Below are 111,860 nucleotides of genomic sequence, written 5' to 3' on the forward strand. Positions count from 1 at the left end.
TACCTGGTCACCCCGGAGTTCACGGCGCAGGCGCGGGAGATCCTGGGCGACGAGGCGCTGCTCGCCCCGGACCTCAAGGTCGTCCTCGAACCGGACCTCGACCGCGCCCGCACCATCGCCCGCGACTACCTGGCCCGCTACCTGGCCCTGCCCAACTACACCAACAACCTGCTGCGGCTGGGCTTCGAGGAGAAGGACTTCGCGGACGGCGGCAGCGAGCGCCTGCTGTCGGGCGTCTTCGCCCTGGGCGACGCGGAAGCGATCCGGCGCCGCGTCGACACGTTCCTGGCGGCGGGCGCGGACCACCTGGCGGTCCAGGTGGTGAACACCGCCCCGTTCACCACCCTCCCCCACGAGGAGTGGCGCACCCTGGCCGAGGTCCTCCCCCTCGGCAACGGCTGACGCGCCGCTGCGGGGGGCCGCACACGCGCGTCACAGGCCGAACAGCCGCGCCGCGTTCCCGTAACACACCCCCCGCAGCCAGTCGTCGTCCTGGTCCAGCCGGGTCAACGCCTCGAGGGCGTGCCCGTACCCGTACGGGATGTTGGGGAAGTCGCTCCCGAACAGCACCCGGTCGCCCAGCGCACCGAGCCGCCCCCGCTCCTCCGGCGGAAAGGGCCAGTGGGCCTCGGAGAAGTCGGTGAAGGCCATCGTCGTATCCAGGTGCACCCCCTCGTACCGCTCCGCGAGCCCCAGGAAGTCCGCGTACTCCGGCAGTCCCATGTGCGCGACGACCAGCCGCAGCCGGGGGTGCCGGGCCAGCAGCCGGGCCACCGGTTCCGGTCCGGTGTGCTTGCCGGGCGCCGGGCCCGAACCGCAGTGGATGACGATGGGCGTCCCGGCCTCGGCGAGCATCCCCCACACCGGGTCGAGCAGCGCGTCCCCCGGGTCGTACGCCCCCACCTGCACATGCGACTTGAACACCCGCGCCCCGCCGTCCAGCGCCGCGCGCACGTACTCCTCGACGCCCGGCTCCGGGAAGAAGGTCGCCGTGTGCAGACAGTCGGGCGTACGGGCGGCGAACCCGGCCGCCCACTCGTTCAGCCACGCCGCCATGCCGGGCTTGTGCGGATAGACCATCGAGGTGAAGGCCCGCACCCCGAACCCCCGTATGAGCGCGAGGCGTTCGTCCTCGTCCTCCCGATAGGTGATGGGCCACTCGATGCCGACCAGCGGCTCGGCGGCGTCGAAATACGCCCAGACCTTGTCCAGGACGTTCTTCGGCATGAAGTGCGTGTGCACGTCGATGATCCCGGGCAGCCCGAGCCCCTGCCAGAAGCGACGGACGGGTGCGGCATCAGTCATACGGATCACGGTACGACGGCCGGAATCGCGCACCGCGGCGCACGCACGAGGGCCCGGCACCAGATCTGGTGCCGGGCCCTCGCCTCAAGTAGCGGGGACAGGATTTGAACCTGCGACCTCTGGGTTATGAGCCCAGCGAGCTACCGAGCTGCTCCACCCCGCGTCGGTGAATGCAACACTACGTCATTCCCCCCGCTGAGGGAAATCCGTTCCTCGCGGCGCTCCAGGCGGCGGTCCCGCCGCGCCTCGGGGCCCCTGGCTACGCACCGGCCCCGGCGGCGACAGCCGTGACGGTGAACTCGTCCCCGCACACCCGCAGCCCCGAGGCGACCCGCGCGGTCATGGCCTCCTTCGAGCCGGGCGGGTAGGCCTTCACCAGGGAGGCGCCCTTCCAGCACGGCTTGTCCGAGAGGCCGTCGTTGATCGTGTGCAGCACGGCGTGCGCGCTTCCCCCGGCGGGCACCGTGACGGGCTTCCCCTTGGCCCCCTCGCGCTCGGCGGCCTTCCCGATCGTCTGCCCGTCCTTGGCGAGCAGCGACACCCCGGGGAATCCGTTCAGCGTGCAGGCGCTCCTGCCCTTGTTGGTGAACACCAGCGCATACCGGATGTTGCCCGCCCCGATATCGGCGTTCCCCACGCGCAGGCTCATCGACGAGGACTCACACCGCCCGCCGCCGGCGCTCCCGGCCTTCGACCCGATCTCCTCACCGGCCGTCGCCGAACCCGTCGCCGCGGCGCCGTCCTGTGAGGCGGCGGACGCGGGCGCCTTCCCCTCGGGCTCGGGCCCGCTGCCCTGACAGGCCGTCACCCCCATGGCCGCCACCGCCGCCATCGTGGCGACGACGACCTTGCCCCGGTTGGTGAGCGTGATGTGCGCCATGGGAACCCCCTTGCCGATACGAGCGTCTCTCGCATCAACAACCCTGCCGATCCGCGCTAGTGCTCTGTTAACACCCGAGTGGCACATCACTAACGCATCACTAATGCCCCGGTCCCGCCGCGGCCGCGAGGGAGTCCGGAACAATCACCGCATGACCGCCCCCGTGCCCCCCGTACAGGCCCTGATCGTGGTGGACGTCCAGTCGGCCTTCGTCACGGGCCCCGACGCGGTTCCCGGCGCGCCCGGCTCCTCGACCGGACCACCGGCCCGATCGCCAGGGCACGCGCCGGTGGCTCGCTGATCGTCCACCTCCAGAACGACGGCCCCACGGGCGCGCCCGACGAACCGAAGACACCGGGCTGGGAACCGCACCCGCCGGTCCGCGAAGGCCACCGGGAGGTCGTGATCCGCAAAACGGAGGACGACGGCTTCCACGAAACACCCCTGGGCGACCTGCTCGCCGAGCGGGGCGTACGAGCCTCGCGCAGACCGCCGACGTCACCTTCACGCCCCCTCCGCGGGCTGCGCCCGAGTCCGGTCCCGCCCGGAAGAGGGCCGGGTCAGTTCCCGAGCGCCGCCTTGCGCAGGGATCGCTCGGCGATCCGGGCAGCCGCTGACGGGGGCAGCAGGCGACCGAAGACGAAGGTCTGCAACGTGTTGAGACGGCCGTCGACGACTGCCGGGCCCCGGCCGCGCAAGGCGGACATCACGGTGTCCGCGACGGCATCGGGCCCCCGCTTGCCCGGCATGCGCCGTGTGTTCATCGCAGTGTCGGTGGGACCGGGGCTGACCGCCACGACCCGCACCCCCGTCCTCCTCGTCTCGGCCCACACCGCCTGGGTGAAGGACAGCACGAACGCCTTCGAGGCCGCATAGGCGGCCACATACGGAACGGGCGCGTACGCACCGGTGCTCGCGATGTTGACGATCGTCCCCCTCCCCCGCGCGACCATGGCGGGCAGCAGAAGCGCCGTCAGCTCCGCCACCGCGCCGGCATTGAGGTCGACCAGGCCCCGCACCCGCGCGGGATCGCTGTCGGCGACCGGCCCCATCAGGCTGGCCCCGGCATTGTTGACCAGCACGTCGACCTCGGCCCCCGCCCCCGTCAGCCACTCGGCCAGCCGGGCAGGAGCACCCTGGTGCGACAGGTCCAGAGCGAGCGTCGACACCTGGGCCCCGTGCTCGGCACGCAACCGCTTGGCCGCCGCCTCCAAGCGTGCGCCGTCCCGTGCGACCAGGGCCAGGTGCATGCCCTGCCGGGCCAGCCGCTCGGTGATCGCGGCCCCGATGCCCGTCGCGGCGCCGGTCACGACAGCAGTTCGCCGCCTCGTCTCTTCCTTCGTCTTCATGCTCGGAACGGTAAACTTTCACATTAACGTCAAGGTCAAGTCTGGCTCGGTGGAGGAGACGGCGTGCGCATCGGAGAACTCAGCAGGGCCACCGGGGCCAGCACCCGTTCGCTCCGGTACTACGAGGACCAAGGGTTGCTCTCCAGCGACCGCCGCTCCAACGGATACCGGGACTACGGTGAGGAAGCCGTGCGCCAGGTCGCCTTCATCCAGGACCTCTACCGCGCGGGACTTCCCTCCCAGATCATCCGGGACATCCTTCCCTGCACCGCACCGACACCGCCCGCAGGCGAGTGCACACAACTCCTGGCCCGCGTCCGGCAGGTCCGCGACGAACTCGCCCGCCAAGAGCAGCAGCTCGCTCAGCGCCGCGAGATGCTCGACCGGTACCTCTCGGGCACGGAGGCCCCCACCTCCCTCGGTGGCCAACCCCATTGCTCCGCTTGAGGCGACTGAAGCCTGGCGTCAGCAGTTGGTGTCCTTCCCCTCTCCCCAAAACAGGGTGCGCGCAGCCCACGCCGCGCGCGCAGGTGATGCAGTTCCGACCCGGCCAACAACGGTGATCGCCCAAGGCCCCGGCTCTGTCGGCGGAAACTCGCAAACAAAGACCAAAGGCCACGTCCACGCACCTTCTGGCCCATTTTGAGTATGGGTACTCAGGCGTGCGAGTGCTGTGCTGTGCATGGTGAGGCCATGTTGAGCAGCAGGTTATGCCGTTGGTTGAAGGGCGTCGGCGTCTCGGCAGCCGCAGCCCATACGACGTACTGGGTCTGGGAGTCTGCCGAGCAGTGGGCGTGGGAAGCGCAACAGGCCAATCCGGATGGAGGCATCGGCGCAGGGTTCACCGAAAGCGCGCTGGCCGTAGTCGCTGTGGTGACGCTGGTGCCGCTGCTGCTGTGGGCGGGGATGCGGCTGATGAGGGAGCGGGACAATCACCTGCTGGTGACCCTGGGATGGGCGATGTGGATCTTGCTCAACACTCAGATGGCCGAGAGCAGCGCCAGCAAGGTGGAAACGGAGCTGTTCTTCGCCGCGTTCGCTCTGCTCGGCGGTTTCCTGTCACTGTTTCGCCCCACCGCGCCAGAAGGATGATCGTGACGGCACTCCGGGCCCGTCGTGGCCAGCAGCGCGGAGACCGGCCGGCGGCTGACGACAACTGGAAGGGCAGCGGCAGCGATCTCGTCTTCACCACGAAGAGCCGAACGCCCACCGAGCCGCGCAACCGCAACCGCGCCTTCACCCTCCTCTGCGGCAAGCCAGGGGTCCGCCGCGTCCGCTTCCCTGACCTCGGGCACAGCTCGAGGTCAGGACGATGATGACGGCACCGGCGGCGCGCTGGTCACCGTCTGATCGAGACGCGCGGCACCAGCCAACGCAAGAGGCCCCTTCCAACCAGTGGAAGGGGCCTCTGAGCTGCTGCGCGCTCGGCAGGATTCGAACCTGCAACCTCTTGATCCGTAGTCAAGTGCTCTATCCGTTAAGCTACGAGCGCTTGGCTTCCCGGCGGTTTTTCTTGCCGGTCGGCGTTGCGGGAACAACATTACATGACCTTCGCTGTCACGCGAAATCCGTTTCCCTCACCCCCTCTGACCTGGGCAGATGCCTGTTTTGAGGTCAGCGAAGCCCGTCTGGGCGACAGGAGAGAAGGCACGCGTGGGACGGCGCGGGGCGCTCCGACCGGATGACGCTGCGGAAGCGGCTCGTCACTCGGAGGGGGTACGCAGAAGAGCCCCGGTCGTGATCGACCGGGGCTCTCAAGAAGCGGAGGCTGAGGGATTTGAACCCTCGATGGGCTTTAGGGCCCAAACCGCATTAGCAGTGCGGCGCCATAGACCAGACTAGGCGAAGCCTCCAGCACACCGTGTCGGCTCACGCGAGCGCGATGTGGTGTGTGCAGATGATGTCACAGCCCTGCGGGATGTCACCAATCGCGGCCTACGGTACTCGGCAGGCGGGCAGGACCGCAAAGCGCTGAGGGGCGCAATGCCCGGATGGCGGCGCAACGCGCGCGGCGGGGGCGCGTTAGCAGGGCAGGGGCAGCGCGCCCCGGCTCTGATCACACCAGGAGTACTCACATGCCCCTGCTGCACCGCCTCGCCGTCACCACCGCCGCCGCCGTCGCCGCCACCGTGGCCGCGCTGAGCCCCGCGGGGGCCACGCCGCTGCCGCTGCCGGTGTCGTACGACGGGGAGAGCTCCGACCGTCTCGTCATCAGGGTGAGCGAGACGGGCCGGCACTTCGACGCCGTGCGGTACGTACTGGCGTGCCACCCCACCGGGGGTACGCATCCACGGGCGCGGGCCGCCTGCCGTCAGCTGGACGAGCAGACCGAGTGGGGGCGGGATCCGTTCGCGCCGGTGCCGCCCGGGGCCATGTGCACGGGGCAGTACGGCGGGGAGGCCATGGCGACGGTGAGGGGGCGCTGGGCGGGCCGTCCCGTGAATGCTCGCTTCACGCGAACGAACGGGTGCGAAATCGCCCGCTGGAACCGTTTCTCGATCGTTTTGCGTCTGCCTGGGAGCTGACCTGCGGATTGGGCCGGGAGTGGGCGGCGGGGGAGCCCGAGAGGTTTGTCCGGGCGTGCGCCGAGACGTGCACGTCCTGCTGCGACCTCCCTCTCATCTACCGCCGCGCCCGCCCTTGGTGCCCGTAGACTCCCCTGAGACACTCCACGGACGGGCGGCACAATGACCGCGGGTGTCAGCAAGGTGCGGTAAGTCAGGGAGGAAGCGTCGTCGTGAGCAGCAGGCCATCCCGAGGCGCTGCTCGCCTCGCAGCGATACTCGACGCCCTTCCCGACGCGCTGCTGTTGGTCAACTGCAACGGCACGATCGTCAACGCCAACCACATCGCGCTGGAGTCCTTCGAGGCGCCGGGCACCGCACTCGTGGGTCGTGGTCTGCTCGATCTTCTCCCCTCCTTCGATCCCAATCGGATCCCCGGGTCGATGCGCAGGCCCGGGGACTCGGAACGGATCATCAGCACCAAGCCGACCCGGATGATCGCGCGGCGCACCGACGGGGCCCAGTTCCCCGTGGAGGTGACCAGCGCGAACGTGGAGGACGGGCGGACTCCGTACGCCGACCAGTACAGCTATACCGGCGACGAGCTGCTGATGCTCATCGTGCGGGACCTGACCGGGACGCTCGACACCGAGGCCGAACTCGCCCGCCAGCAGCGCCAGACCGAGATGATCCTGCGCGCGGCGGCGGAGGGCGTGGTCGGCGTGGACACCGAGGGCAAGGTGGTCCTCGTCAACCCGTCCGCGGCGCAGATCCTCGGCTTCCGGGCCAGTGACCTGGGCGGTCAGGAACTTCACTCTCTTGTACACCACTCGCGCGCGGATGGTTCCCCTTTCCCGTACGAGGAGTCCCCGCTCGCCGACACCCTGCGCTCCGGCCGCAAGCACCGGGTGCGCGGCCAGGTGCTGTGGGCCAAGGACGGGAGCGCGGTACCGGTCGACCTGACGACCGCGCCCGTACGGGACGGCGAGCAACTCGTCGGCGCCGTCATGACCTTCACCGACCGGCGCGCCGAGGAAGCCCTCGTCTCGACGCACGCCGAGGAGCTGGAGAGCCTCGCGGCGCGGCACGACAAGGAGCTGGAAGAGCTTCGCGACGAGCACGCCAAGGCGATGGAGGAGTTGCAGGGCCGGCTCGACCGGGAGCGGCAGACGTACGCGGAGCGGCTGGACGCCCTCGCCGCCCGCAACAGCCAGCTGCTCGCGGTGCTCGACCAGTCGCTGCGCGGGCCGCTCCAGGAGCTGCGCAGCGAGCTGGGCGTCCTGGCCGACGACCCGGCCGGGCAGCTGTGGCCCGAGGCCAACCAGATCCTGCACCACCTGGCCGCCGGGTACACCCGGATGACCACGCTCGTCGACAACGTCCTCAGCTATCAGCGGCTCGACGCGGACGGCGAGGAGCTGGCCCGGTGCGCCGTCTCGATGGACGAGGTCGTCGCGGCCGGTGTGGAGGGCGCGGTCGAGCTGATCGGCCCGGGGCGCGCGCAGTTCGCCGTGCACGCCCCGCCGATCGAGGCCGAAGTGGACCCGCAGCGGGTGGCCCAGGCGCTCGCCCATCTGATCGCCGACGTGGCCGGGGTCGACTCGACCGGCAAGGCCGCCTCGGGCGGGGGCGGCGCGTCCGGGGACTCGACGATCGTGGTCGCGGCGGCGCAGCGCGGCAACGTCGTACGGATCGAGGTCCGCGGGCCGTACGCGGGCGGCGACCCGGTGCACGAGCCGATCGTGCGCGGGATCGTGCGCCGGCACGGTGGTGTGCTGCAGACCCACGAGATGCCGGGCATGGGCGGTCACGCCTACGTCCTGGAGGTGCCGATCTCGGCGGCGGCCGCGGACCAGGAGCGCGCGAAGGCCGACGCCCAGGGGGCGTCCGGGGGCGCGGACGGCACGCAGGGACAGGGGACCTCGGGCGGCGGAACGGGCGCGGCCACGGAGGCCTCGGGCGGCGGCGCGGACGGCGATCCGAACAGCGCCCCCGGCTCCGGTGATGCGCAGGGCGCCCCGGGAGCGGACACGAGCGGCGCGCAGAACCGTTCCGCGTCCGTCGCGCTCCCCGCGGAGGCCGGTACGGATCCGAACCGCCAGAATCAGCCGGGCGAGCAGGACCAGCCGCGGCCGACCGGGCGGCGCCGGGCGCGCCCGCGACCCGACGAGGACCCGTCGGTGGCCGGCGCCGGTACGGACGGCCAGCACGATCCGAACGGTCCGCAGCCGGTCGGCCCCGCCGCGATGGGCGTCGTACCGCCTCAGGGCATGGCGGCTCAGCCTCAGCCCCCGGCCGCGGGTGGCCGGCGGCGCGGTTCCCCGGCCCCGGAGGCCGACGGTCCGTATCCGGCGCAGCAGGGCGGCCAGGGCGGAGGGGCCCGCTCCCCGTTCGCGCTGCCCCCGGCGGCGGCCGACGCGAACGGCCCCGGCGCGGCCGGTGCGGGCGAGTCCGCCATGCCCGCGCTCCCCGCCGCCCGCACCCCCGAGCAGCCGCAGCCCGCCTGGGGCGAAGCCCCCCAGGACTCCGCCGAGGCGGAGCAGGCGGGCCAGCCCACCGGACGCCGCCGCGCCCGGCGGCCCCTGTCCGAGACGCCGAACCGGCCGGCGCCGGAGCAGCCCCAGCCCCAGTCCCGGCCGCAGCGCCAGGCACAGACCCCATCCCAGCCGCAGCCCGCGGGCGATGCGGGTGCGGCACGGTCTCCGTTCGCGCTGCCGCCCGCGGCGGCCGACCGGGCCCAGCCCGGCGCGCTGCCGCCCGAGCTGGGCCCGGCGGGGCCCGCCGGGCTGGTCCCCGCGCAGCACGGTGGCCGGGACCCGCGCGTCGGCGCTCCGCAGCCGCAGGCGCAGGGCCAGCCGCAGGGTGGTGGCCTGGCCGTACGGGGCGAGCCCGTGCCCCCGGGCGGCACCGCGCGCAACGGAAGCTGGCCGTCCGGTCCTGGTCAGGCCCCGCAGCAGGGTCAGCAGGCACCGGGCCGGCAGGGCCAGTACCAGGGACAGGGCGGACCGCAGCCCCCGCGTCCGGGCACGGCCGGGCCGGGTGCCGGAACGGGCCCCGGTGCGGGCGCCAGTGCGGGCGCCGGTGCGGGCGAGTCCGCCATGCCCGCGCTCCCCGCCGCCCGCGCCCCCGAGCAGCAGCGGCCCGCCTGGGGCGAGCCGCCGCAGGACTCCCTCGGCGGCCAGCAGGCGGCCCAGCCCACCGGGCGCCGCCGCGCCCGGCGCCCCCTCTCCGAGGAGCAGCCGGAACCCGCGCCCGGTGCGCAGCCCCCCGCACAGCAGCTGCCCCCCGAGGTGCCGCGCGGCGCGCCGCCCCAGGGCGCGCCCCACAACGCACGCCAGAATCCGCATCAGAACGCGCCGCAGGCACCCCAGGGCGCCCCCCAAAGCGCCCCGCACGGCGCTCCGCAGGGCGCGGACACCACCCAGGGGCGCGCGTTCAGCGTGCGCACGCTGGGCCAGGGGGTGCCGTTCGCGCAGCAGGTCAGCGAGCACCAGCGCACTCCCCAGCCACAGCAGCCCCAGACGCCCTCCGGTGGCACGGCCACCGCGGGGTCGGGCAGGCGGCGCAAGCTGGCCGCCCGGCCCGATATGGCGGGGCAGAACACCTCGGCGGACCTGGAGCCCGCGGCCAACCGCGCCCACCCGCAGTCCCCTGCGCAGGCCCCCGGCCAGGCGGGGCCCCCGCCCGGAGCACAGCCGCGCCCCCAGTCCGGTCCGGGGCCGCAGCCGGCCCGTCCGGCCTCGCCGCAGAGTTCGGGGCGCGCCTTCGCGATCGGCGCGCCGGACGAGGGAGCGGAGGGGCCGGAGCCGCTGGACGGGCCCAATGGGGCCATCGAGATCGTCGACGACCGCACCCCGCCGCCCGACGACGAGCTGCCCCCGGAGCCGCTGGACAACCCGCGCCGTCTCCTGGTGTGGCCCGCGCCGGACATGTCCACGCAGCAGGCGCTGAGCGACCGCGGCTACCGCCCGGTGATCGTGAACTCCCGGGAGGAGGTGGACGCGCAGATCGCCGCGTATCCGGCGGCGCTGTTCGTCGACCCGCTGACCGGGCCGATCACCCGGACGGCGCTGCAGTCGCTGCGGACGGCGGCGGTCGCCGCCGAGGTGCCGGTGCTGGTGACGGCGGGGCTCGGCCAGGCGACGCGGGAGGCGGCGTACGGTGCCGACCCGGCCGTCCTGCTCAAGGCGCTCGCCCCGCGCGACAGCGAACAGCATCCGCCGCGCGTCCTGCTGATCGAGGAGCACGAACCGATCGCGGCGGCGCTGACGGCGGCCCTGGAGCGGCGCGGCATGCAGGTCGCCCGGGCCGCGACGGACGCGGACGCGGTGGCGCTCGCGGGGCGTATGCGCCCGAACCTGGTGGTGATGGACCTGATGCAGGTACGCCGCCGCCGGGCCGGGATCGTCGACTGGCTGCGCGGCAACGGGCTGCTCAACCGCACCCCGCTGGTCGTCTACACCTCCGCGGACATCGACCCGGCGAACCTGTCGCGGCTCAGTTCGGGCGAGACGGTGCTGTTCCTCGCGGAGCGCTCGACGAGCGCGGAGGTGCAGGCCCGGATCGTCGACCTGCTGGCGAAGATCGGCACCAACTGAGGAACCGGCTGCGGGTACGGGTACGGCACCGGCTGGGGGAAAACGGGCCCGGCCGGGCGGCCTCGGCCCAGCGGCCTCAGTCGAGCGTGGTCACCTCCAGCTCGCCGTCCGCGTACCGCTTCCGGATGACCTTCTTGTCGAACTTCCCCACGCTCGTCTTCGGCACCTCCGGGATCAGGGCCCAGCGCTCCGGCAGCTGCCAGCGCGCGACCCGCCCGGCGAGGAACTCCCGCAGCCCCGCGTAGTCCACGGTGGCGCCCTCCTTGAGCACCACCGTGGCGAGCGGGCGCTCGTCCCACTTCTCGTCGGGCACCGCCACCACCGCCGCCTCGGCGACCTCCGGATGGCCCATCAGGTGGTTCTCCAGCTCGACCGACGAGATCCACTCGCCGCCCGACTTGATGACGTCCTTCGCCCGGTCGGTCAGGGTCAGATAGCCGTCCGGGGAGACCGTGCCGACGTCGCCGGTCTTCAGCCAGCCGTCCTCGGTGAACTTGTCCTCCGGCCGCATGGGCTCGCCCGTCGCCCCTCCGTAGTACGCGCCCGCGATCCACGGTCCGCGCACCTCCAGTTCGCCGACCGCGACCCCGTCCGCGGGCACGACCGCGCCGTCGGGCGCGATCAGCCGGTACTCCACCGAGGCCGGGAACCGGCCCTGTGTGACCCGGTACGGCCATTCCTCCTCCGCCGTGAGACCGGCGGGCGGATGGGCCATGGACCCCAGCGGCGACAGCTCCGTCATGCCCCAGGCGTGCACGACGCGGATGCCGTGCCGCTCCTCGAACGCCTTCATCAGGGACGGCGGGCAGGCCGAACCGCCGATGTAGACATGGGCGAGGCTGGAGACGTCCCGTGGCGTGGTGCTCAGTTCGGCGAGCAGTCCCTGCCAGATGGTGGGAACGGCGGCGGCGAGGGTCGGCCGGGCGGCCTCGATCATGTCGGCGAGCGGCGCGGGCTGCAGGAAGCGGTCGGGCATCACCATCGAGGCCCCCGCCATGAACGCGGCGTGCGGGGTGCCCCATGCGTTCGCGTGGAACATCGGCACCACGGGCAGCAAGGTGTCCTTCGCGGACATGCCGAATGCCTCGGCGCTGTTGACCTGCATCGAGTGCAGGTAGATGGAGCGATGGCTGTAGGCCACGCCCTTCGGGTCGCCGGTCGTTCCGGAGGTGTAGCACAGGGCGGCGGCCTGGCGCTCATCGGTCACCGGCCAGGGATGGCGCTCGGGGCGGCCCTCGATCAGTTCCTCGTAGTCATGGACACTGGCCCGGCACCCGTCCAGTACGGAACGGTCGCCCGGCCCGGCGACGACGACGTGCTTTACGGAACCCAGCTCGGGCAGCAGCGGGGCGAGGAGCGGCAGCAGCGAACCGTTCACCACGATGACGCGGTCGGCGGCGTGGTTGATGATCCAGGTCAGCTGCCCGGTGGGCATCCGGAGATTGAGGGTGTGCAGCACGGCGCCCATGGAGGGGACCGCGAGATAGGCCTCCAGATGCTCGCAGTTGTTCCAAAGAAGCGTGCCGACCGCCTGGCCCTGTTCGACACCCAGCTCGTCGCGGAGCGCGTTCGCCAGCCGGGTGGCGCGCAGGCCCACTTCGTGGAAGCTGCGGCGCTGCGGCTCACCGCCGCCGGTCCAGGTGACCACCTGGGCCTTTCCGTGGGCGAGCGCTCCATGCTCGAGGATGCGGGTCACGGTCAGCGGTACGTCCTGCATCGTGCTGAGCACCGTGGCCTCCAGGTTTTACGGTTACGCGCGGGTAGTCCGCCGATTGTGCAAGCGACCGGCCGGTATGTCACTACCCCGCTCGACTCGGAGAACCACTCCGCCCTGCGGCCCTTTCGCCCCGGGCCTGGGCCTGCTCCCTGCGCTCTTTCGCCGTCGGATCACTCGCCGTCAGGCCGCGCGGCTCAGCTCCGGGTCCTCGCGGAGCTTGCCCAGGGCGCGTGAGACGGCGCTCTTCACCGTGCCGATGGACACCCCGAGCACCTCCGCCGTCTGGGCCTCGCTCAGGTCCTCGTAATACCTGAGGACGACCATGGCCCGCTGACGGTCCGGCAGCCGCATCACCGCGCGCCACATCATGTCGCGCAGAACCTGCTGCTCGGCGGGGTCGGGAGCGGGGACCGGGTCCGGCTCGGGCAGCTCCTCGCACACGAACTCGTCGACCTTGCGCTTGCGCCACTGGGAGGTCCGCGTATTGACCAGCGCCCGGCGCACATAGCCGTCCAGCGCCTTGTGGTCCTCGATCCGCTCCCACGCGACGTAGGTCTTGGTCAGCGCGGTCTGCAGCAGATCCTCGGCGTCACAGGCGTTGGGCGTCAGCGAGCGGGCGGTGCGCAGCAGCATCGGCTCCCGAGCCCGTACGTACGAGGTGAACGACGGGAACGCGGCGGCGGAAGCCCCAGTGCACACGGTCGTGGTCATGTCCCAACGCTAGGGAGCGAGCGGCTCGTCGGGGATCGGCCACAAGTGCCGAAGCCGCATCAACCTGAGGTTGTAGGGGTAGGGCCGACAACACCTCCTGCGGATGGAGAGGGCGGGGTTTCTCTCAGGGTTGTGCCGGACAGGGTCGCCCCGGTGGGGGCCGGCCGCTCAGCTGATGATCGCGACCGGCGCGTCCACCTTGTTGCGGTCGATCTGCATCGTCCGGCCGCCGTGCTTCTCGCTCACATTGCCCACGTACTGATGGATGCGGCGGTGCGGCTGCCAGGCCTTCTTGGCCAGGACCGGTTCACCGGCCAGCGCCGCCTTCCCGTTCCAGCGCGCGAACCACATCACCGAGGGAAGGTCACGGATCCCCGCCTTCCGGGACTTCTCCAGATGGCGCACCCCGGACTCGGCGCTGCTGTAGAAACCGGGGAAGAAGCCGTGCGACCGCACCTCGCGGTTCCAGCCGCGGATGAAGGACAGCGTGGTGGCCGCGCAGCCCGCCTTCCCCTGGTCGTACGCCTCCATGTCCAGATAGAGCGCACTGCGCTTCTTCATCGCCAGCGCCTTGGCGCGGGCGACCGCGTCCTTCCCCTCCGCGCGCCCCTGCGACCAGGGCGTGCCACCGATGGGGACATGCTTCTTGTTCTTGTTGCGGACGCAGGGGGACTGGGATCCCACGAAGATGGGCAGCACATGCCATCCCATGCTCTTCACGCCGCGCATCCAGGAGGCGCTGAGGTTGGGCTGGCTGGGGCAGGCCCGGCCGCGACCCGCGTAGTAGACGCCGACGGCGCGGTACCGGGAGACGTTCCACGCGCGCAGGGCGGCGAGCGAGGGGGCGTGGCAGGTGTCGAAGCCCCAGCCCTGGAAGACCTTGGCCCCCAGGGGCCGGGGGTCGGGGAGGGCTTCCGCCGAGGCGGGAGCGGGGCCGGTGATCGAGGTGGCCAGCACCGCGATCAGGCTGACGGCCCAGCCCATGAACATCCATCTGCTCTTCTTTCCTCGGTTCATATGACGAGTCAAGGTGGACACCGGTCGGCCGGTGCCGCAGACACGCGCGTGGTTCAGCCGTCTGCGCCGAGGAGGAGCCCGGATGTCGGTACCCCGGTGCCCGCGGTGACCAGGGCGCGGGCTGCGTGCGGAACCTGGTTGACGGAGGTGCCGCGTATCTGGCGGACGGCCTCCGCTATCCCGTTCATCCCGTGCAGATACGCCTCGCCGAGCTGACCGCCGTGGGTGTTGAGGGGCAGCGCGCCCTCGGCGACGTACCCGGCCGCCTCGCCCCGCTCACAGAAACCGAACTCCTCCAGCTGCATCAGCACGAACGGCGTGAAGTGGTCATAGAGGATGGCCACATCGATGTCGGCCGGGGCCATCCCGCTGCCGCTCCACAGCTGACGCGCGACCACCCCCATCTCCGGCAGCCCCGAGAGGTCGTCCCGGTAGAAGCTCGTCATCTGCTCCTGCGCCCGGCCGGAGCCCTGCGCCGCCGCCGTGATCACGACGGGTGGGCGCGGCAGGTCACGGGCCCGCTCGACGCTGGTGACCACGATCGCCTGGCCGCCGTCCGTCTCCTGACAGCAGTCGAGCAGCCGCAGCGGCTCCACGATCCAGCGGGAGGCGGCGTGATCGGCCAGGGTGATCGGCTTGCCATGGAAATACGCGGCCGGGTTGGTGGCGGCATGGCGGCGGTCGACCACGGCCACCTGGCCGAAGGCCTCGGGCGTCAGACCGTAGGTGTGCAGATAGCGCTGCGCGGCCATGGCGACCCAGGAGGCCGGGGTCAGCAGACCGAAGGGCAGCGACCAGCCGAGCGCCGCCCCCTCGGCCGACGGCTCGCGGTGCTGCACCCCGGAACCGAAGCGGCGTCCGGAGCGCTCGTTGAACGCGCGGTAGCAGACGACGACCTCCGCGACCCCGGTGGCGACGGCGAGCGCGGCCTGCTGCACGGTGGCACAGGCGGCGCCCCCGCCGTAGTGCACCCGTGAGAAGAACGTCAGCTCCCCCATGCCGCAGGCCTGGGCCACGGTGATCTCGGGGCTGGTGTCCATGGTGAAGGTGACCAGCCCGTCGACCTCGGCCGGGGCGATCCCCGCATCGTCGAGCGCCGCCCGGACGGCCTCGGTCGCGAGCTTCAGCTCGCTGCGGCCGGAGTCCTTGGAGAACTCGGTGGCGCCGATGCCCACGACAGCGGCCCGCCTTCCGAGCCGGTCCGGACGGCGAACGCTCATCGGACGTCCCCCGTCGGGGAGCCGGGCCCCGGTGGGGAGCCCTGTCCTGGTGGGGAGCCGGTGGGCAGCTCCACCGTGACCGTGCCGGTCACATGGCGGCCAATGGTGTTCTTCCCGAGCACCGCGACCTCCGCCGTGCCGTCGACTACCGAGGTGACTTCTCCGGTCAGCACCATCTCGTCCCCGGGATAGTTGGGCGCACCGAGCCGGATGGCGACCTTCCGGAGACGGGACCGCGGCCCGAAGTGGTCGGTGATATACCGCCCGACCAGGCCATTGGTGGTCAGGATGTTCATGAAGATGTCCGGAGAGCCCTTCTCCCTGGCCGCCTCGGCATCGTGGTGCACATCCTGGTAGTCCCGGGAGGCGAGAGCGCCGGAGACGATCAGCGTCCGGGTGATCGGGATACGCAGCGGGGGCAGCGCCTCGCCCGCGCGGACCGTGACCGTCATACGACCGCCTCCTCCGTGAGCAGGGAGCCCAGCTCGGCCAGCAGGGCGGGGGCCGGGCCCAGATACCCGTCCAACTGCCGCCCCCACAGGAAGTGCCGGTGCACCGGATGCTCCACGTCGGCGCCGATGCCGCCGTGCAGATGCTGACCCGCGTGGACGACCCGCCGGCCCGCCTCACAGGCCCACCAGGCGGTGGTGAGCGCATGGGTGGCCGCGGGCAGCTGCTGGTCGTAGCGCCAAGCCGCCTCGTAGGCGGTCACCCTGATCGCCTCGGTGTCCATATGGGCATCCGCCGCGCGCAGCAGCACGCCCTGCTGGGCGGAGAGCGGGCGCCCGAACTGCTCGCGGACAGAGGTGTGGTGAACCACCCGCGCCACCGATCCCCGGCAGACGCCCGCCTGCAACCCGGCGAAGGCGGTACGGGCCCTGCCGAGCACATCGGCCCAGACACCGTCGCCGCCGAGCGGCTCGGCGGGTGCGTCGTGGAGCGTGAGCCGCCCCGCCGCCCAGGGTGCGGTGGTCTCCACGGATTCGGTCCGGAGGGCCGAGGCGGTCGGGACGGGGGAGGCAGGGGTGGCCGGGGCAGGGGTGGCCGGGGCAGGGGTGGCCGGGGCCGGGGTGGCCGGGGCAGGGGCCGCCTGGGTCTCGATCAGGAAACAGCGCGTGCGCCCCTCCTCCGTCAGCGCCGGGACCAGCACATGGGTCGCAGCCCGCAGCCAGGGGACCACCGGGAAGGTGCCGGTCAGCGCCCATCCCGCGGCGGTCCGGCGGGCCGAGGCCGCCGGACGGGAGCCGGCCGAACGGGAGCCGGCCAGTCGGGAGCCGGGCCGGTATGCGGCCGTCGCCACCGCCGAACCGTCCCGCAGGGCGGGCAGCAGCCGCTCGCGCTGCTCCGCCGTGCCGTGGACGGCCACCGGCAGCAGGCCGTACGCACAGCTCGCCGCGAGCGGCACCTGGGCGGTGAACCGGCCCTGCTCCTCCAGCAGCAGCACCAGCCCGAGCAGGCCGACCTCTTCCACGGCGGCGGGCAGCCCCGCCGCGCAGAGCGCCTTCCACAGCTCACCGTCGACACCGGTGCCGAGGGCCGACAGCCGCTCATGGGTGGACAGATCGCCGAAGATCTCCGCCGCCAGCTCCCGGGCGGCCTGCTGCTCCGCGGTGGGTGTGAAGTCCATCAGGCCACCGCCCCTCGGAAGACGGGCAGCTCCAGCTCGTCGTCGGCCCGCAGGAATTCCAGCTCGACGGGCATCCCGATGCGCACCTTGTCGTACGGCACTCCCGTGATGTCGCTGACGATGCGGACGCCCTCGGCCAGCTCGATCAGGCCCACGGCATACGGCGGGTCGAAGGCGGGGAAGGGCGGATGGTGCATGACCACATAGCTGAACACCGTGCCCGCACCGGAGGCCGCGACCGTGTCCCACTCCGGCGAACCGCAGCCGCCGCACCCCGGCAGCCAGGGGAAGCGGAGGGTGCCGCAGCCGGTGCAGCGCTGGATGAGCAGCTTGTGGGCGGCGACTCCCTCCCAGAACCCCGCGTTGTCCCGGTTGATGACGGGACGCGGGCGCCTCGCCTCCCGACTCCGCTCCGCTTTCTGCTCCTGTTTCTGCTCCGGCTTCCGTTTCTGTTCCGGTTCCTGCCGCACCGGTGCGTACTTGAGGATGCGGAAGCGATGCGTACCGACCAGCTCGCCGCCTGCCCAAACGTCCATCCTGGTGGTGACGAAGTGGCCTGTGCCCAGCTTGGTGGTCTTGCGCGGTGACACCGACTCGATCACCGCGTCGAAGGTGATCCGGTCTCCCGGGCGCAGCGGTCGCGGATACTCCTGCTCGCAGTCCGTGGCGACGACCGAGGTGCAGCCCGCTTCGTCGAGCAGGGCCAGCAGCTCGTCGTACGCCTCCGACCGGGCCGAGCCGGCGGGGTGTCCGCCGAGCCCGCCCATCGTCCACGCCTGGAGCATCGTCGGCGGTGCGATGCCCGGATAGGCGGGGTTGGTGTCGCCCATGGCCTCGCACCAGTGCCTGATCATGGGCTCGTTGACCGGGTCCCTGCCCTCGCCGCCGCTCGCCGCCACCCGGCCCTCGTAGGCCCTCAGCCTCTCGTACAGCCCGCACACCTCATCCGGGCCCTCCCGCCTGCTCGGACCGCCCGGCCCGCCGGGTCCATCCGTCCCGCCGGGCCCGCCCGGCCCGTCCACCCCGCGCAGCTCAGCGGTCATCGCCGCCCCCGGCGCATGCCGAGCCGCATCGTCGCCACGATCTCCCTCTGCACCTCACTCGCCCCGCCCCCAAAGGTGTTGATCTGCGCGGCCCTGTTCATCCGCTCCAGCTCGCCGTCGTCCCCGAACGCTCCCGGCGACCCCGACCGGATCAGCCCCGCCTCTCCCGCGATTTCCTGGCATAGGTGATACACCGCCACCGCGCTTTCGGTTCCCGCGAACTTGACCCCGCTCGCGTCACCCGGACTCAGCGTCCCCACCCCCACGTCCCCGACCAGCCGCCAGTTGAGCAATCGGGTCGCCGCCAGCCGGGCGTGCGCCTCCGCCAGCCGGGCCCGCACCCAGTCCTGGTCGGCGGGGCGGGCCCCGGTGTCCGGGTCGGGGGTACGGGCGTCGGTGAGGACGGCCTCGTAGAAGTCCTCGGCCTGCATGCCGATCGCGGCGAGCGCGACCCGCTCGTGGTTGAGCTGGGTGGTGATCAGCCCCCAGCCGCCGTTCTCCTCGCCGACGAGATGACCGGCCGGAACGCGGACCGCGTCGTAGTAGGTCGCGGTCGTGGTCAGGCCCGCGACCGTCTCGATCGGCGTCCAGGAGAAGCCGGGGGCGTCGGTCGGCACCAGGATGATCGAGATGCCCTTGTGCTTGGGCGCCGCCGGGTCGGTCCGGCAGGCGAGCCAGATCCAGTCGGCGTTCTGGGCGTTACTGGTGAAGGTCTTGGCCCCGTCGATCCGCCACGACCCGGCGGCCGCCCCGGGATCGGCCCCGAATCCGGCGGCGCGACGCAGGTCCGCCTCGCCCCCGCTTTCCTCGCGCACGGCTCTCGTGCGCAGCGAGGCGAGGTCGGTCCCGGCCTCCGGTTCCGAATAGCCGATGGCGAAGACGATCTCACCGCTGAGGATGCGTGGCAGGAAGAATCGCTTCTGCTCCTCGGTGCCGTACCGCATCAGGGTCGGACCGACCGTGTTGAGCGTGACCATGGAGACCGGTGCGCCCGCCCGGTAGGCCTCGTCGAAGAACACGAACTGCTCGTCGGGTCCGCGCCCTTGGCCACCGTATTCGACCGGCCAGCCGAGCCCGAGCAGCCCGTCGGCGCCGATCCGCCGCAACAGCCGCCGCTGGCCTGCGGGGTCGCCCGGCAGGGCCGCACGGGTCTCAGGAGTGATCAGCTCGCGGAAGTACGTACGTAGTTCGTCGCGCAGCTGCCGCTGGCGGGGCGTGGGGGCGAGGTGCATGAGCAGCGGTCTCCCCTGGGCTCGACGGCGTCGTACAAGCGCACGGAAAGCTATCTGACTATCCGTCAGATAAATTGACGCTGTCAAGCGCTGTCCAGCGTTGCCGAACGCGGGCGAACGCGGGCGAGCGCTGGTGAGCACCCGGCGATGGGTGGCGAGCGCCGCCGAACACGGCCGCGCGGCGGCACCGAAGCGCCGCCGCGTGACCGTAAACAACCTCACCCGTCCCGTCCGCTCAATGAATCACCACTCGCCCACTCATGTCGGTCATGCGCGAACACCTGCCATGACGGAAAGTTGCCCATCGATCGGCAGACGAAGCGCACCGAACGACGTATTACCACGCAAGCATGATGAACTCCGTTCAAACCTTCGACGCACCCCTGCGCCCCGGACTGCCCCGACGCGCCGACCCCCTTCCCCTTATCGGACGCTTGTCCGAAAATGGGGGCATGGCGAACACTCCACTCGCCCATGCCCTCGCCGCCGCGGCCCATGGCTTCCGCGTGATCCCGCTGACCCGCGCGAAGCTGCCCGCCGTGCGCTCCCCTCACCACCACGACCCCGTGCCCCTTCCCTGCCGCGGCGCCTGCGGACGGCTCGGGCACGGCGTCCACGACGCGTCCGCCGCCCCGGAGGCGATCCGGGCGCTGTTCGCCGCCGCCCCCTGGGCCACCGGCTACGGCATCGCCTGCGGTTGCGCACCGCACCACCTCATCGGCGTCGACCTCGACCTCAAGCACGAAGGGCGTATCGACGGCGCCGCCGCGCTCGACCGGCTGGCCCGCCGGTACGCCTTCACCGTCCCCCGCACCGTCACCGTGCTCACCCCCCGCGGCGGGCGCCACCTGTGGCTGTGCGGTCCGCCAGGGCTCACCGTCCCCAACTCCGCCGGCCGGATCGCCCCCGGCATCGACATCCGCGGCACGGGCGGCTATCTCGTCGGCCCCGGCTCGGCCACCTCACGCGGCCGCTACCGCCTGGCCTCCGGCTCCCCCGCCTGGCGCCCCGCCCCCGCCCCACCGGCGCTCCTCGGCCTGCTGCGCCCTCCGGTCCGTACGCCGCCGGGCCGGACGACGCCCCGCCCGGCCACCGGCGGCACGTCCGGGCGCGATGCCGCCCTCGTAGGGTTCGTCCGCGAATCCCAGGAGGGGCGGCGCAACGACCGGCTGTTCTGGGCCGCCTGCCGGGCGTACGAGACGGGCTCGGGGGAAGAACTGGCCCCGGCCCTCATCGAGGCCGCCCTCCACACCGGCCTGACCCGTCGTGAGGCCGAGGCCACGGTCGCCTCCGCGGCCCGCAACACCGCCCGCCATCCGCTGCCGCCGGCCGCCTGACCGCCGTACGACCTTGGCCGCCGTACGACCTGGCGTACCAGAGCGGCCGTACGACTACCCCGCGGTCGCGGCCTTGAGGTCGTCGAGGCACTCCTGGATGACGTCGGCCAGCGTCCGCCCGGGCGCGCCGCTTTCCCCGATCCAGCGCTCGAACGCCACCTTGAAGACCGCGACCCCGGCCTCGCCGACCAGGCTCGCCGTCGGTTCCGCGACACCACGCCGGCGTAGCGCGTCGGCCATCGCGGAAGCGAGCGAGGCGAGCTTCAGCAGCTCGCGCTCCTGGAGCCCGGGGTTCGCGTCGATCACGGTCCGGCGCTGCCGGGCGTGTTCGCGACGGTCCTGCAAACGGGCGGAGAGGGCGTGCAGCGCCTCGGCCATCGCGTCGCGGGGAGCCGCGGCCCCGGGCGCACCCGTAATGGCCCTCACGCAGGCATCGAGCAGCTCGGTCTGACCGGAGAACAGCACTTCGCGCTTGTCGGCGAAATGGCGGAAGAACGTCCGTTCCGTGAGGCCCGCCCGGTTGGTGATCTCCGCGACCGTCGTCTGCTCGAATCCCCGCTCGACGTAGAGCTCCAACGCCGCCCGTTCGAGCCGCTCACGCGCGCCCGGCTCCCATCGACCCATGACCGCGATCCTACGCGATGACAGAGACTGACATCGCAGTGCTACGCTACCGATGACAGTGACTGACATCGTCTGCCCGAACGCACCCCTGCGTGCGCGAGGACGGGCCACCACCTGGAGATCCCACTGATGCGTTTATTCGTCACCGGCGCGTCCGGCTTCATCGGCTCCGCCGTCGTTCCCGAACTCCTCCGCGCGGGCCACCAGGTCCTCGGCCTCGCCCGCTCGAACGCCTCGGCCGAGGCCATCGCCGCAGCCGGTGCCGAGGTGCACCGCGGCACCCTCGACGACCCCGACAGCCTGCACGCGGGCGCCTCCGCCGCCGACGGCGTCGTGCACCTGGCGTTCATCCACGACTTCTCGGACTACGAGGGCGCCATCAAGACCGATCTGCGCGCCATCGAGACCTTCGGCGACGCGCTCGAGGGCACCGACCGTCCGCTGGTCGTCGCCTCCGGCCTGCTCGGAAGCGCCCCGGGACGGGTGGCGACCGAGCGGGACCGGCCCGCCCCCGGCGCGACGGCGCCTCCCCGGGAGGCCGCCGCGCAGATGACGCTGAGCCTCGCCGAACGCGGCGTCCGCTCGTCCATCGTGCGTCTCGCGGCGTCGGTCCACGACGAGGGTGACCACGGCTTCGTCCCGAGGCTGATCGACATCGCGCGCGAGAAGGGCGTGTCCGGCTACGTGGGCGACGGCGCCAACCTCTGGCCGGCGGCCCACCGCCTCGATGCCGCGCGGCTGTTCCGGCTGGCCGTGGAGAAAGCACCGGCCGGATCGGTGCTGCACGGCACCGCCGAAGAAGGCGTGTCGCTCCGCAGCATCGCGGAGGTGATCGGCCGTCACCTCGACCTGCCGGTGGTCTCCATCCCCGACGAGCAGGCGGAGGGGCACTTCGGCTGGCTGGCCCGCTTCCTCGCCGTCAGCGCCCCGGCCTCCAACGCCCTGACCCGCGAGCTGCTGGACTGGCACCCCACCGGCCCGGGCCTCATCGAGGACCTCGACCGCGGCCACTACTTCGGCACCCCGGCTGCCTGAACCCGGCGCTCCGCCACGGCGCCGAGTGGGTGGGGCTCCGGAGCTCCGGAGCCCCACCCGGCCCCATGTTCATACGGACCGGACACAGCGTTGCCGTCCTGTTCCGGTTCTACGCACAGGTGATCCTCGCGCAATCAGCGACGCTCGAACGAGCAGATCCACCGAGCGCTGAACGAGGCGGACGAAAAACCTGATCAGATAACGCACCGACGATATGCCGCCGCCACGGAACGAGCCCTATTGGCCGGAGACCTTACGCGCATTCGGTGGAAGACCCGAATGACCACTGGCGCATACCGGCTGCCGTTGGGGAAGATCGGCCCAGCACACGACCTGGGCGCCCCGGCCTGCTCCCTCGCCCGTGAGCAGGCCGCCTTGCCCCGGGAACCATGGTGTTGGCAGACGGCCGTGGAGCCGGCCGACGGAGGCGGATGTGAGCGACGAAGAATTACCCGCGACGCAAAGCGCACCAGCTGAGGATTCGGTCCGGAATACGGCCGAGGCCGGCTGGGCACGCACCTTTGCGGGCGTGGCCACGGCCTTGTTCTGTACGTTCACTTCGTTCGGACTGGTCATTCCCGTCATTCCCCGGCTGGTCACCCAGGAACTGCACGGATCCGCGTTCCACGTCGGGACGGCCTTCACCGTCTCGGGCGTGGTCGCCCTGCTGGTGCGTCCGTACGCAGGACAGCTGGCCCAGCGCAGGGGCAGCAGGCCGGTGATGCTGCTCGGCGCCGTCGTCATCATCGTCGTCGCCGGGCTCTACGCCCTGCCGCTGGGACTGCCGGGGCTCTTCGCGGCGCGACTGGTGATGGGCGCGGGGGAAGCGCTGCTCTTCACCGCGGGCTCCGTCTGGACCGTGTCCCTGACGCCGACGGAACGCCGCGGACAGATCGTCGGGCTCTACGGACTGGCCATGTGGACCGGCCTGGCCGTCGGACCGGTGCTGGGGGAGGTGGTCTTCCGAAGCGGCTCGTTCGGCGCCGTCTGGGTCACGGCCGCGGTGCTGCCCGCTGCGTCCGTCGGTGTGCTGTCGTTCCTGCCCAACAGCGCGCGCCTGGGGACCACCGTGTCCACCCGTCTGCTGCCGCCCTCCTCCGTACTGCCCGGGATCTCCCTCGGCTGCGGTGCCTTCGGCTATGCGGCGGTCGCCAGCTTCGGAGCTCTCGCCCTCGCATCGCGTGGCATCGGCAACGGGTCGTTGCTGATCAGCCTGTTCAGCGCGGCGTACGTGACCGTGCGCCTGCTCGCGGGCCGGGTTCCGGACCGTATCGGCCCCCTGCCCGTGATCGTCGTCTCCGCCTCCGTGGAGGCGATCGGCATGGTGCTCATCGCTTTCGCCCCGGTCCTGTGGGTCGCGGCCGTCGGGGCGCTGATCGCGGGGGGCGGATTCACGCTGCTCTACCCCGCCCTCGCCCTCATCACCATCGACACCGCGCCGGAGGAAGAGCGAGGCGCCGCGCTCGGGGCCATCACGTCCTTCTTCGACGTCGCCGTGGGCGTCGCAGGGCTGCTCGGGGGCGCCCTCGCCGAAGTGAGCTACACGGCGACCTTCCTGCTCTCCGCCGTGGCCGTACTCGGCTCGCTGCTCACCGGCACCGCCGCGGCACGCCGACGCAGCACATACGCCGGCGTCTCCGTCTCCTGAGGCCTGTGTCCGGAGGCGTGCGGGCCTGGCTCAGGTGGAGACAGGCGTACGGGACAGGGCGGTGCGCAGCGCGAAGGCGCCGAGCAAGCCGCCCGCCGCGAACCGCTGGGCCGTCATCGCGCGGGGCCGGGCGGCCAGGAACCCCGACACCCGTGCCGCGCCCAGCATGATCAATGCGTTCACGGAGATCCCCACGAGGATCTGCACACCACCGAGCTGGAGCAGCTGCCCCCAGTCCGGACCCGCCTGCGGGTCCAGGAACTGGGGCAGCAGGGCGGCATACATAAGAGCGATCTTGGGGTTGAGCAGGTTGGTCAGCAGCCCCATCGAGAACAGACGGGCGTCGGAGACCGGAGGCAGGTCCTGGGCCGGGGCGAAGGGCGAGCGGCCGCCAGGCTTGAGCATGCCCCAGGCGAGGTAGGCCAGGTAGGTGGCCCCGGCAAGCTTGACCACCGTGAACGCCACCGGCACGGCGGCGAACAGCGCGGACAGGCCCGCAGCCGCAGCCAGCAGATAGCACACGAATCCCACGGCGGTCCCGCTGAGGCTGACCAGGCCCGCCCTGCGGCCTTGGGTGATCGCCCGGGAGGCGAGGTGGATCATGTTCGGTCCCGGAGTGAGGGCCATGCCCAGTTCGACCAGTGCCACTCCTCCGACTGCGGCCAGAGTGATCACCGGTCAACCTCCTGGTCTTCGTCGGATACCCGGTACCCGGAGTGAAGGAAAAGGCAGCGCCTGCCTCGCGTACCGCAGGATACGGCCTCGCCGCCAGCGGGACCGCAAGTGGCCGTCCTCGACGGCCGGCGGCTGAGGCCCCGAGGGAACTCGCCGGGGGCGACGGGCGAAAGAGAGATGAAAGCCCAAGCCTTCACAGCGTTCCCAGAACGAGAGGAGCCCCGATGACCGTCGAGCCAGGCGTCCGCACGGGGGCGGAAAGCGATGCCTCGGTCATTGCGCGGTCCCGGGATGAGCCCGAGGCATTCGCCGTGCTCTTCGACCGGCACGCGGATGCGGTACATCGTTATCTGGCCCGTCGGCTCGGCGGCGAGCCGGCCGACGACCTCATGGCGGAGACCTTCACCACTGCCTTCCAGCAGCGGCACCGGTACAACCCCGCGCGGGCCACGGGCACCGACGCCCGGCCCTGGCTGTTCGGCATAGCGACCAACCTGGTCGGACGGCAGCGGCGGGCCGAGGCCCGCCGGTTCAAGGCCCTGGCCCGCGTCCCGGCTCCCGCCGACCACGAGGAGCCGCTGGCCGACCGGGCCACGGCCCGCGTAGGGGCACAGGCCGTACGCCGCGAGCTGGCAGCGGCACTGGCCGGACTGCCCGCGCGGCACCGGGACGTACTGCTGCTGGTGGCGTGGGGCGGTCTCGGCTACGAGGAGGTGGCCCAGGCCCTCGGTGTCCCCATCGGCACGGTCAGATCACGGCTGCACCGGGCTCGCAGCAAGCTACGCGAAGCGTTGGGCGGATCCGATCCGACGACACTGCGAGAGGCATCCGACCATGACTGACGAACTCGAACTCCTACGGGACTGGAACGCGGACGCGGCCCCGCTCTCCGAACCGGCCCGAGCGCAGGCCCGCCACCGGCTGCTCAACACGATCACGCGTACGGAGCGGCGCCCCGACCCCGCCCCCAGCCGCCGCCACGCGCTGCGCCTCGCGACAGCCGCGGTGGTCGCCATGGCGGTCACCGGCACGGCAGTACTGATCGCCACGGACGGCGCCGACGAGGACGGCCGCACCGACCGCGCGGGCACGAACGCCCCGCACATGCGCAACGCCGCCGCCGTGACGGTGCTGAACGGAGCGGCGGCGCTGGCGAGTAAGCACGAGAAGCCCGTGGCGCCGCGCGACGACCAGTTCATCTACTGGAAGCGGATCATCAAGGAGACGGAGCGGAAGACCGGCGCGGTCAAGACCTACGAGGACGTGAACTGGGACTCGGTGGACGGCTCCAAGCGATCTTTGACCATGGAGCTCGGCCGGGTGATCTGGGAGAAGCCCCTGGGGAAGAACGAGGGCGTATGGCCGCCTCGGGAGTGGAGCGAGCTGAAGAAGCTGCCCACCGACCCAAAGAAGCTCATCTCGCGCATCATCGGCGTCGGCACGTCCGACAAGTCGATCGACGACTTCACCGGGTGGGACTGGTACGACGCCTACTTCATGCTCGGCGAGCTCCTGAAGTGGCCGGTGCTGCCCGAGGGACTGCGCCCCGCCGCGTACGAGGCGCTGGCCCTGGTGCCCGGGGTCAGGGCGACCCCGGGCATGAAGGACTCCGCCGGTCGCACCGGGGTCGGCATCTCCTACCCCAAGCGCGCGTCCGAGAAGGGCAAATACCTCATCTTCGACCCGAAGTCCTATGAATTCCTGGGCTTCCGCGACGAGCGGATCTCGCGTTCCGGGAAGAAGACGTACATCCAGCTGTCACACGTGGCGGACTGGGCGATCGTCGACCGCTTGAAGCAGCGCCCCTAGGCCCCCTTCGTACTCCAGTAGGTGTATCGGGCTGATGGCTGGTCAGGGGCGGTCTCATGGAGGCCGCCCCTCGAGCGGGGGACAGCGCCGCTGTTGGTGGCAGCGGCCGGGGCCCTGTACGAGACTCCGCTCAACCGGGCGTCGGCAGGAGTCCCATGACGACGGCCCCCGACCGTCTTGCCTGGTCAGGGGCCGTTCACGTGCGGAGGCTGTGGGATTTGAACCCACGGTGACATCGCTGCCACGACGGTTTTCAAGATCTTTCGGCGATCATGTGGGCCGGACACTCCGCCGCAGGTCAGACGGGCGCGAGCACCCCGGCGGAGCCGTCGTCATCATTGTCGTGCCCGCTACGTGCCCCAGGGGCGTGGTCATGCCCGCTGAGCCAGGAGTCCGCCGCTTCGGCCACCTGATCATCACGTCCGGCGACCGGCCGGGCGTAGTGCCGCGTCGTGACGCTGGCATTCGAGTGGCCGAGCCGGTGAGCGGCGGTCATTACGCCGTAATGATCGGCGACCCACGTGCCGTGCGAGGCTCGCAGATCATGTGGGGTCACGTCGGCCAGCCCGGCCGCCGACACAGCAGGGTCGAAGTACGCCTTACGCCACTGGTTGTAGCGCAACGGCTTGCCGCCCGGGGTCATGAACAGGAGCTCGTCATCTCCACCGGGCAGGGTCTCCAGGTGTCGGCCAAGCCGCTTCGCGAGCGACGGGCCGACTCGCAGGAGCCGCTTCTGATGGGACTTCGGCGTATCGAAGACCAAGGCGCCGTTGGCCTCCGCCAGGTTCTCGTCGACCAGGACGAAGCCGCCGAACACGTCGATGTCCACGCGGCGGAGGGCGAACGCCTCGCCGACGCGCAGTCCCGCATACGCGAGGAGCGCGATCAACAGGTCATGCGGCTTGTCGGCACTCCGCACGATCCGGGAGGCTTCGAGCGGGGTGAGGATGTGCGGCTCGGTCTGCGGCATCCGGGGCAGCTTCACACCCCTGCATGGCGTCTGCGTGATCATGTCGTTGTCGACAGCCGCCCGCATGATCTGCGACAGGACCCGGTACGCCTGCCGGATACGTGAAGCGCTGAGCCCCTTGGTCTTCATCGCGCCGACCCACTCAGCGATCGTGATCGGCCGGAGGGTCGACAGCTCACGGTCCCCGAGAGCCGGATTGATCAGCGAGTTGATCAGCGACCGGTACGAAGCTTGCGTCTTGTGCTTGAGCTGCGGCGAGACGGCAGCGAGCCAGCGGGCCGCCCAGTCGCGAACGGTCGTCTGCCCCTCGGCAGGATCGAGCCAGCGTCCCTCTTCGACCTCGATGCGCTTCCGTATCAGCCAGCGATCAGCGTCCGTCGACGTCGCGAACGTTCGATCCGCCGGACGCAGGACACCGTCAGGTCCCGGGTACCGAGCTTGGAACCGGCCGGAAGGCAGCTTGCGGACACGTCCGAAGTTCCGGCGGGACTTTCGCTTGCCAGCCATCAGGCAGCCCTCCTGAGCCCCGTAGGCCGCAGGACGATCGGTTCCACGGTGTTGTCGCCCACGAACGCCTCTACGGCGCTCTCAGGAATGCGGACGTGCCGACCGACCTTGACGAAGGTGATGCGGCGTTCCTCGATGAGGCGGCGAGGGAAGCGGACGCCCGTACCGAGCCGCTCCGCGACCTCGTACACGGTGAGGAGCCGGTCCATGGTCACCACTCCCCCTCGTTCGCCAGTGCGTCACGAGCTGTCTCGCGGTTGAGTTGCAGGCCGCGGTGGATGGTGGCGGCGAGGGCTTCTTCGCCGGGGGTGTGGCCGTGTCCGGCGTACTGCCAGTCGGCCAGGACGAGAACGGTGTCCGGCTCGGCGTCGTCCAGGCCGAGGGCGGCGGTCTCCTGGGCGGCCCGGTAGTCGGCGCGTGCCTGGCGCAGGGCACCCAGAGTGGTGGAGTAGCGGCGGGACTTGGAGGAGAAGTGGCCCCGGAAGCCGAGCATGTGCGCCCAGGCCCACAGCCGCCGGTCGGGGTAGAGCGGATCGAGCCCTTTGCAGGCTTCGATCAAGCGGCGGGTGTGGTCGGGGATGTGGTGGCGGTCGAGCTCGGAGAGTTCGCCGATGCGGCGGTCCAGGGTGCCAGTGGTCTCAGCGGCTTTGGTGGCGTACTTGGCGACGTAGGAGGCGACGGCCTGTTCGGTGATGTCGGAGCCGTCATCGAACGCCTTGACGGGCCGTACGTCGAGCTGGGCGCCCCAGCGGAAGGTACGGGCGGGCTGGTCCTCGACGGCCGGAACTGAGACAGAGGTGTAGTCGTGCGTGGTGGCGGCATGAATGGCATCGGTGAGGAGCTGCACGGTGGCCCAGGACGGTGGCGAGATGTTGGGTCCATCAGGGCCGTCGAGCCGGATGACGGCATGGAAATGGATGGCGCCGCGCTTCTGGAACTCGGCCACCTTGCCGTACGAGAGGCGGGCGCACTCCTTCAGCTCTCGCTGGGTGATGCCGGCACGGGCAGCGATCTCGCGGCGTAGGCGGTTGGTGAAGCGCTGCCAGAGCTGTCCGGCGTGGTTGTTGAACAGCACCGCGCCCGCGTAGTCGTAGCTGGCGGGATCGAGGGCGGTGCCCAGCTCCGGTGCGTCTGGAGCGTGGTGGATGCCGCAGCGGCAGGCGCCACGGTCCGGGCGGTTGTGGACCGGGCCGAAGGAGGGGGCTGTGAGGGTGGCGAAGACGCGGGGATGGTCGCGGACGGTGGCGCGGATGTCTCGGCGGTCGTCCCCGGCCAGGCCAGCGCGGATGAGGTGGTAGGTGTCGCCCGCGTAGGTCCAGGCGCAGGCCGGGCAGCGGGAGGCGCGGCGGTTGCCGCAGGCGACGCGAAGGCGTCCGCCAGGCTCGGACTCGGTTGAGTAGTGGTGCAGGGTGGCGCCGGTGGTCTTGTCCTTACGGATCACCCAGCCGCGCAGGTGGATGGGGTCGGCGCAGCCGCCGGTGCGGCGGATCTGGTCTTCCCAGCGGGAATGGTCGGAGGCCGAAGCCACCCTCAGCAGATCACTGAGGGTGGTCGGGTCAAGCAGGTCAGGCACGGACACCCTCCCGGTTGCGACGGCTGATGCGGGTGCCGGTGCCGTGGCAGGCCGGGCAGTCAGCGGTGATGGTCTGGAGGTGGCCGCACTGGTCGCGTCCGCCGGTGGTGATGGCGGCGGAGGCGAAGCCGTCGCAGTTCGGGCAGCTGCGGGGCGCCGGGCTGGTGCGCTGCGGCATGCTGGGACTTCCTTCCGGTTCAGTGGATCGGACAGGGACGGCGCCCGGGCGGCGGATGCTTGGCGGTATCGGAGCCGCCCGGGGGCCGGTTCAGCGGCGCTTGGCTTCGGAGGCCAGCAGGGAGCGCAGGACGACGGCACAGACGGCGACCGAAACGCCGGTCACGGCGACGGCCAGGAGCATGGAGACCAGCACGGCGCCGACGACCAGGACCACGGCCGTGCCACCACCTACCAGGGCTATCGCGGTGCCGGGCGTGAGCTGCACAACCGGCCGGGTAGAGGCCGGGGCGTTGGGTGTGGGCGGCGGGGCCGGAGTACTGGGGGCGATGGTGGTCGGCTGGACGACGGTCGGTGTCTGCGGGGTGACCAGGCCAGTGGGCTGGGGCATGGTCGGGTGCTTGGGCCGGAGCATGGGCGGTTCTCCTTCAGGGGTTACTTGACGGCGGGGTCGATGACGGAGGCCAAGAAGCTGTCGGCGAGGAGGTAGCCGCCGAGGAGGAGTACGGCGATGAGCCACCAGGGCGGACGGATGAGCTTGACGCCGAGCCAGCCGACGACAATCAGGGCGAGCCAGAGCGGGACGTCCATGACAGAACCTCCGGTCAGTTGATGCGGCAGCGGTGGGTGCGGGCGGCGAGTTGGGCGGCGGACCGGCTGGAGTAGTCGGCGGACCAGCCGCAGCGGTCGGCGGTGCACACGGCGGCGTGCACGGTGCGGCCGTGCCGGTCGCGGTGGGTGCCGATCTGCACCGGGCCGATCCGCATCACGGAGTGGAAGTGGTCGCGGGCAGGCATGACGGTCGGTCTCCTTCCTGGTCAGGCGAGTTGGGCGGCGATGGCGTCGGCGAGCTGGGGCGGGACGCCGAGACGGGCGCGGAGGGTGTCGGTGTCGATCGGGGTCCCGGTGCGGGCGTGGTGGTCGTCGGCGACCTTGCGGGCGTGGTCGACCAGCGCGGCCGGGACCGGCGCGGCGGGAGCAGCGGGTGGGGCCGAGGTGGGCTGAGGCTCGGGGGCGGGAGGCGAGGCGGGTTCCTCGACATCAGCCACCGGCGCGAGCGTGGGTTCGGACTCTTGGTCGTCCTCGACGGCCGGAGGCTGGGGTACCGACTCGGGGTGCGCCGACGCTTCCGGCTCCGGGTGGGCAGTGGTGTGGGCGAGGAGGGTGCCGCCCATGAAGGCGAGGGCGGGCCAGGCGGCGACGAGGATGCGCAGCCAGGCAGGGACACGGTGCATGTCGAGGAGTCCGGCGGTGGCGACGTTGGCGCCGAGGGAGGCGACCAGGGCGATGAGGAACCAGCACCAGGCCAGCCGGGTGGGTCCGCCGGTGCGCAGTCGTCGCCAGGCGGCGACCAGGAGCAGGTCGACGCTGATCGGGTAGGCCCATGCCTTCCAGCCGTCCTGTCCGGCAGCGGCGGCCAGGTCGTGCAGGTGGGCGAAGGACAGCGCCCCGGCGATGACCGCCTGGACCAGGACGGCGTCGACACGCAGGCGGGCCATCACGGGTTCCTTCCTGTCGTCAGGCAAGGGAGGGGTAGGGACCTGGCGCGAAGACGGTCACGCCGACCGGAGGAGAGGGCGAGGGTCAGGCAGCGGCGGGGGCTGTCTTGGACAGCCGGTCCCGAGCCGAGGGCACCGCTGCGGTGGCGGGGCGGAAGGCCGCCAAGGCGGGCACGTCAGGAGTGCGGTGGGCGTGCTTGTTGCAGATGTTCACGGCCTCGCGCAGCGAGGTGTGCGGGGCGCGGATGCGGTGCCAGCCGCCGGTCGAATCCCCCGCGATGGCCAGGCCGCGGGTCTCGGCCGGGATCTGGATCGCTGCCAGCACGGCGTCGGGGGCGATGTCGCCGAAGGCCATGTTGGCGGACGTTTCGTCGTTGACGCGGTGGGCGGTGCGGCCGGTGAGCTGGGCGCGAAGCATGGTGATGCCCTTGCCGAGTTCGGAGCCGAAGCGCTGCCCGCAGATCTCCAGGTAGATACCGGACGCGCGGCCGAGCTGGGCCAGGCGGGCCAGAGCAGTGATGATCCGATCCCGGCGCTTCTCCTCATCCTTGGTGGCGTACAAGGCGAGTTCGGCGACCTCGTCGACCAGGACCACGACCGGTACCGGCCGGATGTCCTCGGGCAGGTCCCAGATGTCGGCGGCGATCTCCGCGTCCGGCACGGCGACGCTGATCCTCTGCTCGGCCCGGATGAGCTGGTACACCTCCTCCATGTGCGTCACCAGCGCCTCCAGCAGTTCCAGCGCGGTGTCGGCGTTGTCGGCGAGCGCGGAGAACCTGCGGGCCAGCGGGAACAGCTCCACGCCTTGTTTGCAGTCGATGCCGACCAGGGCGACATGGTGCGCGGCGAGTCCGGCGACCAGGTTGCGCTGGTACACGGACTTACCGGACTCCGTGGCGCCAAGGGTCAGCCCGTGAGGGACAGCGCGGTAGTCGCGGTAGTGCACCGAGCCGTCCTCACGCAGGGCGACCGGGATGCGCATCGGCCGTGTGTCGAGCCGGGCGGGCATCTGCACCCGCTTGAGCACGTCGTAGCCGGTCATCCGCACCTCCACCACACCCGAGCGGATCTCACGGGACGTGACCCCGTACAGGCCGAAGGAGTGGCGGAGCCGGTCGGTGGCGGCGGCGACGTCGAAGGCGTCCTGTCCGGGCTTGAGCTTGAGCCGCAGCACCAGGCCGGTGCGGGTCGGGCGCAGACGCAGGATGCGCGGCGGGCGGGACTCCGGCACCTCCCGGCCAGCCATCCGGGCCAGGGCCAGGCGCCAGCGGTCGGGCGGGACTGTCAGCCCGCAGGCGTCCATGACCGAGGCGTAGCGGACGAGGACCCGCACGGTGGCGAAGGTGACGCCGAGGGAAAGCCAGTACCAGGCGGGGCGCCGCCACCGCAGGAAACCCACGGCAGCAGCGACCACCACAGCGACCATGAACCAGGTCATGATCAGGCCGCCTTCGCGCCCGAGGCGGCGAGCGAGGTGACCGCGACGGCGCGGAAGGCGATCCCGTGCCGCCTCTGACCGTTGAACTCGTTCTCCCACGGCCGGGCGATCAGGCCCGTGAGCGCGACCGGGGTGCCCATGGCCAGGTCATCGGAGATACCGGTCTCCGGGACGGTGATGGACAGGATCTCGACGTCGTCGTTGGCCGCGAACATCACGTCCACGGTCATCAGCTTCACACCGTCCGCGTCCAAGGCGATCTCACCGGTGCGGCGGTCACGAACCTTCGGCTGGGCGGGCTTGGCGACCATCACGGTCGCGGCGGACGTGTCGACGGGAATCTGACGCATGATGGAGGTCCCTTCAGGGGCGGGAGCGGCGTACTTGCTTGGCGGTGGGTCGCCGCTCCTGAACATTGATTGGATGCCGCAGCAAAGCTGCGGAGTGTTCGCGCTTCCAACTGGTGCGCACCAGAAGGTTGCATCTGGTGCGCACCAGATGTCAAGCATCGTCGTTGGTCCGGCATCTCAACTCGCCTGACTGCGACACTTCTAGGGAAGCGCCCCGAGCAACGCACCGGTAGCCAACAGGGGTTAACAGCAGACCCGTTAACCCCTGCCGACCTGGGCCGATGTAAGGCATGCTGCTGTTACGGCCCAACACCCCCGACGCGGAGCGGCACTACGCGATGAGTGGACTCAAAGCAGCGAGGACGGCACGGGCATGGTCACAAGAGCGTCTTGTGCGGGAGATCGAGAGCCATGCGCGACAGCACATGCTCACCGTCGCCTCAACCGCGAGTTTGCGCGTGTACGTCTCGGAGTGGGAGAACGGCCGGCGGACGATCTCCAGCCACTACGCCAAGATCCTCCGCGCGCTGCTCGGGATCACCGACGATGAGCTGGCGGGCGGAGCACAGTCAACGCTGGCGCTCGCCACGGCCGACGGGTACGACGAGCTGATAGGTCGGATCGACGAGGCCCGGCACGTCAGCCTGACGATGGTCAAGACGTTCATGGACCAGACCGAACTGCTCCGGACCGTTGACCGGCAGATGGGCGCCGCCAGCCTGGTCGACCAGATGACCGCCCACCTGACACGGCTGGAAGACGCCCTCACCTTCGCGGTACTCCCGGAGACCCGACGTCCGGTCGCTCTGGCTCTGGCCGGAGCAGCCACCTTGGCGGCCTGGCAGGCCCTCGACGTCGGAGCCGTGGAACGAGCCTGGCGTCACTACGAGCTGGGGAAGCGTGCCGCTCAGGAGGCCGAGGAGCCCATGTACCTCGCGCACGCCACCGCCGAGCAGGCATATGTGCTGTGTGACGCCGGACGTCCCGAGATGGCGGTGCACCTGGTCCGAGATGCGCAACGTCTCGGCGGGAAGGGCATGTCCCCACGCCTCAGGGCTTGGCTGTACGCAGCCGAGGCGGAGATCTGCGCCCGAGCTGGGCTTCAAGCCGAGTGTCAGCAGGCTCTTGAGCTCGCGATGCGACACCTGCCCGCAGGAGAAGACGCCCGCGACCCGGACATGCTGAGCATCTTCCTGAACGAAGGCCACCTCACCAGGTGGCGCGGGAGTGCTCTCGCCCTGATCGGCGACGCGGAAGCAGTGGGCAGCCTGTACGCCGCACTGGAGACGACCGACCCCACGTTCATCAGGGCATCGGCGGGGCTCCACTGCGACTTGGCCCAGGCCCACCTGGCCCGCAGCGAGTACGACCAGGCACAGAAGCACCTGCGGCAAGCCCAACTGGTGGCGAGTCGCACCCGGTCAGTACGTCACAGGCGCCGGATCGAGCAGCTCACCCAGCGGTTGTAGGCGACGCCCCGGCGCCCCGTGAGGCGAGCACATGAAGGAGGGCGACCAAGGTGCCGGACCCCATTAGCTCACCACGAGCCATCAGCCCGGGAATGTCGGACAGAGGCACCCAGGCGATGTGTCCGGCCTCTTCCAGATCGGTCGGCTCACCGACGAGCTTCGCCCCTTGACCCACGAAGATCTCGTGCGGCGAGTCGACCATGCCGACCATGGGCTGGTACGTGACCACATGCTGCAAGGCGTCCGGCCGCCAGCCGGTCTCTTCCTCGACTTCACGCAAGGCGGTCTGAAGGGGTTCCTCCCCGGGATCGACGATGCCGCCAGGCAACTCCCAGCCGAAGGCATCAGGGACGAAGCGGTACCGCCACATCATGAGCACCCGGTCCCGGTCATCGATCACAGCGGCAATGGCCACGTGGTGGAGCTTGACGACATGGTGCTCGAAGCGCTTCACGCCGGGCGGCTCCACGTCGACGAGGCTCAGCTTCACCCAGCGGCTGTCGTACAGCGGCCTCTCACCATGGATCTGCCAGGGCTCGACGTCCGCCGGCGCTTCCGTAGTCACTGACCGATCCGGCACCCGGTAGGAGCTACGGCCGTGAACCTCGACGACGCTCTCAGCAACGAGCTTGGCCAGCACCTGGCGCAGGGCCGTGCGGCCGATCTCTAGTTCCTCCGACAGGGTGCGCTCGGAGGGGAGCTTGGAACCTGGCGAGTACTTGCCCGCAGCGATCCACTCGCGAATCGTGCGGTAGACCCGCTCCGACTTCGGTCCCATCCCGTGAGCACTCTCCTGCCGTCGCTGGTGTTCGTCGGGTGTAGCCACACCAGGGTATCCGCGTGCCTACTCACGTGAGTAGGCATCGACCGACCAAGACGATCAACCAGAACGCGGTAGAACTTTCCCTACTCGATCAAGGCGGCTCGCCCTGCTCGCCGCGCGCGGCCCGGCCCCCGGCCGGGCCTGCGTTCCTGTCTCCGCCCCACTCCAACCCGGCCGGGGCCCGTGCCGCGCTCACAGCAAGCAGCCGCTTGACCTTAGAGATTGATGCCTCCGGCGGGGGCGCTCAGGCTCCGGGATGGACGGGGCGCCGTACGCGGGTGCCAGTTATTGGTGGCGTGCGGGGGAGCTCCCATCCCGTCTGCCATCGACCCAGGCAAAGCCGAGCAGACGTGGTCTATGGCGTCCAGGTCGTTCGTACAGTGGCGCGCTCCACCTGGACGCCATAGACCACGCCCGCTCCACGGTGTGTGGGTCGACGGCAGACGGGATGGGAGCTGGGGAGAGTGGTGGGGGCTGTGGAAGCCGGCAACGCGTTCGCCGCCGCTGGATACCACTAGCACAGGGTAACTAGAGGCAAGACAGATATAGTGGCATGACAATGCAATGCAAACTGAGGTTGCAACATCAGATTGCAACCCTATGTATCACACCTAGGGCCCTCCAGCACGGAGGCCCGGCCCTGGTTTGCCGACCAGGACCGGGCTCGTGCATGGAGTAATCGAAGCGGGTCCGGCCGAGTTCTAGACGGTCGGACCCGCTTCCATGCGTTCCGCCATCGTCCGGTACCACGTCAACTCACGGCGCTAGAGCCGTGCCAACTGCTCCACACAGGTCGCGACAGCCGCCATAGCGGTCAGAGCCGTGATCAGGAGCCGAAACCACCGCGGGTCCGGGTCGCGATCACGCTTCTCTTCCTGCTCCTCAGGCTCTCGCTTCTCCATCTCTTCTCCTCATCTGAGTGATAGGCCCCGGGCGAACCGGGCCCCTCGACCGTGTGCGTCGAGAGCGGTGATCGGTGAGAGATAAGACGACCGAGTGTCACCCACCACACCCATAACATTACGGAATGTAATCGGTGAGGCGAATTTGGAAGCCGGTGCAAATTAATTCATTCAGCCCGAAGCGTTGCAGCTTCGACGCTGCCGCGTACCTCCTGTCCGAATCGGATGCCGAAATCACGTATCCGATTCGTTGATCTGATTCCCATGCGTCCCGGACAGCGTACACTACGACCAGCCGTAGTAGACGCGGCTGATCAGAGGAGGAGGGCGACCGTGACGGAGGTGAGCTCCGCAGAGCGCGAGGCCATCGTGTGGGACCTCGAACCAGGTGATGTGATCGAGCGCAAGCAGTTGCACGCCAAGTACGGCGGGCGGACTCAGGGCGGCATCGGACCATCAGCCAAGTCGCCCAACGTGATGATCTTTACGGATCCGATCGCAGGCGAGAAGCACGGGTACTACGACGGCTGGATGCCCGATGGGCTCTTCCACTACAGCGGGGAAGGGCAGTACGGAGATCAGCGGATGCTCTCCGGAAACGCCAGCATCCTGAACCACGAAGCCGAGGGTCGAGCGCTGCGAGTCTTCCAGGGCGCCCGGGGCAAGGTGAGCTACCTTGGCCGCTTCGCCGTCGAAGGATGGTACGAAGCAGACGCACCGGAGACTGGAGACGGCCCGCTTCGCAAGGTCATCGTCTTCAAGCTTCGCCCCCTGGACACCCCAGCCAAGCACCCTGGCACGAAGTTGGGCCGGCTACTCGCCGACCATCATGAGACCGTCACCGAGATCGACATTGAACGACTCGAAACCGAGAAGACGTTTGTCGACCCGAACCGCGAGCCGTACGAGGCAGAGCGCCGGGAAAGCAAGCTGGTGCTGGACTTCAGCGCCTACTTGCGCACTAAGGGTTACCAGGTGAACCGCCAACGCATCCTGCCCGAAGAGGAAACCAGGCCCCTTCTTACAGACCTCTACGTGCCTGACCTAGATCTCCTCATCGAGGCCAAGGGCAGCGTGACGCGAGAAAACATGCGCATGGCCCTCGGCCAGCTCCTCGACTACAACCGCTTCGTGCGCGCCAAGTACCAAGCCGTTCTTGTGCCGAGTAGGCCACGTGCAGACCTCATCGAGCTCGCGACGGCTGCAGGGCAAGCGGTCATCTGGCCCCACGGGAGCGGCTACAAGTGCTCCCAAGCTGACCTACTACCCAGCGCTTGATCATCCTGCGCGGGTCCCCTGGTAGCTCATCGGCACGGCCATCAAAAGGACCGCAGATTGGGCCGACATCCATGACCAGCTTTGATAGAAGGAAGCGTGGCGCCCCGCACCGCAGGTAAGGAGCGAGGCACCGTGCCAGCTGGGGCTACTCGAAGATGTTCGGGACGGGGATGCGGTTGACGCGGCGCTTAGCGTTCCAGGCGGAAGCAACCGACAAGTGAGCGGCCTTGAGGCGGCCCTTGGTGCCGTCGGTGCGGGTGTTGTTGTTGGTAGCGATGGTCTGAATCTTGCCCTTGAAGGAGAGCGGGTCGCCCTGACTCTTGAGCTTCTGCGCCAACTCCTTGTGCTTGACCACATCGGGGTGCCTAGAGATCACTATGGCGATACCTCCGATGGTGACGGAGTGCCAGGTGTCAGGGGTGCGGCCCCAAGCGTCCTCAGCGATGGCAAGCGACTGGTCCAAGATCCCGGGGCCATACTCCGTGACAATATCGAGGATTCCCTTGATGCCTCGCACGCCGTTGGTGGTACGGCTACCGACCTTGAGCTGGTGCTTCTCCAGGACGGTGTTGGTGTCCACGAAGAGCGGGTGCCCGGCCAGCACGCCGATCCTGAACTCGTCGTTCGGCCCGACCTTCGAGGACTCCTTGTTCTTGATGATGAACAGGGACGCCTCGTTGGCCATCGACAGGTCGGAGTGGACCTCGCAGGCAATGGTCTGGATGGCCTCCCGGACCTTCTTCGATACCGTGACCTTCCCAGCCAAAATGAGCTGGCAGGCGTAGACGCGGTGCATACCGTCCACCGCGTACAGGCCATCTTCACGCTGCGAGAGGATCGGCGTCCCGAGCGCGGTGGGGACCAGCTTCTCGGCGATGGTCTGCGCACGCGACTTGTTGAGGTTGCGCTGGGCGCGGGGATCGAACTTGATAGATCTCGGGTCCACCTGGATGTACTTGATCGGGTGATCCGGGATGTCGTAGCTGTAGTCCTTGCCGGACACGGCTTCTCCTTGTGTGTCAGCACCCCAGTGGGGGTGACGGCGACACATGTCAGCTCCCGAATGCGGGAGACGGCGACTGAACAGCAATCAGAATATCGGACAACTGGGCAATCTATGGTCCGAGTTCGTCGATTGAGGCAGAACACCGCACAGGCCGTCTGTGGGCTATCTGCGGGCGAAGTGCATCCCCTCAGTCGTCTACGGGCTCGCCACCTGCGCAAACGGTAGGAGCCCAAAGGCTTGGCAGCCGTTGCAGTACCGCAGCGAGGTGCCGCAGCCTCAAGACCTCAGCCAGCCGTTGCGTGCAGAGACACACTCGATGCGCCCCAGGCCGAATCAGACATACTCAACAGGTTGCTTCAAGCCATGCCCACAGTCGTGCGGCGCCCTCCAGGCACCCTAGGATCCATGCATGCCCCAAGATAAGCTCGGCAAGATCCTCGGTTCGGTAGCAAAGAGAATGCGCGCCGACTTTGAGCAATCCCAGAATTTCAATCATAATGGCGAGGCTGGGACGTCGCGCGAAGTACTAATTCACGAATTTCTTTCCGGATATCTACCTGCTCACGTTGAGGCGGTGCACAACGTGGAAGTCATTTCAGCGAACGGCGATGTCTCGCCACAATCCGACATCGTTCTGATCGATCGCGGGACGCCGCCGTTCACGAGCCTCAACGGGTTCCGGATCATCCCCAACGAATGCGTATACGGGATGGTCGAAGTCAAGACGACGCTGGACGGGGCTCAGCTCACCGACGCCTGCAACAAGATCAGCAGGATGCGCAGGATGCCGAAGACGGCGTACCGACCAATTGCCGGGACGATTCCTCGCTCCACCAAGGCCTACGGCAAGACTCACGACTACTTCCCGACATCGGGCATGATTGTCGCTTTCGACAGCCTAAAGCTAGAGACGATCGGTAGCCATCTCGCTAACTGGTGCCGGACTCGCAATCCCATTGAGTGGCCAGACAGTGTATGGGTAGCAGGCAAGGGGCACTTGCAGTGGGGTGACGCTCGCACTGGTTCACTCTTCAGATCACCGGTGGCCGGTGCGTCGCTCTTCCAGGTCGACGCCGATCCAGAGCAAGACATCCTTCTCCCATTAGCGCTTCACCTCAACATCCATTTCTCTGATGCCTGGATGAATCCGCTTGATCTCATTCCCTATTCCGGCGCCACTCCTTTGGGGCAACTCTCGGGGCAGTGGAAGATTTAGGCGCGACGAATGCGCAAGTTCCTCTCTGTCGCCAGCGGTGTGGCGACAGAGAGGTAGTCGCGCTACGGGGCGGTCTTGGGAACGACTTCTCCGACGAAGCCGCCATCATCCGCTCGGTACGCCACCCCGACGTCATACCGATCGAGCAGTGGGTACATGTCGGCAGGAGGAGCGGCCGGCAACAGGATGACGCGCTTGGGCTCACCGTCATGCCCTGGCGTCTTGACGTAGCGGCTGTAGTCCAGGATCTGCCCGAGGGCCATACGCACGTCCTCGCGAGAATTCGATCCCTTCGCCTCGTAGAGCACATGATCCGTCGCGTCGTACAAGTCGGTACGGAGCGTCGAGGTAAGGCCCTTCACCTTGATTTGGAACGCGCCGGTCTGGTGCCCGAAAGAGTCCAAGTGAGCCTTGTATGCCTGGGTCAATTCGGCCTCGTGCCGCACGGCGACCGTGGCAGCAGATGCAGCACGCACACTCAGCTTGGTACTGAAAGCCTCAGGGACGACAAACGTGCCGCTGGTCTCCGCGTTTGGGGCCGCCTTCCGTGCAGAACTCCCCTTGCGTACACGCTGCTTCGGGAGTGGCAGAGCCCCGCTTGTTGCCGGGTCTGACTGGAACATTGCCGCAGTGACCGCCCGGAAGGGTACGAACTCAGCCGTAGTCTCCTCTGCGGCTGGGATCACGTCTTGCTCGGAGTGCTGGACAGCACCTTCTTGGCGCAGGCGAAACACAATGACATTGCGCTCGTGGCCGTCCTCGTCATGGACCCTGCGCCACACGTACGGCTCCATGCCGTCCAGTGTGAACGTCCCGAGGTATCGGTGCGTCTTTGTATCGCTCCCGGGCAGCTTGCCTACTCGCGTGAACACTCGAAGCACCCGGTCCTGCTCCGCGTGTCGAAGAATCGCCCTGTTCCCTGAGCCGGCGACACCCTCGAACGTCTGGTCGCCGGACTTGCCAGCACCTGTGTACTCGAAGACGGGGCCCAGTTCGTCTTCCTCAGCCAACCAACCGTCGTAGTAGCCGTTCTGCTCGCCCACGTCTGGGTCTGAGTAGAGGTTGACGCTGTGCATGTCCTCAGATGGGCAGATCCCTCCCTGCGGGCTTCCCCCGAACGCTGCACGAATCTCCCTGCGCGTACGGACGTCACCGGGGTTGAGCACTTCAACACTAGTGGTCATGGGCTGACACTAAATCACTCCACTGACGGCTCCGCCGAGTTGAGCGAAGGGCCAACGGACAGTGCCCGCCCCACTCCTTCGCTGCTAAGTATCGACTGTAGACAAGGAGCACCCAGGCGGCCACGGCAAACATCAGGGAGCCAGGCGCCGCTCGAGACTTGTGTACTGGAGGCAAGACACTCCGGGAGAACTTGCTCCAGTCATCGGTCGACCGCGCCCCAGCTGGGCCCGATCGAGCGGGAACTCACGGGCAACTACAGGGCTCAGACACGAGTGCAGGGCCGACCTCGCTGACGCCACGTCTAACTCTGAAGCTCGTTCGCTACCTACGCCCGCGTCGGAGCGTCGGCAGGTTGCCGTAGCGCGCATGCAGGTAGTAGGCCAATGAAAGCCACCTGAGCTGCCCTGCAGCCGTACCACACAGCTGATCCTTCCCGCAAACCCCTCGCAGTGGGCGGCTGCATGCACAAGACTTCGATGCCCAGAGGACCCAGGAGGCAATGGTGGCCATCAGCAAGAACAAGTTCGGCACGCGCATCAACGAGACCAAATGTCCGGTATGTGGAGATGAAGCTGCTCACCCGCAGGCTCGAGCGGAGAACCCTCACAGCTGGCAATGTAACGAGTGCGGCACGACATTCACCACCGAGGGGAACGTCCTCGAGTAGCAGGTAGCACTCCGGCTCGCCCGACGAGGCAACGTCACCAGGGAGCAACTGGGATGATGATCAGGAGCAGCAAAACCCAAAGGAGAGTGCGCCGCGACGGAGATAGCCCTACTGCGCAGCCGCGGAACCCAGGGATCCAACAAACCGACGACAGGAACGAAACCTAGTGGCTACGGAAGACTTCTACTCAGAACTGGACATCGAAGACGAGATCGATGAGGACTCGGAGGATGACCTCGGTTCCGATGAAGGGATTTTTAAGAACATCACCACATACACTGTCGACTGGTCGGTGACGACAGTTATCGAGAGGATGGAGCGAGGGGCAATCGATGTCTCACCATCCTACCAACGCAACCCGGTTTGGAATAAAGCGAAAACGTGGCGATTCCTAGAATCCTTGATGTTGGGAATTCCCGTCCCCCAACTAGTCTTGGCCGCAAAAAAGGAAGCCCGAAGTAAGTTTGTCGTACTCGACGGAAAGCAGCGACTCCTTGCCCTTAAATTCGCTGCCGACCTCCAACTGTCGAGCAGCAGGCAGAAATTCCCGAAGCTGGAAATCCTGTCTGGCCTTCAAGGAAAAACGCTTAAGAAGATCCTTGAGGATGACACACTGAGCGACCATTGGGAAAGCCTTCTGGTTCAACCGATTCGGACCGTAGTCGTCCAGGGCTACGCAGATGAACGTGCCCTACATGCAATCTTCCACCGACTAAATCAGAACAGCGTAAGTCTTTCTTCTCACGAACTTCGCCGAGCACTTCACATGAATGACTTTATGAAGTGGCTAGACGAGTATTCGGCAACCTCTGCCGAACTGAAGCGTGCTCGCCGCATCAAGCAACCCGACTTCAGGATGCGTGATGCAGAGACGGCACTCCGGCACTTTGCTTTCTCGCGGAATTACGCTAACTATCAAGGTGATCTGCGCCGGTTCCTAGATGAGGAAGCTAAGTGGGCCGGCAAGAACTGGAACCGCGTACGCCCTGTGTACGAGAAGATGGGCCAGGGCCTTGATGCTGCAATCGATGCAGCATTTACCATCTTTGGCTCGACCACCTTCTTTCGTTTTACAGGCGAAAGGTACCTTCCTAGGTTCAACAGTCCTCTTTTCGACGTAATCACAGCATCACTCCGTAATGCGGATTTGCGGAGAGCATGCATTGACCAGAAAGTAAACCTTGCCGCTGCAGCCGAGGAACTCTCAACGCGGTACCCATTCTCGCAGTTCATCACTTCCACCACGAAGTCTCAGGAAGCGGTTCACGGCCGGTTCGAAATGTGGGCGGAAATGGTCGGACGAGTAACTGGACAGATCGATGCGCTATCAAAGATGGTGGAATAATTGGCGAGCATCACCCGCCGCCTGAAGCGACTGAGAAGCAGAGAAAGGATTCTCAGAGCTAACTTGCTCGGACCTTCTCAATCGTGGGGCGCCCCGCCATCAGACGAAGAGTACGACAGAGCCTTGGCGTACAGAGTGCTCATGCATGCGGAGATAGAAAGATACCTTGAAGACACAGTCTTAAGCGCCCTCCTTAGCAGCCAAGAAATTTTCAGAAACCTGAACAGGAGGATCACTCACCCTGCCAGCTCGGCTCTCTCCCACTACCGCTCCAAGTGCTTCTTGGAGGGAAAAGACGGGGCGGAGCCCGCTTTCCTGGATTCCAATACTCTAGCGACGTACGCCCTCTCAAAATTAGAGGATGCGGTGAAATGGATCGAGATTTCGATCGTCGCAAACAACAACGGGATAAAACCTGCCAACATCAGGAAACTGATGGGATGGATCGGAATTGATTCCTCAGATCTAGATCCAAACTTGTTGTATGCCTTGAAGAGGCTAGGAACCGAACGTGGCGACGCAGCACACCTTAGTCGGCGCGAGATCTGGCGACGGTACAAACGCAAAGTGGTTCCAGCCGGCGCCCCGAAGATCAGACGCCTCCCCTCGCCTTCGGACGAAGTAGCCGCAGTAGACGCGGTTCTCAAGCTTTTGGCGCAGCTCGACCGACTAGTACAAGCAAGACTTCGAACGACTTCGTAGGGGGTTGTGTTGCAGCATCCTCGACGGTTCCCGGCCAGACTGCATCTTCTTCGTGTCCATAGCAGCGGGATGTCTGCGAGCGGAATAGCACTCCGAAGCCGTTGCAGTACAGCAGCGAAGTAACCAACGGTCATGTCCGCCGACGCCGGCAGCGGACGTCGGCGGACCGTCGGGCCAGGTGAAACGGGTCCTGGCGGCCACCGCACTACGCCTGAAACAGAGGCCGCCGGTTCGACCCCGGCCTCAGCCGCTGCCCCACAAGGGGGATACAGCGGGGATACAGCATCGCCCTTGACCCTGGTCAGCGCCCGCCGACATATTTCCTTCGGCGGTTTCGAGCCCTACCTCTCTCTAAGGACAGGTGGGGCTCTTTGCGTTCCAGGGCTTCACATGACTCACGAGGGAGGCAAGCCCCGTCCCGTCCGGCGATGGGGCACGAATCAGGCCCGCTGCGCGCTTCCGCCACATGACCGCGGGCCTTGCGCCACATGAAGGGGTCCAACCATGAACAGTCAGACAGACCTGACCTCAGTAGTGCTTCTGATGGCCGGAGCTACTGCGGCATACGTCGCTTACCAACATCCGAACGTCGGAGCAGCCCTCTTAGTCGCTGTCGCGGTGGTTGCTCTCTTGCACACCTTGCTGCGACGTTGAGATCAACTGCATGGCTCGGCCGACGTTCACGTACGCCAACAGCAGCAGACGACCTCGGCCGACCGCCCCACCTACACACCGCGCGATTGGTGCCCGAGCGACCTTGGCGCAGCCTGAGAAGCGGAAAGAGTCGGGTGCTACACCAAGGCGAGAACGCCCGCCAGCTCGTGCCCGATCGGGTGACCAGAATCTTCGGTAAGGCCTGGCTTGGCACCGCCGTCGGCCCATTTCAGTAGGTCAGAGCTAGTTTCCCGCCCGCCGTGCCAAGTGATTGCCAAGCTCAGGCCTCCTTCTTACTCAGAGGGCCCGACACCAGCAGATTCGAGGTGGACAGGGGGAGCCAGGCCAGCGCGAGAGCGCTCGCCGACCGTGCGTCCCAAGAGAAGGCAGGGAGCCTCGGAACGTATCCGAGGCTCCCTGCTGTACTGCACATGGCTGCTAGTCAGAACCCCCGGTGGCAAGTCGACCGGGCGTTCCCCTGAGGGTGCTACTCAGGCGTTGCCAGACGGCTTCCGCGGCTGGTCGCCACGCGCAGCACGTCCCGCAGTGCGCTGGCCAACTGCGCGGCGACGAGCTTCAGTTTCTCCAGATCTTCTGTCTCATCGTCGAGTACCTGAACTGCCTGCCCGAGCAGTTCGGACGCCATCCCGAGTTGCACCGCCTCGATATGGTCCGCCAAGCGGGACACGTAGCCCTCCCGGTCGTCGGTGTCCAGGTAGCACGGCTTGCCCTCTGGCCCCGTCCACGGGAGAAGCCTCAGTTCGTTCTGCGCCGTCATCCCTGCGTCTGCCCCTCGATGGGGCGCGCCAGTGGATGTCGGCGCGCTGCCTGGTGCCCAGTCGCTCATTGCTTCACCTCTGCCTGCCCGGCCTGGCTGGACGCCGAGTGACACGGGCAGCCACACGCCTCGTAGATCAACGGCACGTCGACCGGCGCCGAAGCCGGAGAGGACTCCGTGCAGGCGTCGTGCGTGCCGATCCGGCAGGCGGGCGAGCGGTAGGTGGCGGCCGGGCTGGGGGTCTGCCGTCGAGAGGGCATCAGCAAACCCCCAGAAGGGCCGACCGGGCCTCGGTCGGCAGATGGGGAGCGACGACAACCGTCAGGTGCTGTCGTGCGCGCCTTTCCCAGGCCAGCACGTACGGGCGGACGAGCGCGGTTTCCTCTGCCGTGAGCGAGTAGCGGTGCCTCGCCCAGTCGGAAGCCCGGTCCAGGCTGAGCGTCGGTTCGTCAGCGGGCGCCGAGAAGGCTGCGGCTGGCGGTCGGGAGGGCGTTAAGGGGCGGCGGTGCCTGCCCTTGGAGAAGTGCCGCGCCCTGGTGAGGGAGACGGCGCGGCGGATACGGTTGAGCACGCTGAATCAGCTCCTATCGCTGATGGCTCGGTCCCCCGACATCGCCCGTCGTGGGGACCGGTTTGTCTACGACCGCCCGGAGAGTGCGGCCGTTCTGGCAGCTGGCGAGGAGCCCGAATCGATCGGCCTCGGCCACCGCCTCCAGGACCTCCCTCCAGGACTCGGTGGAGAGCGATTCCGGCACGTCCGCTTCGACCGATGTGAATCGGGCGTACTCCTCCACGCGCGTGGGGAGCCCGACGGCGGACAGCCGGGCGGCGATGGTCGCCGCGCTAACTCGCGAAGCGGGCACAGGGCAGCCTCCGTCACCGGCGATCACTTTCAGTGAAGCTAGTTAACTAGATTAGAGCTAGTGGACTAGATTTTCCATATGCCTGAGCAGCCGCCCTATCTCCGCGTCGCCGACGAACTCCGGCGGCGGATCGCGGAGCACGTATGGGAGCCAGGGGACCGCCTGCCGTCCCGCGCCCAGATCGGCCAGGAGTACGAGGTGGGCGAGAACGTGGTCCGCCGGGCGCAGGAGTTGCTGATCTCCCAGGGCGTGCTGGAGGGCCGAGCCGGATCGGGCACCTACGTCGCCGAGCCACGGCAGCGGGTGCGGGTCGTCCGGTCGTCGGCGCGCGAGCAGCCCGAAGGGTCGCCGTTTCGCGCGGATATGAGGGCAGTCGGCAAGCACGGCGACTGGGAAAGCCGGACCGACGCCAAGGTGCCGGCCCCGGCGGAGATCGCAGCGCGGCTCGGCATCGCCGAGGGCGAGTTGTGCGTCCGGACGTCGTACGAGTTCCTGGCCGACAGCAGGCCGGTGCAGCTGTCGACGAGTTGGGAGCCGTACGACCTCACGGCCGGGACGCTTGTCGTCCTCCCCGAGGGAGGGCCGCACGCCGGGGCGGGCGTCGTGAATCGCATGGCCGTTATCGGAATCACCGTCAGCCATGCCGTGGAGCAGCCGGAGCCGAGGCAGGCGACCGCCGAGGAGGCATCACTTCTCGGCATCCAGAAGGCCGCGCTCGTCACGCACATCCGGCGGACGTACTACAGCGACCAGGGGCGGCCGGTGGAGACGGCGGACATCGTCGTACCCGCCGCTCACTGCGAGATCGTGTACGAGATTCCGATCAATCGGTAGTCGGCGAGGGCCCTCTCGGCCGGTGTCCCACCGTGCCCCTTCCGTGCCCGATCGGTCGGGGAATCGTGGGGAACGGCGGTGTCCTGCGGGTGGCGCGCATGGCTACGGCCCCCGACCGTCTTGCCTGGTCAGGGGCCGTTCACTTGCGGAGGCTGTGGGATTTGAACCCACGGTGACATCGCTGCCACGACGGTTTTCAAGACCGTTCCCTTAGGCCGCTCGGGCAAGCCTCCCCGCGCCGCCCTGGGGGCGCGGGGATCAGCCTAGCGTGTCAGCTGTCTCCCTTGCGCTGCCCCAGGGTGACGTCGACCGTCGAGGTCTTGCCGTCGCGCTTGTAGGTGAGGGTGACCTTGTCACCCGGCTTGTGGGTCCAGATCTCGCTGATCAGGGTCGGGCCGCTGTCGATCACGGTGTCGTCGAGCTTGGTGATCACGTCGCCGGACTTGAGGCCCGCCTTGGCGGCCGGGCCGCCGGGGACGACGGCGGGGCTGCCGCCGGCGCCGTTGGCGGCGATCGTGGCGCCGGCGCCGGAGTCCTTCATGCTGACCGTGGCCTCGATCACCGGGTAGACCGGCTGGCCGGTCTTGATCAGCTGCTGGGCTACGGTCTTCGCCGTGTTGATCGGGATGGCGAAGCCGAGGCCGATGCTGCCGGACTGCTGGGACTCGCCGAGGCCGCTGCCGCTGCCCGCGGACTGGATGGCCGAGTTGATGCCGATGACGCCGCCGTCCGCGTTGAGGAGCGGGCCGCCGGAGTTGCCGGGGTTGATGGAGGCGTCGGTCTGCAGGGCGCTCATGTAGGAGGCGTTGCCGCCGCCGCCGTCGCTGGAGGCGACCGGGCGGTTCTTGGCGCTCACGATGCCGGTGGTGACGGTGCCGGAGAGGCCGAAGGGGGCGCCGATGGCGACCGTGGCGTCGCCGACGACGACCTTGTCGGAGTTGCCGAGCGGCAGCGGGTTGAGCTTGGCGCCGGAGGCGTTCTTGAGCTTGATGACGGCGACGTCGTAGCCCTGGGCCTTGCCGACGACCTCGGCGGTGTACCGCTTGCCGTTGGAGAAGGTGGCGGTGAGCTTGCCGTTGTCGGCGGCGGAGGCGACGACGTGGTTGTTGGTGAGGATGTGGCCCTGCTTGTCGTAGACGAAGCCGGTGCCGGTGCCGCCCTCACCGTTGTTGCCCTGCGCCTCGATGGTGACGACGCTGGGCAGGGTCTTGCCCGCGATGTTGGACACGGAGCCGGGGGCGCGGCTCTCCGCCTTCGGGTTGCCGGCGGCGGAGACGGTGGTGGTGTCGCCGCTGTCGTTCTCCCGGTCGGCGGCCCAGAAGCCGACGCCACCGCCGATGCCGCCCGCGACCAGGACGGCGGCCAGGACGGCGGCCACGAGGCCGCGGGGCTTGCGCTCCGGCGTCGCGGGAGGGGGCGGCGGTACCGGGCCGGTTCCCCACGGGTCGCCCGGTGCGCCGGGCCCGCCGCCCTCGGCGCCGGAACCCGGGCCGCCCGGCTGTCCGCCGTCGGAGGGCCAGGGTCCGGAGCCGGGGGCACCGAAGCCGGGGGCACCGCCGGGGTCGCCCGCGCCGGCCGACGCGAACGCCGCCGGAGGCTGGCTGGGAGCCGGGGGCTGGGCCGGCGGGGTGGGGGACGGCGCCGGGCCGCCCGCCTGCGCCGTCTGGTCCGGGGCCGGACCTATCGGCGCGTCCGGCGCGGCCGGCTTCGCGCCCGCGGTGGGCTCGAAGTCCGGCGCGGGCGGCACCGCGGGGTTCGGGTGCGGCGCCGGAGGGGCCGGTTGCGGCCCGGCCGCAGGCGGTACGGCAGCGCCCTCGTTCTCGGTGCTCACAGCTGTCTCCTCAGGTGCACGACAGTTCTTCCATGACGGCCCACGCGTACGTCTTACCGTTGTCAGCTTTTCCCACAGCGCGTCAGACCGCCGTAAGGAGCGGCGGCCGTGTGGACTACCACCCTTTATCCCGGACAATTCGCCCTATCGCCATTCCGGGCAACGGCGGGAAGCGGGACCTTCCACCGATGGACACCGGGCGGTGGCACCATAACTCGGTGACCTATGCGCGTTCTGACCGGGACATCCGCCCGGGTCCGCACACCGTGTCCGTCGTGGCCCACCGAGGGGCCTCCGAGGACGCGCCGGAGCACACCCTGGCCGCGTACCGCAGGGCGCTGGAGGACGGTGCCGACGCCCTCGAATGCGACGTCCGGCTGACCGCCGACGGCCACCTCGTCTGCGTCCACGACCGGCGCATCGACCGCACGTCCAACGGCCGCGGCGCGGTCTCCGGGCTGGAGCTGGCCGATCTCGCCGCCCTCGACTTCGGGTCCTGGAAGGGGCAGGCCACCGACAAGGAGGCGCCGGACCGGAAGAGCCGCGACAGTACGTCCGTCCTCACCCTCGAACGGCTGCTGGGGCTGATCGCCGACGCCGGACGCCATGTCGAACTGGCGATCGAGACCAAGCACCCCACCCGGTGGGCGGGCCAGGTCGAGGACCGGCTGATCCGGCTGCTGCGCCGGTACGGGCTCGACGCGCCGCCGCCCGGCGAGCCGCCGCCGGTGCGGGTGATGAGCTTCTCGGCGCGCTCGCTGCACCGGGTGCGGCTCGCGGCGCCCGCCATCCCCACCGTCTATCTGATGCAGTTCGTCCTGCCGCGCCACCGGGACGGACAGCTCCCGCCCGGGGTGCGGATCGCCGGGCCCAGCATCCGGATCGTGCGCAACCACCCGGCGTATGTGCCGCGGCTGCAGCGCGCGGGGCACCGAGTGCACGTGTGGACCGTCGACGAACCGGCCGATGTCGAGCTGTGCGTGCGGCTGGGGGTCGACGCGGTGATCACGAATCGCCCCAAACGGGTGCTGTCCCAACTCGGGCGCACATAGTGGGCATTACAAGGCGTGCACCGGCGCGTTCGTTACGTATTCGATCGTGACGAGTGCGTCACACGATGCCACTTGGCCGGTTTCCGCTCCAGCCCGTTGGGGCATCCATCCCCTGGCGTGGGGCTAAGGAGGTCTCGGGGGTGGCGTTGGTGGTGGCACAGAAGGTGCCGACGTCGTCGACCATGGCCGTACCCCATGGTCCTGCGGGCGTCCGCGCGGCAAGACAGTGGATGCGCAGCGATCTGGGCAGGACTGGGGTATCGGATTCGGTCATAGACGACGCAGTGTTGATCCTTTCGGAACTGCTCAGCAATGCGTGGCGGCATGGCAGCCCATGGCGCTCCGACCCTGGCGGCGGGACGGTTCGCGCGGCCTGGAGGGTCGATGAAGACGATCGGGTGAGGGTCGAAGTCACGGATGGCGGTGGCCCCACAAGGCCACTTCCGGCCAAACCTTCCGTCACGGCCCGCGGGGGTCGGGGGCTGAACATCATCAGATCCCTGTCCGACGACTGGGGCGTGCGCGACGGCACGGGCGAGGTCACCGTATGGGCCCTCCTGCCGGCCGACACCGGCTTCTCCGGCCGGGTCATGCTCTCCACCGATCTCGGCGCGGGCCTCGGCGCCGCTGCCGGGGCGGGCCTCGTGGCGAACATCGACCCGTATATCGACAACGTCGACGCGAACGTCGACACGGACATCGATCCCGACTTCGACCGCGAGCTGGGCTTCGCCGATCTGGACGAGTCGGCGTGAGCGACGCGGCGCATCTGGCCGACGAGGTTCGGTCGACGGGCTAGGCTCCCGCCCGTACGTGTAGCCGTACGACTACGACGACGTACGCGCCGATACGGGCCCGTATGCGAGCCGTACGCACAAGCCCTGAGCCGCCACGATCGGGAGACAGCCACACCATGGCCAAGAAGCGCCGCCCCCAGACGAAGGCCGCAGGAGCACGGGGCGCCACGGGCGACATCCCCGTGGTGAGTGCGCGGGAGCCCTGCCCGTGCGGTTCGGGCCGCCGCTACAAGGCCTGCCACGGCCGGGAGGCCGCCCACTCCGCCACCGAGCTGGTGCAGCGGCCCTTCGAGGGGCTTCCCAACGAGTGCGACTGGGTGGCACTGCGCGAGCTGGTGCCCGCCGCGACCGTCCGGCTGACCCTCGCCGAGGGCCTGCCCGAGGGCGTGCCGTCGGTCACCCTGGCGACCGTGCTGCCGATGGCCTGGCCCGCGCTGCGCCGGGACAGCGGCGCCGTGCTGGTCGGTCTGCAGAACGACACGGCCTCCGGCGACCTCAGCCGCGATCTGGCCGACACGCTGCGGCGGGCGCTGACCGCCGAGCCGGGCACGCCGGTGTCCGCCCAGCGGGTGCCCGGCGACGGTCCGCGCCTACAGGATCTGCTCGACCCGAAGGGCGCTTTCACGCCGACCCTGCACGAGGGGTTCGAGTTCTGGCTGGAGGACGCCGCGAACGCGACCGGGGAGGTCGCCGCGTCCCTGGAACGGGCCAACGCCGCCGCGATCCCCACCGCCCGGCTCACCGGCGTGGAGGCCGCCTACTGGTGCGAGACGCCGGAGAAGAACCACCTGCGCTGGGTGATGTCCCACCCGGAGGAGAAGCTGCTCGACGCGCTCGCGCGGCTGCATGCGGCGGGGGCGTCCTCACTGGGCGACAACACCCGTCTGGTGGGCTCTTTCCGGGCCCACGGGCTCACCGTGCCGGTGTGGGACCTGCCCCGCGGCATGGGCGCGGAGGAGACCGAGAAGCCCGCCGCGGAGCTGGCGGAGCGGCTGGGCGAGGCACTCGCCTCGGACGAGCCGCTCACCCCCGAACAGCGGCGCGCGCGGGGCGGTCTCACCAACCGTCAGGTGACGCTCAGCTGAGAGGCCGGCCAGGGCGCCCGTGCGGCGTGACGCTGCTCACAACTCACGGTTACGGCCTGGAAATACACGTCCGGAAATCCGCGATCGAATTTGCTTAGGGCCGATCTCTTGTTACGGTTCTAAAAGCCCGGTCGCTGGTGCATCCCCCGTCGCCAGCGACCGGGCGCTTCCATGTCCGGAACCGGAACGCATGGGTCCGGTACGGGCCAACCGGCCGCGGTGCCGCGGGAGTTGCCCCGGCCGCACGGTACGCAGGCGGGCCTCGGGCCGACGCCGCCAGGCCGCCGAAGATCACCCGAACGCACCACACGCGGCGAGGCCGTGGGCCGCGCCGCGTGTGCCGTTGACGTATGTGGTTCGACGTATGTGGTTGACGTATTTCGCCGCCGCGTGCGACGAGGGCGGCGGACGCCCGGGTCAGTAGGCGAGCCGGCTGCCCCCGTCGGGCGCGCTGCTGCTCGCCTCGACGAGCGCGTCCACCACGGTGGCCACCTCCGGCAGCCAGGGCCGCCCGCGGCGGCGCTGCGGCGCCCGCTCCCAGCGCACCCGGCCCAGACCCGTCTGCGACGGCGGCAGCACCAGATAGCCGCCCTCGCCGTGGAACCGCAGCGAGCTGGGCACCCAGTCCTGGCGGTTGAGGAGTTCGCCCAGCTCTTCGAGGGAGTACGGGGCCACCAGCAGCGACCAGCGGGTGGGCGTGGCGACCACCGGGCCGAGCCGGATGCCCGCCCGGTCGAAGGCGGCCAGCGCCCGGGCCCCGGCGACCGCGGGCAGGCTGAGCGCGCACGGGGCCGTGCCGCCGGTGGCCAGCAGGAGCGGCGCACCGGGGCGGTTGGTCCACCACCAGCGCACCATGCGCGGATCGGTGGTGGCCGCGAGGAGAACGGGGTCGAAGGGGTGCCCGCCCGGCACCGCACACTCCGGGTCGGGACAGCCGCACACCCGCATGCGCCCGCCCCCGGACTGGAGGCCGATGCCCGGCAGGACGGGCCACTGCCACTCGGTGGCGCAGGTGAGCGCCGCGCGGAGCAGCGGCGAGCGTGCGCCGCGCCGCAGCGAGAACTTGCGTCGCCTTCCGAGGATCTCGCGCATGAGCGCTCGTTCCTTTCCGTTAACGCCGAGGGCTGTATCCGTTCGCACTACATGGCACTTCACATGGCACTACGTGGCGCTGTCGGGCATCGTTCGGCCACTCACAGCACGTGGATCACAAGTCACTGCGCGTACAAGGCAGCGCATCACGCCGCGGGCCGAGCGTGGAACGTGGCGAGGGGTGGCGCGCGCATGGCGCTTACCGTCCTGGGTGGTGCGTTTCCTCGCCACTCGGGGAGGGGCGCGGCCGTTGTGGTCTATGACGCCTGGACCGGCCACCGGGTTCCGGGGCGGTCCGAACTGCCCCAGGCCCTCTCCGAATGTGTACCCGCCGCGATGGAGACGACGCGCTGTCGAATGACGTCAGTCGACCTCAAATTGGCTGCGTAGCGACTTTTTTTCGGCCAAGTTCAATTCCCCACAGACACTAACAAGACCACCGGGACAATGCTGGACATCGCCTCTCCCGTGCGTGTACATCTGGAGACAGTAGCGGCACAGTAGCGGCGCAGCATGACAGGGGGTTTGCGATGCTATTGAGCAAGCTGGGCGCGGCGGGTGAAGGCAGCGGTCCATGAACTCGCCCCATCCGCCGAAAGTGGCTGGAATCGATTCTTCCCTCCCCGTACCCACGCAAACTGCCGATCCCATCAGCCCGCCCCTCGCCCCGCCGGAACCCGGAGTCCAGGACCGGCTCGCCGGGTGGGTGTCGGATCTCACGACGCTTCACGAACTCACCGAGCGGCTGGTCCATACCAGCACCCTCGATGACGCGCTGCGGGAGCTGCTGCGCGCGGGCGCCGCGCTGGTGGGCGCGCAGCGCGGGCTGGTCGCGCTCGAACCGGCGGACGGGCAGGGCCCGGTGACCACCGTCGGCCTCGGCCTCGGCCACGCCGACCTCGGCCAGATCGAGACGATCCCGGGCAGCTCCGCGCCCGGGGGCCATCTCCTCGACGGGCTGCCCGAGCCGGTCGGCAAGCGGCGCGCCGAGGTCACCCACCCCGACATCGCGGGCGAGGCGGGTCTCCATCCGCTCCATCGCGCGGTCGCCGCCCGCCTCGGGTTCGCCGCCAGCTACGCGGTCCCGCTGGACCCCTTCCCCGGGCCCGGGCCGGGGCTCGCCATCGTCCCCGCCCCCGCACCCGAGGGCGCGTCCCCGGGCGCGGGCGACCGTACGGCGCCGGGCGCGGGGCAGAAGGCCGCGCAGGGCGCCGCACCGGCCGGTGTCCCCGGCGCGGCGGGCGTGCCCGCCGGGCGGCTCGGCGCGGTCGCCTGGCTCTACGACGAACCGGCCGAGCCCGAGGAGCACCAGCGTCATCTGGTGGCGCTGTACTGCCGTTACGCCGCCGCCCACCTCATCCGGCTGATCGAGCTGACCCGGGCCCGCGCCGCCGTGGCGACCATCCGGGAGGAGCTGCTGCCCACCCGGCTGCCGCGGCTTCCCGGGGTGCGCCTGGCCGTCCGTCACCGCCCCGGGCCACGGGGCGGCGGGGACTGGTACGACGCGCTGTCGCTGCCGGACGGCGCCCTCGGCCTCTCGGTCGGCGCGGTCACCGGTTCCGGGCCGAGCACCATCGTCGCGACGGGGCGGCTGCGGGCCTCGCTCCGCGCGTACGCCGTGATGGAGGGTGAGGATCCGGTCGCCGTGCTCTCCGATCTGGAACTGCTGCTGCGGCTCACCGAGCCCGCGCGCTCCGCGACCGCCCTGTTCGCGTACTGCGAGCCCGGGGTGCGCCGGGTGCTGCTGGCCGGGGCGGGGCACTGCCCGCCGCTGATCACCGGGGAGCGGCGTACGGAGTTCGTGGAGACCACGCTGTCCGCGCCGCTGGGCATGCTGTCCTGCTGGGAGGCGCCGAGCGTGGAGATCGAGCCCGGCTGCGGAGAAACGCTTTTGTTCTACAACGACGGGCTGCTCCACCGCACCGGTGAGCCGATGGACCGGGCCTTCGCCCGGCTGCACGCGGCCGCCGCCGGAGCCCCCAGGGCGGTGCGCGCCGATCCGGACGCCTTCGCGGACCATGTGCTGCTGACGATGTTCCCCGGGTCCGCCGGCGACCGGGCCGAGAGGGGCGCCGGCCCCGGGCCCGGCGCGGGGGACAGCGCGGGGGACGGTGCGGAGGACCTCGTCCTGCTCGTCGCCCACTTCGACTGACCGGCGGCGTCGGGGGGCCGGCGGCTGATCGGCGGCGCCCATGACGTCTCCCGGGCGTCGTACCCCGGATCTACCATGGGAGAGGTCCAGTTCGAGGAGGATGACGTGACCGAGGAGCCCACTCCTGAGGCCCTGGAGACCCCGGAGGCCGAGGAGCAGCCCATCAAGCAGCGGAAGAACGGCCTTTACCCGGGCGTTTCCGATGAGCTTGCCGAGAGCATGAAGTCCGGCTGGGCGGACACCGAGCTGCACGACCTGAGCCCCATCGAACAGGCCCCGGACACGGCCCGCCGCCGTGCCGCGCTCTCCGCCCGCTTCCCCGGCGAGCGCCTGGTCATCCCCGCGGGCAACCTCCGTACCCGCTCCAACGACACGGAGTACAGCTTCCGCGCCGCGACCGAGTACGCGTACCTCACCGGCGACCAGACGGAGAACGGCGTCCTGGTGCTGGAGCCGGACGCGGGCGGGGGCCACAAGGCGACGGTGTACCTCCTGCCGCGCTCCAACCGGGAGAACGGCGAGTTCTGGCTGGACGGCCAGGGCGAGCTGTGGGTCGGGCGCCGGCACAGCCTCGGCGAGGCCGAGCAGCGCTTGGGCCTGCCCGCCAAGGACGTACGGGAGCTGGCCGACCAGCTCGGGACCGCGACCGGCCCGGTGCGCGTCGTGCGCGGGCATGACGCGGGGATCGAGGCGGCGCTGACCGACAAGGTCACCGCCGAGCGCGACGAGGAGCTGCGGGTCTTCCTCAGCGAGCAGCGCCTGGTCAAGGACGAGTTCGAGATCGCCCAGCTGCAGTCGGCCGTCGACTCGACCGTGCGGGGCTTCGAGGACGTGGTGAAGGTCCTCGACAAGGCCGAGGCGACCTCGGAGCGCTACATCGAGGGCACGTTCTTCCTGCGCGCCCGCGTCGAGGGGAACGACGTCGGCTACGGCTCCATCTGCGCCGCCGGACCGCACGCCACCACCCTCCACTGGGTGCGCAACGACGGCCCGGTCCGCTCCGGCGACCTGCTGCTCCTCGACGCCGGGGTCGAGACCACCACTCTCTACACCGCGGACGTCACCCGCACCCTGCCCGTGAGCGGCAGCTACACCCCGCTCCAGCGGAAGATCTACGACGCGGTGTACGAGGCGCAGGAGGCGGGCATCGCCGCGGTCAAGCCGGGCGCGAAGTACCGCGACTTCCACGACGCCGCCCAGCGGGTCCTGGCCACCAAGCTGGTCGAATGGGGCCTGATCGAGGGCCCGGTCGAGCGCGTCCTGGAGCTGGGCCTGCAGCGCCGCTGGACGCTGCACGGCACCGGCCACATGCTCGGCATGGACGTGCACGACTGCGCCGTGGCCCGCACCGAGACCTATGTCGCGGGCACGCTGGAGCCCGGCATGTGCCTCACCGTCGAGCCCGGCCTCTACTTCCAGCCGGACGACCTGACCGTGCCCGAGGAGTACCGGGGCATCGGTGTCCGGATCGAGGACGACATCCTGGTGACGGAGGACGGCAACCGCAATCTGTCGGCCGGGCTGCCGCGGTCCGCCGATGACGTCGAGGCGTGGATGGCCCGGATCATCGCCCAGCGGAGCTGAGGCCGAAGGCGGGGCGGGGGGAGCGGCGGGTGCCGCTCCCCCCGCTGTCATTGACCGCCGATAGAGTCCGTGCCCATGGCGGAGTCATGGGTCGACGCGGCGGAGGCCCTGGGCAGTGACCTGCATCTGGAGCTGACCGGGGCGGGCGGCCGCCGGGCCGCCCTGATGCGCGCGCTGCGCGACGCCATCCGGAGCGGGCGGCTCGCGTCCGGCACCCGGCTGCCGCCCTACCGCTCGCTCGCCGCCGACCTCGGCGTCGCCCGCAACACGGTGGCCGACGCGTACGCCGAGCTGGTCGCCGAGGGCTGGCTCACCGCCCGCCAGGGCTCGGGGACGCGGGTGGCGCCCCGGGCCGACCCACCTCCGGCCCGGCGCACCGGCCGTCCTGCCGTACGGACCGACACCGCCCGCGGCGTCAACCGCGCCGACGAGGGACGGGAGACCGCCCCGCGCCCCGTCCACAGCCTGCTCCAGGGCCAGCCGGACGCCGCCGCCTTCCCGCGCACCGCCTGGCTGGCCTCGGCCCGGCGCGCGCTGACCGCCGCGCCCAGTGAGGCGTTCGGCCCCGGCGATCCGCACGGCCGCCCGGAGCTGCGCCACGCCCTGGCCGACTACCTCTCCCGGGCCCGCGGCGTGCGCACCGCGCCGGACCGGATCGTGATCTGCTCGGGCTTCGCGCACGCCCTGCGGCTGCTGAGCGGCACCCGCGCACTGCGCCACCAGGCGGCCGTCGAGGCGTACGGCCTGGACTTCCACCGCTCGCTGCTGGCCGCCGCCGGAATCCGGACGGTGCCGCTCCCGCTGGATAAGGACGGCGCCCGCACCGAGGAGCTGGCCGCCCGCCGGGACCTGCGGGGCGTGCGGACCGTACTGCTCACCCCGGCCCACCAGTTTCCGACCGGCGGGCCGCTGCACCCGGAGCGGCGCGCCACGGCCGTCGACTGGGCGCGGGCGAGCGGCGGGCTGATCGTGGAGGACGACTACGACGGGGAGTTCCGCTACGACCGGCGGCCGGTGGGCGCCGTCCAGGGCCTCGATCCCGACCGGGTGCTGTACGTCGGCTCGGTCAGCAAGAGCCTTTCGCCCGCCCTGCGGCTGGGCTGGATGGTGCTCCCGGACGCGCTGGTGGACGAGGTGCTGGCCGCCAAGGGGGAGCGCGAGGGGTGGGCGAGCGCCCTCGACCAGCTGACGCTCGCGGACTTCCTGGAGTCCGGCGGCTACGACCGTCACGTACGCCGGATGCGCCAGCGCTACCGGCGGCGCCGCGACCAGCTGGTGGCCGCGCTCGCCGAGCGCGCCCCGCACATCCGGGTCTCCGGCATCGCCGCCGGGCTGCACGCGGTCCTGGCCCTGCCGCCCGGAACCGAGCGCTCCGCCGTGCGGGCCGCCGCCTCGCACGGGCTCGCCCTCGACGGACTGGCCGGCTACCGCCACCCCGATGCCACAGGACCGGCCCATGACGGCCTGGTGGTGGGCTATGCGACCCCGCCCGATCACGCGTTCGCGAAGGCGCTGGACGCGCTGTGCCGGGCGCTGCCGCCCGGTGAAAACCCCCGGTGAGGAGTGACGCGCGGCTACGACGCTCTGAGCAGAGAGTCCTCGCGCCACTTGAGGATCTTGTCGAAGCTCACCACCACCCCGCCGCGGCCCGGTCGGTCGCGATAGCGGACGTGGTCGGTGAGTGCCTCGATGAGAAAGAGCCCCCGCCCGTGCTCCGCGTGTGCGGGAGCCGGACTGTGCGGGTGCTGCGGCCTCGGCGCCGCTGCCGGACGCCGCTCGCTCCGAGTGCGCGCCTCACGGCGCACGGTGCCACGGCCGGTGAAGCCGGGGCCCGAGTCGGTGACCTCGATGCGGCAGGTGTCGCCGTCGATGAAGGCCGTGACGCGGTAGTCCCCGCCCGTACCGTCGCTGCCGCCGTGCTCCACCGCGTTCGCACACGCCTCGGAAAGGGCGACCGACAGATCGTAGGAGATTTCCGGATCGACTCCGGCCGTCTCCATGGTGCCGAGGAGCAGTCGTCGTGCGAGCGGAACGCTCGCCGCCTCGCGGGGCAAATGGAGTGACCACCAGATGCTCATGCTCCAGCCTCCCGGCCGCGGCTCGACATACCGTTACGTATTGCCTGGGTCCATGGTCCGTAAGCGTCCGATTGACGTGACTCCGCTCATTCGGCGGACGCGCGCGGTAGGCGCATCGGTGTATAGGCCTGTCCCGGTGTGCGCCGGTACGCCCTACCCGCCGTAGGGAACGCGTTTACCCGGTGGGATGATGGCGCAGCCATGGCTTCCCCTGTCGCCCGTGCGGGTGCCGATCTGCGCATGCTGCGGGCCGCGGTGTTCACCGCGGCCTGTGTCGTGCTGTCCGCGGCGGGGCATGTGCTGGCGTCCTGTGCCACCGTGCCGCTGTGGACGCTCGGCGCGGGGGCCGCGGCGATGTTCGCGGTGGCGCTGCCGCTGGCCGGGCGGGAGCGGGCGCTGCCCGGGATCGCGGCGGTGCTGGCGCTGGGGCAGCTCGCACTGCACTCCCTCTTCGGCTACGGGCAGCAGCAGGCGGCCGCCGCCGCGGAGGCCGCCCACCGCGTGGACGCCGGTGAGGGCCGCGTCATCGGCATGGCGGCGAAGCTGCTGTGCACCACGCTCCCCGGCCGCCTCGACGCGGCCACGGCGCACCGGATCGTCGCCCGGTCGGGCATCGACCCGTCATCCCTGCACTCCGCGCCCGCCACCGCGGCGCCCGGCCCCGAGCACCCCATGGGCCTGACGGCCCTGCTGCCGTCGCTGCCGATGACCCTGGGCCATCTGCTGGCCGCGCTCGCCGTCGGCTGGCTGCTGCGGCGCGGCGAGATGGCCGTGTGGCGGGCGGTACGGCTGTCGCTGGACGGGGCGCGCGGGGTCGCGGAGGCCGCGCTCGTACGGTCGCTGCGCGCCGCGCTGGGCCTCGTACGGACGCTGCTCGCCGGGCTCACGGACGCCGTGTCCGGCGCCGCGCCGCCCCGCCCCCGTACGGAGGGGGCCGACGAGGGCGGGACGACGGCCGTCGTCCTCCAGCACAGCGTGATCAGGCGGGGACCGCCGGCTTGCGAGCTCGCGGCCTGACGCGACACTCCTCCAGCGGGACCGGAGGGTGGCCGTGCCGGCGCCGCACGCGCGCCAACCCACCGATCACTCCTCCTCTGGAGCGTTTGCATGAACGCCATGCGTCTTCGCCGTCTGCCGGTTCTCGGCGGCCTCACCGCGGGCGCCCTGGTGCTGCTCGCCGCGGGCCCCGCCTTCGCGCACGTCAGCGTGCAGCCGGGGCAGGCCGAGAAGGGCGGCTACAGCACCGTCGACTTCAAGGTGCCCAACGAGCGGGACGACTCCTCGACCGTCAAGCTCGAGGTCAACCTGCCCACCGACCATCCGCTCGCCTCCGTGATGCCCCAGCCGGTGCCCGGCTGGGACGTGAAGGTCACCAAGTCCAAGCTGGCCAAGCCCATCGAGACCGACGACGGCAAGGTCACCGAGGCGGTCACCAAGATCACCTGGACCGGCGGCAAGATCGAACCGGGCATGTTCCAGCAGTTCCCGGTCTCGGTCGGCCCGCTGCCGAAGGACGCCGACCAGCTCGCCTTCAAGGCCCTCCAGACGTACGACGACAAGCAGGTCGTGCGCTGGATCGAGGAGCCCAAGGAGGGCGCGCCGGAGCCCGAGAACCCGGCGCCGGTCCTCAAGCTCACCGACGCCGCCGAGGGCCCGGACGGGCACGGCTCCGCGAGCGCGGGCGACGCCAAGGGGGCGAAGGCCACGGCGTCCGGTGACACGGCGAAGACCGCCTCGGAGCCGGACGGCGACGGCACCGACACCACCGCCCGGGTGCTGGGCATCGCGGGCATCGTCATCGGCGCCGCCGGAGTCACCTTCGGTGTGCTCGCCGGCCGCCGCCGCTCCGCCTGACCAGCCACACCCTCGCGTGACCACACGGGGTGACCGCGCGTCCTGACCCGGCGCCGCGGTACGCCCGGCGGCGGGCCCTCGGCCCGCCGCCATCACGCACCACCGATCCGACGATCTCTTTGGAGAACAGCTCCATGCGCACCAAGATCCTGGGCTCCGCCCTCGTCGCCGCCGCCGCGCTCACCCTCACCGCCTGCGGCGGCTCCGGCGACGGCGGGGACAAGGGGGACAGCGCCGCCAGCGTCTCGGGCGGCCAGAAGACCGGACAGGCGATCGTCCTGAACGGCGACGCCAAGGCCAAGCCCGACCTCGTCCTCACCGACACCGAGGGCAAGAAGTACGACCTTCTCAAGGAGACCAAGGGCCACCCGACCCTGGTCTTCTTCGGCTACACCCACTGCCCGGACGTCTGCCCGCTGACCATGAGCAACCTCGGCATCGCCGTGTCCAAGCTGCCCAAGGCCGAGCGGGACAAGCTGCGGGTCGTGTTCGTGACCACCGACCCGGAGCGCGACACCCCGCAGCGGATGCGCAAGTGGCTGGACGCCCAGGGCGGCACGGACTTCGTCGGGCTGACCGGCGACTTCGACACCATCCAGGCCGGGGCCAAGCCGCTCGGCATCTTCATCGAGAAGCCGAAGAAGGAGAAGGACGGCAGCATCACCGTCAACCACGGCGCCCAGGTGCTCGGCTTCTCGCCCAAGGACGACAAGGGGCACTGGATCTACACCACGTCGACCTCGCCCCAGCAGTACGCCAAGGACCTCCCGAAGATCATCAAGGGGGAGAACCCGTGACCGCCGCCCGGCACCGGGCCGCCGCCGCGGCCGCCCTCGCCCTCGGTCTGGCCGGCGCCCTCACCGCCTGCGGCGGCGGGGACGGCGGGGACCGCCCCGAGCTGTCCGTCAGCGGCGCCTACATCCCGCGGCCCGCGATGGCCGACATGGCGGCGGGCTTCCTGACCGTGACGAACAAGGGGGGTGGCGCGGACAAGCTGACGTCCATCACCACCCCGCTCGCCCGCGACGTCACCCTGCACACCACCAAGGGCACCCGGATGAAGCAGGTCAGCTCGCTCGACGTGCCCGCGGGCGGCCGGCTCCGGCTGTCCAGCGGGGGCGATCATCTGATGCTGACAAAACTGGCCCACAAGCCGAAGGTCGGTGAGAAGGTCGACTTCACCCTGCACTTCGCCACGTCCGATGCCATCACGATCAAAGTCCCGGTCGAGCCGATGACGTACCGTCCCAAGGACTGACAGCCGATGCCCTCGCTGACCTCCCCGACCGCCCGGCCCCGAAGCGATGCCCGGACCTCCGTCACCGCCCGGCGGCTGCTGTCGGTCCTCGGCGCCCTGCTCGCAGCGCTGCTGTGCGCGCTGAGCTTCGGCGCCGGGCCCGCGTCCGCGCACGCCGCGCTCACCTCCACCAGCCCCGGCGAGGGCGCGGTGGTGAAGTCCGCGCCGTCGGATGTCACGCTCACCTTCTCGGAGGGCGTGCTGCTCGGCCGGGACGCGCTGCGTGTCCTCGACCCCAAGGGCAAGCGCGTGGACGCCGGGAAGGCGGCACACACGGGCGGCAAGTCCTCGACCGCGGCGATCGCGCTGCGCTCCGGGCTGCCCGACGGCACCTACACGGTGGCGTGGAAGGCGGTCTCGGAGGACAGCCACCCGGTCAGCGGCGCGTTCACCTTCTCCATCGGCGCCCCGTCCAAGACCTCGGTCGCGGCGCCGACGGGCGGGAGCGGCGACAGCACGGTCACGACGCTGTACGGCATCGGGCGGTACGTGGCCTACGGCGGCTTCGCGGCGCTGGTCGGCGCTTGTGTGTTCGCCGGGCTGTGCCGGTCCTCCCGCCCGGTCCGGAAGATCGCGGTCGGCGGCTGGGCGACGCTCTTCGGGTCCACCGTGCTGCTGTTGCTGCTGCGCGCGCCGTACGCCGACTCCGAGGGGATCGGCAAGGTCCTCGACCTCGGCGGGCTCGGCGACGCCCTCGACACCAAGCCGGGCGCGGCGCTGCTGTCCCGGCTGCTGCTGCTCGGCGTGGCGGCGGTCTTCCTCGCCGTGCTCTTCGGCTCGTACACCCGCCACACCGAGGCGGCGGAGGAAGACGCCAAGCGCCGTCAGGACCTCGCCTTCGGGCTCGGCTTCGGCGGTGTCGTCGTCGCGGTGGGCCTCGCCTCGACCTGGGCGATGGCCGAGCACGCCTCGGTCGGCATCCAGCGGCAGCTGGCCATGCCGGTCGACGTGATCCACCTGGTCGCGGTCGGAGTGTGGGTGGGCGGTCTGGCCTCGCTCGCGGTGACGCTGCGCGCGGGCGTGCCGATCGAGCGGGCGGCCGTGGCCCGCTTCTCCCGGCTCGCCTTCGGCTCCGTCATCGCCCTGGTCCTCACCGGGCTGTACCAGTCGTGGCGGCAGGTCGGCTCCTGGAAGGCGCTGACCGGCACCGACTACGGGCGGGTGCTGCTGGTGAAGGTGGGCCTGGTGGCGGTGCTCGTCGGCATCGCCGCCGTCTCGCGCCGCTGGACCGCCCGTCTGTCGGATGCCACGGCCTCCGCCGACGTCTCCGCGGGCGTCTCCGCGGGCGTCCCCGCTGAAGCGGAAGACGAGGCCGGGAGCGTGGAGAAGGGCCGGGTGACGGCGGAGGCGGGGGCCCGGAGCGAGGCCAAGGCGGTGGTGAAGGCCGGGCAGCCGGTCCGTACCGGCGCCGCCGGGGCCGGGTCCGGAGACGACTCCGGCGAGGACGCCGGGGAGGGCTCCGGTGGGGACTCCGGCGAGGGCTCGGACGGGGGCTCCGACGGGGGCTCCGGGGCCGACGACGATCCCGTACGCACCGCCCAGCTCGCCCGTCAGCGGGCCGCCAAGGACAAGACCGCCGCCCGGCGGGAGCGCGACGCCGACCCGCAGCGCAGCGGGCTGCGCCGCTCGGTGATCGCCGAGACCGTCGTGGCCGCCGTGCTGCTCGCGGTGACCACCGTGCTGAGCGGCACCCAGCCGGGCCGGGCGGAGACCGGGAAGCCCGCGGCGGCGGCCGCCGTGGACCCCGGAGGGCTGAACGTCGACCCGGTGAGCGTGGAGATCCCGTACAACACCGGTCCCAAGAGCGGCCGCGGCAAGGCCATCGTCATGCTCGACCCGGCGCTGCCCGGCGACAACGCGCTCAACGTCTTCATCAGCGACTTCGCCGACCGCCCGATCGACGTGCCGGAGGTGAAGGTCTCCCTGACCCTGAAGCAGAAGGGCCTCGGCCCGCTGTCGATCCCCCTCGAGCACCGGTCCACCGGGCACTGGAGCGCCCAGGGCGTGCAGCTCCCCATGCCCGGGAAGTGGCTCCTCTCCCTCACCGTACGTACCTCCGACATCGACCAGGTGACGGAGACCAGGAACGTGAAGATCGCACAATGAGCACTCAGCAGGCCCCGAATGCCCCCGAAACCACCCAGGACCAGCAGGCGCCCCCGCCCGGGGTGTCCCGGCGCCGTCTGCTGGGCACGGCCGGCGCCGCGAGCGCGGCCGGGCTCGTCGTCGGCGGGGCGGCCGGCGCGTACGCCGCGGAGGCGACGCGGGACACGCCCCGGCCGCTCAGCTCGGTCGGCCGGACGGCCGTCCCCTTCAACGGCGAACACCAGGCGGGGATCACCACCCCGCTGCAGGCCCACGGCCATCTCGTCGCCTTCGACCTGGCGCCCGGTGCGAACCGCCGGCAGGCCGCCGCGCTGCTGCGCCGCTGGTCGAGGACGGCACGCGAGCTGGCCGAGGGCAGGACGCCGCCGGACGACACGGGCATCGCGCTCGACGCCGGACCGTCGTCCCTCACCGTCACCTTCGGCTTCGGCCGCTCCTTCTTCGGCAAGGCCGGGCTGGAGGACCGGCTCCCGGAGGCTCTCGCTCCGCTCCCCGACTTCGCCTCGGACGCGCTCGACGCGAAGCGCAGCAACGGCGACCTGTGGATCCAGATCGGCGCCGACGACGGGCTCGTCGCCTTCCACGCGCTGCGCGCGCTGCAGCGGGAGGCCGGGGGCACGGCCCGGCTGCGCTGGCAGATGAACGGCTTCAACCGCGCCCCCGGGGCCACCGGCCACCCCATGACCGTGCGCAATCTGATGGGCCAGGTCGACGGCACGAACAACCCCAAGCCGCACGAGCCGGACTTCGACCGGCGGATCTTCGTCCCCGGCGATGGAGACCCGGCCTGGATGGCGGGCGGCTCGTACGCCGTGGTGCGCCGCATCCGGATGCTGCTCGACTCCTGGGACAACCTCTCCCTGGAGCGGCAGGAGAAGGTCATCGGCCGCCGCAAGTCGGACGGGGCGCCGCTGTCCGGCGGCACCGAGACGACCCCGGTGCGGCTCGACAAGATGAACGCGGACGGGGCGCTGGCCATCGGCGGCGCCGCCCACGTACGGGTCGCGGCGCCCGAGTCGAACCAGGGCGCGGCGATGCTGCGCCGCCCGTTCTCGTACCACGACGGCTTCCGTGACGACGGGGCGCCGGACGCGGGGCTGCTGTTCATCGCCTGGCAGGCGGATCCGATGAAGGGGTTCGTACCGGTGCAGCGGAAGCTGGACCTCGGGGACGACCTGTCCCGGTTCCTGCGGCACGAGGCCAGCGCGCTCTTCGCGGTGCCGGGCGGCTGCGCCCCGGACGGGTACGTGGGTCAGGCACTCTTGGAAGGGTGAGCGAGGGACGAACTCCCCCGGCCGCCACTGGGTATCGTGGCGGCTCTCATACGATCACAGGGAGCCACCGTGATGTCGGCCAGCCACTATGCCTACCTCGGCCCCGAGGGCACCTTCACCGAGGCCGCGCTGCGGTCCTTGCCGGAGGCGGCCACGCGCGAGCTGGTCCCGATGGTCTCGGTGCCCGCGGCGCTGGACGCCGTGCGCGGCGGCACGGCGGCGGCGGCCCTGGTCCCCATCGAGAACTCGGTCGAGGGCGGGGTCACCGCGACCCTCGACGAGCTGGCCACCGGCGAACCGCTGATGATCTACCGGGAGGTGCTGCTGCCGATCAGCTTCGCGTTGCTGGCCCGGCCGGACACCACGATCTCGGACGTCAAGACCGTGACCGGGCACCCGGTGTCCCAGCCGCAGGTCCGCAACTGGCTCGCGGCGAACCTGCCGGACGCCCTGTGGGAGTCGGCGGCGTCGAACGCGGACGGCGCGCGGCTGGTGCAGGAGGGGCGCTACGACGCGGCGTTCGCGGGCGCGTTCGCGGGGCCGAAGTACGGCCTGGAGCCGCTGGTCACCGACATCCACGACGCGCAGAACGCGATGACCCGCTTCGTGCTGGCCGGCCGCCCGGCCCGGCCCGCGGCCCGGACCGGCGCGGACAAGACGTCCGTGGTGATCTGGCTGGGCGACGACCACCCGGGCGCGCTGCTGGAGCTGCTGCAGGAGTTCTCGGCGCGCGGCGTCAACATGATGCGGATCGAGTCGCGCCCGACCGGCGAGGGCATGGGCCGCTACTGCTTCTCGGTGGACTGTGAGGGGCACATCACGGACCGGCGGGTGGGGTCGGCCCTGATGGGGCTGCGGCGGATCTGCCCGAAGGTGCGCTTCCTGGGCTCGTACCCGCGTGCGGGGGTGGAGGCGGCGGACCTGGCTCCGCTGCGCCACGGCACCTCGGACGAGGCGTTCGCGGAGGCGGCGGAGTGGCTGGCCCGCTGCCAGGACGGGCGGGGCTGATCCCGGCCGGAAACGATGCGCCCCGGTCCGGTCAACGCCGGGCCCGGGTCGTCACCGTGGAAAAGTTATCCACAGGCTCGACTCCGCCCTGGGGACAAGTCGACAACGCCAATCCGGCGATGTCGACACATCGCCACAGTCGCCTCGTCGGCTTACATCACCGGACATTACGCATCTGTCACCGCAATTCCATCGATCCGCTCTTTGGAGTGAGGGATTCCTCTCTAAAAGAGTGTGTGAACGCGGTTCGGTAGGGGAATCCATCGCCGAGCACTCGGCGGACTAAACGATCACCGCGACATCCACAGATCTCACACACAGGCTGTGGATAACCCGTGGGTATCCCAACAGCCCTGTGGACAACGAAACGCCAACTCGCCCCGCACACAGGGGAAGACAGTCATCTCTTTGCCCCTTTTCAGGGAATCCGCGCGCATTGCTTGACGTCGATCCACACAGGAATTCCCAGGTTTTCCCACAGCCCTAAATGGGGGCAAAAGGGGGCACACCGGAATATCGCGTCGAGCCCCTGAGGTCACACCGGTAACCTGGGGGGGTGATTGACCTTCGCCTGCTCCGTGAGGACCCCGACCGTGTGCGCGCCTCCCAGCGCGCCCGTGGAGAAGACGTCGACATCGTCGACGCGCTCCTGTCAGCCGACGAGCGGCGCAGGTCCTCCAGCGTCCGCTTCGACGAGCTGCGCGCCGAACAGAAGGCGCTCGGCAAGCTCATCCCCAAGGCCTCCGGGGACGAGAAGGCCGAGCTGCTGAAGAAGGCCGGTGAGCTGTCCGCCGCGGTCAAGGCGGCCGACGCCGAGCAGGACGCGGCGGCCGAGGAGACCCAGACCCTGCTGCGCCAACTGGGCAATCTGGTCCACCCGGACGTCCCCGTGGGCGGCGAGGACGACTTCACCGTCCTGGAGACGGTCGGCACCCCGCGCGACTTCGCGGCCGAGGGCATCACCCCCAAGGACCACCTGGAGCTGGGCGAGCTGCTCGGCGCGATCGACACCGAGCGCGGCGCCAAGGTCTCCGGATCGCGCTTCTACTACCTCACCGGCGTCGGCGCGCTGCTGGAGCTCGCGCTGGTCAACGCGGCGATGGCGCAGGCCACCGCCGCGGGCTTCACCCCGGTGCTCACCCCGGCGCTGGTCAAGCCGAAGGCCATGGAGGGCACCGGCTTCCTGGGCCAGGCCGCGGAGGACGTCTACCACCTGGACAAGGACGACCTCTACCTGGTCGGCACCTCCGAGGTGCCGCTGGCCGCGTACCACATGGACGAGATCCTGGAGGCGGAGCAGCTGCCGCGGCGCTACGCGGGCTTCTCCTCCTGCTTCCGCCGTGAGGCCGGGTCGTACGGCAAGGACACCCGGGGCATCTTCCGGGTGCACCAGTTCGACAAGGTCGAGATGTTCGTCTACACGACGCCGGAGGAGGCCGAGGCCGAGCACCAGCGGCTGCTGGAGTGGGAGAAGCAGTGGCTGACCTCGCTGGAGCTGCCGTTCCGTGTGGTCGACCTGGCCTCGGGTGACCTGGGCTCGTCCGCGACGCGGAAGTTCGACTGCGAGGCGTGGATCCCGACCCAGGGGAAGTACCGCGAGCTGACCTCGACGTCCAACACCACCGAGTTCCAGTCGCGGCGGCTGTCGATCCGGATGCGCGAGGGCAAGAAGGTGCGTCCGCTGGCGACGCTGAACGGCACGCTGTGCGCGGTCACCCGGACCATCGTCGCGATCCTGGAGAACCACCAGCAGGCCGACGGTTCGGTGCGGGTGCCCGAGGTGCTGCGGCCGTTCCTGGGCGGGCGCGAGGTTCTGGCGCCGGTCGCCCGGTGAGCGCCGGCACCCTTCCGTATCGCCTGGTCGCGACGGATCTGGACGGGACCCTGCTGCGTTCCGACCACACCGTCTCGGCCCGTACCCGCGCCGCGCTCGCCACGGCCACCGCGGCCGGGGCCGCCCACATCGTCGTCACCGGGCGCACCGTCCCGGTGGCCCGGCACATACTGGACGACCTCGGCTACGACGGGCTCGCGGTGTGCGGCCAGGGCGCGCAGCTCTACCACGCGGGCGAGCACCGGCTGCTGACCTCCGTCACGCTGGACCGCCAGGTGGCCATGCTGGCGCTGGAGAAGATCGAGGCGGAGACCGGCCCGCTGCTGCTGGCGGCGGCCCGCGACGGGCTCGACGGCGAGGTGCTGTTCGGCCCGGGGTACCGGGTCGGGCACGGGGAGATGCCGGTCAGCTCCTTCAGCGACCCGGACGAGGTGTGGTCCGCGCCCATCAGCAAGCTCTACATCCAGCACGCCGAGCTGGGCGACGACGCGCTCGCGGACGCCGCGCGGATCGCCGCCGGGGGCCTGGTCGGGGTGACGATGGCGGGCGCGGGTCTGGTGGAGCTGCTGCCGCTGGGGCTGACCAAGGCCACGGGCCTCTCGCTGGCCGCCCGCAGGCTGAAGGTGACGGCCGCGGACACCATCGCGTTCGGCGACATGCCCAACGACATCCCGATGTTCGGCTGGGCGAAGCACGGGGTGGCGATGGCAGGCGCGCACGACGACCTGAAGGCCGTCGCCGACGAGATCACCGCCTCCCATGACGAGGACGGCATCGCCGTGGTGCTGGAGCGCCTCTTCGGCTGAGCCTTCGGCGGATGACGCGTGACGACGGGCGGCCCCTGGCGGGCCGCCCGTCGTCATTTCTCCTGCGGGTTCCGCGGCTCAGCCGAGGTTCTTCACGGCCTGGTAGTAGGTCCACGCGGTACCGTCGCAGGCGGTCTTCTTCGCACCGGTGTAGGCGGTGCACACCCGCTTGAGGTCCTCGTAGAAGGCGCTGTCGAGACGGGCCTTGTTGGCGTCGAAGATGCCGAGCGCCTTGTGGTTGCGGTACCCGAAGTCGTGGCGGGCGCACGAGGTCTGGAAGGGGAAGCCGAAGGGGTTGTCGGGCGAGCTGCTGCAGTAGTCGGTGGACCAGTCGAACGCGTACGCGGCCCACGCGCCCTGGTTGCCGCGGGCCGCGAGCCAGGTGTTGTAGCTGGCGGCACTGGTCTGGGTCCAGCCGGCGAGCACCTGCGCCTTGTCGGCGGGGACGGCCTCGGCGGGGGCGGCCAGGGCGACGGTGGCGGCCGCGGTGACCGCGGTGGCGGCAAGACTCGTGGCGAGACGACGCATTTCGGGTTCCCTCCGTTGGTTGCTGACGGCAGCTCAAACCACCCGCGTGGGTGGCGGGTTGCGGAACGGTGTGAGGTGGCGCACAACCAGAGTTCGGCAGGTTCCTGACAAGCGTCAAGATCTAGACAGGCGTATGGATGAACAGAGTTCGACCAGCGGAGGTTCGGAGGTTCCTCCAAGTGGACCGTGAAGACGGTCCGTTCAGGAAGGAAGGCGCGACGGGTCGCGCGGCGTGGGGGGCAACGGCCCCGGCCCCTTGATCCTGCGGATGATCGGCGAGGTCTCCATGTGCCGTACCGCGGGCAGCGCGGCGATCCGCGTCGTCAGATAGGTGTACAGCGCGGAGACGCCCTCGCACACCACGGTGGCCATCAGGTTGCTGGGCCCGGTGGTCGCGCACGCGAACGCGACCTCGGGGTGGTCCGCGAGCGCCTGGCCCGTGGCGGCCAGGTCGGAGGGCGGCACCGACAGCCACAACACGGCCGTGATGTCGTACCCGAAGATGCGCTGACGCTGATCGACGTCGAAGTACAGCGTGCCGTCGGCGCGCAGCGCGGCGAGCCGGCGGCGCACCGTCGACTGCGACCAGCCGGTGGCGCCGGCGAGTTCGGCCAGCGGCGCCCGCCCGTCGCGCGCCAGGACCGCCAGCAGCTTCCGGTCCCCGTCGGTCAGGGGCCCGGCGGAACCCCCGCGGTGGTCCGCCCCCGGGGCGGCGAGCCGTGCCGCCTGCCCGGGGCTCAGCGCACCGGACTTGTTGACCAAACCCTGCGCACCGCCGAAGAACTGGTGCAGGACACAGTGCGCGCTCACCCCCGTCACCCGGGGCGTATGGGGCAGTTTGCGCAGCAGCAGCGCGTCGCTGTCCTGGCCGGACGCCGCCCGCGTCGTCGCGACGACCTCGGTACCGTCCGACAGCACATGCACCCAGGAGGTGTCGGTGCGGCGGGCCAGCGCCTCGGCGACCGGCACCGCGGCGTCCGGCAGGCACTGCACCCGCACCATCCACGCCACCTCGCCGACCGCCATCGGGTCGGTCAGGCCCAGCACCCGGATCGCCCCCGTCGTCCGCAGCCGGGTGTAGCGGCGCGCCACGGTCTGGTCGGAGACGCCCAGCACCTCGGCGATGCGGCTGAAGGGGGCCCGGCCGTCGAGCTGGAGGGCGTGCACCAGCGCCCGGTCCAGGTCGTCGTACGCGTCGGATTTCACCGCTCAAAGCTAGCCCGTGTCGGATAACGCCACCAGGCCCGGGCCGGCTGGAGGTGGAACCGGCACCTTGGCGACGGTGAGGGCCGTGGGGCCACGGCGACGGGCCGGCCCCGGCTACCTCTCGGAGACTCCCCATGCGCAGCACATGGTGGCCACTGGCCGCCATCACACTCGGCAACTTCATGCTGCTGATAGACGTGACCATCGTGAACACCGCGCTGCCCCAGGTGGCGCACGGACTCGACGCGTCCTTCGCCTCCCTGCAGTGGGTGATGGACATCTACGCGCTGGCGCTCGCCGCGCTGCTCATGGTGGCCGGTTCGGCGGCCGACCTCTTCGGACGGCGGCGGCTGTATCTGCTCGGCCTCGCCGTCTTCGCCCTCTCCTCGCTGATCTGCGGGCTCGCCCCCGACGCCGGGGTGCTGATCGCCGCCCGCGCGGTCCAGGGCGCCGGGGCGGCGGCCATGTTCGCCACCAACACACCGCTGCTGATGGCCACCTACACCGGACGTGCCCGCGGCATCGCCTTCGGGGTGTGGGGCGGTACGAGCGGGGCGGCCGCAGCGGTCGGCCCGGTACTGGGCGGGGTGCTCACCGAGTACGTCGGCTGGCGGGCCATCTTCCTGGTCAACCTGCCGCTGACGGCGATCGCGGTGTGGATCACGGTCCGTACGGTCGGCGAATCGCGCGGGGCGCCGGGGGCGCGCATCGACTGGCCGGGCGCCGCCTTCTTCACCGCGTGCGCCGGTGCGCTGACGTACGGGCTGATGCGGGGCGGCGAGGAGGGCTGGTCCGACACCGGGGCGGTCGTCGCCCTGGCCGGTGCCGCGCTCGCGCTGATCGTCTTCGTCGCGGTGGAGCGCGGGGCCCGGCAGCCCCTGCTCGACCTGCGGCTTCTGCGCCGCCCGTCCTTCGCGGTACTGATGGCCGCGGCCCTGCTGCTCCAGGCGGCGGCCTTCCCGTACCTCACCTACGCCGGGCTGTGGCTGCAGTCCGTACTCGGCATGAGCCCGGTACGGGCGGGGCTCGCGGTGACCCCGATGGCGGGCGTCTCGCTGCTCGTCGGAGCGATGGGCGGGCGCCTGCTGGAGAAGGTCGCGCCGGGGCGCACGCTCGGCGGCGGACTGTTGCTCGTAGGGGCGGGTGCGCTCGTCAACGCCACGCTGGTGGACGCCACGTCGGACTGGACGGCCTTCGCCCCCGGCCTGGCGCTCGCGGGTCTCGGCATCGGTCTCGCCATGCCGGTTCTGGTGTCGGCGGCCCTCGGCGCCGCCCCGCCCGAGCGGGCGGGCATGGCCAGCGGCGCGGTGAACACCTTCCGCCAGCTGGGATACGCGCTCGGCATCGCGGTCCTGGGCACGGTCTTCTCGTCGCGGGTACGGGACGTGGTCACCGACAGCGGCACCGTCCCGCCCCGGGCCTCCGGCCGGGCGGCCGACGCGATCAGCGGCGGTCACGCCGACGCCGTCATCACCGCCGCCCCGCCGCACCACGCGGCCGCGGCGCGCTCGCTGGTCCACGAGTCGTTCGCCGCCGGCCTCGACCGGATCTGCGTGATCTCGGGCATCACGGCCCTGGCGGCGGGCCTCCTCGTCCTCGCCGTCGTCCGCGGCCGCCCCAGGCCCCCGGCCCCCGCCGGGCCACGGGCCGAACCGTCCCCGACGGAGCCGGTGGCGGCGTGAGCGCTCACCCATCCGGACGCGCGCGTCAACACGGCGGAATAGCGTAACCCTGCTGCAGTCGCATCGTTGTTCTAGATGCGCGTTATGCGCGGAGGCAACGCGAGTTCGAGCTTCGGACGGGCGACGGATCGCCGGATGGCACGGCGGTTGGGTCTGAAAGAGGTATGGCAGCCTCCGCTCCTGGTCCCTGGATACGGGCGGCCATTGGTCCCTGGCTAGTGGGGCACGACACCACCCGTATCCACACCGGAAGGCACACCTATGCCTACGCCACCCGAGACCGCACTGCTGGAGTCGCGCGCGCTGCGCGACAGCGTGATCGAACGGACCGACGTCCTCGACAAGGTCAAGATCCTCGCCATGCTCCCCGACGGGGTACACGTCACCACACGCATCGTCGCGGCGTACTTCGAGGTTGGGGAAGAAGCCATCAAGAGCCTGGCCAAGCGACATCGGGAAGAGTTCCAAAGCAACGGGATGCACACACTCCGGGGCCCTGACCTGCAAGTCTTTGAAAGGTCCAACTTGGACCTTTCAGATTCGAGTTATCCACAGGGGCGCGCTCACCTCACCCTCTACCCCCGTCGCGCGGTGCTCAACATCGCCATGCTGCTACGTGACAGCGATATCGCCAGGCGGGTACGGATGTATCTGCTCGACGTCGAGGCGCAGGCCCGGTCAGGGCAAGAGTCCGGCGCCGGGCGGCTTCCGCTCGAACAGATCCTGACCGAGCGGCTGCTGGAGGGGCCGATCGGTAACCGCCTCGACGCCGTCGAATCGCGGCTGGCCGATGTCGGTTCGGCGCTGCGGGAGCTGACCCCGTGGCTGGCCAGGATGTCGGCCCGGCTGGACGGCATGGACCAGCGGCTCGACGCGCACGGCCGGGTGATCTGCGCCATGAGCGAGCGGCTCTGCGACCTCGGCGAGGACATGAAGGAAGTCCGCCGGGATGTCGCCCGGCTCAAGGTCGCGGTGGAGCCCGGGCGTGCGGTCCGGGGCAAGGGGCGGCGTCGGCGGTAGGCACCGCCTGCTCGGTGGGCCGGTGCTCGTCCGGCCCACCGGGCACGGTAGGTGGCATAGCCATCTAGGTTGTAGGATGACTGGGCAACCGGTTGAATCGAGGATGGAGCTACAGGACATGGCCTTGCGTGCCGCCGGGCGGCAGTCGCTCGTCGACACCGTCGTGGAGCAGTTGCGCGCACAGCTCGCCGAGGGCGAGTGGCGGGTCGGCGATCGCGTCCCGACCGAGCACGCGCTCGCCGAGCAGCTCCAAGTCGGCCGGAACACGGTCCGGGAGGCGGTTCGCGTCCTCGTGCACGCCGGAATGCTCCAGTCCAGGCAGGGCGAGGGCACCTTCGTGATGTCCACCACCGACCCGGCCGAGGTCATGCGGGACGTACGGCGCGCCGGGATCCGGGACGTGCTGGAGCTGCGCATCGCGCTGGAGGCGGAGGGCGCCCGGCTCGCCGCGCTCCGGCATCAGCCCGGCGATCTGGCGCGGATGCGCGCGGCGCTGGCCTCGCAGGCGGCCTTCGAGGACGCCGAGGGGCAGCCGGAGTCCGGCAGCCATGAGCTGTACGCGGCGCATGACGTCGCGTTCCACACCGCCGTGGTCGACGCCGCGCACAACGCCGCGCTGAGCGCCACGTACGGCTGGTTCAGCAGCTCGGTGCGCGATGCGCTGGTGGCGTCGCTCGGCGACCGCGAGATGCCGCGCATCGTGCCCGGCGACCACCACGCCCTCATCGACACCATCGCGTCGGGCGACCCGACGGCTGCCGAGGACGCGGCGCGGGCCCTGCTGGAGACGCCGAAGCGCGCCGTCGAGACGCTGCTCGCCAACGACTGAATTTCACTTCACCACCCCCACCACCACCACGGAACGGAGCTGTCCTTGTCACGCCCGCACACCCCCGCCCCCGAGGCCGAGGCCGAGCCGCTGCTCGTCGACGCCGAGACGGATCTGCGGCCGACCCCGGAGGTGACCGCCGCCCGGCGCACGCTGCGCGCCCACCCGGCGCTCGTCCTGGTCGGCGTCGTGCTGGCGTCCCTCAACATGCGCGCCTCGCTCGCCGGGGTCTCCCCGCTGCTCGGCGAGATCAGCGGGGACTTCGGGCTGAGCGCGACCACGGGCAGCCTGGTCACCACGATTCCGCTGATCTTCATGGGGGTGGCCTCGCCGCTCGCGCCGCGGCTGGCCCGGCGCTGGGGCACCGAGACCGTGCTGCTGGCGGCGCTGGTGCTGCTGGGCGGCGGGATCCTGCTGCGCGTCGCGCCGCCGCTGGTCGCGCTGTTCGCCGGGTGCGCCCTGGTCGGCAGCGGGATCGCGCTGCTGAACGTGCTGATGCCGGGCCTGATCAAGCGGGACTTCCCGGACCGTGCGGCGGCCATGACCGCCCTCTACACGACCGCGATGATCGCCGGAGCGACCACCTCCGCCGCGGCCGCCGTCCCGCTGGAGAACGCGCTCGGCGGGTGGCGCGGCTCCCTCGCCTCCTGGTCGCTGCTGGCCGCCGTCGCGGCGCTGCTGTGGCTCCCGCAGGCGGTGCTCGCCCGGCGCGGTACGCAGCACGGTCAGGCCGCCGCGACGCCGGTCCGCGACAGGGACGGCAAGGGGGACAAGGGCACGCTGTCCCGTTCGCCGCTGGCCTGGCAGGTGACGCTGTTCATGGGGCTGCAGTCGCTGATGGCGTACGTCACCATCGCCTGGATGCCGACGATCCTCACCGACCACGGCATGGACAAGGCCACCGCCGGTCTGGTCTTCGCCTTCAGCACGCTGGTGCAGATGTCCGGTTCGTTCGTGGTGCCGCTGCTGGCCGGGCGGATGCGCTCGCAGCGGCTGCTGGCGGTCGTGGTGGCCGGAATGATGGCGGCCGGGGTCACCGGGCTGCTGCTGGCCCCGGTGACCGGGGCCTGGGCGTGGGCGGCGCTGATCGGTGTGGGGCAGGGCGGCACGGTGGGGCTCGCGCTCACCTTGATGGTGCTGCGGACCGGGGATGCCCACACCTCGGCGCGGCTGTCGGGGATGGCGCAGACCTGGGGGTATCTGCTGGCCGCCGCGGGCCCGCTGGCGCTCGGCGCGGTGCACCAGGCCACCGGCGGCTGGACGCTGCCGCTCCTGCTGATGCTCGCGGTGTGCGCGGCGCTGGCCCTGCTGGGGCTGGGCGCGGGGCGCGACCGCAAGATCGCGTCCTGACGCCGACACAGCGGGGCGGCGGTCGTCACGACGACCGCCGCCCCGGGGGATACCGGCCGCCTCGTCAATCGCCGGCGGCCGCAGACGACCGTGACGCGCTCACTCCTCCCCGGCGAGGGTGAGGGAGCGCATCTTCTGCCCCGCGTACCAGGTGGCGGCCCCGGTCACGACGATCAGCAGGATGACGCCGGTCGTCAGGCCCACGTCCGAGGTGACCGCCTCGTCCGTGATCTTCTGGGCGATCGCCAGCGACCACTGCTGGACGCTGAGGGTCTTGGCCCCGGCCACCAGGCTGCCGAAGAAGGCCTCCCAGACCAGGGCGTAGACCAGGCCGAAGACGACCGCGTGCCGGGTGATCGTGCCCAGCAGCAGGAAGATCGCGCTGTAGGCGACGGACGCCACGGCGGCGGCCACGGCGTAGCCGACCGCCAGGTTGTGTCCGTTGCCGTTGAGGATGAAGCCCGCCAGCAGGGTGGGCAGGGCCGAGAAGGCGACCGTGACGCCGATCGCGACGATCAGCTTGGTGACGATGATCGTGGGCCGCTTCACCGGCTTGGCCAGCAGATAGATGACCGAGCCGTCGTCGATCTCCGGTCCGATCGCCCCGGTCCCGGCGATCACGCCGATCAGCGGGACCATGGTGGCGATCGCGAAGCCGCCCAGGACGGAGTTGGCGGTGGAGTCGTCGACTCCGGTCAGCAGCCGTACGGCGAGCGAGATGGCCACCAGCAGTGCGGGCAGCAGGAAGAGGATCAGCGCGCGGCGGCGGCCGAGCAGGGCTCGGTAGGTGAGCCGGGCGACGGTGGGATGGTAGAGCGCGGGCATCGCAGGGGCTCCTTTCAGGCCGCGACGAGGTAGGAGAACACGCTCTCCAGGGACTCGTCGGAGGGCGAGACCGTGAGGAGCCTGATGCCCTGTTCACGGGCGACGCGGGGCAGCAGTTCGGTGAAGCGTGTGAAGTCGACGGCCTGGATGTGGAGTCCGCCGTCGGCGCCGTCGCTCGCGTCCACCTGGATTCCGGCGGTCGACGGGTCGGCGATGAGGGCGGCGGCGAGCGCGCGGTCGTCGCTGGACCGTACGAGATAGCGGTGCGGACGGTCCGTCATCAACCGGCGGATCTTGCGGAAGTCGCCGGAGGCGGCGTGCCGTCCCGCGACGATCACCTCGATGTGCGAGGCCAGTTGCTCGACCTCCTCCAGGATGTGCGAGGAGAACAGCACGGTGCGGCCCTCCGCGCCCATCCGCCGCAGCAGCTCCATCAGCTGCATCCGCTGGCGCGGGTCCATGCCGTTGAACGGCTCGTCGAGGAGCAGCACCGACGGCTCGTGGACCAGGGCGGAGGCCATCTTCACGCGCTGGCGCATGCCCTTGCTGTACGTGGAGATCTTGCGCGCCCCCGCGTAGTCCATCTCGACGGTGTCGAGCGCCTTGCGGGCGGCGGCGCGGGGGTCGGGCAGTCCGTGCAGCTCGGCGTTGGCGATGACGAACTCGCGGCCGGTGAGGAAGTCGTACATCCCCTCGCGCTCGGGGACGATGCCGATGTGGCGGTAGGCCTGCTCGTTGCGCCAGATCGCGGCGCCGTCGAGGGTGACGCTGCCGGTGGAGGGGGCCAGGAAGCCGCCCATCATGTTGATGAGGGTGGACTTCCCCGCGCCGTTGGGGCCGAGGAGCCCGGTGACCCCGGGGCCGATCGTCATGGTCACGTCGTTGACGGCCACGACGTTCCCGAACCAGCGCGAGACGTTGTCGATGGCGATCGTGGTCACAGCCCGACCTTTCGGTAGCGGCGCAGCAGCAGCCCGAACGAGCCTGCGATCAGGCCGAGGAGGACGAGGACGTAGACGGCGCCGGGCCCGGTACCCGGGCCGAAGCCGCCGGGAAAGGAGGAGCCGGCGCCGAGGAACGCCGTCTGCACCCCGTCGATGATCGTGATCGGCGAGAACAGTCCGAGCCAGCGCACCGGGCCGGTGGCGTCCTGGGCGAAGGCGATGGCCTGGACGGTGGACACCGCGCCGTAGGAGATGGTCAGCACGGCGATGACGGCGGCGACGCCGAAGCCGCGCCGCGGGGTGGCCGCGGCGATGACCAGGCTGATGCCGGCGAAGAGGAGCGAGAGCAGACCCACGGAGACCAGTCCTTGCGCGAAGCCCTTCGTCTGGTCGGCGAAGTCGAGCTTGGCGAGCAGGGCCCCGGCGTACAGGATCACCAGGGGCGAGGCGGTGAGCAGGAAGAGGGCGGAGGCCATGGCGCCGAACTTGGCCACCACGTAGTCCACCGTCTCGATCGGGCGCGAGAAGTAGAGCGGGATCGTCTTGAACCGCAGATCGCGGGAGACGGCCTGCGGCGCCTGGGCGGCGATGTACAGGCCGATGACCGCCTGGAGCATGATCGCGTAGCGGGTGTACTCGACCGGGAGCTTCTTGAGGTCGGTGGCGATGGCGACCGAGACGATGATCGCCGCGGGCACGCACATGACGGCGAACAGCAGCATCGGCGCGACCTTGGACTTCCCGGAGCGGCCGAGGCCGTAGGCGCCGCGCAGGGTCTGCGCGAAGAGCGAGCGGCGGGCGTAGGCGCGGCCGAGCCGGGGGCCGTCGTAGTGGCGGTAGCCGATGTTGTGAATGACGTCGGCACGCTGCTGGGGCACGGTCTCAGACGGCATCGACGGCACCTCCGTTTCCCTTGCTGGTCCCGTTCGCGACGCCCTCGCTGCCGCTGTCGGCGTCTTCGGAGCTGAAGATCTCGGCGATGCGGTGGCGGCGCTGCTCCATGCGGATCAGGCCGAGGCCGAGACCGGCGATGGCGTCCCGGACCGTGTCGTACGTCTCCTCGCCCGCGACGTCCACGAGCAGCAGGTGGTCGGAGGCCGGCGCCCCGTCCGCGCCGCGGAGCGCGGGCGAGGCGGTGAGCCCGGCCCGGTCCAGGGCGGCGCGCAGCGCGGCGGTGCCGTCCGGGTGCTCGTCGGTGTCGGTCACCTCGACCGCGAGGGAGGCCGTCACCTGGGTGAAGTCGCTGGTGGAGCTGGAGCGCAGCAGCTTGCCGCCGTCGATGACGACGACGTGGTCGCAGGTGCGCTCCAGCTCACCGAGCAGGTGCGAGGTGACCAGGACCGAGATGCCGAAGTCGGTGTGGATGCGGCGGATCAGGCCGAGCATGTCGTCGCGGCCGACCGGGTCGAGGCCGTTGGTCGGCTCGTCCAGCAGGACCAGCTTCGGGTCGTGCACCAGCGCCTGGGCGAGCTTGACGCGCTGCTTCATCCCGGTCGAGTAGCCGCCGATGGGGCGATATCGCTCCTCGTACAGCCCGACGTGGCGCAGCGTGTCGGCGGTGCGCTCGCGGGCGGCGGACGGCGGCAGGCCGGACATGCGCGCCATGTGGACGACGAACTCCGTCGCCGACACGTCCGGCGGCAGGCAGTCGTGCTCGGGCATGTAGCCCACGCTCTCGCGGATGGCGCTGCCCTCGGTGGCGACGTCGAGGCCGAGGACGGCGGCGCGGCCCTCGCTGGCTGGGGACAGCCCGAGCAGGATCTTGATCAGGGTCGACTTGCCGGCGCCGTTGGCACCCACCAGGCCCGTGACGCCCGGTGTGATGTCGACGGACAGCCGGTCGAGCGCGGTGACCCTGGGGAACCGCTTGCTCAGGCTTTCGGTGGCGATCACAGTCACGTGTTCGACGGTAGTGGTGTGAGCCACAGTCCACGTCACCCCAGACGGCTGGATTTCCCTACTCCTCGGGTCTGACACGCCCGTAGGGGGGAGGGGGTGCCTCTCCGGCGGCGTGCTGAGGCTTCACGCCCGGGCGGTGTCCGGGGCGAGCCGGGCCCGGGCGCGCTCGGGGTAGCGAGCGGTGAACAGGACCGGCAGGACGAACCCGGCGGCCTGCACCACCAGCGGCACCCAGCTGCCCAGACCGGCGGCCACCGAGGCGGCCAGCGCCGCGGCGGTCAGGGTGAAGGCGACCGCCCAGACCGAGGAGATCACCACGTTGATCCGCCGGAACACGGCGGTGTGCCACACCTCGCGCGGCGCCTGCCGCCGGGCGATACCGGTGGTGAAGGGGTGCCCGACCACGAGCGTCGCCCAGGCGGTGACGGCCAGCCAGCCCATCGACAGCCCCCCGCCGTACTCCTTCAGACCGCTGTCGGGGTGGGCGAAGGCCCAGACGGTCAGCGCCGCGAAGAACAGCACCGTGCTGGCCTCCAGGATCAGGGCGTCCGCGGCCACGCCCTCCCTGCGGTACTGGACCAGCAGCCAGCCGCCCAGCACCAGCCCGGCCAGCGCGCCCCACTGCCAGCCCAGCATCGACACGAAGGCGAAGGCGATCCATGGGGCAAAGCCGCGCAGGTAGGTCATGTCCGCTCCCCGTTGGTCGCTCGTGAGTCCCGCCGACGAGGCCCTGACGAGCCGCGGCGTCGGCCCCGTTGACTCCGCGCGTGCCCCCGGCGGCCATGCGAAAACCCCCCGCGGGCGTCAGAGCCCGGGCGCGCCCCACACCGGGAACCACCGGCTCAGGTCCTGCTCGATCCGCAGATCGTCCCCCAGCAGCGCCCGGGCCTGGAGTTCCAGGGCGTTGTCCCGCTTCTCGGCGGCGCCCGGCAGCGGGGCGAACGGATAGAACGTGCCGCGCTTGTACAGGTAGACCAGCGCGAGCGAACGCCCCGCCGCCTCGCGGAAGCCGAGCAGCGAACACAGCAGCTGCGGGCCGAACCCGCCGTCCTGGAGCAGGGTGTTGACCGCGTGCAGGTCGTTCACCAGGGCCGCAACGTCGTCCGGCGGCTGCCGGGCCAGCAGCCAGGTGTAGCCGTATCCGTCCTGGCTGAACTCCACGGGCACCCCGCCCCGGTCGGTGTCCGCGTCCAGCAGCTCCCGTACGTCCTGCTGGAGTCGGCCGAAGGCGCCGCCCTCGACGCTCGCGAAGCAGACCGACCCGAGTCCGGTCGGGGTGAACCCGGCCCCCGCCTCCAGGGTGACGGCGGCCGACGGCAGCCCGAAGAGCTGGTCGAGGTCGGGTCGTACGGGCTTGCTGCGGCCGAGGATGATGTCGAGGAGTCCCACGCGCCCTCAGCTCCTCCCCGGCTGGCCCAGCTGGGCGGCGATGCGCCCGAGCTGCCCGATCCGCTGCTCCAGCGTCGGGTGCGAGGACAGCAGCCGGCTGAGGCTCTCCCCGGAGAGGGCGGGGGCGAAGAAGAAGGCGTTGAACGGCTCGGCCTTGCGCAGGTCGCGGGTCGGGATGCGGGCCATCTGCCCGGTCACCTTGGTGAGGGCGGCGGCCAGTGCCGAGGGGCGGCCGGTCAGCAGGGCACCGGCCCGGTCGGCGGACAGCTCGCGGTAGCGGGACAGCAGCCGGGTCAGCAGAAAACTGATCATGTACACCACGGCGCTGACCAGCGGGATCAGCAGGACCGCTATACCTACGTTGTTGTTGCGGCTGCTGCGGGACAGCCCGCCCCACAGGGCGGCCCGGGTCATGATGCCCGCCAGCACGCCGAGGAACGAGGCGATGGTCATGACCGCCACATCGCGGTGCGCGACATGGGACAGCTCATGGGCGAGGACGCCTTCGAGCTCGTCCGGCTCCAGCCGCCGCAGCAGCCCCGTCGTCGCGCACACCAGCGCGTTCTTCTGGCTGCGGCCGGTCGCGAACGCGTTCGGCACATCGGTGTCGGCGATCGCCACCCGCGGCTTCGGCATGTCGGCCAGCGCGCAGAGCCGGTCCACCGCGCCGTGCAGCTCGGGCGCCTGCTGCGGGGTGACCTCCCGGGCGCCCATGCTGAACGCCGCGATCCGGTCGCTGAACCAGAACTGCGCGACGAACAGCCCGCCCGCGATGAGCAGGATCAGCGGCCAGGCACCGCGCAGCAGCGCGATCAGCACACCGACGAAGACCACGTAGAGCAGGCCGATGAAGAACATGGTCATGACCATGCGGGTGGTCAGCCCGCGGTCGGGGGCATAGCGGGTATGCGGCATGGGTGCCTCCACGGTCACTGCGGCAGCGGGGAGCCTCTACACCCGATTCTGCTCCTCATTCCGGCCTTCGCCGCATTTGCGGCACCCACGGAATTCCCGGCATACCCGCCGGAACCCGGCTCAGAGGGCGGCGACCCGCTCCGCGCCCTCGGTGGCGATCTTCTCGAAGACCCCGGGGTCGGCCGCGAAGACCGAGTCGGCGATCGGCCAGTGCAGCACGATCTCGTCGATGCCCAGCCGCGCGTGCTCGCCCGCGAAGTCGACGAAGGCATCCACCGAGCTGAGCGGACGGGTCCCGTCCGGGGTGAAGCCGGTGAGCAGGATCTTGTGCGGCTCGTCCGCGTCCCGCCCGGTCTCGGCGCACGCCTTGCCGAGCCGCTCGATCTGGCGGCCGATGGCGGCCAGCGAATCGGCGGGCGTGCCCGTCTCGAAGAGCTTCGGGTCGCCCGTGGTCACCCACGCCTGCCCGTACCGCGCCGCCAGCCGCATCCCGCGCGGGCCGGTGGCCGCGACCGCGAACGGCAGCCGGGGCCGCTGCGCGCAGCCGGGGATGTTGCGGACCTCGCGCGCGCTGTAGTACTCGCCCTCGTGGCTCACCACGTCGTGCGTCAGCAGCCGGTCGAGCAGCTCGACGAACTCGCCGAACCGGTCCGCCCGCTCCCGCGGCGTCCACGCCTCCTCCGCGCCGCGCAGCAGCGCCGTCGCGTCGAAGCCGGAACCGCCCGCGCCGATGCCGAGCGTGACGCGCCCGCCGGAGATGTCGTCCAGCGAGATCAGCTCCTTGGCGAGCGTCACCGGGTGCCGGAAGTTGGGGGAGGTGACCAGCGTGCCCAGCCGCAGCCGGGAGGTCGCCGCGGCGGCCGCCGTCAGCGTCGGCACCGCCCCGAACCAGGGCCCGTCGCGGAAGCTGCGCCAGGACAGGTGGTCGTAGGTGTACGCCGCGTGGAAACCCAGCTCCTCGGCGCGCCGCCATAGCTCCCTGCCGCCGTCGGCCCAGCGGTGGACGGGCAGGATCACGGTGCTCACTCGCATGACGTCGAGCCTAAGCGGTGCCGGTGACAGCGGCGCACGGCCCGGCCCCGGAAGGGCCGCGGAGCACGGTCGAGCGCCCTTCCCGCACCCATGAGCGGCCCATGCGGGAGGATGGTTGCCGTGACTCCAGCGATCGAGCAGCCCGAGAACCCGGCCCCCGGCCGTTCCTCCTCCGCCCCGCCCCGGCCCCGGCTGATCGCCACCGACCTCGACGGCACGCTGCTGCGGGACGACAAGACGGTCTCCGACCGCACCATCGCGGCGCTCGACGCGGCCGAGCGGGCGGGCATCGAGGTGTTCTTCGTCACCGGCCGCCCGTCCCGCTGGATGGACGTGGTCAGCGCCCATGTGCACGGGCACGGCCTGGCGATCTGCGCGAACGGCGCCGCCGTGGTCGACCTGCACCAGGGCGGGCTGCTGGTCGAGGTCCGCCCGCTGGCCGCCGACCGGGCGCTGGCCGTCGTGGAGACGCTGCGCCGGGCCGCCCCCGGCACGTCCTTCGCGGTCGAGCGCAGCGGCGGCATCTTCTACGAGCCGGAGTACCCGCCCTTCCACCTCGACCCCGGCGCGATCATCGCCCCCGCCGAGAAGCTGCTCGACGACGGCTTCCAGCACGCCGACACCCCGGTCCTCAAGCTGCTCGCGCACCACAAGGAGCTGGCCCCCGACGCCTTCCTCCGGCTCGCCCGCACCGTCGCGGGCGACCACGGCGACTTCACCCGCTCCAGCCCCTCCGCCCTGCTGGAGGTCAGCGGCCCGGGCGTCAGCAAGGCCTCCACCCTGGCCATGTGCTGCGCCGAGCGCGGCATCGCCGCGGAGGAGGTCGTGGCGTTCGGCGACATGCCCAACGACCTGGAGATGCTGACCTGGGCGGGCACCTCGTACGCGATGGCCAACGCCCACCCGGAGGTGCTCGCCGCGACCACGCACCGCACCGGCGCCAACACCGAGGACGGCGTCGCCGCCGTCATCGAGCGGATCCTGTCCCGGTGAGAACCGGCACCGCCCCCGGCCGCCGAGGCCGGGGGCGGGTGTCCGGCCGGGGCCGGTTTACCAGAAGATGACGGCGTACCCGTTGCCGCCCGTGGTGCCGTTGTCGCCCGCGGTGCCCGGGGTGGTGCCGCCGCTGGCATCGCCGCCGGCGCCGCCGTTGCCGCCCGCGCCGGTGTTCGTCAGGGGAAGCCCCACGATGCCGTCGACCGCGTCGCCGCCCTCGCCGCCGTCGACGCCGGACTCACCGCTCTCACCGGTCCGGTTGACCGCGTAGATGCTGTTGCAGGCACCGGTGCCCCCGGCGCCCCCGGCGCCCGGCGTACCCGCGGTCGCACCGGTCGCCCCACCGCCGGCGCCGCCACCGAGACCGCCGCCGGCGATGAGCTGGGTACCGCTGAGGGAGGCCAGGCTCGTCGCGCCGCCGTTACCACCGGCCGTACCCGTGGTGCCGGTCGCGGTACCGCCGGCACCACCGGGGCCGGCGGTACCGCCGGTACCCAGGTCAACCGTGTAGGTGGCGAACGCCGTGACCGGGATGACGCACCAGGTGAAACCGCCGGCCCCGCCGCCACCGCCGGTGCCACCCGCGGCGGCGCTGCTGGCGCCACCACCGCCGCCACCGCCGCCGCCCGCGCCCCATGCCTGGATGTGCACCGAGGTGACCCCCGGAGGCGGCGTGAAGGTGCCGTCCGCGGTGAACTCCTGCACCCCGTGAATGATGGTCGGCGGCTTCGGCGGCCTGGGGTAGCCTCCGCCGGTCATCGCGGTGTCGTCCGCCTGGGCGGGCGCCATGGTCAGCAGCTGACTGGAAACGGCCGCCGCGGTCGCGACGGAGGCGAAGAAGACCCGGCGGCGCGTCCGGGAGCGCTGAGGAGTGGGACTCTGGCTGTTCACGTGATGACTTCCTTCCCCGCAAGGAGCTGTCGCGGAGTGTGAAGGGATACGGAGGACCGAGCGGCCCGCGAGGCTCATCCCATCCGCGCTTCCGGAAGCCCGCATTCTGACGGACCGATAGTTGGACCGCGTAGGTGAGGAGTTGGGCTGCCCGGGCGACGTACGCCCTACAGTGGCACCTGCCAGACCACCGTCGTACCGCCCCCGCTCTCCGCTCCGAGGCCCGGCCCGTAGGTGCTCGACCCGCCCAGCGCCTCCGCCCGCCGGGCCAGGTTCGCGAGCCCGCTGCGCCGCCCGCCCGCCGGAACCCCCACCCCGTCGTCCGCGACCGTCAGCCGCACCGCCGGGCGCCCGTCGGCGAGCCGCGCCGTCACGTCCACGACCACCTCGATGCGCGTCGCCCGGGCATGCCGGAAGGCGTTGGACAGCGCCTCGCGCAGCGCCGCGATGAGACTGCTCCCGGCCGGTTCGCCGACCCTCGTGTCGACCGGGCCGATGAAGCTGAGCGACGGCTGGAAACCGAGCGGCACCGCGGCCGCCCCCACCTCCCGCAGCACCCGGGTACGCACCCCGGACGGCGCGCTCTCCGGACCCTGCTGCAGCGCGAAGATCGCCGTCCGTATCTCCCGGATGGTGGCGCCCAGTTCTCCGGCGGCCCGCTCGACCTGTTCCCCCACCTCCGGCGCCTGCGCGTGGCGCCGCACGCTCTCCAGCAGCATCCCCGTGGCGAACAGCCGCTGGATGACCAGATCGTGCAGATCGCGGGCGATCCGGTCCCGCTCCTCCAGCACCGCCAGCCGCTCCCGGTCGCGCTGCGCCTCGGCGAGCACCAGCGCGACCGCGGCCTGCGCCGCGAACTGGAGGGCGAGCCTGCGCTCGGTGGCGGTGAACGGCCGGGCGCCGGGGTCGCGCGGGGTCGCGAGCACGCCCAGCACCCGGTCGCCGCCGCTCAGCGGCAGCATCATGTTCGGCCCGTAGCGGCCCAGGACACCGGCGACCGGGCGGGGTTCGGCGGCCGGGTCGTCGATGAACACCGGCTCCCCGGCCAGCAGCCGCGGCACGGCCGGGGACCGGGCCGGGACGACCGTGCCGAGCAGCGCGGTCCCCCGCGGCGGATCCGCGGCGTCCACCGCCACGACCTCCAGCCCACCGCCCTCCTCCGGCACCAGCACGATGCCCGCCGCCGAACCGGCCAGATGACGCGCCTTCTCCGCCACCACCACCAGGGCGTCCTCGGCGTCGCCGGACAGCAGGGAGTGGGTGACGGCCACCGAACCGTCGATCCACCGCTCCCGCTGCCGGGTCGCCTCGTGGAAGCGGGCGTTGCCGATGGCGATCCCCGCCTCCGTCGCCAGCACCTTGACCAGGTGCAGATCGGGCACGCTGAACTCCCCGCCGTCCCGCTTCTCGGCGAGGCACAGATGGCCGAAGACCTCGTCCCCGACCCGGATCGGCACCCCGAGGAAGGACCGCGGCAACGGATCGGCCGGCAGCAGCCCCGCCCCGGCGGACCGCCCGGCGAGCAGCGAGCGGCACCGCGCCCGGTCCGCCTCGGTCACCCCGTACGTGATGACGTCGGCGAGTCCCTGGCCCGCCGCGTCGTTCACGCCGATCGCCGCGCACCGCGCGTCCGCCAGCTCGGCCGCGGTCTCGGCGATCCGGTCGAGGACCACGCGCAGCTCCAGGCCGGTGCCGATGGAGCGCATCGCCTCCAGCAGCCGCGGTACGCGCGCGGTCAGCTCGGTGGACAGCCCCTGGAGCCCACGCGTCGCCTCCGCGGCGATGTCCAGGGGGTCCGGTGAGGGTGCCGAGGCCGCCATGGTCCGAGCCTATTTTTTCCCCGCCCGATCCGCCTCCGGGGCGCCCCCGGCTGCTCAGGCGGGGGTGCCGGAGGCCGCGGCGAGTGCCACGCGGTGGGGTCCGGCCTCCGCGGCCTCGCGCTCCAGCATGCGGCGGAACGGCCCGTCCGCCGCGGCCAGTTCCGCGTACGGGCCGCGCTGCACCGCACGTCCGCCGTCGAGCACGATCACCTCGTCGACCGCCTCAAGGCCCGCGAGCCGGTGGGTGATCAGCACGGTCGTACGGCCCCGGGTCGCCGTCAGCAGGTCGGCGGTCAGCGCGTCGGCCGTCGGCAGGTCCAGGTGCTCGGCGGGTTCGTCCAGCACCAGCACCGGGAAGTCCGCCAGCAGCGCGCGGGCCAGCGCGAGCCGCTGCCGCTGGCCGCCGGAGAGCCGGGCGCCCAGCTCGCCGACGTGGGTGTCGAGACCGTCCGGCAGTCCGTCCACCCACTCCAGCAGCCGCGCGGCGGCCAACGCCGCGCGCAGCTCGTCCTCGCCCGCGCCGGGGCGTGCGAGCCGCAGGTTCTCCCGCAGCGAGCTGTCGAAGATGTGCGCGTCCTGGGCGCACAGCCCGACCAGCCGCCGCACCGCGTCCCCGTCCACGGCCGTCGCGTCCCGGCCCGCCAGGGTGTACGTACCGCTCTCGGCGTCCAGGAAGCGCAGCAGCACCTGGGCCAGCGTGGTCTTGCCGGAGCCGGACGGGCCGACGACCGCGACCCGGCGGCCCGGGCGCAGCTCCAGGTCGAACCCGTCCAGCGCCCGGGTGCGCTGCCCCGCGTGGCGCGCCGACAGCCCGCGCACCACCAGCGGGCAGGCCGTCCGGGGCGGTTCCCCGGTGCCGCCGTCCCGTACCGGAAGCGGCGCGTCGATCACCTCGTACACCCGCTCGGCGGCCCGCCGCACCCGCTGCCGGTGCTGCACCGCGAGTGGCAGCCCGGCGACCGCCTCGAAGGCGGCCAGCGGCGTCAGCACCACGACGGCCAGCCACACCCCGTGGATCCGCCCGTCGGCCACCGCCCCGACCCCGGCCCACGCGGCGACGGCGACGGTCAGGCCGCATACGAGGGCGGACAGCCCGGCGCCCGCGCCGGTGGCGGCGGCGCCCCGCCGGGCGATCCGGGTGAGCACCCCGTCGGCCCGCCGCACCGCGTCCAGCCGGCGCGGCAGCGCACCCGCCACCGTCAGCTCGGCGGTTCCGGCCAGCAGATCCACCACCTGCGCCGACAGCGCGCCGCGCGCGGGCGACAGGCGGCGCTCCGCGCGCCGGGCGAGCGCGCCCGACACGGCGGGCACCACGGCCCCCGCCACCAGCAGCCCGACGGCGAGCACGGCCCCGGCCCCGGGCAGCACCCAGGCGGTGAACGCGACCGAGGCAGCGCTCACGACCAGCGCCGCGCCGACCGGCAGCAACCAGCGCAGGAAGTAGTCCTGGACGGCGTCCACATCGGCCACCAGCCGGGAGAGCAGATCCCCGCGCCGGGTCTCCTTCAGCCCCGCGGGCGCCAGCCGCTCCAGCCGCCGGTAGACGGCGACCCGCAGCTCGGCCAGCACCCGGAGCACGGCGTCGTGCGAGACCAGCCGCTCGGCGTAGCGGAAGACGGCCCGGCCGATCCCGAACGCCCGCGTCGCGGTGACCGCCACCATCAGGTACAGCACCGGAGGCTGCTGCGACGCCCGCGCGATCAGCCACCCGGATACGGCCATCAGCCCGACGGCGCTCAGCAGCGCGAGGCTCCCGAGCAGCAGCGCGAGCCCGAACCGCCCCCGCCCGCCCCGCGCGGCGCCCCGCACCCGCCGCAGCGCGCCGGAGGCGGCGGTCGGCTCCGCCGAGGTGTCCGGGCTGTCCGCCGCCGGCTGATACGGCACGGTGGGCCCGGCCGTGTTCGCCGCCGCGTCGTCCGGTTCCGCCGGGCGCGCCTCGGCACGCGAGGGAGCGGCCGTCCGCGCGGCGGCCGTGCCGTCCCCGCTCCCGGCCGCAGGCCCGGTCGGCAGGGCGATGACGCGGTCGGCCAGCGGCAGCAGCGCCGGGCGGTGGACGACCAGGAGGACCGTGCGGCCCTCGGCCAGCCGCCGCACCGCGTCGACGACCGCCGCCTCCGTCGCACCGTCGAGGTTCGCGGTGGGCTCGTCCAGCAGCAGCACCGGGCGGTCGGCCAGGAAGGCGCGGGCCAGGGCGATCCGCTGGCGCTGGCCCGCGGACAGGCCGGCGCCCATCTCGCCGAGCCGGGTCCCGGCCCCCTCCGGCAGCGCGGAGACGAAGCCGAGGGCGTCGGCCTGCCGCAGGGCGTCACGCACCGCGTCGTCGTCGGCGTCGGGCCGCGCCAGCCGGACGTTCTCCGCGATGGTCCCGGCGAACAGATAAGGACGCTGCGGCACCCAGGCGATCTGGCGGCGCCAGCTCTCGGGGTCGAGCGACGCCAGGTCGCGGCCGCCCGCCAGCACCCGGCCCCCGGACGGTTCCGCGAAGCCCAGCACGGCGTTCAGCAGGGTCGTCTTGCCCGCGCCGCTGGGGCCGGTGATCGCCACCGTCTCCCCGGGCCGGACCTCGAACGAGACCGGGGCCAGCGAGGCCGCGGCGCGCCCGGGGTGACGGACGGTCAGCCCGTCGACCGTGAGCGCGGCGCGCCGGGCGTCGGGCGCCGGCAGCGTACCGGCGGCGGCCGGTTCCCGCTCCAGCACGGCGAACGCCTCGTCCGCCGCCGCCAGGCCCTCGGCCGCCGCGTGGTACTGCGCGCCCACCTGCCGCAGCGGCAGATACGCCTCGGGCGCGAGGACGAGCACCATCAGCCCGGTGTACAGGTCCAGTTCGCCGTGGACGAGCCGCATACCGATGCCGACCGCGACCAGCGCGACGGACAGCGTGGACAGCAGCTCCAAGGCGAAGGAGGACAGGAAGGCGAGCCGCAGCGTCTTCAGCGTGGCCCGCCGGTAGTCGGCGGTGATGGACCGGATCGCGGCGGCCTGGGCCTTGGCCCGGCCGAAGACCTTGAGGGTGGGCAGTCCGGCGACGACGTCGAGGAAGTGGCCGGACAGCCGGGACAGCAACCGCCACTGGCGGTCCATCCGGGACTGGGTGGCCCAGCCGATGAGCACCATGAACAGCGGGATCAGCGGCAGGGTGGCGACGATGACCACCGCCGAGACCCAGTCGGCGGTGACGATCCGGGCGAGCACCGCCGCCGGGACCACCACCGCGAGACCGAGCTGGGGCAGATAGCGGGCGAAGTAGTCGTCCAGCGCGTCGATGCCACGGGTGGCGAGGGTGGTGAGTTCGCCGGTGCGCTGGGAGTCCAGCCAGCCGGGCCCCAGCCGCACGGCCCGCTCCAGGAGCCTCAGCCGCAGCTCCGACTTGACCGCGGCGCTCGCCCGGTGCGCGGCCAGCTCGGTCAGCCAGGAGACGGCGGCCCGGCCCCCGGCGATCAGCGCCAGCCAGATCAGCGGCGTGGTCAGGGCACCGGTGCCCTCGCCTCGCTGGAACGCCCCCACCACGATCTCGGCGATCAGCATGGCCTGCGCGATGACGAGCCCGGCCCCGGCGAGCCCCAGCGCCACGGACGCCGCCAGGAAGAACCGGGTCGCCCGCGCGTACCGGAGCAGCCGGGGGTCGATTGGTTTCACGTGAAACACACCACCTGAAGCATCGCGTGCGTCAGTGCGCGGCGGGGATGTGCTGGGTGCCGATGCGCTTGCGGAAGACCCAGTACGTCCACGCCTGGTAGGCCATGATCAGCGGCATCATGATGACCCCGACCCACGTCATGATCTTCAGCGGATACGCGCCGGCGGCCGCGTTCGCCGCCGTCAGGCTCCACTTCGGATCCAGCGACGAGGGCATGACGTCCGGGAAGAGCGCCAGGAAGAGCATCGCGACCGACGCCGCGATGGCCACTCCGGACAGGCCGAACGCCCAGCCCTCGCGCCCCCGCGCGTTCATCACCAGGGCCGCGGCCAGCGCCGCCACCACGACGGCCACCGCGACCAGGCTGCGCCCGTTGCCGCTGTCGGCCTGGGTCCAGCCCAGGAACGGCAGCGCGGCCACGGCCGCGACGGGGCCGAGCCAGGCCGCGTACCGGCGCGACCGCGCCCGGATGTCCCCGGCCGTCTTGAGCGCGGCGAAGACCGCGCCGTGGAAGGTGAACAGCAGCAGCGTGACCAGCCCGCCCAGCAGGGCGTACGGGGTGATCAGGTCGCCCAGGCCGCCCACGTAGTTCTTGTCCGGCCCGATCGGCACCCCGTGCACCAGGTTGGCGAAGATCGCGCCCCACAGGAACGCGGGGAGCAGCGAGCACCAGAAGATCGTGTACTCCCAGTTGCGCTGCCAGCGGTCCTCGGCGCGCTTGTGCCGGTATTCGAAGGCGACGCCGCGCAGGATCAGACAGACCAGGATGGCCAGCAGCGGCAGATAGAAGCCGCTGAAGAGCGTCGCGTACCAGTCGGGGAAGGCGGCGAAGGTGGCACCGGCGGCCGTGATCAGCCAGACCTCGTTGCCGTCCCACACCGGCCCGATGGTGTTGATCAGCACACGGCGCTCGGTGCGGTCCCGGGCGAGCAGCTTGGTCAGCACGCCGATGCCGAAGTCGAAGCCCTCGAGGAAGAAGTAGCCGGTCCACAGGAAGGCGATCAGCAGGAACCAGAAGTCGTGAAGGTGCATGAGTCTCTCCGGCCGTCAGTACGCGCTCAGTACGCGAAGGTCAGCGGCTTGTCGGCGTCGTCCTCCGCGGCGGACCCGCCGCCCGGCCCACCGGGGCCACCCGAGGGCAGCCGCAGCTTGGGGTCCTCGGCGGGCGGCTTCTCGTCGGTGTCCGGCCCGGCCTTGGCGTACTTGGCCAGCAGCCGCACCTCGATCACGGCGAGCACGCCGTACAGCAGCGTGAAGACGCCGAGCGAGATGAGGACCTCGGTCTGGCTCACCCCGGGGGAGACCGCGTCGGAGGTCTTCATCAGCCCGTACACCGCCCAGGGCTGGCGGCCCATCTCGGTGAAGATCCAGCCGAAGGAGTTGGCGATCAGCGGGAAGCCCATGGTGAGGATGCCGATGCGCCAGGACCACTTGGTGAGCAGCGGGCTCATCTCGCGCGTCCTGGTGAGCATGAGCCGGGGGACCTCGTCCTCGGCGGTGCGGAAGGCGGGGTCGAGCCAGCGCTTCTTCCGGGTCGTCCACAGCCCGATGACTCCGGCGGCGAACGAGGTCATGCCGAAGCCGATCATCAGCCGGAAGCCCCAGAAGGTCATGAAGATGCTGGGGATGTAGTCCCGGGGTTCACCGCCGTAGGCGGCGGCCTCCTTCTGGGCGACGTCGTTGATGCCGGGGACGGCGTCGGTGAAGTTGCTGTGCGCGAGGAAGGACAGCGCCGCCGGGACCTCCAGCTCGACGCTGTTGTGCCCCTTGCTGACATCGCCCACCGCGAAGACGGAGAAGGGCGCGGGCGCCCGGGTGTCCCACAGCGCCTCCGCCGAGGCCATCTTCATCGGCTGCTGCTCGAACATCACCTTGCCGAGCGAGTCACCGCTGATCGCGGTGGACAGCCCGGCGATGACGGCCACGATCAGACCGACGCGCAGCGAGGCCCGCATCGCCCCGATCTGCTTCTTCTGCTTCGCGTCCGCTTCCTCGCCGCGGAGCTGCTTGCGCTTGGCCCGCCACAGGTGCAGGGAGGCGATGCCGACGACGAAGGCGCCACCGGTGAGGAAGGCGGCGGTGAGCGTGTGGAAGACCACGACCAGGGTGGTGTCCTGGGTCAGCACCGCCCAGATGTCGGTCAGCCGGGCCTTTCCGGTGGCCTTGTCGATGGCGTAGCCGGTCGGGTGCTGCATCCAGGAGTTGGCGGCGAGGATGAAGTACGACGACAGGACGGTGCCGAGCGAGACGATCCAGATGCAGGCGCAGTGGATCTTCTTCGGCAGCTTGTCCCAGCCGAAGATCCACAGGCCGATGAAGGTCGACTCGAAGAAGAAGGCGAGCAGCGCCTCCATCGCGAGCGGGGCACCGAAGACGTCACCGACGAAGCGCGAGTAGTCGGACCAGTTCATGCCGAACTGGAACTCCTGGACGATGCCGGTGACGACGCCCATCGCGATGTTGATCAGGAAGAGCTTGCCCCAGAACTTGGTGGCGTGGAAGTACTTCTCCTTGCCCGTGCGGACCCAGGCGGTTTCCAGCCCTGCCGTGATCGCCGCGAGAGAGATCGTCAGGGGAACGAAGAGGAAGTGGTAGACGGTGGTGATCCCGAACTGCCATCGCGCCAGCGTCTCCGGCGCCAGAGCCAGCTCCACGTGAATCTCTCCTTACGGTCTTGCCGTGCTGCTCCCCCCGAGGCGAGCTTGTGAACGTATTCACATTCACAAGCAATGATACGCACACGCCTTCGCCCCCTCCCACCTGGGGGTGGGAGGGGGCGAAGGGGACACGCTTGGATATCCTTCGGCGTTCGGGGAGGCCCCGCCCGCTCACAGCTCCTTGCGGAACTCCTCGGCGGCCCGCAGGAAGAGGTCGTTCGCCTCCCGCTCGCCGATCGTCACGCGCGTCCCCTCGCCCGGGAACGGCCGCACGACCACGCCCGCCGCCTCGCAGGCCGCCGCGAAGTCCGCCGTACGCTCCCCCAGCCGCAGCCAGACGAAGTTCGCGTGCGCCTCCGGCACCGTCCAGCCCTGCGCGGTCAGCGCCCCGGCCACCCGCGCCCGCTCGGCGACCAGCGCCTCCACCCGCTCGCGCAGCGCGTCCTCGCTGTGCAGCGAGGCGACCGCGGCGTCCTGGGCGAGCTGGCTGACGCCGAAGGGGACCGCGGTCTTCCGCAGCGCCGCGGCGACCGGCTCATGGGCGATCGCGAAGCCGACCCGCAGCCCGGCCAGGCCGTACGCCTTGGAGAAGGTGCGCAGCACGCAGACGTTCGGCCGCTCGCGGTAGAGGTCGATGCCATTGGGGACCTGATCGTCCCGGATGAACTCGATGTACGCCTCGTCCAGCACCACCAGCACATCGGACGGCACCCGGTCCAGGAACCGCTCCAGCTCCGCCCGGCGCACCACGGTGCTGGTCGGATTGTTGGGGTTACAGACGAAAATCAGCCGGGTGCGGTCGGTGATGGCATCCGCCATCGCGTCCAGGTCGTGGACCTCCGCGTCGGTCAGCGGGACCCGCACCGAGGTCGCGCCCGCGATCTGAGTGATGATCGGATATGCCTCGAAGGACCGCCAGGCGTAGATCACCTCGTCGCCCGGCCCGGCCGTCGACTGGACGATCTGCTGAGCCAGCCCGACCGAACCCGTCCCGGTGGCCAGGTGCTCCAGCGGTACGTCGAACCGGCTCGCCAGCTCGGCGATCAGCGCGGTGCACGCGAGGTCGGGGTAGCGGTTGAAGGACGCGGCGCTGTTCGCGACCGTCTCCAGCACCCCGGCCAGCGGCGGATACGGGTTCTCGTTGGAGGACAGCTTGAAGGACCGGGGGCCGTCCCCGGCGGCCGGCTTACCGGGCTTGTACGTAGGAATCCCGTCCAGCGCGGCGCGCAGCTTGGGGCTCTTCTCACTCACCGGCAGTCCTCCTCGGCCCTTCCCTTCGGCTCCGTGCGCAGGCTTCGCACACGGCAATACTGCACACCTTATGAGGATTGCCCCGCCCCGCGTACCCGCCCGGGACGCCCGCGTACCCGCCGGAGGCGCCCGCGTACCCGCCGGGGGGAGCGCCCCGCTCATCCGCGCGCGCCGGTGGCGAGCGCCGTGGCGCGCATCCCTCGTGCAGGTGAGTTGAGACCTCTTCGAGACATCGAACAATCGCCAGGCGTGGATATGCCAGGGGCGACCACACCCCTCCCCAACACCCCAACTGGCTTCCATTCCAAGGGAATTGGCCGGAGCGCTCATGCAGAAACGTGCCTTCCGAATACCGATGGCGGAATCGCGCAGACCGGGCACTCGGGCCCTACTATCGGCTGGCCATGACAGCAGCAGGGAAGCACCAGGTGAGCCGGTCGGCCGGCCGCCGGTTAGGCAGGGCGGGCATCCGGGACGTGGCCGCCGCCGCCGGGGTCTCGATCACGACCGTCTCCGACGCGCTCAACGGCAAGGGACGGCTCCCGGATGCCACCCGCCGCCACGTCCGCGAGGTCGCCGAGCGGCTGGGCTATCGCCCGTCCGCCGCGGCCCGTACCCTCCGTACCGGCAAGTCAGGGCTCATCGGCCTGACCGTGACCACGTACGGGGATGAACCTTTCACCTTCACCGAGTTCGCCTACTTCGCCGAGATGGCGCGGGCCGCGACCTCCGCCGCGCTGGCCCGGGGCTACGCCCTGGTCATCCTCCCGGCCACCTCACGCCACGACGTGTGGTCCAACGTCGCCCTCGACGGCACCATCGTGGTCGACCCGTCCGACCACGATCCGGTGGTCACCGAACTGCTCCGCCAAGGCCTCCCCGTGGTCAGCGACGGCCGCCCGGCCGGCACCCTCCCCGTGACCGCCTGGGTCGACAACGACCACGAGGCGGCCGTGCTCGGCCTCCTGGACCACCTCGCCGACGCCGGCGCCCGCCGCATCGGACTGCTCACCGGCACCACCACCGACACCTACACCCGGCTGTCGACCGAGGCGTATCTGCACTGGTGCGAGCGGGTGGGCCAGGACCCGGTCTACGAGGCGTACCCGGCCCACGACCCCTGTGCCGGGGCCGTCGCCGCCGACCGGCTGCTCGCCCGCCCCGACCGCCCCGACGCGGTCTACGGGCTCTTCGACCCCAACGGCACCGATCTGCTCGCCGCCGCCCGCCGCTACGGGCTGCGCGTCCCGGAGGACCTGCTGCTGGTGTGCTGCAGCGAGTCCACGGTCTACCGGACCACCGAACCGCCCATCACGACGCTCTCGCTCAAACCGCGCCGGATCGGCACCGCCGTGGTCCAGTTGCTCATCGACGCCATCGAGGGGCTCGACAGCGACCGCCCCGTCGAGCAGGTGATACCCACCGAACTGATCGTGCGGACGTCGTCCCAGCGCCGTCCGCCGCGTACGACCGTCAGCCCGCCGCGCAGCCGCGCCGGAGGATGATCTGAGAGCGACTCAAGGATGACCCGAGAAGGACCTGAGGCCCTTGGGCTTCCCCTACCGGACCAATCCAGGATAAAAGACCGTCCAAGCGGGACCGAGTACCGATTGACGGCACCCTGGTGCGTCACAAGCCCTCACGGTCATTCCTATGATGGGCGGACGACACCGCGGACCGCCGTCGACCAGGCAAGGTCCACAAGGTGGCACGGCGGCGCGATGGTGGAGGGGTCGATGACTCAGGGGGCCGGTCTGGAAGCCACGGCAGGGACCATGGCGGCGGTGCCGCCCGTGCCCGCGTACGGGGCGTCCACGCCGCCCGGCCCGGTGCCTCCCGCACCCGCGCCCGCGCCCCTGCCGGACGGGTACACCCCGACCGAGAAGCTGCCGGTCGTGGGCCCGGGGCACACCATCGCCGACACCCGGCTGGTGCCCCCGCAGGACCGCCCGACGATCGCCCTCTCCTCGGTCACCGACCCCGGCGCCGACCCGCTCACCGACGGCGAAGGACCCGGCCCGCTCTACGTCGTGGGCGACGTCCACGGCTACCACGACGAGCTGCGCCAGGCGCTCGCCGCCCAGGGCCTGATCGACGACAAGGGCAGCTGGGCGGCCGGGAAGGCCCGGCTGTGGTTCCTCGGCGACTTCACCGACCGCGGCCCGGACGGCATCGGCGTCATCGACCTGGTGATGCAGCTCTCCGCCGAGGCCGCCGCCGCGGGCGGCTACTGCAAGGCGCTGATGGGCAATCACGAACTGCTCCTCCTCGGCGCCAAGCGGTTCGGCGACACCCCCGTCAACTCCGGGGCGGGCACCGCCTCCTTCCAGGCCGCCTGGCTGCTCAACGGCGGCCAGCGCACCGACATGGAGCGGCTGGAGGACCATCACCTCCAGTGGATGTCGCGGCTGGACGCGATGGCCGAGGAGGACGGGCACCTGCTCGTGCACTCCGACACCACCGCCTATCTGGAGTACGGCGACTCGATCGAGGCCGTCAACGACACCGTCACCGAAACGCTGCAGCGCAGTGACGCGGACGAGTGCTGGGACCTGTTCCGCAAATTCACCAAGCGCTTCGCGTTCCGCGACGAGGACGCCGGGCCGACGGCCGTGCGCGAATTGCTCGGCACCTACGGTGGGGAGCGCATCGTCCACGGCCACAGCCCGATCCCGTATCTGCTGGGCGAAGTCGGCTCGGAGGACGGCGAGGACGATGGCGCGCCCGCGGTCGAGGGCCCGCACGTCTACGCGGACAATCTCGCGGTCGCGATGGACGGCGGCATCACCATGGCCGGGAAACTGCTGGTCGTACAACTGCCGCTCGGCACCTGAGGGTGATACGGACGCCCATGGGAAAGGCCGGACGGCGCCGCCGGAGTTGAGCAAATCACGAAACTTGCTGTCACCTCGCGGCGGATCGGCTCTACCATCGGTTTATCCGTCGCAGGCTCTCCTCCGTTTCCGCCCGACCGCCCGGTGAAAGCCGGCACCGAGGCCCTACGGAGTATCGGGGGATGCACCATGAAAAGCGCTCCGCACCTGTTCGCCGAGGACCGCCCGGAGTTCGAGCGAGTTCTCGACGAGGTGCTGCGTACCGCGGACCAACGACCGGACCTGAAGGGCATAGGACAGCGGCTCACCGCCGAGCAGCTGCGCACCATGGCGCTCAGCGCCTCGGCCGCCATCACCGCGTGCGCGGCCGCCGAATACCAGGACTACGTCCTCGCCCGCACCAAGCTGCGCGAGCCCGTCCCACCGGGACCGATGGCCCAGGGCCCGGAGGACGACGGCGAGCACGCGCAGTCCGCCGGGTTCACCGGCACCGTCCTGGACGCCTCCGGAGCGGGGCTGGTCCCCATGCTCGCCGTCCTGGCCCCGGTGCTGGCCGGGACCGCCGCGATCATCTTCCTGCTCGTCGGCTATGTGCTGGACGTCCTGGACCCGGCGCCGTCCATCGCCCAGCCGATGATCACCGCGGGCTGGTTCTTCGCCACGCTCACCGCCGCGGGCATCCTGCTCGCCGCCGTCGGCCTCCTCATCACCGCCCTGCGGAACGGCTCCAGCGCGATCCGCGGCGAGGCCCTGGCCGAGCAGCTGGAAGAGGTGGACCGCGCGCGAGAGGCATGGCGGCAGGCCCTGCTGGAGCGGGGCGTGCTGCCCTTTCTGCGCGAGGCGCTGAGCAACCCGTCGGCCCCCGCGCCCTGGACCGCGCCGACGCGTTCGTCCTCGGCCTACGTCCCCGGGCGCTCCGAGGCGGCGGGCCGCACCCCCCACCTCGGCTACAGCCGCCCGGGCTTCAGCACCGACGACGAGGGCCCCAGGGCCCGCCCCCGCTACAGCAGCCCGGACTACACCAGCCCCGAGTACGGCGGCCCGGAGAACCAGCCGGACTAGGGGGTGTCGTGTGGATCATGCCGGGCTCCCGACGCCGCTGTGACATCAGCCGCTGCCGCGGCGGGCGGCACCTCGCGGCCCCGCGCTCGTCGCACGCAGCGCCGCTGCGCTCTCCTCACGCGGGTTGCGATCCACCGCACCAGACGCCGCTCGCTGATCCGGCCTGATCCACAAGACACCCCCCTAGGCCCGCCCGGTGAGGGCCAGCACCCGCGTGAACGGATCGGCCCCGGCCCCCGGGTCGGTGCCGGCCGCGAACAGCCCCGTGGCGCCGAGCCCCGGCCCCGCCGGGACCAGCCACTCCAGCGCCGCCTCGGTCAGCTCCTGATCCGGCGTGAACTCCGCGCCCCGGGCCCGCGCCAGGTCCCAGGCGTGCAGATAGACGTCGCTCCACCGGATCCGCACCGCCGCGTCCCCGCTCAGCTCGCCGACGACCGGATTCCGCACGGTCCGCCCGGCCACCCCCGGTAGCCCGGCGGCCCCCTCCGCCCGCGCGGCCCACTCCGCGAACGTGTCCCCGGGCCCTGGGGTGACCTGGTCGTCCGTCAGGACGGACACCAGATGCGCATGGCCCAGCAGGACATGCCCCACCAGGTCCCGCACCGTCCACTCGCTGCACGGGGTGGCCAGCGCCCATTCACCGTCCCCGATCCCGTCGAGGTGTGCGGCGAAGGCTCGGTTGGCGATACGCAGTGCGCGCAGGTTGTCCATGGGCTGCTCCGGAAGGCTCGTACGGGTGTTTCAGGGACAGCCCACCCAAGCACGGGTCCGCCGCCGCGACGAGAGCGTCGCGGCGGCGGGCCCGTGGCTCCGGCCAACCGGTCGGGGTCAGTCGGCGATCGGCAGATAGACCCGGTTGCCCGCGGCGGCGAACTCGCGGGACTTCTCCGCCATTCCGGCCTCCGCCTCCGCCTCGTCCATCGCGTCGCCGTGCTCGCGCCGGATGTCGTGGCTGATCTTCATGGAGCAGAACTTGGGCCCGCACATGGAGCAGAAGTGCGCCGTCTTCGCGGGCTCCGCCGGAAGCGTCTCGTCGTGGAACGAGCGCGCCGTGTCCGGGTCGAGGGCCAGGTTGAACTGGTCCTCCCAGCGGAACTCGAAGCGCGCGTCGGAGAGCGCGTCGTCCCAGGCCTGGGCGTCGGGGTGGCCCTTGGCCAGATCGGCGGCGTGGGCGGCGATCTTGTAGGTGATCACGCCGGTCTTCACGTCGTCGCGGTCCGGCAGCCCCAGGTGCTCCTTGGGGGTGACGTAGCAGAGCATCGCCGTGCCCCACCAGGCGATCATCGCGGCGCCGATCCCCGAGGTGATGTGGTCGTATGCGGGCGCGACATCCGTGGTGAGGGGGCCCAGGGTGTAGAAGGGGGCCTCCTCGCAGATCTCCTGCTGGAGGTCGACGTTCTCCTTGATCTTGTGCATCGGGACATGACCCGGGCCCTCGATCATCGTCTGGACGCCGTGCTCCTTGGCGGTCCGGTTGAGTTCGCCGAGCGTGCGCAGCTCCGCGAACTGGGCCTCGTCGTTGGCGTCGGCGATGGACCCGGGGCGCAGTCCGTCACCGAGCGAGTAGGTGACGTCGTAGGCCGCGAGGATCTCGCACAGCTCCTCGAAGTGGGTATAGAGGAACGACTCCTGATGGTGGGCCAGGCACCAGGCGGCCATGATCGAGCCGCCGCGGGAGACGATGCCGGTCTTGCGGCGGGCGGTCAGGGGGACGTACGGCAGCCGCACGCCCGCGTGCACCGTCATGTAGTCGACGCCCTGCTCGGCCTGTTCGATGACGGTGTCCTTGTAGACCTCCCAGGTCAGCTCCTCGGCCTTGCCGTCGACCTTCTCCAGCGCCTGGTAGAGCGGCACGGTGCCGATGGGGACGGGTGAGTTGCGCAGCACCCACTCGCGGGTGGTGTGGATGTTGCGGCCGGTCGAGAGGTCCATGACCGTGTCGGCGCCCCAGCGGGTCGCCCAGGTCATCTTCTCGACCTCTTCCTCGATGGACGAGGTGACGGCGGAGTTGCCGATGTTGGCGTTGACCTTCACCAGGAACCGCTTGCCGATGATCATCGGCTCGATCTCCGGGTGATTGACGTTGGCGGGCAGTACGGCCCGGCCCGCCGCGATCTCCTCGCGGACCACCTCGGGGGAGACGTTCTCGCGGAGCGCCACGTACTCCATCTCCGCGGTGACCTCGCCCCGGCGGGCGTACGCGAGTTGGGTGACGGCGGCGCCGTCACGGGCCCGGCGGGGCTGGCGCGGCCGTCCGGGGAAGACCGCGTCGAGGTTGCGCAGGCCACCGCGGGGCGAGGTGTGTTTGACCCCGTCGTCCTCCGGCCGGGCCGGGCGGCCGGAGTACTCCTCGGTGTCGCCGCGGGCGATGATCCAGTTCTGCCGCAGCGGCGCGAGGCCACGGCGGACGTCGGTGTCGATGTGGGGGTCGGTGTACGGGCCGGAGGTGTCGTACAGCGTCACGTCCTGGCCATTGGTGAGGTGCACGCGGCGCACCGGGACCTGGATGTCCGGGCGGGAACCCGTGACATATCCCTTGTGCCAGCCGAAATCGCCGGCGTTTTCGCGCATGTGTGCATCCTGCTGAGTCATGAGACCCACTCCCTACGCCGGCATTACCCGGTAACAGGTTCAGCGGTCGGCGCAGCTGTCGCGTCAGCGCCCTCTCAGCCCGGTGCTCCGAGCTCCCGCGATTGCAAAGGTGCCCCCACGCTAACGGTTTCCCCGCATACCTGAACAGGGGGCCTCGCACTCTTGCGATGATGCGACGGTGACCGCGACACAGCAGGACCATCCGCCCGAGCAGCCCCGCGTGCCCGGCCAGGCCCACTCCCACTCCCACGGCCACAGCCATGCCCATGCGCACGGTCCGGCCGCCCCCGTCTCCGCACGCCTCCGCAAGGTCATCGCGGTGGTGCTCATCCCCTTCGCCGTCGCCGTCCTCGCCGGGCTGGTCGCGCTGTGGCCGGGCAGCCCCGAGCACACCACGCACGGCCGCAGCGGGCTCGGCTTCGACCAGGAGACGGCCGCCGGGCGGGTGGTGAAGGTGGAGGAGGTCGACTGCGCCGACGTCAACGCGCAGCCGCAGGCCCCCACCGAGCCGGGTCAGCAGGGCGGCGCCCCGGCGCCCGGCGGCGGGACGGGCGGCGCGGCCGGCGGAAGCGGCGGCGGGGCCACCGGCGGCGGGAAGAGCGTCTGCGAGCGGGCCACCATCGAGGTCACCTCGGGCAAGGACAAGGGCCGTACGTTCCCCGAGATCGTCCAGCCGAACGCCTCACGGAAGTTCAGCGCCGGGCAGGAGCTGAAGCTGAGTTACGCGCCCAAGGCGCCGAAGAATCTCCAGTACTCGGTCTCGGACGTGGACCGCTCGTTCCCGATGGCGCTGCTCGCCGGGCTGTTCGCGCTCGTGGTCGTGGCCGTCGGCCGGCTGCGCGGCGTCTTCGCGCTGGTGGCGCTGGCGATCAGCTTCGGGGTGCTGACGCTGTTCATCCTCCCGGCGATACTGCAGGGCTCCAATCCGCTGGTGGTGGCGGTCATCGGGGGCAGCGCGATCATGCTGCTCGCGCTGTACATGTGTCACGGGCTGAGCGCCCGGACCTCGGTCGCGGTGCTCGGCACCCTGGTCTCGCTGCTGCTGATCGGGGTGCTCGGCTCGCTGTTCATCGGCTGGGCGGCGCTGACCGGCAACACCGACGACCAGACCGGGCTGGTGCACGGCCTCTATCCGGGCATCGAGATCAAGGGACTGCTGCTGGCAGGGGTGATCATCGGTTCGCTGGGGGTGCTGGACGATGTGACGGTCACCCAGACCTCGGCGGTGTGGGAACTGCGGGAGGCGGACCCCACGACGAGCCGCCGCAAGCTCTACGCGGCCGCGATGCGCATCGGGCGGGACCACATCGCGTCCGTCGTGAACACCCTGGTGCTGGCGTACGCGGGCGCCTCGCTCCCGCTGCTGCTCCTCTTCTCGATCGCGGACAGCGGGGTGGGAACGGTGGCGACGAGCGAGATCGTCGCGGAGGAGATCGTCCGCACGCTGGTGGGCAGCATCGGGCTGGTCGCCTCGGTGCCGGTGACCACGGCGCTGGCCGTGCTGGTGGTCTCCGCGGACCACGCGCCGGACGGCGGCGGGGCGAGCGGCGGCGCGCCGAGCGGGAGTGCGGCGCACGGGAACGCCGCGGACAAGGGGGCAGTGAGCGGGGGCGGACGGGGGCGCGGGCGGCGCCGCCGGGCGCGCGCACGCTGACCGGCGCTACGCGAAGCGGTCCTCGGCCAGGATGCGGTCCAGTTCGGCGTCGAGGTCGCCGACCGGATCGCAGGCCGCGGGCTCCTCACCGAACGGGACGAGCCGGTCCGTACGGTCCAGGAAGGCCACCAGCGGCGCCGCCCCGGCCCGGAACAGCGCTCTCTCGGACCCCACCTGCAGTCTGATGAACACGTCCGAGAGTCCTTCGGGCGCGGCCGGAGCGATCCGCACATCGCCCTCGCCGGAGGGTTTGCTGAGCCCGTCCAGCAGCAGCTCACGGGCGAAGGCCCAGCTCACCGGCGCGTCGCCGGGCAAGTGGAAGGTGATCTCGACCGCGTAGGGGTCGCCGCTGTCGTACGACAGCTCGACCGGGATCCGGAAGGACAGTTCCTGCGAGACCAGAAAGGTCATCGTCACTTCCGCCTGGACTGTGTCACGCATGTCACGCATCGTTCGCCGCCCCGGGTAGTTCAGACTTGGCCGCCGACTCTGGAGCGTAGCGACTCGACTGCGGGGCGGAGTCGCTTTGCCTCATGTGAGGGAACGGAAATGGCCAGTGTTGCCGTGGTGGAACCCACCGGGCCGGGCGACGCCGGCCCGGTGCGCGGGCGATCAGGGCCGGTCCAGCGGCCGTGTCGATGTTCGCTGTCGTCAACAGGCACCCCCGGGGTGTTGTTGCGAGGCAGACGCCGAGATGGGGAACGTCGCGGACTCGCACTCTAACCACAGTGGTGCCGCAGGGCCGATGTTTGGCTCCGCGGTATCCCTCGCGCGGCGTACCCGCCGGGCGAGGCCGCGGGGTCACCGGCGGCGGCTCACCAGTCGTTGCGCGACGAGGACGAGGTGAACTTCCGTACGACGTAGATCAGACCGCCGATCAGCGCCACCAGCAGCAGCGCCTTGAAGAGCAGGCCGACCACGAAGCCGACCACGCTCGTGATCAGCCCGCCGAAGACGGCGAGGACGAGAACCGGCACCGCGATCCATGTCACCCACCACGGCAAGCCCTGGAATATCCCCTTCGCGGCCACGTGCGCTCCTTGCCTCGTTCTGGCTGGCGGGGCCGGCCTCACGGCTCCGGTCCCCCTGCCCTCGATGCTAGGGCGGGCAGGAAGCGGACGGAGGTCTTCCACCCCCCGTCCGTCCCTGACCGTACCCGTAGGGGACGCGGAGCGCTCCCGTCAGCTCTCCGGGGGAGAGAACACCACCATGACCCGCAGGTCCTCGGTGATGTGGTGGAACTTGTGCGCCACCCCCGCCGGTACGTACACCACACTGCCGCGCGCCACCTGCGTCGTCTCCATGCCGACCGTGATCGACGCCCGGCCGCTCATCACCAGGTACACCTCGTCCTGGCGGTGCGGCGCCTGCGGATCGGTCTGGCCCGCGTTCAGCGCGTACAGCCCGACCGACATGTTCCGCTCGCGCAGGAACTGCAGATACGCGCCCTCGTTCGCGGCCCGCTCCGCCTCCAGCTCGTCCAGCCGGAACGCCTTCATTCGCCTCTCCACCCCTGCCTGCACTGCCCCTGCCCGTCGCCGGGCCTGTCTGCGACGATCTCAACCATGAAGAATTTGCTCGTCAAGACGCTCGCCAACGCCGGCGCCCTCGGCGTCGCCATCTGGCTGCTCAAGGACATCACGCTGACCGGTGAGAACACCGGACGTAAGACGATCACCCTCATTCTCGTCGCCCTGCTCTTCGGCGTGGTGAACGTGGTGGTGAAGCCGGTCGTCAAACTGCTGGCATTTCCGCTGTTCATCCTCACGCTCGGGCTGATCACCCTGGTGATCAACGCCCTGATGCTGCTGCTGACGTCCTGGCTGGCCGGGAAATTCGATCTCAGCTTCCACGTCGAAGGCTTCGGAACGGCCGTCCTCGGTGGCCTGATCGTTTCCATAGTCGCCTGGGCGCTGCACGTCGTCCTTCCCGATGACAAGGACTGACCGCGGCCGGGGATGATGACAGGTATGAGAGCCCCGTCGCCTTTTCGTGTCTGCTTCGTCTGCACCGGCAACATATGCCGCTCGCCGATGGCCGAATCCATCGTCCGCGCCCATGTCGCGGAAGCCGGATGGGACGGCCTCGTCGAACTGGACAGTGCGGGCACCGGCCCCTGGCACGAGGGCGACGGGGCCGACCGCCGCGCGATCGCCGTGCTCACCGACCACGGCTATGAGCAGGATCACATCGCGCGGCAGTTCCAGCCCGCGTGGTTCGATCACCTCGATCTGGTGATCGCGCTGGACAGCGGCCATCTGCGGGACCTGCGCGCCCTGGCGCCGACCCCGGGGGACGCCGCGAAGGTGCGGCTGCTGCGCGACTACGACCCGGACGCCGACCGGGACGCGCCGGGCGGTCTGGACGTACCGGACCCGTACTTCGGCGGGACGGACGACTTCGAAGAGGTCCTGGAGATGGTCGAGGCCGCGAGCGGCGGACTGCTGGACGCGATCGCCGAGGCCCTCGACGCCGGTGCCAGGACGGGGGCGAGCGCCGGGTCCCCCGCGAGCGCCGGGTCTCCGGCGTCCGGCACGTCCGTCACGTCCGACGAGGAGCGCGTATGACCGGCGACGGCACCCGGGCCGTCCGTGCCGGACTGCCCGAGGCGGAGGCGTACGAACCGGCGCTGCCCGGCCCCGTCTTCGCCGCGCACTACCACCTCCCCGGCGACGCCGCCGGGCCCTTCACCTACGGCCGCGACGCCAACCCCACCTGGTCCCGGCTGGAGCGGGCGATCAGCGAGCTGGAGTCCCCGGACGCCGACGCCGAGACCGTCGTCTTCGCCTCCGGCATGGGCGCGATCGCCGCCGTCCTCCTGTCCCAGCTGCGGCAGGGCGACACCGCCGTCCTGCCGTCCGACGGCTACCAGCTGCTCCCGGCCCTCGCCGAGCGGCTGCGGAGCTTCGGCGTCCGGGTGCGCACCGCCCCGACCGCCGGCGACGCCCAGCTGGCGGCCCTGGACGACACCACCGGGCTGCTGTGGCTGGAGACCCCGTCCAACCCCGGCCTCGACGTGTGCGACATCCGCGCGCTCGCCGAGGCCGCGCACGCGCGCGGCGCGCTGGTCGCCGTCGACAACACCCTCGCCACCCCGATCGGCCAGCGCCCCCTGGACCTGGGCGCGGACTTCTCCGTGGCGAGCGGCACCAAGGCGCTCACCGGCCACGGCGACGTCCTGCTCGGCTACGTCACCTGCCGCGATCCGCGGCTGGCCGCCGCCGTGCGCGGCTGGCGCAAGACCGTCGGCGCGATCCCCGGCCCCATGGAGGCCTGGCTCGCCCACCGCTCCCTGGCCACCCTCCCGCTGCGCGTGGACCGGCAGGCCCGGACCGCCCTCGCCCTCGCCGGGGCGCTGCGCGACCGGCCCGAGGTCACCGGCCTGCGCCACCCCGGGCTGCCGGACGATCCGGCGCACCCGGTCGCGGCCGGGCAGATGCGCGGCGGGCGCTTCGGCTGTGTGGTCTCCTTCACCCTGCCTGGCAAGGAGCACGCGGAGCGGTTCCTCGCCGCGCTGCGGCTGGTCGACGACGCCACCAGCTTCGGCGGCGTGCGCTCCACCGCCGAGCGGCGCGGCCGGTGGGGCGGCGACGCGGTGGCCGAGGGCTTCATCCGCTTCTCGGTGGGCGCCGAGGACCCGAACGACCTGATCGCGGACGTGCGGCGCGCGCTCGACGCTGCGCGCGAAGGCGGCTGAAACTCGCCGTACGGCGTGCGCGCGGGTACGCCTGACGGGCGTCTCAAGCCTCCCCCCTCGTGGCTTGAGACGCCCCGGTTCTTCTCGTGGAGAACCGCTTGAACAAGGCTAGTTGACTCAGCGTCAGTGTCCAATCACAGTAGCGACATGGACCTATCGGCATATTTATAGTTGGCATGCGGCGGGGGTGCGCCGAGACGAGGGGAACCGCATGGATCTGGCCCTCTTACGCACGTTTGTCACGGTGCACCGCGCCGGCTCCTTCACCCGTGCCGCCGCGCTGCTCGGCCTCTCCCAGCCCGCCGTCACCGGCCAGATCCGCACCCTGGAGCGGCAGGTGGGGCGGCCGCTGTTCCTCCGTACGGCGCGCGGGGTCATCCCCACCACCGTCGGGGAGGAGCTGGCCCACAAGACCGCACCGCACCTCGACGCGCTCGTGGAGATCACCGAGGCCGGTCTCGACGACCACTCCACACTGCGCACCCTGCACCTCGCCGGTCCCCCGGAGTTCACCGCGCTGCGCGCGCTGCCCGCGCTCACCACGCTCGTCACCCGGGGACTGGCGCTGCGGTGCGCCTTCGGCGCCTCCGAGGAGCTGTTCAAGGGGCTCGGGGCGGGCCACCACGACCTGGCCATCAGCACCGCCCGGCCGCGCGGGCGGCTGCTGGCCGCCACCCCGCTGTGCGACGAGGAGCACGTGCTGATCGCCTCCCCGCGCTGGGCGGCCCGGCTCGGCGGCTCCGCGGTGCTCCAGGTCAAGGGCGCGAGCGCGCTGGAGGCGCTGCCCGTGGTCGAGGTCCACGAGAGCCTGCCGCTGGTCAGCCGCTACTGGTCGGCCGTCTTCGACGCCCGCCCGGTCACCTCCGGCACGGTCATCGCCCCCGATCTGCGGGCGGTGCTGGCATGCGTCGCGGAGGGCGCGGGGCTCGGCGTGCTGCCGCGCTATCTGTGTATGGACGCCCTCGACGCCGGGGAGGTGGTGGCGCTGCTCAACCCGCCGGTGCCGCCGCTGCGCACCTACTTCCTGGTGGTGCGGACCGGCGGGCTCGCGGTGCCGCATGTCGCCCGGGCGCACGAGTGGCTGCTGCGCGCCGCCGTCGACTGGTGAGCCTTGTCCCCCGGTGAACCCCTGTCCACTGGTGAGCATGGGGTTTCAGCCGGGGACGGCTGCGGCAGATGTCCTGCATGACCGAACGACCCGTGGTCAAACGCACCGCCCGTGCCATCCTGCTCGACGGCGACACCGACCCGCGCATGATCCTGATCAAGCGGACCAAGCCCGGTCAGCAGCCGTACTGGATCACTCCCGGCGGCGGTGTGGAGCCCGAGGACGGCACCGTCGTCGAGGCCCTGCACCGCGAGGTGGACGAGGAGCTGGGCGCGAAGGTGACGGACGTGGTCCCCGCCTTCGTCGACACCGTTCCGCACCCGGAGGGGGGCATCCCGGACGGGGTCAAGGTGCAGCACTTCTTCGTCTGCAGACTCGCCTCGATGGACCTCAGCCGGCGGCACGGCCCGGAGGTGGAGGAGCCCTGCGGGGAGTACGAGGTGGTGCGGATCCCGTTCACCCGGGAGGGGATCGCCTCCGTCGGCATGGTGCCGCCGTCGCTGCGCGCCTATCTCGACGCCAACGTCGAGGGCGTGCGCGCCCTGCTCGCCGACGACCTCGGCTGATCAGCGGAACCAGCCGCTGAACGGCTGCGGTCCCTTCTCCACCGCCCGTCGGCGGGCGTCGGCGAGCACCCGCTCGGCCTCCTCCAGCCACTTCTCGGGACGCGCCGCCGGCAGTTCCGGCCCCGAAACCCACTCGGTGGGAACCGGTGCCCGGGGCGCGGGCGCCTGAGCAGCCGGTACCGGGGCCGCCGGCGCGGCGGGGGGCACGGCGGGAATCTCGGCGGAGGACTCGGCGGCAGGCTCGGCAGGGGGCGTACGGCGCCGCTCGCGCGCCTCCGCGGCGGCGCCGAAGAAGTCGCCCCCCTTGCGCTTGGCGTCGTCCGTCCCCCAGGCCCGGCCCTGCTGCGGGTCACGGGGCCGGTCGGGGCCCGGCCCGTCCCCCGCGCGGGCGTGCCGCCGCGTGGGCACCTTCTGCAGATGGGGGATGTGCTTGGCGCAGTGGATGTACGCCTCCTCGACGGTCACCTCGACCCATACGACCGCGCGGCGGCCGGGTACCGGGTCGACCGGCAGGCCGGGGTGGCGGGCGCGCATCTCGTCGTCCTGGACCACCCGGGCCCAGCCGTTGACGTGCAGTCCGATGCGGTCGCGGAAGAAGTCGATCAGCATGATGCCGACGTGCGGGTTCTCCTCGATGTTGCCGAGGCTGGCCAGCACGCCGTTCCCCCGGTATTCGGGGTAGGCGAGGGTGCGTCCGTCGAGCACGCTCAGAAAGCCGGGCGGCCCGGCCCGGAAGGTGCTGTCGCACTCCCCGTGCCGGTCGGCGGTGGCCAGGAAGAACATCTCCTGGCGCGCGATGAACTCCCGCATCCGGACGTTGAGGTGGTCCAGCACCTGCTGGTCGTAGAAGCGGTCGGCACGGTCGGCCGTGCCCAGGCGCTGCTGGAGGAGGTGCTCACCGTCGCTCCCCGGACGGTCCGCGCGGTCCGTACTCTCCAGGTGCTCCGGGCGCTCCAGGCGCTCCGCACGGTGGCCGGGTGCCGGCGCGGCCGCCCTCTCGTGCCCGACGTCGTCCACAGTCCCTCGTCCCCGTCCTGACATCGCCGTCTGTCTACCGCCACGTTTCCTGACCGCTCCGCCGCCCTGCCCCGCGCTACTCCGCCGCCGCCATCAGCTCTTCGATGGAGTCGTGCCGGATGCGATGGGACGGGACGCCGACGCCCATCAGGGCGTCCACACCGCTGCGGATCATGCCGGGCGGGCCGGAGAGGTAGGCGTCGAACGCGTTCCACGGGCCGTACTGCCGCACGGCGTCCGGAAGTCTGCCGCTGAGTCCGCTCGTCGGGCCGTCGGAGACCACCGGACGGACCGAGAGCCAGGGGTGCCGCTGGGCGAGCCGCAGCATGGTGTCGATGTCGTAGAGGTCGTGGTCGCTGCGGGCGCCGTAGAAGACCTCGACCGCCCGCTGGCGGCCGTGCTCGGCGACGTCCTCGACCAGCGCCTTGATCGGTGCGATACCGGTGCCGCCGCCCAGGCACAGCAGCCCGTTGTCGGACGCGTGGTCGACCGTCATCGAACCGGCGGGCGGTCCGAGGCGGATCACATCGCCGGGGCGGGCGCGGTGCACCAGCGCGGAGGAGACCCAGCCGGCCGGTATCGCCTTCACGTGGAAGGACAGCAGCCCGTCGGCGCGGGGCGCGGAGGCGAAGGAGTAGTGCCGCCACACCCGCGGCCACCAGGGGGTCTCCACCGAGGTGTACTGGCCCGCGAGGAAGGGGTACGGCTGGTCCGGGCGGACGGTGATGACGGCGATGTCGGCCGTGCGCGATTCGTGCCCGACGACCTCGGCCTGCCACCACGCGGGCGCGCGCAGCTCGTCCTCGGCCGCCGCGTCGATCATGATCTGGGAGATCGAGGTGTAGGCCCGGACCCAGGCCGCCTCGGCCTCGTCGCTCCAGGTGCTGGTCGCGTACCGGGTCAGCGCGGCGATCAGGCACTCGCCGACGGCCGGATAGTGCTCGGGCTGGGTGCCGTACTTGCGGTGCCCGCGGCCGAGCCGGGACAGGAAGTCGCTGAGGATGTCGTGATCGTCGATGAGCCGGGCGGCGGTGAGGATCGCCTTGAACAGCCGGTCGCGCTGGGCGTCCATGGCGGCCGGGAAGAGCGGCCGCAGCTCGGGGTGCTGGACGAAGAGGAGCGCGTAGAAGTACGAGGTGACCTTGTCGCTCACCGGCTCGATCTCGGCCATGGTGCGGCGCAGCAGGATCGCGTCGGGCGAGGCGGTCTCGGGCGCGGTGAAGACGGACTCGGCGGCCGGGCGCGCGCGGTGCGGGGCCGACGCCTCGTCGGGGCGCTGATGCTCCTCGCGCCCGGCCTCGCGCCCCGTCTCGGGCGGCACCGCGGACGCGGGCGGCACGGCGGACGCGGGGGCGATGGGGGAGGCGGGGGCCGGTACGGGCGGCGCCGCGCGGCGCTCGGCCTGCGTACCGGCCGGGTGTATCGGGCTCACCCGGCGGCCGGCCGCCCGGTCCTCGGACGCGCCGTCCGCTTCCGGGGAACGGGGCTGGTCATCGGCCGGTTTCCTGCTCGGGGTGAACCAACCCCAGTCGCCACTGTTTCCCCCGCCGTCGTTACCGGCCGACGATGTGGTGGTCGGAGCGTCCATGGTTGCCTCGCCTCGAACATCTTTCTGTCGGTCTTCGCACTTCCGCTGCCGGAATGTGCCCGCAATTCCCCGCTCTGGTCGACTGGTTCACGTGAGATTGGTCCTGTCGGCCCGCTCCGTACTCTGTATCCGGGCAGCATGCCACGCTCCTTCCGCACCCGAGAACTTCGCCCGAAGTCCGGGTAACAGGGGCTGTGTTCCCGATATGCTGGTTGGAGCGGGTTGCCCGGTTGTGGTCCCGCCACGGCTTTGCCGGGACGGAACTGTCCCGACCCTACCGGGCCCGGATGAATTCACAAGCCCTATGGATGCCGCATCCGTTACACCTGGCAACTCGCGTAATTACCCGTAGTTACGTGCAGTTACCCGCTATTTCGTAAGCCTCTCGGAGATCGTTGCCGCGATACCAGCCGGATGCGATTTCGCTCACATGGTGATCCGCGTTCACCGCGACCGAGAAGGGCACCACCGCGAACAGCTCGGCATCCGACATCGAATCCCCGTAGGCGACGCAGTCCGCCCTGGTCAACCCGAACTTCCCACAGAGTTCATCCGCGATCCGCACCTTAGCGGCCGGGTTCAGAATGCCCGCGGGATCCAGCCGCTCCCGGAACGGCACCGACGGCCACGCCGACCCGTGCGCCGCGTCCGCGCCCCAGTCCAGCAGCCGCTCCACGAAGAACCCGGGCGAGAGCGAGATCACGGCACACCGCTCACCGCGCGCCCGGATGTCCGCCCACACCTCCCGAATCCCCGTCAGCCACGGCGCCCCCTCGAACGCCGCCGCCACCTGCGCCTGCGTCAGCTCGCCCCACAGCGCACAGGCCCGCTCCGCGAACCGCGCCGGGGCCAGCCCGCCCGCCGCGAACTCCCGTTCCAGCTCCCCGATCTCCCGCTCCACACCGAGCTGACGCGATATCTCGATGGCCGCGGCCGAACCACGGATCAGCGTCCCGTCCAGATCGAACAGATGCAGTCTGGTCATGGAGACCGAGCGTAGAGCGTGTCCTCTGCGGGTCATCCCTGGATTCCGGGAGTAGCCACGGATACTCCCGCCGTCAGACGCGGCGGGCGGCCGGGCGGGCCACCGTGAGCGCATGCAACAGCTGAAACGGCCCGCGCGCCGGGCCCTCCTCGTCGTGCATGTGGTCGTCTCCGTCGGCTGGCTCGGACTGACGCTCGGCGTGCTGGCCCTGGGCATCACCGGGGCCACGGCCGGATCGGCCGAGGCCGCCGCAGGGGCGTACCGGTCGATGAACGTCCTCGGGGACTGGCTGCTCATCCCGGTCAGCCTGCTCTCCCTCCTCAGCGGAGTGGTGCTCTCCCTCGGCACGCCCTGGGGCCTGGCCCGGCACCGCTGGGTGTACGTGAAGTTCTGGCTGACCCTGGTGACCACCGCCGCCACCGCCTTCGCGCTGCGCGCCCGGATCGACGCGGCCATGGCCGACGTCTCGGCGGGCCGGGCGGTCGGCGCCACGACGGATCTGGTCCTGGCGCCGTCGGTCAGCCTGGGCGTCTACGTCTTCCTCACCGCCCTCTCGGTGATCAAGCCGTGGGGCATGACGGCGCGGGGGCGGCGGCTGCGCGGGAACGGTCGCCTGCGCGGGGCCGGGAGCGGCCGCGTAGGCTCGCGGGCGTGACCGACTTCGAGATCCGGCGCGCGACCGCCGAGGACATATCCGCGATCGTCGCCATGCTCGCCGACGATCACCTGGGCACCCGGCGGGAGTCGCCGGAGGACCTGGCTCCGTACCGGGCCGCGTTCGAGCGGCTGGACCGGGACCCGAACCAGCACCTGGTCGTCGCGGTCCGGGACGGGCGTACGGTCGGCACCCTCCAGCTCACCGTGGTGCCCGGGCTCTCCCGGCGCGGCGCCACGCGCTCCATCATCGAGGCCGTACGGATCCACGCCGACGAGCGCGGCAACGGTCTGGGCACCGAGCTGATCGCGTGGGCGGTCGAGGAGTCGCGCCGCCAGGGCTGTGCGCTGGTGCAGCTCACCTCGGACGCGACCCGCATCGACGCCCACCGCTTCTACGAGCGGCTCGGCTTCGAGGCCAGCCACATCGGCTTCAAGCTGCCGCTCGCCTGACCACACGGCTACAGCGGACGCCAGCCGTCCGGATCGACGCCCCCGGGCACCGCGTCCTCCGGGGCGTACGGCTCCCGCGTCAACACGAAGGTGCCGAGGTCGAGATGGCCGGGCGCGCCGTCCCCGCGCCCCGCGACCACCCGCAGCGTCTCCCCCGCGTAGTAACCGTCGAGGCCGGTCCAGGTGCCGTCCGGCTCGGCCCGGAAGCGCGAGCTGCGGCCCGCCCCGCCGACCGGCGACAGCTCCAGGCCCCGGTCGGCGCGCAGCCGCAGCAGGAAGGGCGTGGGCCCCCAGTACCAGGGCCCGGTCAGCGCCAGCAGCTCCGGATCGGCCTCGGGCAGCGGCCGCCAGGGGGCGGGGAT

The 111,860-nt window shown here is 71.0% G+C and carries 103 protein-coding genes, 4 tRNA genes, 1 pseudogene and 1 riboswitch (2 of these 109 cut by a window edge); of the genes and pseudogenes, 48 read left to right on the forward strand and 60 right to left on the reverse strand.

What is annotated here, in order from left to right:
* Positions 1-402, forward strand: partial view of an LLM class F420-dependent oxidoreductase gene (locus ABZ562_RS12295; RefSeq protein ID WP_361477010.1) — the end only. 480 nt of this gene lie to the left of the window's left edge; the window shows 402 of its 882 coding nt (coding positions 481-882); the start codon falls outside the window, past its left edge; its stop codon occupies positions 400-402.
* Between the two features lie 30 nt (positions 403-432).
* Here the strand turns inward: ABZ562_RS12295 and ABZ562_RS12300 are convergent, their stop codons facing one another.
* From ABZ562_RS12300 to ABZ562_RS12310, 3 genes are all read right to left on the reverse strand, one after another.
* Entirely contained in the window at positions 433-1,305 is an 873-nt protein-coding gene (locus tag ABZ562_RS12300; protein ID WP_361477013.1) for an amidohydrolase family protein, read from the reverse strand.
* A gap of 89 nt (positions 1,306-1,394) precedes the next feature.
* Positions 1,395-1,468 (reverse strand) — tRNA-Met (locus ABZ562_RS12305).
* 96 nt (positions 1,469-1,564) lie between these two features.
* Complete coding sequence (locus ABZ562_RS12310) at positions 1,565-2,185, reverse strand: DUF4232 domain-containing protein (protein ID WP_361477016.1); 621 nt, start codon at positions 2,183-2,185, stop codon at positions 1,565-1,567.
* A gap of 151 nt (positions 2,186-2,336) precedes the next feature.
* Between ABZ562_RS12310 and ABZ562_RS12315 the strand changes: the two are divergent.
* Positions 2,337-2,632: pseudogene (locus tag ABZ562_RS12315) on the forward strand (isochorismatase family protein); the annotation flags it as partial.
* Positions 2,633-2,745: 113 nt separating this feature from the next.
* On the opposite strand, the gene ABZ562_RS12320 reads toward ABZ562_RS12315, so the two are convergent.
* Positions 2,746-3,534, reverse strand: coding sequence for an SDR family NAD(P)-dependent oxidoreductase (locus ABZ562_RS12320; protein WP_361477019.1), 789 nt, complete (start codon positions 3,532-3,534; stop codon positions 2,746-2,748).
* Positions 3,535-3,597: 63 nt separating this feature from the next.
* Here ABZ562_RS12320 and ABZ562_RS12325 point away from each other — a divergent pair, with 63 nt between their 5' ends.
* Both ABZ562_RS12325 and ABZ562_RS12330 read left to right on the forward strand, forming a co-directional pair.
* Positions 3,598-3,981, forward strand: coding sequence for a MerR family transcriptional regulator (locus ABZ562_RS12325; protein ID WP_361477022.1), 384 nt, complete (start codon positions 3,598-3,600; stop codon positions 3,979-3,981).
* 246 nt (positions 3,982-4,227) lie between these two features.
* On the forward strand, positions 4,228-4,626 hold the full coding sequence (locus ABZ562_RS12330) for a hypothetical protein (protein WP_361477025.1): 399 nt from the start codon (positions 4,228-4,230) through the stop codon (positions 4,624-4,626).
* A 327-nt stretch (positions 4,627-4,953) separates the two neighbouring features.
* On the opposite strand, the gene ABZ562_RS12335 is transcribed toward ABZ562_RS12330, so the two are convergent.
* Positions 4,954-5,026, reverse strand: a tRNA-Arg gene (locus tag ABZ562_RS12335).
* A gap of 270 nt (positions 5,027-5,296) precedes the next feature.
* Positions 5,297-5,387: transfer RNA gene (locus ABZ562_RS12340), tRNA-Ser, on the reverse strand.
* Positions 5,388-5,609: 222 nt separating this feature from the next.
* Between ABZ562_RS12340 and ABZ562_RS12345 the strand changes: the two genes are divergently transcribed.
* Positions 5,610-6,059, forward strand: a complete 450-nt coding sequence (locus ABZ562_RS12345) for an SSI family serine proteinase inhibitor (RefSeq protein ID WP_361477028.1) — start codon at positions 5,610-5,612, stop codon at positions 6,057-6,059.
* A 212-nt stretch (positions 6,060-6,271) separates the two neighbouring features.
* Positions 6,272-10,636, forward strand: coding sequence for a PAS domain-containing protein (locus tag ABZ562_RS12350; RefSeq protein WP_361477031.1), 4,365 nt, complete (start codon positions 6,272-6,274; stop codon positions 10,634-10,636).
* Positions 10,637-10,712: 76 nt separating this feature from the next.
* Here the strand turns inward: ABZ562_RS12350 and ABZ562_RS12355 are convergent, their stop codons facing one another.
* The 8 genes from ABZ562_RS12355 to ABZ562_RS12390 all read right to left on the reverse strand — a co-directional run bounded on the left by ABZ562_RS12355 (position 10,713) and on the right by ABZ562_RS12390 (position 19,203).
* Positions 10,713-12,365, reverse strand: a complete 1,653-nt coding sequence (locus ABZ562_RS12355) for a long-chain fatty acid--CoA ligase (RefSeq protein WP_361477034.1) — start codon at positions 12,363-12,365, stop codon at positions 10,713-10,715.
* A gap of 168 nt (positions 12,366-12,533) precedes the next feature.
* Positions 12,534-13,064 carry a SigE family RNA polymerase sigma factor gene (locus ABZ562_RS12360; protein ID WP_361477037.1) on the reverse strand — a complete coding sequence of 177 codons (531 nt, stop codon included), beginning with the start codon at positions 13,062-13,064 and terminating at the stop codon, positions 12,534-12,536.
* A gap of 168 nt (positions 13,065-13,232) precedes the next feature.
* Positions 13,233-14,081, reverse strand: a complete 849-nt coding sequence (locus ABZ562_RS12365) for a DUF1906 domain-containing protein (protein ID WP_361477040.1) — start codon at positions 14,079-14,081, stop codon at positions 13,233-13,235.
* A gap of 53 nt (positions 14,082-14,134) precedes the next feature.
* On the reverse strand, positions 14,135-15,301 hold the full coding sequence (locus tag ABZ562_RS12370; protein WP_361477043.1) for a lipid-transfer protein: 1,167 nt from the start codon (positions 15,299-15,301) through the stop codon (positions 14,135-14,137).
* Complete coding sequence (locus ABZ562_RS12375) at positions 15,298-15,753, reverse strand: MaoC family dehydratase (RefSeq protein ID WP_361477045.1); 456 nt, start codon at positions 15,751-15,753, stop codon at positions 15,298-15,300. The genes ABZ562_RS12370 and ABZ562_RS12375 overlap by 4 nt, the downstream gene beginning before the upstream one ends.
* On the reverse strand, positions 15,750-16,928 hold the full coding sequence (locus ABZ562_RS12380; RefSeq protein WP_361477048.1) for an acyl-CoA dehydrogenase family protein: 1,179 nt from the start codon (positions 16,926-16,928) through the stop codon (positions 15,750-15,752). The genes ABZ562_RS12375 and ABZ562_RS12380 overlap by 4 nt, the downstream gene beginning before the upstream one ends.
* Positions 16,928-17,971: an OB-fold domain-containing protein gene (locus ABZ562_RS12385; protein ID WP_361477051.1), complete on the reverse strand. Its 1,044-nt coding sequence runs from the start codon at positions 17,969-17,971 to the stop codon at positions 16,928-16,930. Before ABZ562_RS12385 ends, ABZ562_RS12380 begins: the two co-directional genes overlap by 1 nt.
* On the reverse strand, positions 17,968-19,203 hold the full coding sequence (locus tag ABZ562_RS12390) for an acyl-CoA dehydrogenase family protein (RefSeq protein ID WP_361477054.1): 1,236 nt from the start codon (positions 19,201-19,203) through the stop codon (positions 17,968-17,970). Before ABZ562_RS12390 ends, ABZ562_RS12385 begins: the two co-directional genes overlap by 4 nt.
* Positions 19,204-19,655: 452 nt before the next feature.
* Here ABZ562_RS12390 and ABZ562_RS12395 point away from each other — a divergent pair, with 452 nt between their 5' ends.
* On the forward strand, positions 19,656-20,540 hold the full coding sequence (locus tag ABZ562_RS12395) for a bifunctional DNA primase/polymerase (RefSeq protein ID WP_361477056.1): 885 nt from the start codon (positions 19,656-19,658) through the stop codon (positions 20,538-20,540).
* Positions 20,541-20,594: 54 nt separating this feature from the next.
* On the opposite strand, the gene ABZ562_RS12400 is transcribed toward ABZ562_RS12395, so the two are convergent.
* Positions 20,595-21,164, reverse strand: a complete 570-nt coding sequence (locus ABZ562_RS12400; protein WP_361477059.1) for a TetR family transcriptional regulator — start codon at positions 21,162-21,164, stop codon at positions 20,595-20,597.
* Positions 21,165-21,293: 129 nt separating this feature from the next.
* Here ABZ562_RS12400 and ABZ562_RS12405 point away from each other — a divergent pair, with 129 nt between their 5' ends.
* Entirely contained in the window at positions 21,294-22,199 is a 906-nt protein-coding gene (locus ABZ562_RS12405) for an SDR family oxidoreductase (RefSeq protein WP_361477062.1), read from the forward strand.
* Positions 22,200-22,728: 529 nt separating this feature from the next.
* Positions 22,729-23,847 (forward strand): MFS transporter, encoded by a 1,119-nt coding sequence (locus tag ABZ562_RS12410; RefSeq protein WP_361477065.1) that lies wholly within the window; start codon positions 22,729-22,731, stop codon positions 23,845-23,847.
* Between the two features lie 30 nt (positions 23,848-23,877).
* Here the strand turns inward: ABZ562_RS12410 and ABZ562_RS12415 are convergent, their stop codons facing one another.
* On the reverse strand, positions 23,878-24,522 hold the full coding sequence (locus tag ABZ562_RS12415) for a LysE family translocator (RefSeq protein ID WP_361477068.1): 645 nt from the start codon (positions 24,520-24,522) through the stop codon (positions 23,878-23,880).
* A 224-nt stretch (positions 24,523-24,746) separates the two neighbouring features.
* On the opposite strand from ABZ562_RS12415, the gene ABZ562_RS12420 reads away from it, so the two are divergent.
* Entirely contained in the window at positions 24,747-25,364 is a 618-nt protein-coding gene (locus tag ABZ562_RS12420) for an RNA polymerase sigma factor (protein ID WP_361477071.1), read from the forward strand.
* Positions 25,357-26,331 carry a CU044_5270 family protein gene (locus ABZ562_RS12425; protein ID WP_361477074.1) on the forward strand — a complete coding sequence of 325 codons (975 nt, stop codon included), beginning with the start codon at positions 25,357-25,359 and terminating at the stop codon, positions 26,329-26,331. The genes ABZ562_RS12420 and ABZ562_RS12425 overlap by 8 nt, the downstream gene beginning before the upstream one ends.
* Before the next feature lie 298 nt (positions 26,332-26,629).
* Here ABZ562_RS12425 and ABZ562_RS12430 read toward each other — a convergent pair whose 3' ends face one another.
* The 10 genes from ABZ562_RS12430 to ABZ562_RS12475 all read right to left on the reverse strand — a co-directional run bounded on the left by ABZ562_RS12430 (position 26,630) and on the right by ABZ562_RS12475 (position 32,845).
* Positions 26,630-27,808 carry a tyrosine-type recombinase/integrase gene (locus tag ABZ562_RS12430; RefSeq protein ID WP_361477077.1) on the reverse strand — a complete coding sequence of 393 codons (1,179 nt, stop codon included), beginning with the start codon at positions 27,806-27,808 and terminating at the stop codon, positions 26,630-26,632.
* Complete coding sequence (locus ABZ562_RS12435; RefSeq protein ID WP_361477080.1) at positions 27,808-28,017, reverse strand: helix-turn-helix domain-containing protein; 210 nt, start codon at positions 28,015-28,017, stop codon at positions 27,808-27,810. Before ABZ562_RS12435 ends, ABZ562_RS12430 begins: the two co-directional genes overlap by 1 nt.
* 2 nt (positions 28,018-28,019) lie before the next feature.
* Positions 28,020-29,381: a replication initiator protein RepSA gene (gene repSA / locus ABZ562_RS12440; RefSeq protein ID WP_361477083.1), complete on the reverse strand. Its 1,362-nt coding sequence runs from the start codon at positions 29,379-29,381 to the stop codon at positions 28,020-28,022.
* A complete protein-coding gene (locus ABZ562_RS12445; protein ID WP_361477086.1) occupies positions 29,374-29,559 on the reverse strand; it encodes a hypothetical protein in 186 nt (61 codons plus the stop codon). The genes repSA and ABZ562_RS12445 overlap by 8 nt, the downstream gene beginning before the upstream one ends.
* A gap of 90 nt (positions 29,560-29,649) precedes the next feature.
* A complete protein-coding gene (locus ABZ562_RS12450; protein ID WP_361477089.1) occupies positions 29,650-29,973 on the reverse strand; it encodes a SpdD-like protein in 324 nt (107 codons plus the stop codon).
* Positions 29,974-29,993: 20 nt separating this feature from the next.
* A complete protein-coding gene (locus ABZ562_RS12455) occupies positions 29,994-30,149 on the reverse strand; it encodes a hypothetical protein (RefSeq protein ID WP_361477092.1) in 156 nt (51 codons plus the stop codon).
* Between the two features lie 14 nt (positions 30,150-30,163).
* A complete protein-coding gene (locus tag ABZ562_RS12460; protein ID WP_361477095.1) occupies positions 30,164-30,355 on the reverse strand; it encodes a mobile element transfer protein in 192 nt (63 codons plus the stop codon).
* Positions 30,356-30,376: 21 nt separating this feature from the next.
* On the reverse strand, positions 30,377-31,057 hold the full coding sequence (locus ABZ562_RS12465; protein ID WP_361477098.1) for a DUF2637 domain-containing protein: 681 nt from the start codon (positions 31,055-31,057) through the stop codon (positions 30,377-30,379).
* Between the two features lie 85 nt (positions 31,058-31,142).
* On the reverse strand, positions 31,143-32,495 hold the full coding sequence (locus ABZ562_RS12470) for an FtsK/SpoIIIE domain-containing protein (protein WP_361477101.1): 1,353 nt from the start codon (positions 32,493-32,495) through the stop codon (positions 31,143-31,145).
* Positions 32,496-32,497: 2 nt separating this feature from the next.
* Positions 32,498-32,845, reverse strand: a complete 348-nt coding sequence (locus ABZ562_RS12475) for a hypothetical protein (RefSeq protein WP_361477103.1) — start codon at positions 32,843-32,845, stop codon at positions 32,498-32,500.
* Positions 32,846-33,270: 425 nt separating this feature from the next.
* Here ABZ562_RS12475 and ABZ562_RS12480 point away from each other — a divergent pair, with 425 nt between their 5' ends.
* The gene (locus ABZ562_RS12480) at positions 33,271-34,314 is read left to right on the forward strand and encodes an XRE family transcriptional regulator (protein WP_361477436.1); all 1,044 of its coding nucleotides are present in this window, start codon (positions 33,271-33,273) and stop codon (positions 34,312-34,314) included.
* Here ABZ562_RS12480 and ABZ562_RS12485 read toward each other — a convergent pair.
* A complete protein-coding gene (locus ABZ562_RS12485; protein ID WP_361477106.1) occupies positions 34,298-35,092 on the reverse strand; it encodes an NUDIX domain-containing protein in 795 nt (264 codons plus the stop codon). The genes ABZ562_RS12480 and ABZ562_RS12485 overlap by 17 nt on opposite strands.
* A 1,280-nt stretch (positions 35,093-36,372) precedes the next feature.
* On the opposite strand from ABZ562_RS12485, the gene ABZ562_RS12490 reads away from it, so the two are divergent.
* Positions 36,373-37,317 carry a restriction endonuclease gene (locus ABZ562_RS12490; protein WP_361477109.1) on the forward strand — a complete coding sequence of 315 codons (945 nt, stop codon included), beginning with the start codon at positions 36,373-36,375 and terminating at the stop codon, positions 37,315-37,317.
* Positions 37,318-37,462: 145 nt separating this feature from the next.
* Here the strand turns inward: ABZ562_RS12490 and ABZ562_RS12495 are convergent, their stop codons facing one another.
* A complete protein-coding gene (locus tag ABZ562_RS12495) occupies positions 37,463-38,320 on the reverse strand; it encodes a DUF6551 family protein (RefSeq protein ID WP_361477112.1) in 858 nt (285 codons plus the stop codon).
* Between the two features lie 412 nt (positions 38,321-38,732).
* Between ABZ562_RS12495 and ABZ562_RS12500 the strand changes: the two genes are divergently transcribed.
* The gene (locus ABZ562_RS12500) at positions 38,733-39,539 is read left to right on the forward strand and encodes a DUF6602 domain-containing protein (protein WP_361477115.1); all 807 of its coding nucleotides are present in this window, start codon (positions 38,733-38,735) and stop codon (positions 39,537-39,539) included.
* A gap of 62 nt (positions 39,540-39,601) precedes the next feature.
* On the opposite strand, the gene ABZ562_RS12505 is transcribed toward ABZ562_RS12500, so the two are convergent.
* The gene (locus ABZ562_RS12505; RefSeq protein WP_361477118.1) at positions 39,602-40,723 is read right to left on the reverse strand and encodes a hypothetical protein; all 1,122 of its coding nucleotides are present in this window, start codon (positions 40,721-40,723) and stop codon (positions 39,602-39,604) included.
* Between the two features lie 834 nt (positions 40,724-41,557).
* Between ABZ562_RS12505 and ABZ562_RS12510 the strand changes: the two genes are divergently transcribed.
* On the forward strand, positions 41,558-42,736 hold the full coding sequence (locus tag ABZ562_RS12510; protein WP_361477121.1) for a DUF262 domain-containing protein: 1,179 nt from the start codon (positions 41,558-41,560) through the stop codon (positions 42,734-42,736).
* A complete protein-coding gene (locus ABZ562_RS12515) occupies positions 42,737-43,438 on the forward strand; it encodes a HEPN domain-containing protein (RefSeq protein ID WP_361477124.1) in 702 nt (233 codons plus the stop codon). It begins immediately after the preceding gene.
* 1,141 nt (positions 43,439-44,579) lie between these two features.
* Here ABZ562_RS12515 and ABZ562_RS12520 read toward each other — a convergent pair.
* Together ABZ562_RS12520 and ABZ562_RS12525 are read right to left on the reverse strand one after the other, a co-directional pair.
* Positions 44,580-44,870, reverse strand: coding sequence for a hypothetical protein (locus ABZ562_RS12520; protein WP_361477126.1), 291 nt, complete (start codon positions 44,868-44,870; stop codon positions 44,580-44,582).
* Between the two features lie 584 nt (positions 44,871-45,454).
* On the reverse strand, positions 45,455-45,733 hold the full coding sequence (locus tag ABZ562_RS12525) for a hypothetical protein (protein ID WP_361477129.1): 279 nt from the start codon (positions 45,731-45,733) through the stop codon (positions 45,455-45,457).
* Between the two features lie 78 nt (positions 45,734-45,811).
* Here ABZ562_RS12525 and ABZ562_RS12530 point away from each other — a divergent pair, with 78 nt between their 5' ends.
* Positions 45,812-46,567, forward strand: a complete 756-nt coding sequence (locus ABZ562_RS12530) for a GntR family transcriptional regulator (protein ID WP_361477132.1) — start codon at positions 45,812-45,814, stop codon at positions 46,565-46,567.
* A 146-nt stretch (positions 46,568-46,713) separates the two neighbouring features.
* Here ABZ562_RS12530 and ABZ562_RS12535 read toward each other — a convergent pair.
* A tRNA-Ser gene (locus ABZ562_RS12535) sits at positions 46,714-46,800 on the reverse strand.
* A 38-nt stretch (positions 46,801-46,838) separates the two neighbouring features.
* Positions 46,839-48,398: a trypsin-like peptidase domain-containing protein gene (locus tag ABZ562_RS12540; RefSeq protein WP_361477135.1), complete on the reverse strand. Its 1,560-nt coding sequence runs from the start codon at positions 48,396-48,398 to the stop codon at positions 46,839-46,841.
* A 188-nt stretch (positions 48,399-48,586) separates the two neighbouring features.
* On the opposite strand from ABZ562_RS12540, the gene ABZ562_RS12545 reads away from it, so the two are divergent.
* From ABZ562_RS12545 to ABZ562_RS12555, 3 genes are all read left to right on the forward strand, one after another.
* Positions 48,587-49,450, forward strand: a complete 864-nt coding sequence (locus ABZ562_RS12545) for a glycerophosphodiester phosphodiesterase (RefSeq protein WP_361477138.1) — start codon at positions 48,587-48,589, stop codon at positions 49,448-49,450.
* 140 nt (positions 49,451-49,590) lie between these two features.
* Positions 49,591-50,205 carry an ATP-binding protein gene (locus ABZ562_RS12550; protein ID WP_361477141.1) on the forward strand — a complete coding sequence of 205 codons (615 nt, stop codon included), beginning with the start codon at positions 49,591-49,593 and terminating at the stop codon, positions 50,203-50,205.
* Positions 50,206-50,363: 158 nt separating this feature from the next.
* Positions 50,364-51,332, forward strand: a complete 969-nt coding sequence (locus ABZ562_RS12555) for a DUF5926 family protein (RefSeq protein ID WP_361477144.1) — start codon at positions 50,364-50,366, stop codon at positions 51,330-51,332.
* A gap of 417 nt (positions 51,333-51,749) precedes the next feature.
* Here the strand turns inward: ABZ562_RS12555 and ABZ562_RS12560 are convergent, their stop codons facing one another.
* Positions 51,750-52,424: a bifunctional DNA primase/polymerase gene (locus ABZ562_RS12560; protein ID WP_361477147.1), complete on the reverse strand. Its 675-nt coding sequence runs from the start codon at positions 52,422-52,424 to the stop codon at positions 51,750-51,752.
* A gap of 574 nt (positions 52,425-52,998) precedes the next feature.
* Between ABZ562_RS12560 and ABZ562_RS12565 the strand changes: the two genes are divergently transcribed.
* From ABZ562_RS12565 to ABZ562_RS12575, 3 genes are all read left to right on the forward strand, one after another.
* Positions 52,999-54,576 (forward strand): PP2C family protein-serine/threonine phosphatase, encoded by a 1,578-nt coding sequence (locus ABZ562_RS12565; protein ID WP_361477150.1) that lies wholly within the window; start codon positions 52,999-53,001, stop codon positions 54,574-54,576.
* A 75-nt stretch (positions 54,577-54,651) separates the two neighbouring features.
* A complete protein-coding gene (locus ABZ562_RS12570; protein WP_361477153.1) occupies positions 54,652-56,160 on the forward strand; it encodes an aminopeptidase P family protein in 1,509 nt (502 codons plus the stop codon).
* A gap of 75 nt (positions 56,161-56,235) precedes the next feature.
* Entirely contained in the window at positions 56,236-57,720 is a 1,485-nt protein-coding gene (locus ABZ562_RS12575) for a PLP-dependent aminotransferase family protein (RefSeq protein WP_361477156.1), read from the forward strand.
* Positions 57,721-57,734: 14 nt separating this feature from the next.
* Here the strand turns inward: ABZ562_RS12575 and ABZ562_RS12580 are convergent, their stop codons facing one another.
* Positions 57,735-58,238: an ATP-binding protein gene (locus ABZ562_RS12580; RefSeq protein ID WP_361477159.1), complete on the reverse strand. Its 504-nt coding sequence runs from the start codon at positions 58,236-58,238 to the stop codon at positions 57,735-57,737.
* A 201-nt stretch (positions 58,239-58,439) separates the two neighbouring features.
* On the opposite strand from ABZ562_RS12580, the gene ABZ562_RS12585 reads away from it, so the two are divergent.
* From ABZ562_RS12585 to ABZ562_RS12625, 9 genes are all read left to right on the forward strand, one after another.
* Complete coding sequence (locus ABZ562_RS12585; protein WP_361477162.1) at positions 58,440-59,255, forward strand: hypothetical protein; 816 nt, start codon at positions 58,440-58,442, stop codon at positions 59,253-59,255.
* 99 nt (positions 59,256-59,354) lie between these two features.
* The gene (locus tag ABZ562_RS12590) at positions 59,355-60,092 is read left to right on the forward strand and encodes a YcnI family protein (protein ID WP_361477165.1); all 738 of its coding nucleotides are present in this window, start codon (positions 59,355-59,357) and stop codon (positions 60,090-60,092) included.
* A gap of 134 nt (positions 60,093-60,226) precedes the next feature.
* Entirely contained in the window at positions 60,227-60,889 is a 663-nt protein-coding gene (locus tag ABZ562_RS12595; RefSeq protein WP_361477168.1) for an SCO family protein, read from the forward strand.
* Entirely contained in the window at positions 60,886-61,350 is a 465-nt protein-coding gene (locus ABZ562_RS12600; protein WP_361477171.1) for a copper chaperone PCu(A)C, read from the forward strand. Before ABZ562_RS12595 ends, ABZ562_RS12600 begins: the two co-directional genes overlap by 4 nt.
* Positions 61,351-61,356: 6 nt before the next feature.
* A complete protein-coding gene (locus tag ABZ562_RS12605) occupies positions 61,357-63,495 on the forward strand; it encodes a copper resistance protein CopC (protein WP_361477174.1) in 2,139 nt (712 codons plus the stop codon).
* Positions 63,492-64,769, forward strand: a complete 1,278-nt coding sequence (efeB, locus tag ABZ562_RS12610) for an iron uptake transporter deferrochelatase/peroxidase subunit (protein WP_361477177.1) — start codon at positions 63,492-63,494, stop codon at positions 64,767-64,769. The genes ABZ562_RS12605 and efeB overlap by 4 nt, the downstream gene beginning before the upstream one ends.
* 72 nt (positions 64,770-64,841) lie before the next feature.
* Entirely contained in the window at positions 64,842-65,777 is a 936-nt protein-coding gene (pheA, locus tag ABZ562_RS12615) for a prephenate dehydratase (protein ID WP_361477180.1), read from the forward strand.
* A gap of 556 nt (positions 65,778-66,333) precedes the next feature.
* A complete protein-coding gene (gene serS / locus ABZ562_RS12620; RefSeq protein ID WP_361477183.1) occupies positions 66,334-67,611 on the forward strand; it encodes a serine--tRNA ligase in 1,278 nt (425 codons plus the stop codon).
* Entirely contained in the window at positions 67,608-68,417 is an 810-nt protein-coding gene (locus ABZ562_RS12625; RefSeq protein WP_361477186.1) for an HAD family hydrolase, read from the forward strand. The genes serS and ABZ562_RS12625 overlap by 4 nt, the downstream gene beginning before the upstream one ends.
* A gap of 78 nt (positions 68,418-68,495) precedes the next feature.
* On the opposite strand, the gene ABZ562_RS12630 is transcribed toward ABZ562_RS12625, so the two are convergent.
* Both ABZ562_RS12630 and ABZ562_RS12635 read right to left on the reverse strand, forming a co-directional pair.
* Entirely contained in the window at positions 68,496-68,945 is a 450-nt protein-coding gene (locus ABZ562_RS12630; RefSeq protein ID WP_361477189.1) for a phospholipase, read from the reverse strand.
* Between the two features lie 201 nt (positions 68,946-69,146).
* Positions 69,147-70,151, reverse strand: coding sequence for an Lrp/AsnC family transcriptional regulator (locus ABZ562_RS12635; protein WP_361477192.1), 1,005 nt, complete (start codon positions 70,149-70,151; stop codon positions 69,147-69,149).
* A gap of 134 nt (positions 70,152-70,285) precedes the next feature.
* Between ABZ562_RS12635 and ABZ562_RS12640 the strand changes: the two genes are divergently transcribed.
* From ABZ562_RS12640 to ABZ562_RS12655, 4 genes are all read left to right on the forward strand, one after another.
* Positions 70,286-71,833, forward strand: coding sequence for an MFS transporter (locus ABZ562_RS12640; protein ID WP_361477195.1), 1,548 nt, complete (start codon positions 70,286-70,288; stop codon positions 71,831-71,833).
* A gap of 261 nt (positions 71,834-72,094) precedes the next feature.
* Positions 72,095-72,853 carry a hypothetical protein gene (locus ABZ562_RS12645; protein ID WP_361477198.1) on the forward strand — a complete coding sequence of 253 codons (759 nt, stop codon included), beginning with the start codon at positions 72,095-72,097 and terminating at the stop codon, positions 72,851-72,853.
* A 118-nt stretch (positions 72,854-72,971) separates the two neighbouring features.
* A complete protein-coding gene (locus ABZ562_RS12650) occupies positions 72,972-73,682 on the forward strand; it encodes a FadR/GntR family transcriptional regulator (protein ID WP_361477200.1) in 711 nt (236 codons plus the stop codon).
* A gap of 45 nt (positions 73,683-73,727) precedes the next feature.
* Positions 73,728-75,032, forward strand: a complete 1,305-nt coding sequence (locus tag ABZ562_RS12655) for an MFS transporter (protein WP_361477203.1) — start codon at positions 73,728-73,730, stop codon at positions 75,030-75,032.
* Between the two features lie 99 nt (positions 75,033-75,131).
* On the opposite strand, the gene ABZ562_RS12660 is transcribed toward ABZ562_RS12655, so the two are convergent.
* From ABZ562_RS12660 to ABZ562_RS12695, 8 genes are all read right to left on the reverse strand, one after another.
* Entirely contained in the window at positions 75,132-75,857 is a 726-nt protein-coding gene (locus tag ABZ562_RS12660) for an ABC transporter permease subunit (RefSeq protein ID WP_361477206.1), read from the reverse strand.
* A gap of 14 nt (positions 75,858-75,871) precedes the next feature.
* Positions 75,872-76,798, reverse strand: coding sequence for an ABC transporter ATP-binding protein (locus ABZ562_RS12665; protein WP_055546056.1), 927 nt, complete (start codon positions 76,796-76,798; stop codon positions 75,872-75,874).
* A complete protein-coding gene (locus tag ABZ562_RS12670; protein WP_361477209.1) occupies positions 76,795-77,694 on the reverse strand; it encodes an ABC transporter permease subunit in 900 nt (299 codons plus the stop codon). Before ABZ562_RS12670 ends, ABZ562_RS12665 begins: the two co-directional genes overlap by 4 nt.
* Positions 77,684-78,727 (reverse strand): ABC transporter ATP-binding protein, encoded by a 1,044-nt coding sequence (locus tag ABZ562_RS12675; RefSeq protein WP_361477212.1) that lies wholly within the window; start codon positions 78,725-78,727, stop codon positions 77,684-77,686. Before ABZ562_RS12675 ends, ABZ562_RS12670 begins: the two co-directional genes overlap by 11 nt.
* A gap of 96 nt (positions 78,728-78,823) precedes the next feature.
* On the reverse strand, positions 78,824-79,387 hold the full coding sequence (locus ABZ562_RS12680; RefSeq protein ID WP_361477215.1) for a hypothetical protein: 564 nt from the start codon (positions 79,385-79,387) through the stop codon (positions 78,824-78,826).
* Positions 79,388-79,504: 117 nt separating this feature from the next.
* Positions 79,505-80,089: a hypothetical protein gene (locus ABZ562_RS12685; RefSeq protein WP_361477218.1), complete on the reverse strand. Its 585-nt coding sequence runs from the start codon at positions 80,087-80,089 to the stop codon at positions 79,505-79,507.
* A 6-nt stretch (positions 80,090-80,095) separates the two neighbouring features.
* Complete coding sequence (htpX, locus tag ABZ562_RS12690) at positions 80,096-81,004, reverse strand: zinc metalloprotease HtpX (protein WP_361477221.1); 909 nt, start codon at positions 81,002-81,004, stop codon at positions 80,096-80,098.
* Positions 81,005-81,124: 120 nt separating this feature from the next.
* On the reverse strand, positions 81,125-82,036 hold the full coding sequence (locus ABZ562_RS12695) for an LLM class flavin-dependent oxidoreductase (protein ID WP_361477224.1): 912 nt from the start codon (positions 82,034-82,036) through the stop codon (positions 81,125-81,127).
* 111 nt (positions 82,037-82,147) lie between these two features.
* Here ABZ562_RS12695 and ABZ562_RS12700 point away from each other — a divergent pair, with 111 nt between their 5' ends.
* Positions 82,148-83,029 carry a Cof-type HAD-IIB family hydrolase gene (locus ABZ562_RS12700; protein ID WP_361477226.1) on the forward strand — a complete coding sequence of 294 codons (882 nt, stop codon included), beginning with the start codon at positions 82,148-82,150 and terminating at the stop codon, positions 83,027-83,029.
* Positions 83,030-83,086: 57 nt separating this feature from the next.
* Here ABZ562_RS12700 and ABZ562_RS12705 read toward each other — a convergent pair whose 3' ends face one another.
* The 6 genes from ABZ562_RS12705 to hisC form a co-directional block, all read right to left on the reverse strand.
* Entirely contained in the window at positions 83,087-83,923 is an 837-nt protein-coding gene (locus ABZ562_RS12705) for a hypothetical protein (protein ID WP_361477229.1), read from the reverse strand.
* Between the two features lie 167 nt (positions 83,924-84,090).
* On the reverse strand, positions 84,091-85,743 hold the full coding sequence (locus ABZ562_RS12710) for a GAF domain-containing protein (RefSeq protein WP_361477231.1): 1,653 nt from the start codon (positions 85,741-85,743) through the stop codon (positions 84,091-84,093).
* Between the two features lie 54 nt (positions 85,744-85,797).
* A complete protein-coding gene (cydD, locus tag ABZ562_RS12715; protein WP_361477234.1) occupies positions 85,798-89,379 on the reverse strand; it encodes a thiol reductant ABC exporter subunit CydD in 3,582 nt (1,193 codons plus the stop codon).
* Positions 89,380-89,410: 31 nt separating this feature from the next.
* Positions 89,411-90,412, reverse strand: a complete 1,002-nt coding sequence (gene cydB, locus ABZ562_RS12720) for a cytochrome d ubiquinol oxidase subunit II (RefSeq protein WP_361477237.1) — start codon at positions 90,410-90,412, stop codon at positions 89,411-89,413.
* Between the two features lie 26 nt (positions 90,413-90,438).
* Complete coding sequence (locus ABZ562_RS12725; RefSeq protein ID WP_361477240.1) at positions 90,439-92,034, reverse strand: cytochrome ubiquinol oxidase subunit I; 1,596 nt, start codon at positions 92,032-92,034, stop codon at positions 90,439-90,441.
* 174 nt (positions 92,035-92,208) lie between these two features.
* A complete protein-coding gene (gene hisC / locus ABZ562_RS12730) occupies positions 92,209-93,288 on the reverse strand; it encodes a histidinol-phosphate transaminase (RefSeq protein ID WP_361477243.1) in 1,080 nt (359 codons plus the stop codon).
* Positions 93,289-93,692: 404 nt separating this feature from the next.
* Between hisC and ABZ562_RS12735 the strand changes: the two genes are divergently transcribed.
* The 3 genes from ABZ562_RS12735 (at position 93,693) to ABZ562_RS12745 (ending at position 97,184) form a co-directional block, all read left to right on the forward strand.
* Positions 93,693-94,793 (forward strand): LacI family DNA-binding transcriptional regulator, encoded by a 1,101-nt coding sequence (locus ABZ562_RS12735; RefSeq protein WP_361477246.1) that lies wholly within the window; start codon positions 93,693-93,695, stop codon positions 94,791-94,793.
* A 216-nt stretch (positions 94,794-95,009) separates the two neighbouring features.
* Entirely contained in the window at positions 95,010-96,122 is a 1,113-nt protein-coding gene (locus tag ABZ562_RS12740) for a metallophosphoesterase (protein ID WP_361477249.1), read from the forward strand.
* Positions 96,123-96,311: 189 nt separating this feature from the next.
* A complete protein-coding gene (locus ABZ562_RS12745; protein WP_361477252.1) occupies positions 96,312-97,184 on the forward strand; it encodes a hypothetical protein in 873 nt (290 codons plus the stop codon).
* Between the two features lie 183 nt (positions 97,185-97,367).
* On the opposite strand, the gene ABZ562_RS12750 is transcribed toward ABZ562_RS12745, so the two are convergent.
* Together ABZ562_RS12750 and thiC are read right to left on the reverse strand one after the other, a co-directional pair.
* Positions 97,368-97,895, reverse strand: a complete 528-nt coding sequence (locus ABZ562_RS12750; protein WP_361477255.1) for a TIGR03086 family metal-binding protein — start codon at positions 97,893-97,895, stop codon at positions 97,368-97,370.
* A gap of 117 nt (positions 97,896-98,012) precedes the next feature.
* Entirely contained in the window at positions 98,013-99,755 is a 1,743-nt protein-coding gene (thiC, locus tag ABZ562_RS12755) for a phosphomethylpyrimidine synthase ThiC (RefSeq protein ID WP_361477258.1), read from the reverse strand.
* A 13-nt stretch (positions 99,756-99,768) separates the two neighbouring features.
* A riboswitch (TPP riboswitch) is annotated at positions 99,769-99,885 on the reverse strand.
* 69 nt (positions 99,886-99,954) lie between these two features.
* Between thiC and ABZ562_RS12760 the strand changes: the two genes are divergently transcribed.
* Positions 99,955-101,430 carry a YibE/F family protein gene (locus ABZ562_RS12760; RefSeq protein WP_361477261.1) on the forward strand — a complete coding sequence of 492 codons (1,476 nt, stop codon included), beginning with the start codon at positions 99,955-99,957 and terminating at the stop codon, positions 101,428-101,430.
* Positions 101,431-101,436: 6 nt separating this feature from the next.
* Here ABZ562_RS12760 and ABZ562_RS12765 read toward each other — a convergent pair whose 3' ends face one another.
* The 3 genes from ABZ562_RS12765 to ABZ562_RS12775 form a co-directional block, all read right to left on the reverse strand.
* A complete protein-coding gene (locus ABZ562_RS12765) occupies positions 101,437-101,871 on the reverse strand; it encodes an SsgA family sporulation/cell division regulator (RefSeq protein ID WP_361477264.1) in 435 nt (144 codons plus the stop codon).
* Between the two features lie 374 nt (positions 101,872-102,245).
* Positions 102,246-102,461, reverse strand: a complete 216-nt coding sequence (locus ABZ562_RS12770) for a DUF5326 family protein (RefSeq protein ID WP_361477267.1) — start codon at positions 102,459-102,461, stop codon at positions 102,246-102,248.
* Positions 102,462-102,611: 150 nt separating this feature from the next.
* Positions 102,612-102,929, reverse strand: coding sequence for a cupin domain-containing protein (locus tag ABZ562_RS12775; protein ID WP_361477270.1), 318 nt, complete (start codon positions 102,927-102,929; stop codon positions 102,612-102,614).
* Between the two features lie 66 nt (positions 102,930-102,995).
* Between ABZ562_RS12775 and ABZ562_RS12780 the strand changes: the two genes are divergently transcribed.
* The 5 genes from ABZ562_RS12780 to ABZ562_RS12800 all read left to right on the forward strand — a co-directional run bounded on the left by ABZ562_RS12780 (position 102,996) and on the right by ABZ562_RS12800 (position 106,801).
* Positions 102,996-103,376 (forward strand): phage holin family protein, encoded by a 381-nt coding sequence (locus ABZ562_RS12780; protein ID WP_361477272.1) that lies wholly within the window; start codon positions 102,996-102,998, stop codon positions 103,374-103,376.
* A 24-nt stretch (positions 103,377-103,400) separates the two neighbouring features.
* Entirely contained in the window at positions 103,401-103,997 is a 597-nt protein-coding gene (locus ABZ562_RS12785; RefSeq protein ID WP_361477275.1) for a low molecular weight protein-tyrosine-phosphatase, read from the forward strand.
* Complete coding sequence (locus tag ABZ562_RS12790) at positions 103,994-105,127, forward strand: cystathionine gamma-lyase (RefSeq protein WP_361477278.1); 1,134 nt, start codon at positions 103,994-103,996, stop codon at positions 105,125-105,127. The genes ABZ562_RS12785 and ABZ562_RS12790 overlap by 4 nt, the downstream gene beginning before the upstream one ends.
* A gap of 211 nt (positions 105,128-105,338) precedes the next feature.
* Positions 105,339-106,235: a LysR family transcriptional regulator gene (locus ABZ562_RS12795; RefSeq protein WP_361477281.1), complete on the forward strand. Its 897-nt coding sequence runs from the start codon at positions 105,339-105,341 to the stop codon at positions 106,233-106,235.
* Positions 106,236-106,312: 77 nt separating this feature from the next.
* Positions 106,313-106,801 (forward strand): NUDIX hydrolase, encoded by a 489-nt coding sequence (locus tag ABZ562_RS12800; protein ID WP_361477284.1) that lies wholly within the window; start codon positions 106,313-106,315, stop codon positions 106,799-106,801.
* On the opposite strand, the gene ABZ562_RS12805 is transcribed toward ABZ562_RS12800, so the two are convergent.
* The 3 genes from ABZ562_RS12805 to ABZ562_RS12815 form a co-directional block, all read right to left on the reverse strand.
* The gene (locus ABZ562_RS12805; RefSeq protein ID WP_361477439.1) at positions 106,802-107,677 is read right to left on the reverse strand and encodes a pyridoxamine 5'-phosphate oxidase family protein; all 876 of its coding nucleotides are present in this window, start codon (positions 107,675-107,677) and stop codon (positions 106,802-106,804) included.
* Positions 107,678-107,894: 217 nt separating this feature from the next.
* On the reverse strand, positions 107,895-109,406 hold the full coding sequence (locus tag ABZ562_RS12810) for a globin domain-containing protein (RefSeq protein ID WP_361477287.1): 1,512 nt from the start codon (positions 109,404-109,406) through the stop codon (positions 107,895-107,897).
* A gap of 352 nt (positions 109,407-109,758) precedes the next feature.
* The gene (locus tag ABZ562_RS12815; RefSeq protein WP_361477290.1) at positions 109,759-110,391 is read right to left on the reverse strand and encodes an HAD-IB family phosphatase; all 633 of its coding nucleotides are present in this window, start codon (positions 110,389-110,391) and stop codon (positions 109,759-109,761) included.
* 112 nt (positions 110,392-110,503) lie between these two features.
* On the opposite strand from ABZ562_RS12815, the gene ABZ562_RS12820 reads away from it, so the two are divergent.
* Together ABZ562_RS12820 and ABZ562_RS12825 are read left to right on the forward strand one after the other, a co-directional pair.
* Positions 110,504-111,046: a DUF2269 domain-containing protein gene (locus tag ABZ562_RS12820; RefSeq protein ID WP_361477293.1), complete on the forward strand. Its 543-nt coding sequence runs from the start codon at positions 110,504-110,506 to the stop codon at positions 111,044-111,046.
* Positions 111,043-111,498 carry a GNAT family N-acetyltransferase gene (locus ABZ562_RS12825; protein WP_361477297.1) on the forward strand — a complete coding sequence of 152 codons (456 nt, stop codon included), beginning with the start codon at positions 111,043-111,045 and terminating at the stop codon, positions 111,496-111,498. Before ABZ562_RS12820 ends, ABZ562_RS12825 begins: the two co-directional genes overlap by 4 nt.
* A gap of 8 nt (positions 111,499-111,506) precedes the next feature.
* Here ABZ562_RS12825 and ABZ562_RS12830 read toward each other — a convergent pair whose 3' ends face one another.
* Positions 111,507-111,860, reverse strand: partial view of a serine hydrolase domain-containing protein gene (locus tag ABZ562_RS12830; protein ID WP_361477300.1) — the 3' portion only. 1,032 nt of this gene lie beyond the right edge of the window; only the last 354 of its 1,386 coding nucleotides appear in the window; the start codon falls outside the window, past its right edge; it ends in the stop codon at positions 111,507-111,509.

Origin of the sequence: Streptomyces sp. NPDC019937, from assembly GCF_040631655.1 — a bacterium.
Lineage (GTDB): Bacteria > Actinomycetota > Actinomycetes > Streptomycetales > Streptomycetaceae > Streptomyces.

Excerpts from the sequence above, each read along its gene's own strand:
- ABZ562_RS12580 (WP_361477159.1), bottom strand. The coding sequence starts at position 58,238 with ATGAGCATCTGGTGGTCACTCCATTTGCCCCGCGAGGCGGCGAGCGTT.
- ABZ562_RS12480 (WP_361477436.1), top strand. The coding sequence starts at position 33,271 with ATGCTCACCGTCGCCTCAACCGCGAGTTTGCGCGTGTACGTCTCGGAG.
- ABZ562_RS12560 (WP_361477147.1), bottom strand. The coding sequence starts at position 52,424 with ATGCGCGAGATCCTCGGAAGGCGACGCAAGTTCTCGCTGCGGCGCGGC.
- ABZ562_RS12435 (WP_361477080.1), bottom strand. The coding sequence starts at position 28,017 with ATGGACCGGCTCCTCACCGTGTACGAGGTCGCGGAGCGGCTCGGTACG.
- ABZ562_RS12815 (WP_361477290.1), bottom strand. The coding sequence starts at position 110,391 with ATGACCAGACTGCATCTGTTCGATCTGGACGGGACGCTGATCCGTGGT.
- ABZ562_RS12380 (WP_361477048.1), bottom strand. The coding sequence starts at position 16,928 with ATGGACTTCACACCCACCGCGGAGCAGCAGGCCGCCCGGGAGCTGGCG.
- ABZ562_RS12790 (WP_361477278.1), top strand. The coding sequence starts at position 103,994 with ATGACCGGCGACGGCACCCGGGCCGTCCGTGCCGGACTGCCCGAGGCG.
- ABZ562_RS12820 (WP_361477293.1), top strand. The coding sequence starts at position 110,504 with ATGCAACAGCTGAAACGGCCCGCGCGCCGGGCCCTCCTCGTCGTGCAT.
- ABZ562_RS12640 (WP_361477195.1), top strand. The coding sequence starts at position 70,286 with ATGCGCAGCACATGGTGGCCACTGGCCGCCATCACACTCGGCAACTTC.
- ABZ562_RS12565 (WP_361477150.1), top strand. The coding sequence starts at position 52,999 with ATGAACTCGCCCCATCCGCCGAAAGTGGCTGGAATCGATTCTTCCCTC.
- ABZ562_RS12660 (WP_361477206.1), bottom strand. The coding sequence starts at position 75,857 with ATGCCCGCGCTCTACCATCCCACCGTCGCCCGGCTCACCTACCGAGCC.
- ABZ562_RS12320 (WP_361477019.1), bottom strand. The coding sequence starts at position 3,534 with ATGAAGACGAAGGAAGAGACGAGGCGGCGAACTGCTGTCGTGACCGGC.
- ABZ562_RS12375 (WP_361477045.1), bottom strand. The coding sequence starts at position 15,753 with ATGACGGTCACGGTCCGCGCGGGCGAGGCGCTGCCCCCGCTGCGTATC.
- ABZ562_RS12420 (WP_361477071.1), top strand. The coding sequence starts at position 24,747 with ATGACCGTCGAGCCAGGCGTCCGCACGGGGGCGGAAAGCGATGCCTCG.
- ABZ562_RS12385 (WP_361477051.1), bottom strand. The coding sequence starts at position 17,971 with ATGACCGCTGAGCTGCGCGGGGTGGACGGGCCGGGCGGGCCCGGCGGG.
- ABZ562_RS12405 (WP_361477062.1), top strand. The coding sequence starts at position 21,294 with ATGCGTTTATTCGTCACCGGCGCGTCCGGCTTCATCGGCTCCGCCGTC.
- ABZ562_RS12450 (WP_361477089.1), bottom strand. The coding sequence starts at position 29,973 with ATGCTCCGGCCCAAGCACCCGACCATGCCCCAGCCCACTGGCCTGGTC.
- ABZ562_RS12585 (WP_361477162.1), top strand. The coding sequence starts at position 58,440 with ATGGCTTCCCCTGTCGCCCGTGCGGGTGCCGATCTGCGCATGCTGCGG.
- cydB (WP_361477237.1), bottom strand. The coding sequence starts at position 90,412 with ATGCACCTTCACGACTTCTGGTTCCTGCTGATCGCCTTCCTGTGGACC.
- ABZ562_RS12500 (WP_361477115.1), top strand. The coding sequence starts at position 38,733 with ATGCCCCAAGATAAGCTCGGCAAGATCCTCGGTTCGGTAGCAAAGAGA.
- ABZ562_RS12630 (WP_361477189.1), bottom strand. The coding sequence starts at position 68,945 with ATGCGTCGTCTCGCCACGAGTCTTGCCGCCACCGCGGTCACCGCGGCC.
- ABZ562_RS12645 (WP_361477198.1), top strand. The coding sequence starts at position 72,095 with ATGCCTACGCCACCCGAGACCGCACTGCTGGAGTCGCGCGCGCTGCGC.
- ABZ562_RS12395 (WP_361477056.1), top strand. The coding sequence starts at position 19,656 with ATGGCGAACACTCCACTCGCCCATGCCCTCGCCGCCGCGGCCCATGGC.
- ABZ562_RS12795 (WP_361477281.1), top strand. The coding sequence starts at position 105,339 with ATGGATCTGGCCCTCTTACGCACGTTTGTCACGGTGCACCGCGCCGGC.
- ABZ562_RS12750 (WP_361477255.1), bottom strand. The coding sequence starts at position 97,895 with ATGGACAACCTGCGCGCACTGCGTATCGCCAACCGAGCCTTCGCCGCA.
- ABZ562_RS12740 (WP_361477249.1), top strand. The coding sequence starts at position 95,010 with ATGGTGGAGGGGTCGATGACTCAGGGGGCCGGTCTGGAAGCCACGGCA.
- ABZ562_RS12310 (WP_361477016.1), bottom strand. The coding sequence starts at position 2,185 with ATGGCGCACATCACGCTCACCAACCGGGGCAAGGTCGTCGTCGCCACG.
- ABZ562_RS12300 (WP_361477013.1), bottom strand. The coding sequence starts at position 1,305 with ATGACTGATGCCGCACCCGTCCGTCGCTTCTGGCAGGGGCTCGGGCTG.
- ABZ562_RS12695 (WP_361477224.1), bottom strand. The coding sequence starts at position 82,036 with ATGCGAGTGAGCACCGTGATCCTGCCCGTCCACCGCTGGGCCGACGGC.
- efeB (WP_361477177.1), top strand. The coding sequence starts at position 63,492 with ATGAGCACTCAGCAGGCCCCGAATGCCCCCGAAACCACCCAGGACCAG.
- thiC (WP_361477258.1), bottom strand. The coding sequence starts at position 99,755 with ATGCGCGAAAACGCCGGCGATTTCGGCTGGCACAAGGGATATGTCACG.
- ABZ562_RS12430 (WP_361477077.1), bottom strand. The coding sequence starts at position 27,808 with ATGGCTGGCAAGCGAAAGTCCCGCCGGAACTTCGGACGTGTCCGCAAG.
- ABZ562_RS12370 (WP_361477043.1), bottom strand. The coding sequence starts at position 15,301 with ATGAGCGTTCGCCGTCCGGACCGGCTCGGAAGGCGGGCCGCTGTCGTG.
- ABZ562_RS12330 (WP_361477025.1), top strand. The coding sequence starts at position 4,228 with ATGTTGAGCAGCAGGTTATGCCGTTGGTTGAAGGGCGTCGGCGTCTCG.
- ABZ562_RS12505 (WP_361477118.1), bottom strand. The coding sequence starts at position 40,723 with ATGACCACTAGTGTTGAAGTGCTCAACCCCGGTGACGTCCGTACGCGC.
- ABZ562_RS12590 (WP_361477165.1), top strand. The coding sequence starts at position 59,355 with ATGCGTCTTCGCCGTCTGCCGGTTCTCGGCGGCCTCACCGCGGGCGCC.
- ABZ562_RS12745 (WP_361477252.1), top strand. The coding sequence starts at position 96,312 with ATGAAAAGCGCTCCGCACCTGTTCGCCGAGGACCGCCCGGAGTTCGAG.
- ABZ562_RS12425 (WP_361477074.1), top strand. The coding sequence starts at position 25,357 with ATGACTGACGAACTCGAACTCCTACGGGACTGGAACGCGGACGCGGCC.
- ABZ562_RS12735 (WP_361477246.1), top strand. The coding sequence starts at position 93,693 with ATGACAGCAGCAGGGAAGCACCAGGTGAGCCGGTCGGCCGGCCGCCGG.
- htpX (WP_361477221.1), bottom strand. The coding sequence starts at position 81,004 with ATGCCGCATACCCGCTATGCCCCCGACCGCGGGCTGACCACCCGCATG.
- ABZ562_RS12650 (WP_361477200.1), top strand. The coding sequence starts at position 72,972 with ATGGCCTTGCGTGCCGCCGGGCGGCAGTCGCTCGTCGACACCGTCGTG.
- ABZ562_RS12475 (WP_361477103.1), bottom strand. The coding sequence starts at position 32,845 with ATGCGTCAGATTCCCGTCGACACGTCCGCCGCGACCGTGATGGTCGCC.
- ABZ562_RS12780 (WP_361477272.1), top strand. The coding sequence starts at position 102,996 with ATGAAGAATTTGCTCGTCAAGACGCTCGCCAACGCCGGCGCCCTCGGC.
- ABZ562_RS12345 (WP_361477028.1), top strand. The coding sequence starts at position 5,610 with ATGCCCCTGCTGCACCGCCTCGCCGTCACCACCGCCGCCGCCGTCGCC.
- ABZ562_RS12700 (WP_361477226.1), top strand. The coding sequence starts at position 82,148 with ATGGTTGCCGTGACTCCAGCGATCGAGCAGCCCGAGAACCCGGCCCCC.
- ABZ562_RS12545 (WP_361477138.1), top strand. The coding sequence starts at position 48,587 with ATGGACACCGGGCGGTGGCACCATAACTCGGTGACCTATGCGCGTTCT.
- ABZ562_RS12570 (WP_361477153.1), top strand. The coding sequence starts at position 54,652 with ATGGGAGAGGTCCAGTTCGAGGAGGATGACGTGACCGAGGAGCCCACT.
- ABZ562_RS12460 (WP_361477095.1), bottom strand. The coding sequence starts at position 30,355 with ATGCCTGCCCGCGACCACTTCCACTCCGTGATGCGGATCGGCCCGGTG.
- ABZ562_RS12520 (WP_361477126.1), bottom strand. The coding sequence starts at position 44,870 with ATGACGGCGCAGAACGAACTGAGGCTTCTCCCGTGGACGGGGCCAGAG.
- ABZ562_RS12445 (WP_361477086.1), bottom strand. The coding sequence starts at position 29,559 with ATGCCGCAGCGCACCAGCCCGGCGCCCCGCAGCTGCCCGAACTGCGAC.
- ABZ562_RS12400 (WP_361477059.1), bottom strand. The coding sequence starts at position 21,164 with ATGGGTCGATGGGAGCCGGGCGCGCGTGAGCGGCTCGAACGGGCGGCG.
- ABZ562_RS12765 (WP_361477264.1), bottom strand. The coding sequence starts at position 101,871 with ATGCGTGACACAGTCCAGGCGGAAGTGACGATGACCTTTCTGGTCTCG.
- ABZ562_RS12785 (WP_361477275.1), top strand. The coding sequence starts at position 103,401 with ATGAGAGCCCCGTCGCCTTTTCGTGTCTGCTTCGTCTGCACCGGCAAC.
- ABZ562_RS12800 (WP_361477284.1), top strand. The coding sequence starts at position 106,313 with ATGACCGAACGACCCGTGGTCAAACGCACCGCCCGTGCCATCCTGCTC.
- ABZ562_RS12710 (WP_361477231.1), bottom strand. The coding sequence starts at position 85,743 with ATGGCGGCCTCGGCACCCTCACCGGACCCCCTGGACATCGCCGCGGAG.
- ABZ562_RS12680 (WP_361477215.1), bottom strand. The coding sequence starts at position 79,387 with ATGACCTACCTGCGCGGCTTTGCCCCATGGATCGCCTTCGCCTTCGTG.
- ABZ562_RS12810 (WP_361477287.1), bottom strand. The coding sequence starts at position 109,406 with ATGGACGCTCCGACCACCACATCGTCGGCCGGTAACGACGGCGGGGGA.
- ABZ562_RS12670 (WP_361477209.1), bottom strand. The coding sequence starts at position 77,694 with ATGCCGTCTGAGACCGTGCCCCAGCAGCGTGCCGACGTCATTCACAAC.
- ABZ562_RS12575 (WP_361477156.1), top strand. The coding sequence starts at position 56,236 with ATGGCGGAGTCATGGGTCGACGCGGCGGAGGCCCTGGGCAGTGACCTG.
- ABZ562_RS12485 (WP_361477106.1), bottom strand. The coding sequence starts at position 35,092 with ATGGGACCGAAGTCGGAGCGGGTCTACCGCACGATTCGCGAGTGGATC.
- ABZ562_RS12775 (WP_361477270.1), bottom strand. The coding sequence starts at position 102,929 with ATGAAGGCGTTCCGGCTGGACGAGCTGGAGGCGGAGCGGGCCGCGAAC.
- ABZ562_RS12390 (WP_361477054.1), bottom strand. The coding sequence starts at position 19,203 with ATGCACCTCGCCCCCACGCCCCGCCAGCGGCAGCTGCGCGACGAACTA.
- ABZ562_RS12465 (WP_361477098.1), bottom strand. The coding sequence starts at position 31,057 with ATGGCCCGCCTGCGTGTCGACGCCGTCCTGGTCCAGGCGGTCATCGCC.
- pheA (WP_361477180.1), top strand. The coding sequence starts at position 64,842 with ATGTCGGCCAGCCACTATGCCTACCTCGGCCCCGAGGGCACCTTCACC.
- ABZ562_RS12530 (WP_361477132.1), top strand. The coding sequence starts at position 45,812 with ATGCCTGAGCAGCCGCCCTATCTCCGCGTCGCCGACGAACTCCGGCGG.
- ABZ562_RS12365 (WP_361477040.1), bottom strand. The coding sequence starts at position 14,081 with ATGAACCGAGGAAAGAAGAGCAGATGGATGTTCATGGGCTGGGCCGTC.
- ABZ562_RS12360 (WP_361477037.1), bottom strand. The coding sequence starts at position 13,064 with ATGACCACGACCGTGTGCACTGGGGCTTCCGCCGCCGCGTTCCCGTCG.
- ABZ562_RS12605 (WP_361477174.1), top strand. The coding sequence starts at position 61,357 with ATGCCCTCGCTGACCTCCCCGACCGCCCGGCCCCGAAGCGATGCCCGG.
- ABZ562_RS12455 (WP_361477092.1), bottom strand. The coding sequence starts at position 30,149 with ATGGACGTCCCGCTCTGGCTCGCCCTGATTGTCGTCGGCTGGCTCGGC.
- ABZ562_RS12595 (WP_361477168.1), top strand. The coding sequence starts at position 60,227 with ATGCGCACCAAGATCCTGGGCTCCGCCCTCGTCGCCGCCGCCGCGCTC.
- ABZ562_RS12470 (WP_361477101.1), bottom strand. The coding sequence starts at position 32,495 with ATGACCTGGTTCATGGTCGCTGTGGTGGTCGCTGCTGCCGTGGGTTTC.
- ABZ562_RS12555 (WP_361477144.1), top strand. The coding sequence starts at position 50,364 with ATGGCCAAGAAGCGCCGCCCCCAGACGAAGGCCGCAGGAGCACGGGGC.